100 protein-coding genes, 1 tRNA gene and 1 pseudogene (2 of these 102 only partly in view) are annotated in these 115,343 nt (G+C 46.0%); 37 read left to right on the top strand and 65 right to left on the bottom strand.

The window, feature by feature from the left end; all coding sequences use genetic code 11:
• Positions 1-85, bottom strand: partial view of a methylthioribulose 1-phosphate dehydratase gene (locus tag BM099_RS06335; protein ID WP_090725868.1) — the start only. Its footprint begins 524 nt before the window's first position; the window shows 85 of its 609 coding nt (coding positions 1-85); its start codon is at positions 83-85; the stop codon falls past the left edge of the window.
• 371 nt (positions 86-456) lie between these two features.
• On the opposite strand from BM099_RS06335, the gene purT reads away from it, so the two are divergent.
• Entirely contained in the window at positions 457-1,638 is a 1,182-nt protein-coding gene (gene purT, locus BM099_RS06330; RefSeq protein ID WP_090725866.1) for a formate-dependent phosphoribosylglycinamide formyltransferase, read from the top strand.
• Between the two features lie 102 nt (positions 1,639-1,740).
• On the opposite strand, the gene BM099_RS06325 is transcribed toward purT, so the two are convergent.
• Together BM099_RS06325 and BM099_RS06320 are read right to left on the bottom strand one after the other, a co-directional pair.
• Positions 1,741-1,980 carry a DUF1059 domain-containing protein gene (locus BM099_RS06325; RefSeq protein WP_090725863.1) on the bottom strand — a complete coding sequence of 80 codons (240 nt, stop codon included), beginning with the start codon at positions 1,978-1,980 and terminating at the stop codon, positions 1,741-1,743.
• 160 nt (positions 1,981-2,140) lie between these two features.
• Positions 2,141-2,929, bottom strand: coding sequence for a phosphotransferase (locus BM099_RS06320; protein ID WP_090725861.1), 789 nt, complete (start codon positions 2,927-2,929; stop codon positions 2,141-2,143).
• Positions 2,930-3,091: 162 nt separating this feature from the next.
• On the opposite strand from BM099_RS06320, the gene thiB reads away from it, so the two are divergent.
• Genes thiB through BM099_RS06305 form a run of 3 tightly spaced genes read left to right on the top strand, consistent with a single transcriptional unit; the run spans position 3,092 to position 6,289 of the window.
• Complete coding sequence (gene thiB, locus BM099_RS06315; protein WP_090725859.1) at positions 3,092-4,066, top strand: thiamine ABC transporter substrate binding subunit; 975 nt, start codon at positions 3,092-3,094, stop codon at positions 4,064-4,066.
• Positions 4,045-5,697, top strand: a complete 1,653-nt coding sequence (locus BM099_RS06310; RefSeq protein ID WP_232348972.1) for an ABC transporter permease subunit — start codon at positions 4,045-4,047, stop codon at positions 5,695-5,697. The genes thiB and BM099_RS06310 overlap by 22 nt, the downstream gene beginning before the upstream one ends.
• Positions 5,690-6,289, top strand: coding sequence for an ATP-binding cassette domain-containing protein (locus tag BM099_RS06305; RefSeq protein ID WP_090725855.1), 600 nt, complete (start codon positions 5,690-5,692; stop codon positions 6,287-6,289). The genes BM099_RS06310 and BM099_RS06305 overlap by 8 nt, the downstream gene beginning before the upstream one ends.
• 8 nt (positions 6,290-6,297) lie before the next feature.
• On the opposite strand, the gene pyrC is transcribed toward BM099_RS06305, so the two are convergent.
• The 3 genes from pyrC to BM099_RS06290 all read right to left on the bottom strand — a co-directional run bounded on the left by pyrC (position 6,298) and on the right by BM099_RS06290 (position 9,572).
• The gene (gene pyrC, locus BM099_RS06300) at positions 6,298-7,338 is read right to left on the bottom strand and encodes a dihydroorotase (RefSeq protein ID WP_090725853.1); all 1,041 of its coding nucleotides are present in this window, start codon (positions 7,336-7,338) and stop codon (positions 6,298-6,300) included.
• A gap of 180 nt (positions 7,339-7,518) precedes the next feature.
• Positions 7,519-9,105: an ABC-F family ATPase gene (locus BM099_RS06295; RefSeq protein WP_090726185.1), complete on the bottom strand. Its 1,587-nt coding sequence runs from the start codon at positions 9,103-9,105 to the stop codon at positions 7,519-7,521.
• A 257-nt stretch (positions 9,106-9,362) separates the two neighbouring features.
• Entirely contained in the window at positions 9,363-9,572 is a 210-nt protein-coding gene (locus BM099_RS06290) for a cold-shock protein (protein WP_090725851.1), read from the bottom strand.
• Between the two features lie 476 nt (positions 9,573-10,048).
• Between BM099_RS06290 and ubiT the strand changes: the two genes are divergently transcribed.
• Positions 10,049-10,549, top strand: a complete 501-nt coding sequence (ubiT, locus tag BM099_RS06285; RefSeq protein ID WP_090725849.1) for a ubiquinone anaerobic biosynthesis accessory factor UbiT — start codon at positions 10,049-10,051, stop codon at positions 10,547-10,549.
• Positions 10,550-10,740: 191 nt separating this feature from the next.
• On the opposite strand, the gene BM099_RS06280 is transcribed toward ubiT, so the two are convergent.
• From BM099_RS06280 to BM099_RS06235, 10 genes are all read right to left on the bottom strand, one after another.
• Positions 10,741-11,652: a U32 family peptidase gene (locus BM099_RS06280; protein ID WP_232348971.1), complete on the bottom strand. Its 912-nt coding sequence runs from the start codon at positions 11,650-11,652 to the stop codon at positions 10,741-10,743.
• Positions 11,653-11,663: 11 nt separating this feature from the next.
• On the bottom strand, positions 11,664-12,659 hold the full coding sequence (ubiU, locus tag BM099_RS06275) for a ubiquinone anaerobic biosynthesis protein UbiU (protein ID WP_090725846.1): 996 nt from the start codon (positions 12,657-12,659) through the stop codon (positions 11,664-11,666).
• Between the two features lie 133 nt (positions 12,660-12,792).
• Positions 12,793-14,022, bottom strand: coding sequence for a cell division protein ZapE (gene zapE, locus BM099_RS06270; RefSeq protein ID WP_090725844.1), 1,230 nt, complete (start codon positions 14,020-14,022; stop codon positions 12,793-12,795).
• Between the two features lie 19 nt (positions 14,023-14,041).
• Positions 14,042-15,472, bottom strand: coding sequence for an aldehyde dehydrogenase family protein (locus BM099_RS06265; RefSeq protein ID WP_090725842.1), 1,431 nt, complete (start codon positions 15,470-15,472; stop codon positions 14,042-14,044).
• Between the two features lie 168 nt (positions 15,473-15,640).
• On the bottom strand, positions 15,641-16,789 hold the full coding sequence (locus tag BM099_RS06260) for a response regulator (protein WP_090725839.1): 1,149 nt from the start codon (positions 16,787-16,789) through the stop codon (positions 15,641-15,643).
• Positions 16,790-16,951: 162 nt separating this feature from the next.
• Positions 16,952-17,632: an ABC-type transport auxiliary lipoprotein family protein gene (locus BM099_RS06255; protein WP_090725837.1), complete on the bottom strand. Its 681-nt coding sequence runs from the start codon at positions 17,630-17,632 to the stop codon at positions 16,952-16,954.
• Entirely contained in the window at positions 17,622-18,521 is a 900-nt protein-coding gene (locus BM099_RS06250) for an MlaD family protein (RefSeq protein ID WP_177201098.1), read from the bottom strand. The genes BM099_RS06255 and BM099_RS06250 overlap by 11 nt, the downstream gene beginning before the upstream one ends.
• Positions 18,511-19,278: an ABC transporter ATP-binding protein gene (locus BM099_RS06245; RefSeq protein WP_198064134.1), complete on the bottom strand. Its 768-nt coding sequence runs from the start codon at positions 19,276-19,278 to the stop codon at positions 18,511-18,513. The genes BM099_RS06250 and BM099_RS06245 overlap by 11 nt, the downstream gene beginning before the upstream one ends.
• A complete protein-coding gene (locus BM099_RS06240) occupies positions 19,275-20,426 on the bottom strand; it encodes an ABC transporter permease (protein ID WP_090725833.1) in 1,152 nt (383 codons plus the stop codon). Before BM099_RS06240 ends, BM099_RS06245 begins: the two co-directional genes overlap by 4 nt.
• Entirely contained in the window at positions 20,426-20,623 is a 198-nt protein-coding gene (locus tag BM099_RS06235) for a type 1 glutamine amidotransferase family protein (protein ID WP_090725831.1), read from the bottom strand. Before BM099_RS06235 ends, BM099_RS06240 begins: the two co-directional genes overlap by 1 nt.
• A 108-nt stretch (positions 20,624-20,731) precedes the next feature.
• Here BM099_RS06235 and BM099_RS06230 point away from each other — a divergent pair, with 108 nt between their 5' ends.
• Both BM099_RS06230 and BM099_RS06225 read left to right on the top strand, forming a co-directional pair.
• A complete protein-coding gene (locus BM099_RS06230; protein WP_090725829.1) occupies positions 20,732-21,316 on the top strand; it encodes a peroxidase-related enzyme in 585 nt (194 codons plus the stop codon).
• 141 nt (positions 21,317-21,457) lie between these two features.
• On the top strand, positions 21,458-23,266 hold the full coding sequence (locus tag BM099_RS06225; protein ID WP_090725827.1) for an ABCB family ABC transporter ATP-binding protein/permease: 1,809 nt from the start codon (positions 21,458-21,460) through the stop codon (positions 23,264-23,266).
• Between the two features lie 78 nt (positions 23,267-23,344).
• On the opposite strand, the gene lhgO is transcribed toward BM099_RS06225, so the two are convergent.
• Together lhgO and glaH are read right to left on the bottom strand one after the other, a co-directional pair.
• Entirely contained in the window at positions 23,345-24,553 is a 1,209-nt protein-coding gene (gene lhgO / locus BM099_RS06220; protein WP_090725825.1) for an L-2-hydroxyglutarate oxidase, read from the bottom strand.
• A 226-nt stretch (positions 24,554-24,779) separates the two neighbouring features.
• A complete protein-coding gene (glaH, locus tag BM099_RS06215) occupies positions 24,780-25,733 on the bottom strand; it encodes a glutarate dioxygenase GlaH (RefSeq protein WP_090725823.1) in 954 nt (317 codons plus the stop codon).
• Positions 25,734-25,984: 251 nt separating this feature from the next.
• On the opposite strand from glaH, the gene csiR reads away from it, so the two are divergent.
• Entirely contained in the window at positions 25,985-26,674 is a 690-nt protein-coding gene (gene csiR, locus BM099_RS06210) for a DNA-binding transcriptional regulator CsiR (protein ID WP_090725821.1), read from the top strand.
• A 19-nt stretch (positions 26,675-26,693) separates the two neighbouring features.
• Here csiR and BM099_RS06205 read toward each other — a convergent pair whose 3' ends face one another.
• The 12 genes from BM099_RS06205 to peaA form a co-directional block, all read right to left on the bottom strand.
• The gene (locus BM099_RS06205; protein ID WP_090725819.1) at positions 26,694-27,155 is read right to left on the bottom strand and encodes a flavodoxin family protein; all 462 of its coding nucleotides are present in this window, start codon (positions 27,153-27,155) and stop codon (positions 26,694-26,696) included.
• A 458-nt stretch (positions 27,156-27,613) separates the two neighbouring features.
• Complete coding sequence (locus BM099_RS06200) at positions 27,614-29,749, bottom strand: UvrD-helicase domain-containing protein (protein WP_090725817.1); 2,136 nt, start codon at positions 29,747-29,749, stop codon at positions 27,614-27,616.
• Entirely contained in the window at positions 29,736-32,051 is a 2,316-nt protein-coding gene (locus BM099_RS06195; protein WP_090725815.1) for an AAA family ATPase, read from the bottom strand. The genes BM099_RS06200 and BM099_RS06195 overlap by 14 nt, the downstream gene beginning before the upstream one ends.
• Positions 32,052-32,398: 347 nt before the next feature.
• Positions 32,399-33,763: a flavin-dependent monooxygenase QhpG gene (qhpG, locus tag BM099_RS06190; protein ID WP_090725813.1), complete on the bottom strand. Its 1,365-nt coding sequence runs from the start codon at positions 33,761-33,763 to the stop codon at positions 32,399-32,401.
• A 94-nt stretch (positions 33,764-33,857) separates the two neighbouring features.
• Positions 33,858-34,571, bottom strand: a complete 714-nt coding sequence (qhpE, locus tag BM099_RS06185; protein WP_090725811.1) for a subtilisin-like serine protease QhpE — start codon at positions 34,569-34,571, stop codon at positions 33,858-33,860.
• Entirely contained in the window at positions 34,568-36,289 is a 1,722-nt protein-coding gene (locus tag BM099_RS06180) for an ABC transporter ATP-binding protein (protein ID WP_090725809.1), read from the bottom strand. The genes qhpE and BM099_RS06180 overlap by 4 nt, the downstream gene beginning before the upstream one ends.
• A gap of 229 nt (positions 36,290-36,518) precedes the next feature.
• Entirely contained in the window at positions 36,519-38,453 is a 1,935-nt protein-coding gene (locus tag BM099_RS06175; RefSeq protein WP_090725807.1) for a sigma-54-dependent Fis family transcriptional regulator, read from the bottom strand.
• 179 nt (positions 38,454-38,632) lie between these two features.
• Positions 38,633-39,949, bottom strand: coding sequence for an alginate export family protein (locus BM099_RS06170; protein ID WP_090725805.1), 1,317 nt, complete (start codon positions 39,947-39,949; stop codon positions 38,633-38,635).
• A gap of 95 nt (positions 39,950-40,044) precedes the next feature.
• Positions 40,045-41,184 carry a quinohemoprotein amine dehydrogenase subunit beta gene (gene peaD / locus BM099_RS06165; protein WP_090725803.1) on the bottom strand — a complete coding sequence of 380 codons (1,140 nt, stop codon included), beginning with the start codon at positions 41,182-41,184 and terminating at the stop codon, positions 40,045-40,047.
• 16 nt (positions 41,185-41,200) lie between these two features.
• A complete protein-coding gene (qhpC, locus tag BM099_RS06160) occupies positions 41,201-41,527 on the bottom strand; it encodes a quinohemoprotein amine dehydrogenase subunit gamma (protein WP_090725801.1) in 327 nt (108 codons plus the stop codon).
• Between the two features lies 1 nt (position 41,528).
• A complete protein-coding gene (gene peaB / locus BM099_RS06155; RefSeq protein WP_090725800.1) occupies positions 41,529-42,959 on the bottom strand; it encodes a quinohemoprotein amine dehydrogenase maturation protein in 1,431 nt (476 codons plus the stop codon).
• Positions 42,960-43,010: 51 nt separating this feature from the next.
• Positions 43,011-44,609 carry a quinohemoprotein amine dehydrogenase subunit alpha gene (peaA, locus tag BM099_RS06150; protein ID WP_232348970.1) on the bottom strand — a complete coding sequence of 533 codons (1,599 nt, stop codon included), beginning with the start codon at positions 44,607-44,609 and terminating at the stop codon, positions 43,011-43,013.
• Positions 44,610-45,023: 414 nt separating this feature from the next.
• Here peaA and BM099_RS06145 point away from each other — a divergent pair, with 414 nt between their 5' ends.
• Positions 45,024-46,517, top strand: coding sequence for an aldehyde dehydrogenase family protein (locus BM099_RS06145; protein WP_090725798.1), 1,494 nt, complete (start codon positions 45,024-45,026; stop codon positions 46,515-46,517).
• Positions 46,518-46,644: 127 nt separating this feature from the next.
• Here BM099_RS06145 and glcF read toward each other — a convergent pair whose 3' ends face one another.
• From glcF to BM099_RS06130, 3 genes are read right to left on the bottom strand one after another with little or no spacing between them, the layout of a single operon-like run.
• Positions 46,645-47,862 carry a glycolate oxidase subunit GlcF gene (gene glcF / locus BM099_RS06140; RefSeq protein ID WP_090725796.1) on the bottom strand — a complete coding sequence of 406 codons (1,218 nt, stop codon included), beginning with the start codon at positions 47,860-47,862 and terminating at the stop codon, positions 46,645-46,647.
• A gap of 11 nt (positions 47,863-47,873) precedes the next feature.
• Positions 47,874-48,938, bottom strand: coding sequence for a glycolate oxidase subunit GlcE (glcE, locus tag BM099_RS06135; RefSeq protein ID WP_090725794.1), 1,065 nt, complete (start codon positions 48,936-48,938; stop codon positions 47,874-47,876).
• On the bottom strand, positions 48,931-50,433 hold the full coding sequence (locus BM099_RS06130; protein WP_090725792.1) for an FAD-linked oxidase C-terminal domain-containing protein: 1,503 nt from the start codon (positions 50,431-50,433) through the stop codon (positions 48,931-48,933). Before BM099_RS06130 ends, glcE begins: the two co-directional genes overlap by 8 nt.
• Positions 50,434-50,741: 308 nt before the next feature.
• On the opposite strand from BM099_RS06130, the gene BM099_RS06125 reads away from it, so the two are divergent.
• A complete protein-coding gene (locus tag BM099_RS06125; protein ID WP_198064133.1) occupies positions 50,742-51,143 on the top strand; it encodes a YbaN family protein in 402 nt (133 codons plus the stop codon).
• Between the two features lie 105 nt (positions 51,144-51,248).
• Here BM099_RS06125 and nhaA read toward each other — a convergent pair whose 3' ends face one another.
• The 4 genes from nhaA to BM099_RS06105 form a co-directional block, all read right to left on the bottom strand.
• Positions 51,249-52,586 carry a Na+/H+ antiporter NhaA gene (gene nhaA / locus BM099_RS06120; protein WP_090726176.1) on the bottom strand — a complete coding sequence of 446 codons (1,338 nt, stop codon included), beginning with the start codon at positions 52,584-52,586 and terminating at the stop codon, positions 51,249-51,251.
• Between the two features lie 110 nt (positions 52,587-52,696).
• Positions 52,697-53,224 (bottom strand): lipocalin family protein, encoded by a 528-nt coding sequence (locus BM099_RS06115; RefSeq protein WP_090726174.1) that lies wholly within the window; start codon positions 53,222-53,224, stop codon positions 52,697-52,699.
• 55 nt (positions 53,225-53,279) lie between these two features.
• Entirely contained in the window at positions 53,280-53,630 is a 351-nt protein-coding gene (locus BM099_RS06110) for a VOC family protein (protein ID WP_090725790.1), read from the bottom strand.
• Positions 53,631-53,660: 30 nt separating this feature from the next.
• The gene (locus BM099_RS06105) at positions 53,661-53,897 is read right to left on the bottom strand and encodes a DUF1272 domain-containing protein (RefSeq protein WP_090725788.1); all 237 of its coding nucleotides are present in this window, start codon (positions 53,895-53,897) and stop codon (positions 53,661-53,663) included.
• A gap of 211 nt (positions 53,898-54,108) precedes the next feature.
• Between BM099_RS06105 and BM099_RS06100 the strand changes: the two genes are divergently transcribed.
• From BM099_RS06100 to BM099_RS06090, 3 genes are read left to right on the top strand one after another with little or no spacing between them, the layout of a single operon-like run.
• Positions 54,109-55,077, top strand: a complete 969-nt coding sequence (locus BM099_RS06100) for an ABC transporter substrate-binding protein (protein ID WP_090725786.1) — start codon at positions 54,109-54,111, stop codon at positions 55,075-55,077.
• On the top strand, positions 55,074-55,835 hold the full coding sequence (locus tag BM099_RS06095) for an ABC transporter permease (RefSeq protein WP_198064131.1): 762 nt from the start codon (positions 55,074-55,076) through the stop codon (positions 55,833-55,835). The genes BM099_RS06100 and BM099_RS06095 overlap by 4 nt, the downstream gene beginning before the upstream one ends.
• Positions 55,828-56,517, top strand: a complete 690-nt coding sequence (locus BM099_RS06090) for an ABC transporter ATP-binding protein (RefSeq protein WP_090725783.1) — start codon at positions 55,828-55,830, stop codon at positions 56,515-56,517. Before BM099_RS06095 ends, BM099_RS06090 begins: the two co-directional genes overlap by 8 nt.
• 103 nt (positions 56,518-56,620) lie before the next feature.
• Here the strand turns inward: BM099_RS06090 and katG are convergent, their stop codons facing one another.
• On the bottom strand, positions 56,621-58,777 hold the full coding sequence (gene katG / locus BM099_RS06085) for a catalase/peroxidase HPI (RefSeq protein ID WP_090725781.1): 2,157 nt from the start codon (positions 58,775-58,777) through the stop codon (positions 56,621-56,623).
• Positions 58,778-58,933: 156 nt separating this feature from the next.
• Complete coding sequence (locus BM099_RS06080) at positions 58,934-59,803, bottom strand: LysR family transcriptional regulator (RefSeq protein WP_090725779.1); 870 nt, start codon at positions 59,801-59,803, stop codon at positions 58,934-58,936.
• Between the two features lie 158 nt (positions 59,804-59,961).
• On the opposite strand from BM099_RS06080, the gene BM099_RS06075 reads away from it, so the two are divergent.
• On the top strand, positions 59,962-60,462 hold the full coding sequence (locus BM099_RS06075; protein WP_090725776.1) for a lactoylglutathione lyase family protein: 501 nt from the start codon (positions 59,962-59,964) through the stop codon (positions 60,460-60,462).
• Positions 60,463-60,527: 65 nt separating this feature from the next.
• Here BM099_RS06075 and BM099_RS06070 read toward each other — a convergent pair whose 3' ends face one another.
• The 5 genes from BM099_RS06070 to BM099_RS06050 form a co-directional block, all read right to left on the bottom strand.
• Positions 60,528-61,241, bottom strand: coding sequence for a transposase (locus BM099_RS06070; protein ID WP_090725774.1), 714 nt, complete (start codon positions 61,239-61,241; stop codon positions 60,528-60,530).
• A gap of 95 nt (positions 61,242-61,336) precedes the next feature.
• Positions 61,337-62,755, bottom strand: coding sequence for an AMP-binding protein (locus BM099_RS06065; protein WP_090725773.1), 1,419 nt, complete (start codon positions 62,753-62,755; stop codon positions 61,337-61,339).
• 312 nt (positions 62,756-63,067) lie between these two features.
• Positions 63,068-63,271, bottom strand: a complete 204-nt coding sequence (gene nrtS / locus BM099_RS06060) for a nitrate/nitrite transporter NrtS (RefSeq protein ID WP_090725771.1) — start codon at positions 63,269-63,271, stop codon at positions 63,068-63,070.
• Positions 63,272-63,273: 2 nt separating this feature from the next.
• Positions 63,274-64,716, bottom strand: coding sequence for a dihydrolipoyl dehydrogenase (locus BM099_RS06055; protein ID WP_090725769.1), 1,443 nt, complete (start codon positions 64,714-64,716; stop codon positions 63,274-63,276).
• 37 nt (positions 64,717-64,753) lie between these two features.
• Positions 64,754-65,041 carry a glutaredoxin family protein gene (locus BM099_RS06050; protein ID WP_090725767.1) on the bottom strand — a complete coding sequence of 96 codons (288 nt, stop codon included), beginning with the start codon at positions 65,039-65,041 and terminating at the stop codon, positions 64,754-64,756.
• 123 nt (positions 65,042-65,164) lie between these two features.
• Here BM099_RS06050 and BM099_RS06045 point away from each other — a divergent pair, with 123 nt between their 5' ends.
• Positions 65,165-66,130 (top strand): AraC family transcriptional regulator, encoded by a 966-nt coding sequence (locus BM099_RS06045; protein ID WP_090725765.1) that lies wholly within the window; start codon positions 65,165-65,167, stop codon positions 66,128-66,130.
• Positions 66,131-66,152: 22 nt separating this feature from the next.
• Here BM099_RS06045 and BM099_RS06040 read toward each other — a convergent pair whose 3' ends face one another.
• Entirely contained in the window at positions 66,153-67,064 is a 912-nt protein-coding gene (locus BM099_RS06040) for a DMT family transporter (RefSeq protein ID WP_244889921.1), read from the bottom strand.
• Positions 67,065-67,252: 188 nt separating this feature from the next.
• Here BM099_RS06040 and BM099_RS06035 point away from each other — a divergent pair, with 188 nt between their 5' ends.
• Complete coding sequence (locus BM099_RS06035; protein ID WP_232348969.1) at positions 67,253-68,146, top strand: LysR family transcriptional regulator; 894 nt, start codon at positions 67,253-67,255, stop codon at positions 68,144-68,146.
• Between the two features lie 116 nt (positions 68,147-68,262).
• Here BM099_RS06035 and ctlX read toward each other — a convergent pair whose 3' ends face one another.
• On the bottom strand, positions 68,263-69,213 hold the full coding sequence (ctlX, locus tag BM099_RS06030) for a citrulline utilization hydrolase CtlX (protein WP_090725763.1): 951 nt from the start codon (positions 69,211-69,213) through the stop codon (positions 68,263-68,265).
• Positions 69,214-69,427: 214 nt separating this feature from the next.
• Between ctlX and BM099_RS06025 the strand changes: the two genes are divergently transcribed.
• The 3 genes from BM099_RS06025 to BM099_RS06015 are packed head-to-tail and all read left to right on the top strand — an operon-like array spanning position 69,428 to position 72,080.
• Positions 69,428-69,880, top strand: a complete 453-nt coding sequence (locus tag BM099_RS06025) for an Lrp/AsnC family transcriptional regulator (RefSeq protein ID WP_090725760.1) — start codon at positions 69,428-69,430, stop codon at positions 69,878-69,880.
• A gap of 57 nt (positions 69,881-69,937) precedes the next feature.
• The gene (locus BM099_RS06020) at positions 69,938-71,683 is read left to right on the top strand and encodes an ABC transporter transmembrane domain-containing protein (protein ID WP_269750473.1); all 1,746 of its coding nucleotides are present in this window, start codon (positions 69,938-69,940) and stop codon (positions 71,681-71,683) included.
• A gap of 43 nt (positions 71,684-71,726) precedes the next feature.
• Positions 71,727-72,080, top strand: a complete 354-nt coding sequence (locus BM099_RS06015; protein ID WP_090725758.1) for a YkgJ family cysteine cluster protein — start codon at positions 71,727-71,729, stop codon at positions 72,078-72,080.
• Positions 72,081-72,296: 216 nt separating this feature from the next.
• Here the strand turns inward: BM099_RS06015 and uraH are convergent, their stop codons facing one another.
• Positions 72,297-72,650 carry a hydroxyisourate hydrolase gene (gene uraH / locus BM099_RS06010; RefSeq protein WP_090725756.1) on the bottom strand — a complete coding sequence of 118 codons (354 nt, stop codon included), beginning with the start codon at positions 72,648-72,650 and terminating at the stop codon, positions 72,297-72,299.
• Between the two features lie 227 nt (positions 72,651-72,877).
• On the opposite strand from uraH, the gene puuE reads away from it, so the two are divergent.
• From puuE to BM099_RS05985, 5 genes are all read left to right on the top strand, one after another.
• Entirely contained in the window at positions 72,878-73,795 is a 918-nt protein-coding gene (puuE, locus tag BM099_RS06005) for an allantoinase PuuE (protein ID WP_090725754.1), read from the top strand.
• Positions 73,796-73,821: 26 nt separating this feature from the next.
• Positions 73,822-74,355, top strand: a complete 534-nt coding sequence (gene uraD, locus BM099_RS06000; RefSeq protein WP_232348968.1) for a 2-oxo-4-hydroxy-4-carboxy-5-ureidoimidazoline decarboxylase — start codon at positions 73,822-73,824, stop codon at positions 74,353-74,355.
• Positions 74,356-74,463: 108 nt separating this feature from the next.
• Complete coding sequence (gene alc, locus BM099_RS05995; RefSeq protein WP_090725752.1) at positions 74,464-75,456, top strand: allantoicase; 993 nt, start codon at positions 74,464-74,466, stop codon at positions 75,454-75,456.
• Positions 75,457-75,491: 35 nt separating this feature from the next.
• Positions 75,492-75,995, top strand: a complete 504-nt coding sequence (locus BM099_RS05990; protein WP_090725750.1) for an ureidoglycolate lyase — start codon at positions 75,492-75,494, stop codon at positions 75,993-75,995.
• 29 nt (positions 75,996-76,024) lie between these two features.
• Positions 76,025-77,317 (top strand): urate hydroxylase PuuD, encoded by a 1,293-nt coding sequence (locus BM099_RS05985; RefSeq protein WP_090725747.1) that lies wholly within the window; start codon positions 76,025-76,027, stop codon positions 77,315-77,317.
• Between the two features lie 17 nt (positions 77,318-77,334).
• On the opposite strand, the gene BM099_RS05980 is transcribed toward BM099_RS05985, so the two are convergent.
• From BM099_RS05980 to BM099_RS05970, 3 genes are all read right to left on the bottom strand, one after another.
• Positions 77,335-78,567, bottom strand: coding sequence for a type II toxin-antitoxin system HipA family toxin (locus tag BM099_RS05980; RefSeq protein WP_090725745.1), 1,233 nt, complete (start codon positions 78,565-78,567; stop codon positions 77,335-77,337).
• An 11-nt stretch (positions 78,568-78,578) separates the two neighbouring features.
• A complete protein-coding gene (locus BM099_RS05975) occupies positions 78,579-78,899 on the bottom strand; it encodes a helix-turn-helix domain-containing protein (RefSeq protein ID WP_090725743.1) in 321 nt (106 codons plus the stop codon).
• Positions 78,900-79,059: 160 nt separating this feature from the next.
• The gene (locus tag BM099_RS05970; RefSeq protein WP_090725741.1) at positions 79,060-79,842 is read right to left on the bottom strand and encodes a 2OG-Fe(II) oxygenase family protein; all 783 of its coding nucleotides are present in this window, start codon (positions 79,840-79,842) and stop codon (positions 79,060-79,062) included.
• Between the two features lie 637 nt (positions 79,843-80,479).
• Between BM099_RS05970 and BM099_RS05965 the strand changes: the two genes are divergently transcribed.
• Positions 80,480-81,430 carry a carbohydrate porin gene (locus BM099_RS05965; RefSeq protein ID WP_090725738.1) on the top strand — a complete coding sequence of 317 codons (951 nt, stop codon included), beginning with the start codon at positions 80,480-80,482 and terminating at the stop codon, positions 81,428-81,430.
• A 143-nt stretch (positions 81,431-81,573) separates the two neighbouring features.
• On the opposite strand, the gene BM099_RS05960 is transcribed toward BM099_RS05965, so the two are convergent.
• Complete coding sequence (locus tag BM099_RS05960) at positions 81,574-82,422, bottom strand: MurR/RpiR family transcriptional regulator (protein WP_177201097.1); 849 nt, start codon at positions 82,420-82,422, stop codon at positions 81,574-81,576.
• Between the two features lie 264 nt (positions 82,423-82,686).
• On the opposite strand from BM099_RS05960, the gene BM099_RS05955 reads away from it, so the two are divergent.
• The 4 genes from BM099_RS05955 to BM099_RS05940 all read left to right on the top strand — a co-directional run bounded on the left by BM099_RS05955 (position 82,687) and on the right by BM099_RS05940 (position 86,140).
• On the top strand, positions 82,687-83,445 hold the full coding sequence (locus BM099_RS05955; protein ID WP_090725735.1) for a glucose-6-phosphate dehydrogenase (NADP(+)): 759 nt from the start codon (positions 82,687-82,689) through the stop codon (positions 83,443-83,445).
• Positions 83,446-83,480: 35 nt separating this feature from the next.
• Positions 83,481-84,446 (top strand): IS5 family transposase, encoded by a 966-nt coding sequence (locus BM099_RS05950; RefSeq protein WP_090725733.1) that lies wholly within the window; start codon positions 83,481-83,483, stop codon positions 84,444-84,446.
• Between the two features lie 188 nt (positions 84,447-84,634).
• Entirely contained in the window at positions 84,635-85,402 is a 768-nt protein-coding gene (locus tag BM099_RS05945) for an FGGY-family carbohydrate kinase (protein WP_090725731.1), read from the top strand.
• Between the two features lie 357 nt (positions 85,403-85,759).
• Positions 85,760-86,140: a rhodanese-like domain-containing protein gene (locus tag BM099_RS05940; RefSeq protein ID WP_090726163.1), complete on the top strand. Its 381-nt coding sequence runs from the start codon at positions 85,760-85,762 to the stop codon at positions 86,138-86,140.
• A gap of 197 nt (positions 86,141-86,337) precedes the next feature.
• On the opposite strand, the pseudogene BM099_RS20900 reads toward BM099_RS05940, so the two are convergent.
• The 7 genes and pseudogenes from BM099_RS20900 to BM099_RS05905 form a co-directional block, all read right to left on the bottom strand.
• Positions 86,338-86,520 (bottom strand): annotated as a pseudogene (locus BM099_RS20900) (IS110 family transposase); the annotation flags it as partial.
• Complete coding sequence (locus tag BM099_RS05935) at positions 86,474-88,159, bottom strand: cation:proton antiporter (protein ID WP_090725729.1); 1,686 nt, start codon at positions 88,157-88,159, stop codon at positions 86,474-86,476. The gene BM099_RS05935 and the pseudogene BM099_RS20900, both read right to left, overlap by 47 nt.
• Positions 88,156-90,873, bottom strand: coding sequence for an HAD-IC family P-type ATPase (locus tag BM099_RS05930; RefSeq protein WP_090725726.1), 2,718 nt, complete (start codon positions 90,871-90,873; stop codon positions 88,156-88,158). Before BM099_RS05930 ends, BM099_RS05935 begins: the two co-directional genes overlap by 4 nt.
• A 565-nt stretch (positions 90,874-91,438) precedes the next feature.
• A complete protein-coding gene (locus tag BM099_RS05925) occupies positions 91,439-94,330 on the bottom strand; it encodes an aminotransferase class I/II-fold pyridoxal phosphate-dependent enzyme (RefSeq protein WP_090725724.1) in 2,892 nt (963 codons plus the stop codon).
• Between the two features lie 511 nt (positions 94,331-94,841).
• Positions 94,842-94,918, bottom strand: a tRNA-Val gene (locus tag BM099_RS05915).
• Positions 94,919-94,989: 71 nt separating this feature from the next.
• Positions 94,990-95,631 carry a response regulator gene (locus tag BM099_RS05910; protein ID WP_232348967.1) on the bottom strand — a complete coding sequence of 214 codons (642 nt, stop codon included), beginning with the start codon at positions 95,629-95,631 and terminating at the stop codon, positions 94,990-94,992.
• Positions 95,632-95,661: 30 nt separating this feature from the next.
• The gene (locus tag BM099_RS05905; protein ID WP_244889920.1) at positions 95,662-97,068 is read right to left on the bottom strand and encodes a cache domain-containing protein; all 1,407 of its coding nucleotides are present in this window, start codon (positions 97,066-97,068) and stop codon (positions 95,662-95,664) included.
• 248 nt (positions 97,069-97,316) lie between these two features.
• Between BM099_RS05905 and BM099_RS05900 the strand changes: the two genes are divergently transcribed.
• A complete protein-coding gene (locus BM099_RS05900) occupies positions 97,317-97,763 on the top strand; it encodes a hypothetical protein (RefSeq protein ID WP_090725718.1) in 447 nt (148 codons plus the stop codon).
• 31 nt (positions 97,764-97,794) lie between these two features.
• Here BM099_RS05900 and uvrB read toward each other — a convergent pair whose 3' ends face one another.
• On the bottom strand, positions 97,795-99,810 hold the full coding sequence (gene uvrB, locus BM099_RS05895) for an excinuclease ABC subunit UvrB (RefSeq protein WP_090725716.1): 2,016 nt from the start codon (positions 99,808-99,810) through the stop codon (positions 97,795-97,797).
• Positions 99,811-100,077: 267 nt separating this feature from the next.
• On the opposite strand from uvrB, the gene BM099_RS05890 reads away from it, so the two are divergent.
• From BM099_RS05890 to BM099_RS05870, 5 genes are all read left to right on the top strand, one after another.
• Positions 100,078-101,265: a pyridoxal phosphate-dependent aminotransferase gene (locus BM099_RS05890; RefSeq protein ID WP_090725714.1), complete on the top strand. Its 1,188-nt coding sequence runs from the start codon at positions 100,078-100,080 to the stop codon at positions 101,263-101,265.
• A gap of 236 nt (positions 101,266-101,501) precedes the next feature.
• Positions 101,502-102,110, top strand: a complete 609-nt coding sequence (locus BM099_RS05885) for a TetR/AcrR family transcriptional regulator (protein ID WP_090725712.1) — start codon at positions 101,502-101,504, stop codon at positions 102,108-102,110.
• Positions 102,111-102,113: 3 nt separating this feature from the next.
• Positions 102,114-103,178: an efflux RND transporter periplasmic adaptor subunit gene (locus BM099_RS05880; protein ID WP_090725709.1), complete on the top strand. Its 1,065-nt coding sequence runs from the start codon at positions 102,114-102,116 to the stop codon at positions 103,176-103,178.
• 6 nt (positions 103,179-103,184) lie between these two features.
• On the top strand, positions 103,185-106,247 hold the full coding sequence (locus tag BM099_RS05875; RefSeq protein WP_090725706.1) for an efflux RND transporter permease subunit: 3,063 nt from the start codon (positions 103,185-103,187) through the stop codon (positions 106,245-106,247).
• 11 nt (positions 106,248-106,258) lie between these two features.
• A complete protein-coding gene (locus tag BM099_RS05870) occupies positions 106,259-107,560 on the top strand; it encodes a TolC family outer membrane protein (RefSeq protein WP_232348965.1) in 1,302 nt (433 codons plus the stop codon).
• A 167-nt stretch (positions 107,561-107,727) separates the two neighbouring features.
• On the opposite strand, the gene BM099_RS05865 is transcribed toward BM099_RS05870, so the two are convergent.
• From BM099_RS05865 to trmA, 6 genes are all read right to left on the bottom strand, one after another.
• Positions 107,728-108,528 (bottom strand): hypothetical protein, encoded by an 801-nt coding sequence (locus BM099_RS05865; protein WP_090725703.1) that lies wholly within the window; start codon positions 108,526-108,528, stop codon positions 107,728-107,730.
• Positions 108,529-108,653: 125 nt separating this feature from the next.
• Positions 108,654-109,298, bottom strand: a complete 645-nt coding sequence (locus tag BM099_RS05860) for a hypothetical protein (RefSeq protein WP_332311452.1) — start codon at positions 109,296-109,298, stop codon at positions 108,654-108,656.
• Positions 109,298-109,864 (bottom strand): dCTP deaminase, encoded by a 567-nt coding sequence (gene dcd / locus BM099_RS05855; RefSeq protein WP_090725701.1) that lies wholly within the window; start codon positions 109,862-109,864, stop codon positions 109,298-109,300. Before dcd ends, BM099_RS05860 begins: the two co-directional genes overlap by 1 nt.
• Before the next feature lie 115 nt (positions 109,865-109,979).
• Positions 109,980-110,819, bottom strand: a complete 840-nt coding sequence (apbC, locus tag BM099_RS05850; protein ID WP_090725698.1) for an iron-sulfur cluster carrier protein ApbC — start codon at positions 110,817-110,819, stop codon at positions 109,980-109,982.
• An 82-nt stretch (positions 110,820-110,901) separates the two neighbouring features.
• Complete coding sequence (locus BM099_RS05845; protein ID WP_090725695.1) at positions 110,902-112,185, bottom strand: MFS transporter; 1,284 nt, start codon at positions 112,183-112,185, stop codon at positions 110,902-110,904.
• Positions 112,186-112,378: 193 nt separating this feature from the next.
• Positions 112,379-113,467: a tRNA (uridine(54)-C5)-methyltransferase TrmA gene (trmA, locus tag BM099_RS05840; protein WP_090725692.1), complete on the bottom strand. Its 1,089-nt coding sequence runs from the start codon at positions 113,465-113,467 to the stop codon at positions 112,379-112,381.
• Positions 113,468-113,660: 193 nt separating this feature from the next.
• On the opposite strand from trmA, the gene BM099_RS05835 reads away from it, so the two are divergent.
• Both BM099_RS05835 and BM099_RS05830 read left to right on the top strand, forming a co-directional pair.
• Positions 113,661-114,989 (top strand): IS4 family transposase, encoded by a 1,329-nt coding sequence (locus BM099_RS05835; RefSeq protein ID WP_090726155.1) that lies wholly within the window; start codon positions 113,661-113,663, stop codon positions 114,987-114,989.
• A 135-nt stretch (positions 114,990-115,124) separates the two neighbouring features.
• Positions 115,125-115,343: the 5' portion of a HopJ type III effector protein gene (locus BM099_RS05830; protein WP_090725688.1), read on the top strand. 192 nt of this gene lie beyond the right edge of the window; only the first 219 of its 411 coding nucleotides appear in the window; its start codon is at positions 115,125-115,127; its stop codon lies beyond the right edge, outside the window.

The following is a 115,343-nucleotide window of genomic DNA, read 5'->3' as shown; positions in this document are numbered from 1 at the left end:
AGTTTCCGCCGGTAGCAGGACACCAGCCCTGAGCATCAATCCAGCGCCCAGCTTCCACAATAGAGTGTGTCAATAAGTCAGACATCCGTCGTTTGCCATCTCTTGATGATAAGAAAGTAGCTAGTTTACGAGAAGCTGCAGGATTATCGAAGTAAAACCGAGGGATATTTTGAGGCTATTCATAGTGACAGTGATAACACTTAGAAACGGGTAGAAGCCAGAACGAGAAAGGGGCCGTCAGTCAGACCGCCCCATCAAAACCGAAATGATTCCGGCTATATAGCCCTAAGGCAAAAGGAATTTCATGTAACTACGTAAGTGAAACAGCTATATCTCCTTTTTTAGTTTTTGAGCAACTGATTTCAGTATAGCTAAATTTTTATAAAGTCATAGAGTAGATTTTTCCAGAGATATCGTATAATGCGTGAATGAATTTCAATTAAGGATACCGCGCTCATGGTCACTATTGGCACCCCTCTTGCTTCTCATTCCACCCGTGTTTTAATGTGCGGCGGCGGTGAACTTGGCAAAGAAGTCGTTATAGAACTGCAACGCTTAGGGGTTGAGGTGATTGTGGTAGATCGCTACCCGAATACACCCGCCATGCAGGTAGCCCACCGCAGCCATGTTATATCCATGCTGGACGGCGCCGCGTTACGCGCAGTGATTGAACAGGAAAAGCCGGACCTGATCGTCCCCGAAATTGAAGCGATAGCCACCGAGACACTGGTAGCGCTTGAAGCAGAAGGCTTTACTGTTATCCCTACCGCCAACGCCGCACGTCTGACGATGAACCGCGAAGGCATTCGCCGTCTCGCGGGCGAAACATTAGCACTAGCCACCTCGCCATACCGTTTTGCGGCAACGCTTGAGGAATACCATACGGCGGTTGCCGCTATCGGTTTGCCTTGTGTGGTTAAACCGATCATGAGCTCATCCGGCAAAGGCCAGAGCACAGTAAAAACCAAAGCCGATATCGATAAAGCCTGGGTCTATGCGCAGGAAGGTGGACGCGCCGGGCAAGGCAAGGTTATTGTTGAAGGCTTTGTTGATTTTGATTATGAAATCACCCTGCTCACCGTTCGGCACAGCAGCGGCACTTCATTCTGCGAACCGATTGGTCATGTTCAGGTCGATGGAGACTATCGCCAGTCGTGGCAACCACAGGCGATGTCATCTGCAGCACTTGAGGCAGCCAAGGACGCAGCAACCAAAGTTACTGACGCATTAAGTGGACGCGGTATTTTCGGCGTTGAACTGTTTGTAAAAGGTGATAGCGTTCTGTTCAGTGAAGTCTCTCCACGGCCACACGACACCGGTATGGTTACAATGATCTCTCAGGATCTATCCCAGTTTGCGCTACATGCCCGCGCTATCCTTGGCTTACCGATACCCAATATTCACTTTCACGGCCCCAGCGCATCTAGCGTCATTCTGGTTGAAGGCGAATCAACAGATACCCGATTTAGCGGCCTGGAAGACGTGTTAGCGGTACCGGACACTCAATTACGCTTGTTCGGTAAACCGGAAGTATCCGGACAGCGTCGCATGGGAGTTGTATTAGCAAGATCTGACTCCGCTGATAATGCCGTTAGCATTGCTAAAAATGCGGCCAGCAAAATAAAGATTACGCTGTAAACAGCTAGCGATAACAGCACAGGTAAGCTACTACAACCAGGCTACTTCAACTAAGTTACTACAACTAAGTGGCCTGTGCTGTTAATGAACTAGAAAACACAGTTACTCGTCCTCAGGCAGCGCTTCAAACTCTTTTCTTTTGCTCTCAAACCATGCGGTCATGGCTTCCGGCGTCTGCATCAACTGTCGCATCTCATCCATTGCTTTAAGATGCGCCGCATCCTTTTGTTGAAACATCTCCATTCCATGTTGCTTGCTCATTTTCGCTATTTCTTCAAACGAATTAGCATGAAACTCTTTATCACACGCCCCACCAAGCTGCTTACAGTTCATGGTCTTCATATCTACCTCCTATTTATCCTGATGCTAATACACTGCTCCAAAAAGAGATGCCTGCCAACCCCGCGGTTCTCTGTGAGCACTGTAAGCACCCAACAAACTACAAAGAAGACCGTTATCACTTCTTCTCAGGTACTCCATTGAACTTGATCAAAGGAATTTGTTAAGGAGCAGTTATATCAGTACCTAACTCATACCAGAGCCGGTTTAGCTGCTGATTAATCCGTTGTGCGATACTGATTGCGTGATCAAACGTTTTTACATCAATATGTCTGAAAGCAGGTAATGCCGCTACCGCCTGTAATGGAGCTGAAAACTCTGTCACCAATGCTGCCGCATCCAGCCAAGGGGTTCCCAGCCCGGCGTATTCCCAATCGATTACAATCAGTTGCCCGGCACTGCTGAGTAAATTGCCTTTATGTAAGTCATGATGCACCAGGCAAGCTTCAATCCACGCGATATCGTTGAGTTCACACATTAGCACGCGTATAGAATCGAGTAACATCTGCGCCTGCGACGCTTTAGCCAGCTCATCAATTTTTTGCTGATATGAATTCCATAACGCTGAATAATTAATCAGCGGCAGGTCTTTTATCTGCTGACATTCAAAAATACAGTTTAAGATCTGGTCGTGCAGATCGTCTATAGGCGCGTCACCCAGTGCGGCATAGCGCTTCATTAGCAACCAGCCTGGCTGGTTTTTATCTGGCATCTGCTGCTGTACAACATCAGGAGCCCATGATTTAGCGTCGATCAGATGAAGGACTTTTTCCTCTCGCTGCCGGCATACCCCAAGTACCTGTTTTTCAGTGTTCAGGCGCAATACAACCGACTGGTATTGGTACCAGCCGCTATAAAGTTGATTGGTTGTGCCGCTATGCGGCAAAAGCTGCCATTGCACGTCTGCAGACAATTGCATGTTTACATTTTCAAGCAACCGGTTCTGTTTCAAAAGTCACCTTGGTCATTAGCGGGAGGTTAGAGATATGCTATATTAACGTCTGTTATCGGGGCGTTGGCCTAATTGTCTAACCTAGTCTTAAATTAGTCTTAACTTTAAGTGTACCCGTCGAACCTGATCCAGTTAATACTGGCGCAGATAATAAAGGAAAAAATGAAAAAGCTATTCGCGCCACTCGCTGCCTGTGTGCTGGCAACTTCGGCACACGCCGCAGATCTGACTGTTTATACCTACGACTCTTTTGTTTCTGAGTGGGGCCCTGGCCCTCAGCTAGAATCGGCATTTGAAGAGCAATGCCAGTGTGATCTGGAGTTTATTGCGGTCGATGATGGGATCAGTATTCTGAATCGCCTGCGCATCGAGAAGGATAAAACCAAAGCCGATGTATTGCTTGGCTTGGATGATTCGCTCACAGAAGTCACTCGCCGCGAGTCTCTGGTTCAGCCGCACGGCGTAGCGCTTGATGGACTAAAAGCAGAGTTACAATGGCAGGATCAGGATTTTCTCCCCTACGACTATGGTTTTTTCTCCTTCATTTACAATACCGAGAACATAGTTGATCCGGTTACGTCATTAAGAGAACTGATCGAATCTGACGCATCCGTTATTTATCAGGACCCGCGTACCAGTACACCCGGACAAGGGCTGATGTTGTGGGTTAAAGCCGTTTATGGCAATCTGGCACCAGCAGCATGGAATCAACTCGCCACCCACACCGTCACTGTGACTAAAGGCTGGTGGGAAGCATATAGCATGTTCCTGGAAGACGATGCCGACTACGTACTCAGCTACAACACATCACCGGCGTACCATGTGATAGCAGAAGAGAAAAACCAATATAAAGCGGCGTTGTTTTCTGAAGGGCATATAGCCCAGATTGAAGTGGCGGCCATCTCTAGATATACAGACAATCCTGAGTTGTCTAAAGAGTTCCTCAGTTTTCTGATTTCTCCTCAAGCGCAAACAATTATTCCGGTGACTAACTGGATGCTGCCAGTCGTCGACAATATAGAGTTGCCTGAGGTTTTTGATCACCTGATTCAACCGACACGAATCGGATTTACGCCCAAGCAGGTTGCTCAGCAGCGTAAAGTCTGGCTGCGTGAATGGCGGTCCTCTGCAAATTGATGCGTTTACACTGGCTCGCCTATCCTCTGATATTATCCTTAACCAGTCTTTCATTTTATGGACTGATCAGTTTTGGAGATGAGGGATTCGATACTGCCTTATTACAGGATAGTTACTTTTATTCCATTCTCGGCTTCACACTCAAACAGGCATTACTCAGCGCCCTTCTGTCGGTGGGTATAGCCATTCCAATCGCTCGCACGCTTTATTTTTTTCCTGACCTGCCCGCTAAAAAGCTATTTCTGACGTTTTGCCTGCTCTGTTTCGTAACGCCTACGCTCATTGTCATTACCGGTCTGGTCGCATTGCTCGGCCGCTCTGGTTTCATGACGCCCTGGCTGGATAGTTTTTTTAACACCTTTATGGATAACAGCTGGAACCTTTACGGCTTATCCGGCATTTTGATTGCACATATTTTCATGAATATGCCGTTAGCCGTCCGCATTATCTATCTGCAACTTCAGACTATTCCTGATAACAGCTGGAAACTCGCCAGCCAGTTAAAGCTAAATCAAGGACAGCGCTTTCGTTTGATTGAATGGCCGGTACTGCGAAGTAGCGGCCTGCTGTTGCTGTGTTTTATTTTTGTACTCTGCTTTAACAGCTTTGCTGTGGTCCTGGCGCTAGGCGGCGGGCCTCAATCCACAACATTAGAGGTCGCCATCTACCAGGCGCTTAAATATGACTTTAATATCCCTGAAGCCCTGACGCTGGCCTGGACACAGCTACTTGTCGCTGGAGGGCTGTATTGGCTGATTACACGGGCAGGAGGGCTATCCTGGCAAAGTGTTGAATCCAATCAATATCTTTGGCGACCAAAGCACAATCCTGCCTCAACACGTCGGGCAATGATCATTTATGCTTTATCCTGGTGTGTGTTATTGCTGCCTTATCTATCCCTGCTTCCCGGATTATTCAATAGCGAACTCTCAGGTAAAGATTTAAGAGCTATAGGACACTCGGCCCTCATTAGCGTGGCACTCGCGGTTATCGCCGCGCTTCTCGCCATGGCTGCCGCCTTTGCCTTGCTGCAACCCATCAGACAAGCAGCACTCGGCGCGCAGGTTAAACGTATGTGGCTTTACGAGAGCATGGCCACGCATGCTCTGGTCGCACCGGCCATGGTCCTTTCTGTCGGTCTGTTTGTTTATTTACTACCACGCATAGATCTGGAAAGGTGGGGCATTATTTTCGTCGTCATTCTCAACACCGCGCTGGTTATCCCGTTTGCCGTGCAAAAGCTCAAACCACGGCTGCTGCAATTTGATCAACAGTACAACCGACTGGCGCGTTCGTTGAAACTGACACGAGCTACACGCTGGCAGATTGAATGGCCGTTCATTCAAGAGATCTATCTCGCCACATTAGGCTTAGTGCTGGTACTGGCCATGGGGGATGTCGCTATTTTTTCTATCTTCGGCTCACCGGAATGGACGACGCTGCCTTGGTTAATTTATGGTTATGCCAGCAGCTATCGAATCACTGAAGCCAGCACAGCTTCATTTATTCTCTTAGCACTATGTGCGTCTTTCCTGTTTCTGTTAGAAAAGTACACCGTCAGCCGCCCCACGCCTATAAAAAATAAAACACCAGGCCGCCAGCCTCAATATGAAGGCAATACCCATGCTTAACATTGAAAATTTACAGCTCACGCTAGACGGCTGGCCACTGCGCTATCAGATGCAGATAGACACAGGCGAAATCGTCGCGATACAAGGCATCAGCGGTGTTGGAAAAACCACCTTACTCAACCTGATCGGCGGATACCTGATGGCTGATTCAGGGACGGTTAAATGGAACCAGCACCCCATCAATAGCCTGCCCATAGAAAAGCGCCCGGTGAGTATGCTGTTTCAGGATCACAATCTATTTGAGCATATCAGCGTATTGGATAATCTATGCCTTGGGTTTTCGGCTGCAGCGCCTGTCGATGCCATCATGGATGCGGCACGACACTTAGGGGTCGATGAACAGCTGGCAAAGAAACCAGCGACCCTGTCAGGCGGACAACGCCAGCGCATCGCGCTGATTCGTACACTGTTACGCCCCGAACCCATTGTGTTGCTCGACGAGCCTTTTGCAGAGCTGGATCCATCAACCCGGGAAAAGGCCGCATTATGGACGAGAGCACAAGCAAAATTGGCAGGTAAAACCGTGTTACTGGTCACCCACCAGGATGAAGATGTTGAGCGCGTGGCAGACCGCAAGATTATTCTGAGCTAGCAGACCGATTAAATACCCGCCTGAACTTTCCAATGTACGGTTTCACCGGCAAAGAAAGGCACTATCGGCTTTCCGTTAGGCAAGATAATCTCAGCAGGAATAGTCCAGTCTTCACGCACCAGCGTTACACTGCCCGTATTGCGTGGCAAACCATAGAAGTCAGCCCCATAATGGCTGGCAAAACCCTCCAGCTTATCCAGCACACCTAATTCTTCAAACACATGAGCATAGAGTTCTAATGCGCTCCAGGCACTGTAACAACCCGCACATCCGCAGGCATTTTCTTTGGCTTCTTTGGCATGCGGCGCCGAGTCTGTTCCTAAGAAAAATTTAGCTGATCCTGATTTCACGACATCACGCAATGCAGCCTGATGCGTATTACGTTTTAATACCGGCAAACAGAAGTTATGCGGACGCACACCGCCCACTAACAGATCATTACGATTCAACAACAGATGTTGCGGGGTAATAGTGGCCGCTATATTATCAGAAGCCTGCGATACAAACTGGGCGGCTTCAGAAGTAGTAATGTGCTCAAACACCACTTTAAGATCAGGAAAGCGCTCCACAATAGGCACTAGCTTCTGATCAATAAATACTTTTTCCCGATCAAAGATATCAATATGCTGATCCGTCACTTCACCATGAACCAACAGCAACATGCCCTGCTGTTGCATCACTTCAAAGACAGGATACAAGGCTTCCAGCTGACTGACAGCCGCCGCCGAATTAGTTGTAGCGCCTGCAGGGTACATTTTAGCCGCAACAGCACCGGCGGCTTTCGCGGCAATGATATCCTCAGCTGATGTCTGATTAGTCAGAAACAGCGTCATCAGCGGTTCAAAATCACTACCTTCAGGACGAGCATCAAGAATACGCTGACGATAGGCGATTAACATATCAGCATTGACAACCGGTGGCACCAGATTAGGCATGACAATCGCCCGATGAAAGCATCGCGCGGTTGCCGCCACTGTTTCTGCCAGCATATCGCCATCACGCAAATGTAAATGCCAATCATCCGGAGTTTGTATCGTTAACGTCGCCATACACTACCTGCTTTTCGGTTTATTGTGGATTGATATTATACCGCAGAATTCAAAGAGAGTGGATTCAGCCGACTCAGCAGGTCAGCTTCAGATTTGACGAACTAATTTACTAATGCAAAAAGCAGGCAAAATAAAACCCGCCGAAGCGGGTTCAAGATACAGCTTGTGTAGCGCTAAAGATTAGACTTCCTGACTGCGCAGGTAATCATCATAAGTACCACGGAAATCAACAATACCTGTCGGTGTTAATTCAAGAATACGGGTAGCCAATGAGGATACAAACTCACGGTCGTGACTCACAAAAATCAAGGTTCCCGGGTAGTTCTCAAGCGCCAGGTTCAATGACTCAATCGACTCCATATCCAAATGGTTAGTTGGCTCATCCATTAGCATAATATTAGGACGCGTCAGCATCAGCTTACCAAACAGCATGCGGCCCTGTTCACCACCGGATATGACTTTAACGGACTTATCGATCTCTTTCTGAGAAAATAATAAACGTCCTAAGGTGCCGCGAATCACTTGCTCATCATCGCCTTCCTGACCCCAGTCACCCATCCACTCAAGAAGCGTTTTTTCTTCTTTAAAATCAGATGCGTGATCCTGGGCATAGTAGCCTATATCTGAATTTTCGGACCACTTGATCTCGCCAGCGGTAGGTTCTGTATCACCAACAAGACATTTCAGCAGTGTGGTTTTACCGATGCCGTTTGGCCCGATGATGGCAACACGCTCACCCACCTCAACCATTAAATTAAGACCTGAAAAAAGCTCCTTATCGAAACGCTTTTTCAGCCCTTCCACTTCCAGCGCCAGACGGTGCAATTTTTTACTTTGTTCGAAGCGGATAAACGGATTTTGACGGCTGGATGGTTTTACATCTTCCAACTGAATTTTATCAATCTGCTTAGCACGAGAAGTCGCTTGTTTAGATTTAGAAGCATTCGCAGAGAAGCGGCTGACAAAGGCTTTCAGATCAGAAATTTGTGCTTTTTTCTTCGCATTGTCAGATAACAAACGTTCACGCGCCTGGGTCGCCGCCGTCATATATTCATCATAAGAACCAGGATATAAACGCAAGGTTCCGTAATCCAGATCGGCCATATGCGTGCACACACTATTCAGAAAGTGACGGTCATGCGAGATAATAATCATGGTGCAATTACGTTCGTTCAATACGCTTTCTAACCAGCGGATAGTATTAATATCCAAGTTGTTGGTGGGCTCATCCAACAACATAATATCCGGTTCAGAAAACAGAACCTGAGCGAGCAATACACGCAACTTCCAACCCGGTGCGACTTCACTCATCAGGCCATAATGCTGCTCAATAGGAATACCGACCCCCAGCAACAGTTCGCCTGCGCGAGACTCTGCGGTATAACCATCCATCTCTGCAAATTCAGCTTCAAGTTCGCCGGCACGCATGCCATCTTCTTCGCTCATATCCGGATTAGCATAGATAGCATCGCGCTCGGACTTAATGTCCCAGAGCTCTTTATGACCCATAATCACAGCATCAATAACACTGAACTCTTCGTATGCAAACTGATCCTGCGCCAATTTACCAATACGTTCGCCAGGCTCTTTTGATACTGTCCCGGAAGAAGGCTCAAGGTCATTACCCAGAATCTTCATAAAGGTAGATTTACCGCAACCATTGGCACCGATTAAACCATAACGGTTACCTTCGCCAAATTTTACAGAGATATTTTCGAAAAGCGGCTTGGCGCCAAATTGAATGGTGATGTTCGCGGTTGTAAGCAATGTTCTATTCCGAATTAAAAAACTAATAAGAGCGGCTTCGCCGTAAAAACCAACGAAACGAAACGCAGACGAAAAAATGGCGCATATTATGCCATAAATCGATTGAAACGGGTTAATCTGACAGCAGACAATATTGTGTGATATTTTTGCTGGCACATTAAAAAAGGGCGAAACCGTTAGATTTCACCCTTTTTCATCCCTTTGGAGGGACTCAGTTATAACCTAATCCATAAAGGACTGGCTATTCGCTGCTCTACTTATAGAGGAACGATGTTCTCAGCCTGAGGACCTTTCTGACCCTGAGTAACTGTGAACTGAACTTTCTGGCCTTCAGCTAGAGTTTTGAAGCCTGAAGTAGAAATAGCGCTGAAATGAGCGAAAACGTCTGGACCAGATTCTTGCTCGATAAAGCCAAAACCTTTAGATTCGTTGAACCATTTTACAGTACCAGTAGTTGTATTAGACATATTAATTTCCTGTTAAATCAAGAGTAATTGAAGCCTTAAAATAAGGCGGGTTATGCTGGAAGTGTTGCTATTACTTATGAAAACAGGACGTAAATTTAAAAATCTAACATCAAATTGGCATGCATAAATATAGGACGTACTTTCAAGCTGCAGTCATTATATACCCCTATCTTTCACTGTCAACAGCTATTTATACATCTTTTTTATTTGTTTGCTGTTTGTGAATGTCTAAAAGAAACAATTGGATAGCTCTCACGGAGTGTGCTCGTTCGTTATCTCATGTGTACACAAGAAGTCGATAGTCACGATGATCGCTCCCTGCGGCAAAATCCCGACCTTAGCATTGGCAATAGTTTAATGGCATCAGCGCTATTAGCCCGATGAAACAGATGGCAAGCTGACACAGTCACTTGATAGATATCAAAGGGGAAAAGAGAGCTTTGCTCTACTATCAGGCATCGATTAAGGAGCCCCTCATGACCGCTTTCACCCTGCCTGACTTTGCGCCATTTCGGCTGCTAAAATCACTACCCACACCCAATATTGCAAAAATCATTTGCTTTACAGAACCCAAACTTCCTTTTCCCATCAGAAAAAAAGCAGCAGAGCAGCTTCTGAACTACCTGTTTAGAGAGCAGCTTCAGGATGATGAGTTCTATTTTCTGGAAGGACAGGAGCTGGGTTTAGAGGTACGGGACTTAAGTATTCAGGTTGCCTTTACCTGCCAGAATGAAAAACTGATCGTACTTCCTGCTCAACAACCTGACGCCTGGATTAGAGGTGATAGCACAGACTTCTTGCAGATGGCCTCTCAGGAAGTTGACCCTGACACGTTGTTTTTCCAGCGACGATTAGTTATCGAGGGTAATACTGAACTAAGTCTGGCGATCAAAAACCTAATGGACGGTGTTGACTGGAGTGAGATGCCTGCGCTGTTCCAACGCAGCATTCAACTGGCACAGCGGGTTGTAAACTAGTGATACAAGAGAATCAGCTAAGCCAATTTCTCAGCTTATTCTCTTCAGTATTAGCCAATATTCTTAACTAATATTTTTAGCCAGCACTGTTATCCAGGACTCTGATCCAGACCCTGAAGCAACATTCTGATGCAGGACCCTGATGCAAGTCAGCTGGCTAATATACCCGGCAAAAGAGCCGATTAAGAAGCCTAATCCAGCCATTTCATTCCAGGCTGACCATACCAATAACCATTACACTGAGATTGATTTAACAGAGGAATCATCGCTGATGAAGATTCATCTAAGCGATCAGTAAAACGCTGTATCACTTCCGCCATTCTTTCTCGCTGCGGACTCAGGCGCACCAGATTAACACCTATCCGGCGCATCCGTTGTAGCTCATTTTCGAGATTATAGTGCTCGCCCGATAATGTCTGAATACCATTGATGATAAACAGGCTATCCTCTTCCTGTGATTTCATCGCAATGCCATCAGGATATTCTATACAACAAAAATTGCAGTTATCTTTGGGTAGATTCTTAAATCGTGCGGTAAAACAGCGGGCAGCATAAGCCAGCGGCAAGCAACCGTATGCAAACACCTCTGTTTCAAGCTCGGGCAAACCACCATCAGCGGCCGCTTGCTGCAGCAGATCGTCAAGGGTCTGCGCGCCTAACTCCACCGGCATCACCCAACGGCGCATTCCACTGCTATACAGCTGTTTCAAAACAGCCAGGTTATAAACGTTAATCGAAGGGCCTGTAACGAAAGGAATATCCTGCTGGCTTAACAATTGTACCGCGGCGATATCATTGGCCTCGGCCATCAGGTCACCATTCTGGCAGATGCGTCGTAACATTTTCAGTTCAGATTCCGCCTCAAGCAACGCCAACGTAGAGAGCACCACTTTTTTGCCGCATTGTGACAACTCCTGGGCCAACCCCAGCCAGTCAGATAGCTTTAACTCACGTCGTTTAGAGCATACTGTTTCACCCAGATAAATAGTATCCAAGGGTAGCTCTGCTACTTCAGCATAAAAATTATAAACGTCCTGTTTCGGCCAGAAGTATAAAATGGGTCCCAATGATAGCTTCATTGTCTTATCTACCTGATTCATCATGCCATCCCCTGTTACTGCCAACTACGGTGGTAAGCACCAATAGTGGTTGTTGAACCTTCAGAGAGTTCCAGCAGGCCGCTATTCCATTCTGGATTTATATAAAAATGATCTGGATTACGTGCTGCCGTATCAAGTGCTTCCCGCCAGATGCGCACCACCTTGGCTACATAGGCAGGGCTTCGCTGTCGCCCCTCAATTTTTAACGCCTTAATACCCATGCGCTTTAACTCAGGAATTAAGTTCAAGGTATTCAGGCTGGTAGGCTCTTCCATCGCGTGATAAATCGCACCTTCCACCTCAAAGCGCCCCTTACACAAGGTCGGATAACCTGCTTTTTCATCTGCTTTGTAGCGATCAATTAACACATCATTTAAGCGGGACTCGAGACCTGAGGCAGTCTCCTGCCAACGGACCGCTTTTGCCGGTGAGCACGCGCCACAGGTATTCGGCGATTCATCGGTAATATACGAGGAAAGATAGCAACGACCTTCTACCATGATACAAAGGCTTCCAAAGGCAAAGACTTCCAGCTCAACCGGACTGTGCTGCGCTAAGTGCGCAACTTGTGCCAATGACAACACACGCGGCAGGACAGCACGCTTAATACCAAACTGCTGATGGTAATAAGCCAGTGCTTCATAATTCGTCGCTGAGCCTTGAACGGAGAGATGCAGATTAAGATCAGAATGCGTATCGGAAGCGTAGCCCAACACCCCCATATCGGCAGCAATTAAGGCATCGACCCCCATATCAGCGGCCATATCCACCGCAGTCTGCCACGCTTTCCAGCCAGAAGGCTGTGGATAGGTATTAACAGCACACAGCACTTTGACTGCATGACTGCGGGCATAATCTATCCCCTTCTCTGCCTTGCGACGGTCAAAATTAAGGCCTGCAAAATGGCGTGCATTGGTGGCATCTTTAAAACCAAAATAGACAGCACTGGCACCATTATCAACAGCCGCTTTTAAAGCAGGATAACTTCCCGCAGGACAAACCAACTCCACGATAGCACCTCCAACAGTTTTCAGAGATGCTAGCCTAGCAACGACAACGAGAGATGTACTTGATAGTCATCAAGCAAAAAACAGAGGCATGGTGCCCAATACAGAGGTATGCCGGCCAATAAATATTATTGATTCAGGCTTTTTGATGGGCTGAGCTGAGCGCTGGGCTTGGCGCTGGACTTACACCAGAGCTTTTAGATGAACTTGGATCTGAACTAGGAGCTGAATTCGAGAGGTACTCCATAGATTGCATTTCAACCAAACGACTATAGGTACGTTTAAACTCAAAACTAAGTGACCCACCGCTATACAGATACTCCAGCGGCACATCGGCTGATAGATACAAGCTTACGCGCCGATCATAAAGCTCATCGACTAAGCTGATAAAACGTCTTGCCGGGTCATCCTGGCGGGCATAAGAGAGCTTTCGCTCGCCGGTATCGGTTACGCCAAAACTGCCGTCTTCGGTACCGCGCGCTTTAATCCAGCCGCGACACTCGCCTCCCAGCATGGGAATATCGCTGAGCATAATGCAGCGAAAACGACTCGCCAATTCAATGTAATCTAACTGTGAGCGAGGGCCATTACACAAGGCATCAAAACTAAACCAGACAACACTCGCGCCTGATCCCATCACCTCTATCGGTCTTAGGCATACCAACAGCGTCTTTTCTGAGCGAAACTTATTATCGCATGACGGCCCAGCTAACTGTTGAAACAAGGTTTCAAATTGAGCTTCAGAGGATAAGAAATAGGTTTGCTGGTGCTGCAAATGGCGAAGCCGGTGATCCTCTTCGCCATTGAGATGAATCTCTTGGGTGTGTTGCGACAGTAATTGAATGGCCGGTTCAAAGCGCTGCCGCTGTAAACCATCCCAATACAAGCGGTCGATAGGGATATTTGACGTTGCCACCAGCGTAAGTCCGTTCTCAAACAGTGCCTTAAAGAAGCGCCCCAATATCATTGCATCACCGATATCAGAGACAAAAAACTCATCAAAACAGAGCACCTTACACTCTTTCGCTAACTGTTTTGCGATTCGTCGTAACGGATCAGCGTGGCCGGACTCTGCATTCAGGTCACGATGTATTCGCGCCATAAAGCGATGAAAGTGCAAACGAAGTTTACGCCCATCGGGTAAGCTTTCGTAAAACAGATCCATCAGAAAAGTCTTACCACGCCCTACATCACCCCATAGATAAAGCCCTTTGACGGGCGCTTTTCTACGCTCTAAAAAGGACCGGGGTTTTTGTAGCTGCCAATACAGTTGCTCCAGCTGCTCAATCGCCTCAAGTTGTTTTGAATCAGACACGAAGCCGCGCTGCTCAAGTTGATGCTGGTAGCGCTTCAGAGGTGACGACATCGTGTGATCCGGTTATTTTTCAGACCTCATCATAACCAAATAACGCTTTCGTTTCGAGAAACTCTTCCAACCCATAAGCGCCCCACTCCCGGCCAATACCAGACTGTTTATAACCTCCAAAAGGCGCATTCGCATCGAGTACAGCCCCGTTCAGATGAACCATGCCCGTACGTAAACGCGCGGCGACAGAGCGGGCACGATCCAGATCAGCAGACCATACACCACCCGACAACCCATACGGCGAATCGTTGGCAATAGCGACCGCTTCATCTTCATTCTGATAAGAGAGAATACTCAGAACCGGACCGAAAACTTCTTCACGTGCAATACTCATGTCATTTGTCACACGAGCAAAAACAGTCGGTTTTACAAAGTAACCTTTGACTAATCCTGATGGTTTACCGAGCCCGCCACACACCAGCTCCGCCCCTTCATCGATCCCTTGAGCAATTAAGCCCTGAATTTTGTTCCACTGAGCCTGACTCACCACCGGCCCGATTACCGTCGTCGCTTCCATCGGATCACCAGCAATAACAGAGGCCGCTGTGCGGCGCGCAATCTCAATCACTTCCTCTAACTTATTAGCGGGGACCAACATGCGCGTCAGAGCGTTACACGACTGACCGCTGTTATTCATCACGCCTTTAACACCACGACTGACCGCTTTTTCAAAATCGGCGTCATCAAGAATAATATTTGCTGATTTCCCACCCAACTCCAGTGCCACGCGCTTAACGGTTAAGGCTGCCGCTTGCGATACTAAGGTGCCTGCGCGTGTTGAGCCGGTGAATGAAACCATGTCCACATCTTTATGATGTGTCAACGCCGATCCTACACCCACGCCATCACCGTCTATCAGGTTGAATACGCCCGCCGGTACTCCCGCTTCGTGCATGATATCAGCAAAGATATGTGCGGAAAGCGGAGCGACCTCACTCGGTTTCAATACCATAGTGCAGCCTGCAGCAATGGCCGGCGCGACTTTACAGGCGATCTGATTAAGCGGCCAATTCCAGGGCGTAATCAAGGCACAGACACCTATCGGCTCTTTAACTACCTTTGTGGTACCCATGACCTCTTCAAAAGAATAATTTTTCAATAATTTCAAAGCCACATAGAAATGACCCAAACCAGCTGCCACCTGGGCGTTTTTTGCTAACATCTCAGGCGCGCCCATCTCATTGGTAATCGCGTCAGCGAGTGCATCACTATGCTTTTTATAGGCGCTAATAATTCTTTCCAGCAGGGCGATACGATCATCACGGCTGGTTTGGCTAAAGCCAGGGAATGCTTTACGTGCAGCCGCCACCGCTAACTCAACATCATCACTATTACCCAACCGAATAGTTGCGATAGCTTCCTCCGTTGCAGGATTAATAACGGCTAACGAGTCATGACCCTTAGGATCCACCCATTGGCCATCAATATAGAATTTCTGTAAATCACGCATTCTCAAACCTTCCCTTAATTTGGCATATTTATTAAATAGGTACAGATTTACCATTACCACGATGGGTATTCAATCTTAGAAATAGATAAAAACAGAAGGGGAATCAAAGACGTCAGCAATCTTAATCCTAAAAGCAAAGATGCATTAACGAATTTGCCTTGGACAATACTAACCTGAGGCCTTCAGTAGGTTAAGATTATCATTAACTTTATGAATCAACATATCCCGATCAACAGGCTTATGCATCACTCCATGAACACCTAACTTCATCGCTTCCTGCGTGTTTTCTTTATCCCCCTCTTTTGCCAGCAGCAAAATCCGTGTATGACGCATTTGCGAGTCATTTTTTATTGTATTAATCACATAAAGCGGGCTCATATCCGGCAACTTTACATCGATCATAACAATGTCCGGTTTCCAGGTTCGCATTAACTGAATGGCATGTGTCGCATTGCTCGAAACCTGAGCGCTATAGCCTGCCGAGTCAAGGCTCTCCTTAATATTGTCACGCATTAACGCATCGTTTTCGATCAGCAAAATATTACTATCGGGAAATGCAGCAGCCTTAGGGTGCTCCAATCTTTCTTTTTTCAATTGAGCAATATCAGCAACACCTTTTACTGCAGCTTGAAGCTGCTGCTGGGTGCTTTTCTGATGCGCGCTCACCTCTTTGATGAGTTCACTTTCTGCATGATGGTCAATGATAGAACTGATCTGCTTCTGCTGTTCCTTGGGCAGGGTGCTGTTTTTGAGGATATTCTGTTTCATTTTCTCCATAGAAAATGAAACAATCGTTAATAGCTTTTCATAACTATCCTGATTGACTTCATCAAGCACATCCTGGCAATTCATCACCTGATCAAAATAGTTACAAAGATCATCTAAATTGAAGGCATTTATATCTCTTGAATCACGGTTGTTTTTTACGCGACGCAGAAATCGTAAACGCAGTAAAATATGATAAGGATCATACAAAGGGCGGACAATAAAATAATCATCAAACACATCCTTGTTGCAGATTGAAAAAGCGTCTTTCAGCTCCTCGCGACTGCAAAGCAAAATCCGTCGAGAGAGGATTTTATCAACATTTTTTTTTGAACTGAGTAAGTGCAGAAAACATACTTCATTTTCCCGTAAATTTTTGAGGCCCATCAGGAGAACATCGATTTTTTTATCAACAATAATGGACAGCGCTTCCTCTTCATTTTTTGCGATATAAAACCGCGCAAAATGACGTTTTATCAGATTAGATAATGACCTGAGATCTTCAACAGCATCTGTAATCAGTAATATTGAAAAACGACTCGCGTTTAGCATAACCACCCCTGATTTTTCTCTGAAGCGCAAAGTTCCATTTTTCTCTCGCAGCAACTATACATCTGTTTTATTTATAGTATTGACCTCACTCTAGTCGATAAAAAGCAAAAAATACATTTATGTTACCAAATAACGACATATGAGTTTTTTTACCTTTTCCAATTACCGCAAGCGCTGCTCAGCTACCCATAAAGCAAGGTCGCGGACAATGTTACTCGCCCCTTCATTAAGCGCTATCGCCGCACCGGCCGCGTCATTACTCAATGCCGGCACAATCGTTATAAACTCCCTCCCGGCTATCATTTTTTTAGTGCGGGAGTTGATCAGATAAAAATGCATCCTTATCACGCCTTCTGATACACCCTGTTGTGAATTACTTTCTTGTAAACCACTTTGCTCTGCCCCTTTTTGCGAGTCATTTGCTTCTTTAAAGTGATGACTGAAATCTAACATCACGCTTTCCAGTAAATAATCACTGTCCGAAACTGATGTAGACGGCACAACCGCCAGAAACTGCTTACTTTGTTCCAAGACAACCTGAATATAGGTTTGCATTAATCTTACCGGTGCATCACTCCAGCGACTATAAGCATACTTATTTCGACCATGTCGCCCGTCGCTATAAGTAATATCAGTTGCACTAAAAGATCTTACGCCCTGCATCGGGGCAAGTTTGAGAGTAATAGAACGTTGTGGCTGCCTTGCTGTTTGAGTTTCGTTATCTATTTGATCAGGCGTTTTTGGCGCGACCGTATAGATATCGACTGCAGGAAGAGGCTTAAGAGCACACCCCGACAACAGAAACACCAAGGATAGATAGATCAAAACGCGACTATTTTTCATTATAGCCCTGCTCTCCAGGCCCTGGTTTTGGGGTAGAGCGTTTGAATAAAAGATCAGCAGGGCTCGCTTCGATCACCTCCGTTGTTCTTTGCAAATCACCCGCAAGAATGTTCAATTCGTATAACACCTGATTGAAAGACTCTAAGCTCTTATGTACATCCACGCGGATACTAGAACTTAACTGAGCAGAACTCTTCTCTACCCCTTCGGCCATTTTTTTAACGCGGGCGGATACTAGCTTGATCTGATCAAATGCCTGAGAAGCACTTTGCCCCATGCGCTTTCCGCCATCAATCAGACCCGTAAGGCCGCGCAACTGGGCATTAAATTCTTCAGCCAGCGCCTTCGTTTCAATAAGGATACTGTTGACATGATTAAGGTTTTCATCACTTAACAAGCGATCAAACTTATCTAAAGCCAGTACGGTTTTGTCAGTTAACTGCGTTAACGACTCGGAAAAGCGCTCAAACGTGGAAGTACGTGCCGGGATTTCTGCAATGCTGCTATTACCAGAGGCTGTCAGCAATGGAGCATCTTTACTGCCGCCCTCCAACTCTACATAGACTAACCCCGTTAACCCGAATGATTTAAGGGTAGCGACAGTATCAACCTTCACCGGCGTATTCTGGTCAACTCTTAGCAACAAAAAGACCTGTTCTGAATTGTCCGGGTTCAGCCCTATTGTCTCAACCACCCCCACATCAACACCCCGGTATTTAACCGACGAATCAGTACTCAAGCCGGCCACTGATTCTTTCATATAAACATGATAGTAATCCGCTTGCTGCTGACCGCCATATTTACCTAACCAAAAAGCAAATATGATTAATCCGGCAAACAAAAGCACAACAAACAACCCCACCAGTGTGTAATTGATCCTACTTTCCATGTTGACTCCGTATCCGACCACGAGCACCTTTGAAAAACTGCCCAACAATCGGATGTTGATTAGCCAGCACATCCGTCAATGAGCCTTCGGCCACCACTTTCTTTTCACCCAACACCGCTAAACGATCGACCACTGTCCAAATTGAATCAAGGTCATGCGTTACCATCACAATAGTCAGACCCAAAATATCCCGCAACTCAAGAATCAATTTATCAAACTCTTCTGCGCCAACGGGATCGAGCCCTGATGTTGGCTCATCCAAAAATAACAACTCAGGATCCATCGATAGCGCACGTGCTAACGCGACTCGTTTAATCATACCGCCACTCAGTTCAGCGGGATACAGACGTGCGGCTGTCGCAGGTAACCCAACCATTTCAATTTTTATCTGCACAATTTCCCGAATCAATGTCACCGGAAGGTCAGTGTATTCTTTTAATCCTATGCCAATATTTTCTTCTACTGTTAACGATGAATAAAGCGCACCGCCCTGAAACAAAACGCCCCACCTACGCCTCAACTGGGCCGCTTCATCGACACTAAGCGTCGACAAATCTTTATCTAATACCCTGATTTCGCCGGAAGCAGGCCTCAGCAACATGATCATCTCTTTGAGCAACGTCGACTTCCCCGACCCACTACCACCGAGCAGCCCATAAATCTCTCCCCGCCGTACACTCAGATTAACACCGTCGTGAATCACGCTTTGGCCAAACATGGTGACCAGTTCGGATACGCTGATAACGCTGCTGTTCAAATGCCTAACTCCGTAAAAATCACTGAAAATAGCGCGTCACAGGCGATCACAAGAAAAATAGCATTCACCACACTCATCGTCGTATAGCGACCAATACTGTCCGTATTTTTAGAAACCTGAAACCCTCGAAAACACCCTACTGCAGCAATCAACCACGCAAAAAAAGGCCCTTTCAAAATACCAATCCACACATGTTTTACTTCCAGCACCGTTTGTAAACGGTTAAAAAACTCAGTATAGGAAAGATTGAGGTGTAGATGGGAGATAAACATCCCGGCAAGAATACCGATAAGATCGGCAAAGAATATCAGCAAAGGCAAGGTAATCATTAACGCAAAAATGCGCGGAAGCACCAGAAAGCGATGCGGCTCAAACCCCATCGTGCGCATCGCATCAATTTCATCAGTTATCTTCATCACGCCAAGCTGGGCGGTATAGGAAGATCCGGTTCGACCCGCGACGACAATCGCCGTAATCAACGGCGCTAATTCACGTGTAATGGATAAGCCAATCATATCGACGATAAATATGTTGGCACCAAATTTTTCTAACTGAACGGCCCCCTGATAAGCGATCACCACCCCAATTAAAAAGCTGGTGAGCGCTACAATGGGCAAGGCTCGCACACCCGCCTCTTCGATATGCTTAACAATGGCGCCACCACGAATGGAACCCGGATGCCTGACCGCATACAAAAAACTGATAAAGCTTTCACCAACAAACGCCAGAAAAGCCATTATGTCCTGTACAAAAGCTACGCTGGCTTTACCAATATTATGTAAGGGTTGTAATAGCCGAAAAGACAAGGCGGGTGCAGGTGTTTTATCTTCCTGTATATAACGACGCAATAACCGGTACATGTCCTGGTGTTGCTGAGTCGCACCTATAAGCTCTATGGCGCACTGCTGCGTTATTAACTGATCATAATAATGAATAAAAAGTGCCATGCCAGCCGAGTCATAGCGCTCAACTGCTGACAACTCCCAGCAGATAATGTCATGGCTGTATTTTTTAACGGCCTGCTCAAGAACAGCAGCCACATTATCCAACGCATTAACTGTCCAGCTACCGCTGCTGGTGAGGGTAATACTTCCATCAGTGCTTTTATCAAATACGATATTGGCGGCATCTGCCTGGCAAGACGTCATCAGTTTACCACCCGCTGCTGGTCGGCTTTCTTGTATTTGCTCGTTGAAATACCCTGCACAATGAACAGATCGGCATCAACCAGATCATCCAGTCTATGACCTGGCTGCAAACGCAAGCCATTAGAACAGGTAACCGACTCTCCCGGACGCGAGACTAAACGGCACTCATCACAGGCTAAGCCGGGTATTTTGTACATATTGGCCGATCTTGCATGATTAATGGCCCTTTTTTGACTAATTATTATTGATCTATAAAGTTAGACTAATCAAATAATACAACAGAATAAAGTCAGTGGAGACTAAACATGAGCAACCCACCCATAAGCCGATACCCTGTACCCAGCTTAGACAGCCTTCCTGATGACATTCGTCAACGCATTCTGGCGGTTCAGGAAAAAGCTAAATTCATCCCCAATGTATTTTTAACCCTGGCACACCGCCCGGCAGAGTTCAGAGCCTTTTTTGCCTATCACGATGCCATCATGGAAAGGGAGGAAAGTACATTAACCCCAGCAGAAAAGGAGATGATTATTGTTGCCACCAGCGCAGCCAATGGATGCCAGTATTGTGTAGTCGCGCACGGCGCCCTGCTGCGCGTCTTCGCAAAAGAACCCTTATTGGCAGATCAGATAGCGGTCAATTACCTGCATGCGCCTATCAGCCCTCGTCAGAAAGCCATGCTGTCATTTTCTCTGAAACTCTCCCGAACGCCAGAGCTAATTCAGGATTCAGATTATGCGACGCTGAAAGAGCACGGATATGATGATGAGGATATTTTAGACATCACCGGCATCACCGCGTTTTTCGGCTTATCAAACAGAATGGCGATCGTGACCAACATGCAGGCAAATACAGAGTTTTACACCATGGCTCGTGAACCCAGGGGGTAAGGTTTCTTCTTTCAGACAAGCTGAATGCATGCTGTAATAGATAACCAACAGCGCCTCATTCATATCTGATGTGCCTGCTTAAACAGCTATTTATGCAGCAATTTATGAACCTAATTATTAGCTGACCCGACGAGACTTTCTATGCGACACGGCCGATTTTCTGATCAACCCGACACTTCTTTGAATTGGCATGTCCTGAAAATCATCTGGCCCTACCTGCTCGAATACAAGCAACGTATCTTCATCGCATTGGGATGCCTGATACTGGCAAAAATTGCCAGTGTCACCGGGCCATTCTTACTCAAACATATTGTTGATACGCTCGAAGCCTCAACGTTGCCAGACGCCCGACTGGTGCTTGTTCCCGTTGGTTTGCTTCTCGCTTATGGTCTGGCGCGTTTGTTAAATGTCTTACTCGGTGAGATACGTGATACCGTTTTTGGGCGCGTCACCGAAAGAGCGATGCGGCGTCTCGGCTTGCAGGTTTTTCAGCATATGCATGCCTTGGACCTTGATTTCCACCTGAATCGCCAAACCGGCGGGATTTCACGGGATATTGACAGGGGAACTAATGGCATCAGTTTTTTGATGCGCTTTTTCATCTTCAATATTGGGCCGACACTGCTCGAAATTATTATGGTGATCGGCATACTTTTTTATAACTATGGTATCAGCTTCGCCCTGATCACCCTGGTATCTATCGTTGTCTACATCGTGTTCTCGATTGTTACTACGGAGTGGCGCACTAAGTTTGTACGCGAAGCCAACATGGCTGACTCCGCCTCTAATACACGTGCCATTGACAGCTTGCTCAACTACGAAACAGTTAAATACTTTACGAACGAAGCATTCGAGGCCAACCGCTACGACAGCGAATTGAGAAAATGGGAGCTGGCTCGCCGCAAAAATCGGCTGTCGCTGTTTACACTCAACGCCGGACAAGCCCTTATCATTGCAACGGCCACAACCAGCATGATGTGGCTGGCGGCAGTTCGGGTCAGTGCGGGAGCGATGACGCTGGGAGATTTTGTGCTGGTCAACGCCTTTATGATCCAGCTGTTTATGCCGCTTAATTTTCTTGGATTTGTCTATCGCGAAATTAAAGGATCCATGGCCAGCATTGAAAAAATGTTTGAGCTGTTAGCCGTCACACCTAAAGTTAGCGATGTCGAGAATGCAACTGAATTGGTCTTAAGCAAAGGCAGAATCAGCTTCAACGACGTTTCTTTTTATTATGCTAAAGAGCGCCCTATTCTTAAAAACGTCAGTTTCAGCATTGAGCCGGGGCAAAAAGTAGCAGTCGTGGGTGCCAGTGGTGCAGGAAAATCCACACTGGTTAAATTACTCTTTCGTTTTTACGACCCCAGCACGGGCAGCATTAGTATTGATGGCCAGGATATCCATAGCGTCAGCCAACTCTCGCTGCGCAAAGCTATCGGTATCGTTCCGCAAGACACAGTATTGTTCAATGATTCTATCTTTGAAAATGTACGTTATGGTCGCCCAGAAGCCAGCGATGCCGAGGTGAGCGAAGCGATCAGAATGGCCTATCTGGAAAACTTTATTAACGAACTCCCTCAGGGAGCTGACACCATTGTGGGCGAAAGAGGATTAAAACTTTCAGGGGGTGAAAAGCAACGGGTAGCCATTGCACGTGCGATTCTGAAACGACCGCCGATTATGGTATTTGATGAAGCAACTTCGTCGCTGGATAGCCGCTCTGAGCAGTCGATTCTGGCGGCTATCAGGGAGATAGCGACCGACCACACCAGCTTGGTTATCGCCCACCGTCTCTCGACCATTGTGGATGCGGATAAAATCGTTGTATTGGATCATGGCAAGATTGTCGAGCAAGGTAGTCACCAGCAACTACTGGCCGATAACGGGCGTTACGCCCAGCTATGGCAAGTGCAGCAACAACAGCGCGAGATAGCAGTTCTGCCGACTTGAATCAGCAGAACAACATCTTCGCCTTGTTTGTAAAGTGATCGGCCCAGAGTGATTTACACAGAGTGATCTGCGTAAAAACTAGGCAGTTCGCTCAAGTATCTTGTCACAAATGTAAGCACCGATAGGGATCGCCGATGTCGCTGCGGGTGACGGCGCATTGCAGACATGCAGACTGCGTGGGCTTTCGGCAAACAAAAAGTCGTGAACCAGCGAGCCATCTTTCATCACCGCCTGGGCACGAATACCGGCAGGATAAGGTTGAAGGTCTTCCACTTTCAACTGCGGGCAGTACTTCTGCACCAATTTAAGATAACCCGGTTTCCACAGCGAGTTTTTAGTCTCGACAATACCGGTCTTTATATGACTCTTGAGCACACGCCAGAAACCCACAAAAGTCACCATATCCCAGATATCACGTAGACTGATATTGATGCGCCCGTAACCTTCGCGCTTCCACCCCTGTACGGCATTGGGCCCAACGGTAACAGTTCCATCGATCATTCGGGTTAAATGAACACCGAGAAACGGCAGTTCAGGATCAGGAATTGGGTAGATCAAATGATTGACGATCTGATTGTACTTAGCAGGCAACTGATAATACTCACCCCGAAAAGGAATAATCTGAAAGTCAGTGGGGATACCCAGCATCTTAGTGGTGCGGTCCGCCATCAAGCCGGAGCAAGTGATCAGGAACTTACCTTTGAATGTGACCTTTTCAGCGTTATGGATAGCGTCAACGGTAATCTCATCTTTAGTCTCGTTTAGCCCGACGACTTTGTGATTCAATCGAGCATCACCGCCCATGTCGATAAAGCGCTCGGCCATCTTAGTCGTCACTTGCTGATAATTGACAATCGCCGTGTCTTTAACCAACAGTCCACCAACACCTACAATATTTGGCTCACGGACTTTCAGTTGTTCGCCGTCGAGTAATTCAACATTGATATCATTCTGCTGGCAGCGCTCAAACAACGCATGCATACGCTCCAACTCCAGCACATTGGTAGCGACCAGCAACTTACCACATTGATCATATGGCACATCATTTTGCTGACAGAACTCTATCGTTGCGGCCACGCCCGCCTTACAAAATTTTGCTTTAAGGCTGCCCGGTGCGTAATACACACCCGCATGAATAACACCGCTGTTATGACCTGTTTGGTGTTTTGAATACACAGATTCTTTTTCAAGCAACAGCACTTTCTTTTCCGGAAAACGTTGCTGTAGTTGCCATGCGGTAGACATACCGACAATGCCACCACCGATAATAATATAATCGTATGTCATCACATTTTTCCTGCTGCTACTTAAGTTATGTAAGTTATTTAAGTTATTAATTAAAAAAGACGGGCTAACTTGCGTTAGCCCGCCAAAGTATACCAGTGCCTATGTCGCACTGTACCTCTAGTGTAAGCAGGTAGGGATGTAAGTACCTAATGAGTGTAAGTACTTAACGGGTGAAACAATCTATAACACGACCTGTAAAACTAGCTATAAAACGACCTGTAAAATACTATCGGGTAAAGTGTCCGCGCTGACGCAACAATTCACGGCTCAATTGTGGGTGCGCTACAAACTTATCACGGCCATGCAACCAGCATAGGTTTTGAACAACCAGCATAGAACCCACCGGTAGGGGCACAGTAATATAGTTAGGATCAGCTTCAATTGATTCACCCATCTGATAAAGATACATACCTTCTGCCATGTTCTGCGGTTCAACAAACTGGTCGATAAATGACATATTCGGTTTGCCGTTTTTATCTTCTTCAAAGAAAACAGGGTGAGTAATTTTTGAATCAACGTTTTTAGACTTAGGGGCGCCCCACACCATATCTTTCTTTGCCAGAGGGTGGTTGTAGAATTTATCCAGTTCGGCCCAGTCGTCAATATGCAGCAACAAGGACTCGCCCCCTTGCATATTCGCTTCAGCCAATTTCTGCATAATGACAAAATCAGTGCGCTCGTTTACATAAGTACCGTCAGTATGTAGCTCCATACGACGATGCGCCTGACGTAAGTAGCTATCTGAATTATCTTCATTCAGTACGGTAAATCGCGCGTAGTACTTACCATACATTGAGTCATGATTGGGCAGGCCAACCAGATGAGAAATGGCTGTTGATAACTTAATATCAAACTCGGTTCGCAGCTCCCCAGACTCTATATCCGGTTCTCCCTCATACTGCAATAAAAAAGCGGCACTATCGCGATTCTGCATAATATCGTTGAGGCATCGACCCAGCGTCATTTCAGTCAGGGCATTCAGCTTATCGGCAGCAGCAAATCGCAGGAAAGGTTTATATTCCAAAGCCTGCACTGGCCACTCGGACATTGCATCGGCAAATCCATGAATAACATCACTGCTTAACGTAACAACTTGCAAACGTTCGCTGGCTTCATGTGGTTTAACGTTAAAACCTACGGGCACCAACGGGGATTCAACTGCACGCAATAGAGCTGTCATTTACTTACTCTCCAAAACTGAATGTATTTTTTTAATGATACTGTTTTACGCCACCTCACAACGTCGACGTAAAGCAATAATGTCGACATTATTAGCTTTCGTCAACAATTAATTATCTTTTCTTGCTTAACTATTGATAAGTCTTCACTTAAAATATGTCTCTCTCTTTGTGAAACAGTCACTTAGGTAATTTAGTTATTTATCTTCACAATGAGATAGACAGGGTCACTCCTCCAGAAGGCGCACAACCGATGCAAGAAGCAGCCAGCAGCAAAACGGACAACAAGGATAATTTTGCTTCCCAAGTAATGGGACAATTGAAGCAAGATATTTTGACTGGCTTTTTCAAGCCGGGCGAAAAATTGCGGATGGCGCGTTTAAAAGAACGTTATAACGTCGGCATTAGCCCGTTGCGAGAAGCCCTGTCTCAACTGCTGATAGAGCAACTGGTGGTGGTTGAAAATCAACGCGGTTTTCGGGTACATCCGATATCAAAAGCAGAGATGCTGGATATCTATGAAACCCGCGCCTATATCGAAGCACTCTGTATAAGCCTGGCGATTCAACGCGGCGATGATGAGTGGGAAGCAGGGATTTTAGCCGCCGCCCATAAGATGCGAAAATTTAACGATAAGCTGGAAAAGGAACCACACGAGTGGGAACGCCGCCATCAGGCGTTTCATTCAGCCATCGCCGAGGGCTGCCAGTCACCGACGCTATTACAGGTGCGCCGCTCACTGTATGAAAAAGCCTCACGCTATCGTAACCTCTGGCTGAAAAAGAACATGTTGGACACTGAAATTTTTGATGCTAATCAGAAAGAACATGACCAACTGATAGAAGCCTTGCTAAATAATGATGCCGATCAGGCTAAGGCACTCATCCACGAACACCTGTTAAGCCCTAGTCGCACATTACTGGCAACGGAAGGCTTCGAATAATAGTCGACCAGGGCAATAACTAGTAGATACCGACATCAAGGCCGGCAGCCATTGTCATTCCCAGTTCTTCGCATTGCTGCAAAAACTCTGGCTTCCAATCGCCCCGACATACCAAAGGCAGCTGAATCCAGTTCCAGCGTAAGCCAGTACAGATAGTTTCAACCGCCCGGCATGTCCCCGTGCCATCATTACCTGCACGTACGTATAACGCACAAGGCAACCCCTGCTTTGCTTCCAGACAAGGGTAATAACAGCGGTCAAAAAAGTCCTTTAGTGCACCACTCATATAAGCCAGGTTTTCTGTGGTACCCATAATAATGGCGTCACACGCCAAGACATCCTCAGGCGTCGTTTCCAACGGCGGAATCCAGCGGGTTTGTACTTGCTCAATATCCGGGTGCTGCGCGCCTTTCAAAACCGCTTCGGCCATCAGGCGTGTATTTTCAGAGGGCGCATGTGCAACAATCAACAGTGTTTTCATGATTAAGTCCCACTAACAGATAACACTAGCTTACTCTCTCTATAGGTCCTTGCCAAAACGACGCCAGTTACTTTATTCAGTATATCTCGCTAACGGATCAACTGCCGTACTTTACTCCTGTTCATAAAGTGCCAAGGCCTTGATTGAGCACCTCAGTGGCGTGCTCTATTAATCAGTAGCGGATAACGCCGCAGTACGAAAACCTCTATGTGTCCGAAGAAGTGCCCGTGGTATGTTTGCTGTAAGCAAACTTTACAGCCAACAAAGACAGATGAAGTAAACGGCCTTGCTGGTGGTTTTTCTGTCGCGACCGATAAGAGTTACTTTGGCCTATTTACTTGAGAAGGCTCATATATTTAGATTTTTTGCGCACTAGGGCTTTCTTTTGGTTTTGGTGCTTTTAGTAACTCGCTGTCACTTAATCGCCACTAGTTCTCCTGTTAATCAAGGACATTAAATTACACAGAACTTTGATTTCCATCTATTGGCCAAAGTTTGCTCTCCCCAAAAATAGCGTTAATGCCATTCTCTACCTCTGAGATATCATCCAAATACAGTACTCTGAGATTTTTTATCGCGCGCGAGCAGGCAACATAGAGCAAGTTTTGTGTATTAATGTGCTTTTCTTTCGTATCGGGAACAGTAAGTAAGCGCTCTCTTTCCTCAGCACTTTGTTGTACAATCTTAAAATAGTTTTTAAATTTATCTTTATTCATGCGCCCAAAGCTATGTTCAAGGATGATAGCGACATTCTTGTACTCCTCACCCTTAGTGCCATGATAGGTATGGTAGCTAATTTCATCAGTTTCAATACCATCAATAAAATTAGACCAGTTTATTAAGGATATGATTGGCAACGCTAAAACGCTATCGACTTTTTCTTTAGCTGTAATTTCATTCTCCGAGTCCTCATTCATTAGAGTATTAATGTTGTCTAACAATGTTGATTGAAATACATCAGCAGAAATAACCTTATCTGGCTCATAATTGACACGATTAGTTAATGCTTTACCTAGTACATCTTTAGCATCACTATTTTCAAGTCGATCAATGATTAAATCGACCCAGTCTTTAAGTGATACAACTTCATTGTTTTTTAATTCACGGATAACCAGGCTTGCCTTCGAAAAGGCTATGTTTTTGCTCGATGCTCCAAAAATACCGTAGTAGGAAACCACACTCTGCTTTATATCTTGGTAGAGCTTAACAAGATGGTAAATGGATAACACTGTTGAATGTAACTTTTCTAATTGTTGAGATAACACTTGGGTATTTAAGTTATCAAAATAGATCGTTGATTTTTGATAAACTTCATACACATTACCAAACCGATTAAAGTTTGCCATGAGTTTGTTTGTTAATACCAAGCAATGAATTTTAGTCTTTTCACCATCTGTTTCTCCTGACTCTCCGTTGTCTTTAATAAGATCATTTTTATACTCGGTTAGGAATTGTTGAGCTGTAGTTAGTTTGTCCTCTGAACTATTGTAGAAAAAGTGTACTGAACCATTATTTCGTTCCTCAAAGATAGGCTCTTGAACTATTTCATCAGCGCGAATTTTATTAGCAACATCAATGATTTGCTTGTGTGATCGTCTATTTAATATCTTATCGACATCAACCAACCTGTCATGAAGGCTTGCAATGTTTCGACCAACTCCATCATCATAAATGCTCTGCGCAGTATCACCAAAGTAGCCCACCACCCAGTTTTTATTATTTTCTATTGCGTAATCATGAATTGTTTTGACAAACTTAACCACGTTGCTATGTGTATCCTGATACTCATCGATAAAGAAATAAGGGTAGCTATCGATAATAATGCGACAAAGGGTTGGGTAAGTTACAACAAGCTTCAATCCATATTCCAGCAGGGTATCGTGGCTGAACTTCATGTAGTGAAGTCTGTCGGAGTTTACCTTGCTGTCATAATTAACACGCCTTTCTATTCCTGCGTCAATCCTTTCTAAACAGTCTTCAAGCCGTTTCTTCTTATACAAGAGAACAACGACTTGTTTAAAATTATCAATATTTTTTATACAGTTAGCCAAAAAATCTGATTTCTGAATCGCTATTCTATTTGTATAAGCCTCTTTAAAAAACTTAGCACTTAGTTTTTTAGATTGATAGAAAAGATCTTTAGTTTGCATAGCAAACTCAATAAATATTTGTTTTTGTTCATCATTAAGACCTGCAAAAAATTTCGTCTTTTTATTATCAGCATCATCTAGTTTTTGGGAATGTTGCTTTATAACCGCTACGATCTTCTCTCTATGACATATCAAAAGCTGAGGTTGAGCCCTTTGGATTATATCCCATAGCCTTTCATGAATAGTTGAAACTTGTACTGCATCTGAGTTACCTAGTCGAGTTTTTATCTCATTCACCGCAACATTTGTATAAGTGATACATGCCACTTTTTGCGGGCTTTTGGTAGCTGCTATTTTATTGATCGTGACGTATTTTAGCGTTTCTATCAGTGCATAAGTTTTACCCGCTCCTGCACCCGCGTTGAAACGAAAGCTATTAAAATCATCAATATGCTTATTAATACTTTTCTGAATATCTAGTTCAACTATCTCATTCGGCGTCATCAGATGCAGCCTCCGAACTTTCTATTGTCGTGCTTTCATCTTCTTCATCAACCACTTCAGATAGACTCAGTGACGGTGTATCATTGGTTTGGAGTTTATTCACAAGCCAATGTAAACCATCTTTTAGGTAGTTTGGTAATTGTGGTAAAACATCACTTTGATCTGCGGAAAGGAGATTAAATATTAGTTCATTAGAAAACTTACTCTTACTATCTGAAAGTTTTTTCTGTAGCTTATAAGAATGATTAATAAGGTTCCTTAGTGATTCTTCACCACCATCATTTAAAATATCTTTATATATTTCCGGTTTACAGCCTTTAATCACACCATTAATAATATCATTTTGGTAATTCGTTAAAATTAACGCCTCTTCTAAGCTAGTCGCATGTTGCCCCTCAATAGGATCTTTTTGAAATACAACATAAAGATTATCATCTTCAAAGAATTCTATATCATGAATTTTGTTTGCTACGGCTGTAGGCTTGCCTTTTAATGTATGATTAAAATCAATAAGAGTTGAGTTGGTTGTTGTGCGGCTAGCAAGGCTTGTGATTTGAAGATAATGAGGATCTGAACCTGCTACAAAAGAGGTATCACCACCTTCAGCCTGCTGGTTACACTCAACACACGTTTCACTTTTTTTGTGCTTTTCTCCCTTCTCACACTTTTCACGCTTAATATCTAAATCAGTCACAATCAAGCTAGGGACACTAAGCTTTTTCGCCAGCGGAAGATACAACTTACCGTGAGCACCATTAATGTTAAACACTGAGATATAATATTCGCTAAGGCTTGGATGATTTTCCAAATAGTAATTTAATAAAGTTTCCTCTGTAATGCCCTCAACAAAGATAATCGCATCAGAGAAGAACAACTCTGAAACTTTGTACTTTATGTGTTTCTTAATGAAATTAAGATTTTTGTTAGCATCACTATCATTACTAGAAACTACGGATTCATCCGTCAGATTGATGGCTTTAGTACACTTATTGATTGAGGTTAAATAGTTAATATTATTGAAGGTATTACTGCTGTGAATCTTACTATTGACGATATGAGAAGAGTGAGTCGTAATCGCTATCTGGCACTGTAGTGTTTTAGTATCTTTTGAAGATGCATTTGCAATCTCCAGTGCCTTTTTTACTGCATTATCAATACGCTTAATGAAGAACTCCTGCATTTGAGGATGCATAAACGCCTCTGGCTCTTCAATAAAGAGTAGATTGATACGGCTAAAATGACTTTTGTCTTCATAGCTATCCACAAAATGGATAATTTCACCAATAATGTTTAGCAGATTGATATAGCCTAAGCCAAATTGATCTTCAGGAATGTAGTCATCACCATCCATGAAATTATATTTGATCAGCCCTTTCATAATGGCATCGTAAGTAACGTTGCCCGACAGATTCAGATCTACCTTATTTGAGCTTTCTACTTCGCCCAAAACTTGAGAAATACCAGTACTCTTAGAACCTACATTTTCAGATATCTGCGCATTAATCGATTCTATACTTGCTTCTAAATCAGAGCGAGAACTATTATCATTGGTGAATTGAAAGGAAACTATCTTGTTAAAGACATTGCTTAGTACACCTTCTTTAAGGTGGCGATTAGCTTTAATTTCTTTAATATTTATCAATTTTCCGAGAGAGAATTTCTCTGTTGCATATCCAAGAAAATCAACAAATTCAATTTTATAAAGATTACCCCCAGCTTGAATAACACTAGTCTCCTTAGAAAGTAATGCGTAAAACTTATCAAACCGCTGTTTATTACCCTCTGAGCCGGTAGCCTTAAAAATCTTGCTCACTTCCTCTTTAAATGCAAATTCTTCTGCAAACACCACATTAACCACGATGCGAACGCTAACTGGTTCTCCATTACCTTCTTCGCTAATTGACATAAAAGGAGCTAGGTGAGTCATCAAATCTGCATCTTCAAAGTCCACTTTAATACTCAAGGTGAACTCCAAATTAGGGGTCTCTAAGAGTTCAAATATTGTCGCTGGATCCAAATTAAAAGCTTGTTTATATTTATTGAACAACTCATTTAAGTAGGAGAGATTAAAATCTGATGTTGAGGGTTGTTCATTATTACATAGCATCTTTAATGCATTGACGACTGTCGTTTTACCGGCATTATTCTTACCGATGATTAAGGTTGTTGAGGGGGCAATCACTGACTTAGATTGCTTTTCTTCAATACTCATATCGATAACTTCAGGCTTAACGAAGCATACCGTATTATCTGTAGAACGAAATTTTCGGTAATTCTTTATGGTTAGACTTTCTAAATGCACGGGATTTACTTCCTATAAATGGTTAAAACTTCCTGAAATCTAACATCTGTATATACGAGGATCCGAGTATCTGCCCTAACCCTCATTAGTTAAAAACAGATATGATCGTTTGAAAAGGAAGGAAAATCTTTAGGAATACAGAGGCACCTTCCGTGGCAAACCGCGCATACGTTAACAGTTGATACACATAAGCTTTTTAGAAGTGCTCGGTATATCCAACCACACTAGACATCCATCTGTCTGATTTAATTATACTTTTAACTCAGCACCTGCAGCAATACAAGCATTTGTGCTGCTGCTATTTGTCTAATAGAAGCATAAATAATGACATTTTCTATTGTACGAGCTTATTTAAAACTCGCCCCCTGCGCCATCAGCCATTGCAACACCTGCCTTTGTTGCAGCTCATTTAACTGCATGGCTATACATTGTTCTTGTATGACAGCTACGTCATCAGGACTGCTTTGATAAGCCAGCACAATGGGTGCGAGAGGCACGCCATTGAGATGCCACACGCCTAACGGCTGATCTGGCGAAGTGACGACATCAACCGCCTCGATTAAACCCTGATTAACCACCGGCAGAGTTTTTACCAGCAATTTGCTGATATCAGGCTGTTGATGCATCGGTTGATTATCCGGCCACTGGGCGCGAGCCCCCCAAAAAGGCTGATCCGCCCATTGCTCTTCCATTGCATAAAAATCGCGACCAATACGGGCAAAACGAAAGAAGAGTTCTGTTACCCGCAATTGGTGAAACCTCTGGGCCAGCAGCGCTTTTTCAGGTTCACGCAGTAGCGTATTAATCACCGCAGGTGCCTGGAGTGATGAAGAAAGCGCCTGGAAAATACCATTACCTGATAGCGGGTCCACCGCCATGGCCGCATCCCCTACCCTGATCCAGTTATCACCTACCGTTTCCTGACATAGGATAGGTGTACTGGTACGCGCATGCATCTCTCCGGTTGACGCTGCATTGGCTAAGTAGGGTTGCGCTTGCTCCAAAGTTTTCAGTTTTTCAATACAGAATTCCGCTAAGCGAGATTTTTCAGGAAGTTTCGACGAAACCACATCAAAGGTTAGCTGCAAGTATCGCCTGCCTTTTTCATCGGCCGCCATCCATGCCCAACCCTCCTCAAAGCTTTGTACCGCCGACTGCCGCTCTCCTGGCTCACCATCCCAATACTGTAAAATTGATACCGTTTCAGCGCCACGTAATCGCTTGAGCTTAGCGGCAGGGGCTGCTCTGCCACGGGCCTCTACCAAAAAATCAGCGTCGACCTGGATGCTTTGCCCTGATGAATCAACAGTGACGTTATGTCCCGTTGGGGTAGACACTAGCTTACCTGCACGTCCTTGAATGACATGAATACCCTGCATCCCAAGGTCCATTAATATGGCGGCATCAAATGCAGCACGGTCAATAAGTCGTTCGGTATTGGCTTGGCTGGTAACACCATTCCAGGTCACAAATCGTGCCGATGCCGGCGGGAGTTGTTCTAATGCATAGCGAAAGCCAGCACCACGTAAGCCATCGACAACACGTTCAGAAACGCCTTCCATCGCACAAAAAGGACGTGCTTCGCCGACTATTGTGATGTTTGAGTAACCCAGTTTTTTCAGACCTAGAGCAACCGCACCACCGGCGGGCCCCGCACCTAGAATAACAATGGAAGTAGCTTCGACAATAAAGGTGGCTTCTACTGTTGCCATATGAACATGACTCCTACTGAATAAGGATATTTTGAATCAGGCTGGCTCTTGAATCAGGCTACCTGTCGAAAAGCTACCTGTGGAAAAAGTTGCCTCACGACAGACGTCGTTCCGGGCCTCTATAATGCGCCTGTTGCTGCAGGGCTTTAACGATAGCCTCTGAACTCGCATCCGGTGAAGACAGTAATAACCGGGTAATGTGGCCTGTCATGTGCGCACAACCAAGGCTAGAGCCCGCCGTTTGTTGTTTCTGATCAAAACCTAATACATGCCCGCCAAAATCGGCATATTGAGTATTCAACCATGATATTTCATCCAATGCACAGCGAGCATCTCCCGTCATGCGAATCACGCCATCATATGCAGATGGATATACAGGCTCACCTCTGGCTGGCGATGATGCACACAAAATAACGCCTGCCGATAAAGCCTTATTAACCGCTTCTTTTAAAACCGGCCGGTCATCCCGTAAACCAAGGCTCAGATTTATGACTCGCACCTGCTGACTAACTAACCAGTCAATAGCCGCCGCGACCTGGGCTGCCGTTGTTGTACTGCGCTGGTTAAATACTTGTGCCGCATAAACGAGTGCTTCTGGTGCATGATGATGGATAATATCTAATAAACGCGCGCCGTGGTTGATGGGATCTTCGCTGGGTTCATCCATCCACAGTGCACCGTCATGCAGTATAAATGCAGCACCATCCTCGACCAAGTCCTGCTGATCCAGACGAAATCCACTATCAACTATACCGACTCGAATGCCTAAGCTCTTACCTACATTCTCAACATCAATAGACTCACTCATGCGATAATCGCCTCACCAGCAAGCAGCTTCCCATCCTGCAAAATCACACGCTGCTCAGCACCCGCCAGTGTTGAAGCTCTGTGACTAATCAGTATGCGGGTACGCCCTGCAAAAAGCTGATCTACCGCATCAATTACCTGTGCTTCGGTGGCTTCATCGACCGCCGCAGTCGCTTCATCTAATACCAGAATAATCGGGTTCTGCAGCAAGGCACGGGCAATAGCGATACGCTGTCGTTGCCCACCTGAAAGCTGCTGGCCTCTCTCGCCAATAATACTGTCTATCCCCTGCGGCAGTTCTGCAATTAAACTCTGTAACTGAGCTTGCTCGGCAGCCGCTTCTACTTGTTGATCGCTTGCTTCCGGACTTGCATAACGGATATTTTCGCTTAACGAACCTCTGAACAAGACAATATCCTGGCTCACCACCGCTATTGATTTACGCAGTTCAAGCGGATTAATCGTACGAATATCAATGCCATCTAACGTAATGCTGCCTGATTGTGGATCATAGTAACGCTGCATCAGGTCGATTAAAGTGGATTTACCAACGCCTGACGGGCCGCTAAGGGCCACCTTGCTTCCTGCGGGTATTTCAGCAGAAGCTTCAGATAAAATCAGTTGCTCACGGCCGGGATAGGCGAAGCTGAGGTTGTTAAAACGCAGCTCCCCTGTGACGTTTTCCGGTAGCGGCTTCCAACTAGCATCATGAGGAATTTCTGGCTGCTCTATCCGCAACTCATTAACACGTCCTAAACTGACGCTCATTCGCTGAATCGCTACATACAAACCTAACAAACTGTTCACTGGGCCAACCGCCATACCCAAATACGTTGAAAAAGCGATCAACGAACCCAACTGCCAGTCGCCCTGAATAACCCAATAACCACCAATCAAAAAAGCCGAGGCACGCGTCAATGAGGTTAACGTTCCGGGAATAGCCTGAGTGAAGAACTCTGTCACCTGCAATTTAAGTAAATCACTCAGGTAGTTTTCATTAAGCGTATTCAGTTTTACTCGTTCACGATGCTCCTGCCCCACCGATTGGATAAACTTCATAGCCGGCAGTGTTTCTACCAAAAAACTCGACAAGTCTGCTGAACGCTCGCGGATAGTGCGCACTCTGACTTCAACCTTACGCCGCATCCAGCGTAACCAGAGTACTTCTAGCGGAATCATAATCAAGACTAAGAGTGACAATTTCCACGACAAAGCCAGCAGCATCACGACCGAACCGACTAAACCCAAAACACTGCTGACTGCTGAAAACATACTGTCCACGGCAAAGCGCTGGATTTCGGCAACATCACCGTCGAGCCTTGAAAGCAGATCGCCGATACGCCGCTTGCCATAAAAGCTGGGCGATAACGTTTGCAAATGCTGATAAAGATTATCGCGTAATGCAAAAAGAATTCGACCGGATAAACGTGTATGCAGGTAGCGGGTAACGCCTGATAACGCCGTGCTAATAATACCAACCGAGATCATCAGTAACGCGACACTGACTAAAGTGTCGTAATCTTTGGCAATCAAGCCATCATCGATGAGCGTTTTTGTTAGCCAGGGTTGTAATAACACCATGCCTGATGCAAATACCGACAACAACATCAGACCCATTATCGCTTTGGTCTGAGGTTTAACAAAGGTATAAAGCCAGCGAAACGCATCTTCTAAATGACCGCCCTGACCGTCAATTGCGGCACTTAACCATCTGAACATGAAATCTCCACTTTATTACCGATTTAAACAGCCGTCTAATCACACCAACACTGTGATAAAAAACACAAAAGGGCTGTCATCAGACAGCCCTTATTAAACTCGCGTACATGCTCTTCTTGGGCAAACATCGAAAAAGCATCCGGTTGTACTCAGTCAGTGCCACCAAGATTAAGCTCTTTACCCAAAAGTCAAAGCGTCGCTACTAATCAGATGTAACAGGCGAGGCGTATCAGGCCTCACATTCTCTTAGCTTGCGGTAAATTGTCGCTCGACTAATACCGAGTGTAGTAGCTGTGGCAGAGACGTTACCCTCACACTGCTCAAGGGTGTTGCGAATCAGCTCCAGCTCAGTAACTTTAATTGTCGCCGCTCGGCCGGATGAGCTATTGGTGTTCAATTCCTCAATAAAATCATCGGTTAAGTGATCAATAGTGATCTCTTTTTCACCTTCATCCAGAAATGCTACCGCCGCTTTCATCACCATTTCTAACTGGCGTATATTGCCCGGCCAGGCATACTGACGAAACATAGCGAGAACCTCATCATGAATTTTAAGATGCGCAGCTCCCATACGTGATAACAAATCAGCGATCAAAACATCTAAGTCTGAACGCGCTCTCAATGCCGGCAACTGCACACCGACACCGTTTAAGCGATAATAAAGATCCTCACGAAAAGTATCTTCTTTCACTAAGGTTTTGATATCCCGATGGGTTGCACAAATTAAAGCGATATCAAGATCAACCTCTTCTCCGCCCCCCAGGGGTGAGACTTTACGTTCCTGTAAAACCCGTAATAGCCGCGCCTGCAGGGCAAGAGGCATATCACCAATTTCATCAAGAAATAAAGTGCCGCTATTCGCCTGCTGAAAACGCCCGACCATGCCACCTTTGCGAGAGCCGGTAAATGCACCCTCGCGATAGCCAAACAGTTCTGACTCAATCAAGCCTTCAGGAATTGCGGCACAATTCACCGCAATAAAGGGTTTGTCAGCACGCTGGCTCTGATTGTGTAACGCACGTGCGACGACTTCTTTACCGGTACCGGTTTCTCCGTTAAGTAAGACCGGCAGATCATGATCAATCCCTTTCAAGGCCATGCGTAGTGCTTTAGCTAACCGAGGATGCTCTGCTCCCACCTTTTGCAGTGACGGATGGTTCGCTTGACGTTTTAATTTTCTCGCGTCTTTAGCGAAAGACTCTTTTCTAGCCGGCAAGCCTTTAAGCTGACGAGGAAAATGTAATAACTCACAATAAAGAACAACATCTCTGAGCTGTAATGTTGCACCGTTATTACGTAGCAGCTGATTCAGCAACACTGTCGGCGCCTGGCCGGTAATGGTTTCAATCGGTAGGTTCAGTAAGTTTTCTCGTGATTTTTTTAATAACTGACAGGCTTGTTCGTTAAGCGCCAGAATATTACCCTCAAGATCAATGGCAATAAGCCCTTGCCAAGCTGAATGCAAATACTCGCTACGGCTATGAAAGGCAATAATTACATGCTCTTGAAAATGAGAAATAAATAACCGGTTTTCTATATTTCTTGCAGCGAGCTGAACGGCACTCATATTACCCTGAATATGCTGTTCATTAGCCTCAGTGGTTAAATCCAGCACACCCAATAACTGACCGTTAACACCCATGATCGGCGATGATGTACAAGAAAAGCACGACACCCCGTCCAGAAAATGCTCATTACCATTTATCATCACCGGCTTAGCATCTACCACGGCGGTGCCTAATGCATTAGTACCGCGCGTATCTTCAGACCAGCAAGCGCCGGATTGTAATGCATAACTCCCAGCATTGTTAAGGGAACGCCTATCGCCCAACAGCGACAGAATCGTTGCCTGATCATTGGCGAGAATTACCATCCCTTTATCGCGATTAAACTGACGCGAAAGATGGTCCATTTCAGGAGCCGCCATCGATATTAACGTCTGGTGATTCTCTTTTAATTCAAGAACATCACAAGCAGAGCTTTGTTGAGCAACCAATGGATCTTTAAAGCGCACACCTGCTTTAAGGCTACGCTGCCATGACGCCTCAATTTGCGCACGTAAAAAGCCACTGGGCAACTCACCTTCTAAGAGAAGCCTTTCACGAGCACGCTGTGCATCATGAAGTGGATCGCTGTAAATTCTCTGCTCTAACTTATACGGCATGGAATATGCCTCTTGATGATTGGTTCTTAATTATTGTTATAACACCGGATGTCTTTTTGGAAAGGCGACCTTTGCTACTTTAAACCGACTACAAAGCAAAATGCAATATAGGTATTAAACCAGAAAAAAAGCAACCACTTCAATGAAGGGGTATTAAAGTGGCTGCTTTATCCTGACTATTAAAAGAAATACATCATCACGGCCTGCGCATATATATTGCTATCATCATTCCCTTGAGCACCAACAACAGCATCGCCATCAGGCATATAAATCCCGAGTAACGGGCTAAACACCCAGTTATCATTGATTGTCCAGAGTGCATACAGGTCAACCTCACTACCGGCCAGATCAGGGGCGTCATCCTGTGGAGTAAACTTCCAGTATTGTGCGCCCACTTGCAAATCAGCTCTTGGTGACGCTGATATTTCCAGGCGACTAACATCATTGCCACTGTTGGCAGGACCTGCATAATTTGAAGCGACTTCTCCCTGAAACCAGGTTCCGAAGCCACGTGTGAAGCCGAAGAATAACGGATCAAACGCTTCATTTTTAGTCGTAGCCGCGTTATCACCGGAAAATTGAGCATAGCGATAGTTAACAGTAGGCGACCATGCCACATCAGCAAAAGTCCAACCGGCTTCTACATACCAGGCGTTACCCTCATTTTTAACCGCAGAATCACCCCCACTTTCTTTTACGTACTCAAAAGATAAGAAAAGGTTTTCGACACCTAACGAACCCTGGCCGCGCAGGCTAACAACATCCATGCCTTCACGTTGATCCCATATACCCAAACCTGCGCCTTGATCAACTTCAAGCACAGAAAGATAACTAACGCCTAACGTACCGTGCGTTTCATCAACATATTCAAGATTAATACCGGCCAGCGAAGTGTCCTGATGATAGGGGTTATTAGATTGTAACCAGAACAGATCTCCTCTGAAGTTACCTTCTGGATCGACCTTTAAAATAGCGGTATTACTAAAGCTTTTCTTACCCGCCAGGTAATAAGCACCGCCGCGATCTACATCAACACCAGGCACGCCTAAATCACCCAAACTGATAGCATCTCCAGCGATGAGGAAACCGTCACCTAATTGGAATGTTTGCTGCCCAACTGACAGATCTATCAGGTTATTTGATGATCTGACTCCCAGATAGGCATTTTCTAAATCGAACTCCCCTTCATCTCCATTGGTTAATCCTGCAGCATCACCATCACCTGCGGTACCTAGTGCAATAGCACCGAGCCCTGCGTATCCCTGAATGCCATTGGGTAATTTATGGGAAACGACAAACGTTGGTTTAACATACCCTTCCTGCCAGGTACGTCCACTCTCACCGACATAATCTTCTGACGTTGAAAACACACCTGCCATAGCTTCAACATTAAGCTCAATTTGAGTTTCATCAGATGAGCTTAATACTGCAGATTGGGCTGTTGCCGCCATCGCTGTCGCAACCAACCCCACTATGATTCTTTTTTGGATCATCATTTTTAAGTACCATTTTTATTATTTCAGACAAAAAAGCCCCTACGAGACCGATGACGGTCTCTGTTAGGGGAATAACCAGAGGATAAAACCAGGTATTAACGGATAAAGATTTGAGAGGTACTTATCGCCATATCACCACCCGGCAATTGAATATTGCCAAGCTTTTCTAATGAATCAGCATCATAAATGGCTACATCATTAAATGTGCCGCCTAGATATATTTTGCTACCATCGTGATTCATCGCAATGCAGTAATAAGAATGATCAAGGGCACCAGCCTGAATCAGTTTTTTCTCTTTAACATCATACTTAGCTAAGCGATTAAGCACGCCAAATACAATATTAGGGTCTTTTGGGGATATCATGCCCGTAAAGTAGATCTCAGTGATCGGGCCAAAATCTGTCGTCTGAGTCTCTCCTGTTTCCAGATCAACATTCATAAAGCCATAAATCCAATCGGCCGTATCCACATTGTACGATTCATCCTGAAACTTGGCAGTGGTATACAGAATTGTGAAATCATTTGACGGTGTTTGAATCGGCCAGGCATTCAATACATCCGGCGGTGCATATAAGGGCCGCTGCCAATTTCTGCTCGCAATAGCCGTGCTGTATTCACCTGTATTCACATCAAACTTATAGATGTCTGCACCCGCCATATACAAACCACCGTCCGCACCGGTCATCATCACGGTGATTTGTCGTGGTACCGGAAAAGTACGAATAGGTTTTGCATCTAAGCCACCATCAGCACTATAAACTGCCAACTGCGTTGGTTGAACCCGGTAGTGGTCCCTGTTTAGCTTAGTGGGATTATGTATCGCATAAATCTCTTTTCCATCAGGGCTAATCGCCATGGAAAAGATAGATTTTGTACGTACCGTCGGATCACTTGAAAAACGCGTATGAAAGCTCACATCACACGTATCTAAGTTAATACCGTAGATATCTTCATAGTGATTAGACAATATATAAGCGGTCTTTTTATCCGGGGCAACCAGCATAACGCCGGGCCCAAAAGCACCTGGCACTTTGCACGTCTTAAACAATTTGTCCGTTTCCACATCAATCACATGGATTTGATTGGGGTAATTAGCAACGATCATGTATTCATTGCCCGGCTCCAATGGCGCATCGGCAGCCTGCACCAATAAAGGAAATACAGTTGCAGTAACAGCCAACAAAGCGGTATTCAAACTCTTAGCCAGCGATGGCCTTTTTTTTGTTATATTCATTATGCTCATCCTGTCTTTACTTTTTATCTGCGGGGAAAACAGTACCCAGGTTCCGCCAATCATCTTTAGAGTTCTGGGCATCTTTATTCCAGTCCTGATAAGTATTCATCATGTCTGGAACCTGAGCCGGCCACCAGCAAGGGTCAGCACAGCCATAAAGGTCGGATTCCATAGGTTGGCAAAGAGAGGTTACCGAACCAAAAGCATCGATCTCCCAACCGGGATCTGTTGTCGCAGTGCAGCCTGCCAAGCTACTCATTGCCACGACCTCTTCCACCTGATTATCGGCGACGGCCCGGTCAAGCAGTTGAGCTTTATTATTGATGGGTTTAAGAAATTTCATATCAGAGAGCCCTCCGAGGTGTAATGTAGGTATCGATAAAGGCCGGATTATCGGCCATGATGCGGCTATAGGTTTCAATGACAAAATCAACCCAGTCACGCATCAAATCGCAATAGTGGTAAGTAGGTCGCGTCGGATCTTCATAGCGAGCGTAGCTTTCGTGATAGCAGCCTCCTGAACAAAGGTTACGAATATGACAGGTCTCACATCCCGTATTGGTTCGATCCAAACGCTGAGCAAGAAATCCACCCAAACGCTCTTTATCAATCCCTTTGTGTACATCACCAAAGGTATTCAGGTCTGAACCGGTAAAGCGATGACAGAGGTTAAGCTCACCTTTGTGATCAACCGCCAGCATTTTTAAACCGGCACCGCACGGAAGTGCTTTCTTATTACCTTCATGGATGTCCGTTATCATCTGATGCATATTGCTAAAACCTATATTACGGTTCTGCAATGCCGCTTCTAAATAACGCTGACCGAGTGCTTTCATGTTATCGAAAACCTGCTTAACCTCTTCATCAGAAAGGTTAAATTCAGATATATCGCCCGATGTTACCGGCGCAAAGCCGACTTCGGCAAAACCCAGTTCGTTAAAAAGATGATCCCAAATAGCTTCAACATCTGTCACGCCCTTGGTTAGCGTTACCCGCGCACCTACTGGGCGTGAGCGGTAACGGGACAGCAGCATTTCAGCTTTACGCCGAACGACGGCGTAAGTGCCTTGTCCACCCACAGTGATTCGATTTTTGTTATGTATAGCCTCAGGGCCATCCATACTGATCGAAATACCAAAGCGGTGCTGATCAAGCCAGTCGACAAGCTCCTCATTGAGTAAGGTTGCATTGGTGGTCGTTACAAAATTGACACGCTTACCTGCCTCAGCAAAGCGCTGTTCACAATATGCCACCATCTCTTTGATCAGCGGCAAATTACTCATCGGCTCACCACCGAAGAACACAACGGTGTAGGTTTCTTCATCAGGTGATTCTTTTAGCAACATTTCAACAGACGCTTTGGCGGTTTCAAAGTCCATTTTCTTGCCTTCAGAAGGCTTGTCCAAATCCTCTTTATAGCAGTAAGTACAGCTTAAGTTACAGCCCGTATTTACATTCAAAACTACTGTTGTTAACGGAAATCTATCAACTGTTTTTGCGCTAATTTCAGGTGTTAAACCAGACCCGTCGCTCACGACTTCCAATGCACATAAGTTATGCACCAGCTCATGAACATCATGGCTGTTATAGCGGTTATTAAGTTGATGACTAATATCTTCAACCGACAAACCGCCGCTGCGTAATAACCCAAAAATATCTTGTGTCATCGAGTCCAATTCAAATAATGAATTGGTCGGGATATGAAACATCATTTGCCGTTCGCTTACCCGAACTTCATGTAGATTGTTCTCAACTATGTTAAGTACAGCACTCATGATTCAGCTCCTCGTTTTAATTATTATTATGTGGATTTCAATTATTGAACGTTACGGGATCGGTGGGTTATTCCAGCGCTGTATCGTTACGATGAGCTGGCCATCCGCCGTGACCGATTTACCTTCATCGTCAACTTGAGCCACCACTTTGAGGTTGCCGGCATTGTTAGTACTCATACGGCGCTCAGGGTTTGGTCCAGCCAATGCAGGTGTAAACACACCTGAAGCCGCATCCATCCGTCCACTGAAGTGAACATCATTATCTGCTGCAGAGGCATCATCGAACGGCGCAACCGACCAGGACGCAGGCATAAAACCAATACGTACATCATCTGCTGTACCGGCAACACCATCACTACCCGCAGCCCACGCTTCTGCTTCAAAAGCCGCTTCTATTTTTGGAGTAGAACTATTGTTACCACCGACACGCGCAACCTGGAATGCAGGAATGACTTTCAGGCTGGAAACCTGGTCATAGACAGTAATGTCAGAACTCGCCTTACCTATATGGATTGCCTGCGCACCCGTAGCCACAGAACTACTCGCTTTAACCTGCAAGACACGCTTGTTTTGATCAGACGAAACATCTTTCAGTAGTGTTAAACCCTCGTCTAATACCACATCGCCCTGTAAACCCGTTCCAACAATGGATAACTCAACCGTATCACCCGCCTTAATATATTCAGGCTGAACGGCCAGAATAGAAGGCTCAGCGCTGCCCTGTTTAACCGCAGCAAAATCAAATCCACGCTCATCATGTTCACGCTCGAACATCCGGCCCTGCATCTCTCCCGTCTTCGCTGTAGAGAAAACCTGTCTCATCGGTGTTCCATCAACCGTCAGATTGGCTCGCCACTCATAGCCGGTATAAAGAATCGCATCGCCTGTACCTTTGAAGGTGGTTCCATCAGCATACTGGCCTGTCAGCGTGATACTAAACTGATCTTTGCTACCTTCAACCACCTGCATAACACCGTTCATTTCTCCTTTACCCGGCATTTTTCCGGCAAACGTCCAGCTGCCAGCGACATCAGGCTTTACACTTTTCTGCCACTCATTCCAGGACTTGCTCTCTAACGGCAGCATTGCGGCTAGTTCCGGTACCATTTCATTCAGCGTTAAGTCCAGCCAATCACGATCACGCGCCAGCGACTGGTATTCGGTCGTAGGCCATTGCCCTAAATGAAAATGTACTAGGTGCTCCCATTCACTGGCAGGACGTCGTTGAAGCATGACGCGGGCACCAGAGTGGCAACGCGCGCAGGTTTCGGTAAATGCTTGTGATTCGAAACTTTCTGAAGTATTTAAGCGACGTTCCAGTGCATATCGCGCACCTTCAGTCTCTGAAGGTGCTAAACCCTGACGGTCCGCTAAGTATTTAACCAGCGTATGACGCTCATCATCACTGATCTTCAGCCCATGCATAATTTGCATGCGCGCAATACTCATCAACCAACCTTCAGGCGTTTTGCGCTGATGGCTAATACGACTCCAGGAGGTTTTACCTTCCACTTCATGACATGCCACACATTTTTGTTGGACGATGCTTTCAGCACCAGCACCAGCAGCATTCGCCGACGGAATAAATGAAAGTGAAGCTGCTGTTAGCAGCCCGCTCATTACGGAAACGATAGGGGGTGTCTTTTTCAAAACAAGACCTCCTGATTATTATGATTATTTTAAGAATGGGTTATATGTTTCACACCTATGACACAGCACATGATGTGCCAATTTAACTTTAATACTTTATTAACAATGAGTTAGTGTAAAATACTGTACTTTCTCACTAGATCTGGCAGTAACCAAAACTGTGCCAAAATGAGACGGCTGTTCAAAAACGATACAATTATTGCAACAAACGAGCAAAGACAGCGTCTTTGTAAAGATCCGGCGTCTCACAGACAACCCTATGTTTGTCTCACTCTGAAACAATACCTTTCTCTATCTAATCAAAAAAATATTTAATATATTTCTTTATTTACAATGAGTTATTGATATTCCTCTTGTATGGCACAGCCTTTGCTAATCTTCAGATAATATCAAACAACAATAAAAAGGCTTGTTATGACTACATATACTCCCAGCGAAGCAACCAGCAACTTTATTAATCGAAACCATCAGCTGTTCATCAATGGTGAATCCGTCGCCTCCGTTTCCGGAAAAACGATTGATGTTTACAACCCGGCCACCGCTGAAAAAATAACTCAAATACAAGCAGCCGGTCAGGAAGATATCAATAAAGCAGTAGCGGTTGCGCGTAAGACTTTTGAAGACTCAGATTGGAGCAGAGCCCTGCCCTCGGACAGAGAGCGCCTGTTATGGCGTTTAGCGGATCTTATTGAAGCCAATAGTGATGAGCTATCAGAAATTGAATCAATTGATAACGGCAAAGGCGTTGGCATTGCTAAAGGGGTTGATATTCGACTGGCCATCGATTTCCTTCGTTACATGGCCGGTTTTGCAACCAAAATTGAAGGCAGCACGGTTGATGTATCGGTTCCCTTTATGCCGGGTTCGCAGTTCCATGGATATACTCGCCGCGAAGCCGTGGGTGTTGTGGGTGCTATTGTCGCGTGGAACTTCCCACTGTTGTTATCCTGTTGGAAATTAGGCCCGGCTCTGGCTACCGGTTGTACCGTTGTTTTAAAACCCGCTGAAGATACGCCTCTGACGGCATTACGCTTAGCTGAACTTGTCATGGAAGCCGGTTACCCGCCTGGGGTCTTGAACGTCGTAACAGGCTACGGACATGAAGCCGGTGCTGCTCTTTCCTCCCATCCTGATGTTGATAAACTGACCTTTACCGGATCAACCCCCGTAGGAAAAATGATCGGTAAAGCGGCCATGGATAGCATGACCCGTGTCACCCTGGAGTTAGGAGGCAAATCCCCCACCATCGTTTTAGAGGATGCCGATCTTAATATGGCAGCACAAGGAGCCGCTAATGCCATTTTCTTCAACCAAGGGCAAGTATGCTGTGCAGGCTCGCGTCTTTATGTGCATAAAAAACACTTTGAGAATGTCGTCGCTGATATTTCAGATATCGCAAACAGCATCACACTAGGCCACGGTTTAGACCCTAACTCGCAAATGGGTCCGTTGGTTTCGGCGAAGCAGCTGGATAGAGTCAACGGCTATATCGAAAAAGGCCGCCAAGACGGCGCCACTATTACCGCCGGCGGAAATGGCGTAAACGGCCCTGGGTACTTTGTTAAACCAACCGTCATGGTGGATCTTGCACAAAACTCTGCACTTGTACAGGAAGAGATCTTTGGTCCTGTTCTGGTCGCCCGTCCTTTTGAAGATATTGAAGAGGTGATTAAAGCCGCTAACGATTCACCCTATGGCTTAGGTGCCAGTATCTGGTCGAATAACTTATCACAGGTGCATCGCATGATCCCGCGCATCAAATCCGGTAGTGTATGGGTTAATTGCCATACCGCGCTTGATTCAGCACTGCCCTTCGGAGGCTATAAACAATCCGGACTGGGAAGAGAGATGGGATCAGCCGTGATCGAGCATTACACTGAACTTAAATCCGTCTTGATACATATTTAAAGCGAACATTTAAGCCAAGCGTTTAAAAGTTAAGATAGCTGTTTACAATACAGGGGCTAACCAGCCCCTGTATTTATTCTGATTCTACATTTCTCTCTTTAACTATTCCTATGCCTTGTAGCGCTTCTCAGCGATCCAACAATTCAATCCAGTGTTGCACCGGTACTTTCGCTTTCGATTCCAGATGCAGCTGGCACCCGACGTTGGAGGTCACGATACGATCTGGTTCCCCCCCCGTTAGCGCTTCTAACTTATTGCTTAACAGTTTTTGGCTCATTTCAGGCTGTAAGAGTGAATAGGTTCCCGCCGAACCACAGCAAAGGTGTTTATCCTTAGTGCGAGTCAACTCAATACCCACTCGTTGAAGAATACCTTCAACCACATCATTTTGCTGCATCGCGTGTTGCAAGGTACAGGGGCAATGCACAGCAACCTTGCCGGAAGATTCACGGATATTAATAGAAAGCAAAGTGAGGTCTTCTGCGTGCAGTACTTCGCTGATATCTTTGGTCAGCTCGCTAATTTTTGCTGCTTTTTCAGCATAGTTAGCATCATATCTTAGCGCGTAGCCGTAATCCTGCAACATGGCTCCACAGCCAGACGCTGTCATTACAATCGCTTCAACGCCCGCCTCTACCGCTGGCCACCAGGCATCGATATTACGCCGCATAAAGTCCAACCCTTCATCATGTGCACCCAGATGATAGCTGACGGCACCACAGCAACCTGCGTTAGGCTCTTCCAGCAGCGTAATACCCAACTTATCTAAAACGCGCGCCGTGGCGATATTGGTATTTGCTGCGCTACCTGGCTGGACACATCCTGCCAGCGCCAGCATCTCCCGGCCGTGTCGCTTGGCTGGCCACGGGCTATTCAGCTGTCGCTTAGGCGGTATCTTGGTTTTAATCGCTTCTGGCATGATCGGCCTCAGGACCTGCCCTGCTTTTAATAATGGGCCAAAACGCTGTGGATAAGGAAGCACCCGACGAAGCGCCCAGCGTATGAATTGTTGATTGAGCGGGCGGTCGAGCTTTTTCTCGATTTCAGCACGGCCAAAATCAATTAAGCGGCCGTATTTAACACCGGAAGGACATGTCGTTTCACAGCTACGACAGGTTAAACAGCGGTCCAGATGCGTTCGGGTTTTCTCAGTAACCTCGCCACCTTCGAGCAGTTGTTTGATCAGATAAATACGTCCACGCGGGCCATCTCGTTCATCATTGAGCTCTTGGTAAGTCGGGCAGGTCGCGTTGCAAAAGCCGCAATGCACACAGCTTCTGAGAATCTTTTCAGCGTCTTGTCCCTGCGGGGAATCTTGATAGTGTGGAATGAGGTCCGTTTTCATAAAAGCCTGCTTTACATCCAGTGATATAAACGTCCGGGATTAAAAATACCATCAGGATCAAACGATGTTTTAATCCGCTTTTGGATGGCCTGAAGAACGGCGGGTGTCGTGTGCATCACTTCCGAGCGACGGTCTCCACCTGAATAAAGGCTGACCTGCCCTCCTGCAGCGGCCGCCAGTGATTCCATATGCAGCTTATCCTGCTCACCACGAAACCAGCGCTGCGCCCCACCCCAATCTATTAAAGAGTACTCATCCAGTGCAGGAATACTTGCCGCTGAGTTAATCGAAAAACGCCACAGCGGCAGATCGGTATCAAAAAACGGCAATTCCTGCTGGCCTAACTGCTGCCAAAACTGATTGGCCTGATCTTGCGTTAATTCTGTGCCTTTCCACTCTTTTAGCGTCGCTTCCACCGCTGAAAGCGCACCGGATAAACGCACATACAAACGCCCCTGCAACCAACACGCGGCGCTTAAGGGCTTAGGCCGTGAAGCAAGTTGATTCATAAAGGTGATAGCCTCCTGAGCGCCCATATCCCAGGCCAGTGTGCGGCTTGCAGCCGGTTTTGGCAGCACCTTTAAACTTATCTCCGTGATAACACCCAACGAGCCCATCGCGCCTGCTTGTAGGCGTGAGACATCGTAACCGGCGACGTTTTTCATCACCTGGCCACCAAACTTTAAGTGCTCCCCAAGGCCATTAATTAAGCGAACACCCAATACATGATCGCGTACAGAACCCGTCCAAGGCCGGCCCGGGCCTGATTGATTACACGCGAGGGTGCCGCCAAGAGTCGCCTCACCCGAGAAGCGAGGCGGCTCAAACGCGAGCATTTGATTATTTTCAGCAAGAGCTGCTTCAATCTCAGTGAGTGGCGTGCCGGCTCTGGCCGTCAGCACCAGCTCAACAGGTTGATAATTTACAATGCCACGATGTCCGGAGACGTCCAGCCGATCACCTACGGCCTCGCGGCCCATAAATGATTTACTGCCACCGCCGATAATATTCAATGTCTGTTTAGCATCGCGGGCAGCTAGTACTTGCTGTTGTATGTCGGCAGATAGATCAGCCATGAGCAACGCCCTCCTTATGCTTATTGCTATTGGTATTGTTACTGTTTTCCATATCCTTATTTTTGGGCTCTATCGAACGGTACTCCTGGCAACGTCGCAACGTCGGCACGCCCTTGCCTGGATTCAATGTACCCACAGGATCAAAGGCATCTTTAATGGCGTTGAATTGGAGTAACTCCAGCTCAGTAAATTGCACCGACATCTGACGAATCTTCTCGATCCCGACGCCGTGTTCACCGGTAATACAGCCACCTACCGCAACGCAGAGCTCGAGAATCTTGCCACCGAACTCTTCGGTCTTGGCAAACTCACCGGGAATATTCGCATCAAACAGAATCAACGGATGTAAATTACCATCGCCCGCATGAAAGACATTCGCCACACGTAATTGATAGTGTTCCGACAAGCGCTGCATTTCAGTGAGCACATGCGCTAACTGACCACGAGGAATGGTGCCATCCATACAGTAATAATCAGGAGAGATACGGCCTACGGCTGGGAAAGCAGACTTTCGGCCTTTCCACAACAGCGCACGCTCTGCTTCTGTTTGTGAAGTCCTGACAGAGGTAGCGCCAAAGGAATGGAACAGCTTTTCTACCTGCTCAATATGCTCCTGTACTTCCTCTGCGGTGCCATCGACCTCACACAACAACAAGGCTTTCGCCTCTTTGGGGTAACCCGCTTTAGCGAAGTCTTCTGCCGCCGATATCGCGTAAGAGTCCATCATCTCTAAACCCGCAGGGATAATACCGCTGGCAATAATGCCACCAACAGAATCACCGGCTTGCTGGACGTTATCAAAACCTGCCATCACCACACGTGCTTTTTCCGGTATCGGTAGTAACTTAACCTGAATCTCGGTGATCACACCGAGCAAACCTTCTGAACCATTGATCAGCGCTAATAAATCTAAACCACAACTATCCAGCCCTTCGCTGCCTAATGTGACCTTTTCCCCTTCTACGGTCAGCATTTCTACGCTCAGAACATTGTGTACCGTCAGACCGTATTTAAGACAATGCACGCCGCCTGAGTTTTCAGCGACATTGCCGCCAATCGTACAGGCTATTTGCGAGGAAGGATCAGGCCCGTAATACAGACCATATTCAGCCGCCGCCTCGCTAATCGCCAAATTACGCACACCGGGCTGTAATCTGGCCGTGCGTGTTTGTGGGTTAATCTCAATAACATTCTTAAACTTAGCGAGTGAGAGAACAACCCCCTCAGCATTAGGCATTGCTCCGGCACACAAGCCTGTGCCTGCTCCGCGGGCAACCACAGGCACCGCATAACGATGACAAATACGTAACACCTCTTGAACCTGCGCTACTGTCTCTGGCAACACAACAATCAGCGGCATTTCGCAATACATCGACAAGCCATCACACTCATAAGGCTTGAGTGTTTCGGCATCAGAAATAACATTTTGAGCGGCTATAAAGCCACGAAATAGCTGACACAACTCATCTTGACTCGGCTTACTTGTCGTACTCATCAAACGGCTCCGGCATCTGTATAACGCTACTAAGCCAGTACCAAATAGTGATACATTTACACAATATGCGAGTGGCTTTTACTGAATCTTATAACGTGATGGATACGGATGGCATTTTATTTTCAGCTAATAAGAAGTTTACTCTTAATGCTAACCTAGAAAGACCGCTAACGCAGAAGGAGTGCTAAACCAGAAACAGAGCTAACGCAGAAAGTAATGGCAAACCATCGCTTCTGGATAAACGAGCCACTAACTGTGTTAGGCTTTCGCATAATATAAAGACAAAGAAATTGATACAGGCTGCGTGAGTGAACAAAATAACCCGTGCTGGTGTAAAAAATGGTGTAATGATTAGTTGCGGTTGGTTTTTTATCGCGCTGGGTGCCATCGGCGTAGTCTTGCCTATTTTGCCCACAACACCCTTTCTTATCTTAGCGCTTGGCTGCTTTGCCAAAAGCTCTCCGCGCTTTCATCAAATGCTATTGCACAACCGTTGGTTTGGCCCTGCGTTAAAAGAGTGGGAAGCCACCCACCGCATGTCTCGCCAAACCAAAAAACGCTCAACCCTAATGATTATTGCTACTTTTTCAATATCGATACTTATATTGTCTGGCCGTCCTTATTTACAAATCATGCTCATAAGCTGTGCCACCATATTATTGTTCTTTCTCTGGCGTATCAAAGAAACACCGCCCGCCCGTAACCCATAACTTATAACCTATAAAAACGCCGTAGCAAAAAGCCTATAAAGAACAACTAATAAGAGCAACCAACGCCTGTATGCAAACCGGCGAGTTTCCTGGCTCAGCGTTCGGTTATTTTTTTGTAGAAACCAACCGAATATATAATACGCCAAGAATTGCCGAAAGAACTGAAGCGGCCAAGATCGATGTTTTAGCGATATGGAGATACTCGGGTTGCGTGTCAAAACCCAACGCGGCGATAAAAGTGGACATGGTGAAACCTATCCCTGCTACGAACGATACACCAATGACATGTTGAAGGTTAACGCTATCAGGTAAACGACCAATTTTGTAGCGCAAGCCTAACCAGCACGCACCGGAAATACCGATGAATTTGCCAATGACGAGCCCGCAAATAATGCCTAATCCAATAGGATGCTGCAGGCTTTCGACAAATGAGCTGAAGCCAAATACTACACCCGCATTGGTTAACGCAAACAACGGCAAGATAAACAATGATACCGGCAAGTCCAACGCATCTTCCCAGCGCCGCAGAGGAGTGCCGGCACGCTCCGCATCATCGCGCACCTCCAGCACCTGCTCGTGATCCCGTCTGCTACCAAGGACATCCACTTCGTTTGTTTTTTTCTGCATTGCGCCAATGATTGATTTCACATTATCACGCAATTTCCGTGTCGCCAACTTGGGTTTTGCTGGCACCGTCAATGCAATTGCGACACCGGCAACCGTCGGGTGAACGCCTGACTTGAGCATCGCCCACCAAGCGGCAACGCCGATTATAAAATAGAAAAGCGGCTGGCGAACCCCTGCGTAGTTGGCCACAGCCAAAAATGCAATCAGCGCAAATGCACTGAGCAGGTGCATTACAGATACTTCTTGAGTATAAAATATGGCAATGACCACTATCGCGCCGACATCATCGACAATGGCGAGGCCAACAATGAAAGCCAGAAGACTAACCGGTATATGTTTTCTCACGATAGCAAGGACACCCAACGCAAACGCGGTATCCGTTGCCATCGGTATGCCCCATCCAATCTGCGAGTCAAGTGACCAGTTGAGCATGGCATAAATCACAGCCGGACACACCATTCCACCGACTGCACAGAAAATCAGCATACGTCGATTATCAGGTCGGGCGAGCTCTCCGGCCAATACTTCCCGTTTGATCTCAAGACCGAGCAGAAAGAAAAACACCACCATCAAACCATCATTAATAATGTGTTTGAGTGAAGCCCGTAGCTCGAACTCCCCTACAAAAAAACCAATCGGTGTGTGTATCAGATTCTGGTAGGTAGAAGAATAAACTGAGTTTGCCCACCAAAGGGCTGTGATGGTAGCAACCAGAAGTAGCAAGCTGGAGGTTGTCTGGGCGCGAATGAAGTTTGAGAATGGATCGTGTATATTTTCCAAACCACGCTGCAATGCATTTTTAGAATCGTTGGCCATCTTAATACCCTGCATAAATCAATAAGAAACGGCGGTCGGTTATCCTCAGAACTTACGCTTATGGTTTTGATCTATCAACAAGATGAAAGGATTCAGAATCAGCACAGGTATTATTTCTGCTGTGGATAGATTAGATTTTCTGTTTTGAACCCACGTTCTTTAGACATATCGATAAACTTTTGAATAACGGCTGGCTCAACCGAAGGCGTTCTTGCTAAAAGCCAGAGGTATTTTGAATTAGGTCCCGAAATAAACGCATATTGATAGCTCTCACTATCTAAGCCCTGATCCAGCTCAAAAATGACATAAGAGCCGTAAAATGGCCCGAAGAACGAGACTTTTAGATAACCTTCGGAATCTTCGTTGACAAAATAAGCCTTACCTTCAGCCTCTTGCCATTCATTGTCAGCCTCAGAAAAACCACGATTAATAACGGCAACACCACCATCACTTTTTAAACTATATTCGGCACTTACCTGACTCAACCCTCTTTCAAAAGAATGGTCCAGGCGAGCAATTTCATACCATTTCCCTAAATATTTTTGCAATTCAAAGCCTGACACTGGTTTTACAGACTCTGGCATGCCTAAGCAGCCACTAAGAAGAAATACACTTATGATCAATAGTATTTTTTTCACCGGATCTCCTCGCCTATCTAACGTAAAGTGGTTGTTCTTATTAGGGTTCAATTTGTTATTCATGCTGCAACACATTAATAAGTTTGCCGAAAGGATCACGCACATAAAATCTACGAATGCCCCAGGGTTCAACCTTGGGACCATACTCTATTGCAATTTTCGCATCCTTTACACGAGCCAAAACGGTGTCCAAGTCATCAACCTCGATGGAGAGATCCGGCACTGGTGTGCCAGAGCCGCCCTCAGAGGCGATACTTACTTGGACGGTCATTTCTGAGTCTACGCCATACGTCCTTATCCAGCCGTGATCCATAACCAGCTCAAGCCCAAAAATGCCTTTATAGAAAGCCTCCGCTTTTTCTGGGTTAGCCGCTTCGATATTTGTGACGATACGCTTTACTTTCACTTGAACCCTACCCGGATGTTCGTTTTGCGCTCAACAGCCTAGTTCTTTTAAAACACGCTTAGCTGACGCTGGATTATTTTTTAATGCGGCAAGAGGCCTAATGGGGCGCTCAACTAAATTACCAGAGCAATTTGGGCAAATATAATTTAATACCGATTCTGCGCAACCTTTACAAAACGTACATTCAAATGTGCAAATAAACGCTTCTGTTGATGCAGGCGGTAAATCTTTATCGCAGCATTCACAATTAGGTCTCAACTCTAACATTTAAGCCTCCACTGCATAGAAACATTACTATTAAAACAAGTATTAAGCAGGTCTAAGAATGACACCGTCAATTACCACCTGCAAAAGTATTAGTCTAACTACGACTATCGAGCAAAAAACAGGCACCAAAGTACCATTTTGACTCATCTATCAGCAGCCTATGTTGGTATGTGGTTTTACTACATCTACTATTTGAAAAAATGAGTGCCAAATGCAAACTTTCTTATCCCTTTTTTTATCCAGCATATTGTTTTTTTTCTCTCCTCAGCTAATCGCCCAACAAGCCCTACCCACGCTGAAAGTTACCGTGATTGCATGGGGTACCGTTAACTGGGAACTACAGCATATTAAACAGATGCAACTGGATCAGAAACATGGCTACAATTTAGTGATCGACCGGGTGGCAAGCCTGTCAGCTGCACGTATCGCCATTACTGCGGGTAATACAGATTTTATCGTGTCTGATTGGCTGTGGGCCTCCGAACGCAACCTGAAGGGAGCCAATTTACGATTCATACCTTTTTCAAAGCAAATTGGCAGCATTATCGCAGCACAAGGCAGCAATATATCCAGTTATTCCAGCTTAAAAGGTATGAGAATAGGCATTGCAGGTGGCCCTTTGAACAAGGGCTGGGTCCTGATGCGTGCGGCAGCCAAAAAAGAGGGGGTTGATCTTCAGCAAGAGGCAATAATACAGTTCGGTGCACCGCCCTTATTAAGCCAAGCCCTGAAAAATGGTCAACTCGATATGCTAGCCACCTTTTGGCATTATGGTGCCCGTCTTGAAGCAGAGGGATATCAAAAGCTCTATAGCCTTGAAACAATCATGAGAGATCTTGGCCTAAAAAGTAACGTGCCCATGCTGGGCTATTTATATGAAGCTAAGCTGGAGGATCAGCACCCAGATCTTGTTAGCGCATTCTATGAATCTGTTAAGGCAGCTAAAGCGCAGTTAGCTGTGGACGATAGCGCTTGGCAAACATTACGCCCATTGATGAAAGCTGAAAATGATCAGATCTATCAGGCCCTGATTACAGGTTATAGAGCAGGCATTCCTGATGAGCTTAATCAGCAACAGATAGAAGATGCGGTTAATTTCAACAAAATCATTGATGACCTTAAGCCCTACCCTAGCGGTTTACCACTTGATCCTCAGCTTTTTCATAAGGAGATCAGATGAAAATAGGCAGGATGGGTGATCAGGTAATCGCTTTTGTTTGTTTGCTATCTATCTGGTGGGTGATCGCTTCGTTGGTATCCAGTCCCTTATTACCCGCCCCCGCCGACGTTTTTTCGGCATTAAATAAAGAGTGGCATGAGCAGCGGCTGCTCGAAAGCTTATTGGTCACACTGCGGCGTGTTCTTATCAGTTTTATTTTTGCTATGCTCCTGGGTGGGCTACTTGGCGTGCTGATGGGGCGGTTCAGGTTGGTAAACCGTATACTGGATCCAATCCTCATTATATTGCTGAACATTCCAGCGCTCGTCGTTATCATTCTGCTTTATATTTGGTTCGGTCTTATTGAAGTGGCTGCTGTTGCCGCGGTTATTATTAATAAATTACCAAATGTTGCCGTGACCCTGCGTGAGGGAGGCCGCATGTTCGATCATGAGCTGGAAGAGATGTCGATAATGTATCGGTTTAGCTTTCGCCAGAAGCTTCTACATGTATGGTGGCCTCAATTGTTTCCTTATATCATGATTGCTACCCGCAGCGGCTTAGCGCTCATTTGGAAAATAGTCCTGGTTGTTGAGCTACTGGGGCGATCTGACGGTGTCGGCTTTCAATTACACTTGGCTTTTCAGTTGTTTGATGTCGCCACCATCCTCGCTTATAGCTTTGCTTTTATCCTTGTTGTTCAATTCATTGAGTGGTTCATATTACAACCATTAGATCGCAACGCGACCCGTTGGCAGAAAGGTGCTGGCAATGTTTGAATTTAATCTGGAAGGTCTTGAGCTGTCTGATCAGAAAATTCTTGCGGCACTTAACTTCAAGCTTAACCCAGGAGAGACTCACTGTTTGTTAGGTCCCTCCGGCAGCGGTAAAACATCGCTGCTTAACGTGATGGCCGGGTTAAAGCAAGACAACACAGTGACAAGTACTAAAGGCGAAAGTAAACATCAGCATCACAATCAATGGTTACCACGTAAGCCTGATATTGGATACCTCTTTCAGCAGCCACGGCTTTTACCTTGGCGCACTATTTTGCAGAACTTGCAGTTAGTTGAGCCTGATAAAGAGACGGTACTTCGTATGTTAGGCGAGGTTCGGCTGCAAGACTATGCCGACTATTATCCCGCTAAAATCTCATTAGGTATGGCAAGGCGTGTGGCGTTAGCCCGTTGCTTACTATTGAAGCCTGAACTGGTATTGATGGATGAGCCGCTAACCTCATTAGACCCGCCAACCGCCAGAGAGATGAGGAGGCTTATTAAGCGTTTGGTCTGTGATCACCCAACACGCAGTATGATCTACGTAACTCATAATCTGGAAGAGGCGCTTGAATTGGGTGATACGGTATCGGTTTTAGGTAATACACCGGCTGAAGTTATCTATAGTAATTCAATAGATAACGTATCGCGTGAGGAACTTGAGACCTTACTTAAACATTCATAGCAAAGACTGATAGCAAAGGTTAATAGCAAATGTAAGGGGACGAAGAGAGCCTTCCCTCAGTCCCCGCACCGCTTTGATGCGGCACGGGGCTTTGTGCAGAGGATTAAGCCAAATCGAAGCGATCAGCGTTCATTACCTTCGTCCATGCAACAACAAAGTCCTGCACAAACTTTTCCTTGTTGTCATCCTGTGCATAAACTTCGGCATAAGCGCGAAGGATCGAGTTGGAGCCGATAACAAGATCAACGCGTGTTGCCGTCCACTTGACCGTGTCCGTTTCACGATCGCGGATTTCATACAGATTGTTTCCTGCGGGTTTCCACGTGTAACTCATGTCCGTCAGATTGACGAAGAAATCGTTCGTCAGTGTTCCTTCATGCTCGGTGAATACACCGTGTTTTGTTCCACCGTGGTTGGTGCCAAGCACCCGCATACCCCCCAGCAGTACGGTCATCTCAGGCGCGGTCAGCCCCATTAATTGCGTACGGTCGAGCAGTAACTCTTCGGCGCTGACAACATAGTCTTGCTTGAGCCAGTTGCGATAGCCATCATGAATGGGTTCCAGTTCATCGAAGCTACCCACATCGGTCATCTCTGCTGTTGCATCTCCGCGTCCAGGCGAGAACGGTACTGTCACTTCAACGCCAGCGGCTTTTGCCGCCTGCTCAATAGCGACATTACCTGCCAGCACGATGACATCAGCAACACTGGCTCCGCTCTGGGCAGCAATCTGACTAAGAACAGCCAAGACTTTGGCCAGACGCGAAGGCTCGTTACCGGCCCAGTCTTTTTGTGGGGCGAGGCGAATGCGTGCTCCATTGGCACCACCGCGCTTGTCCGAACCACGGAAGGTTCTGGCACTGTCCCAGGCGGTGCAGACCATTTCGCTCACACTCAGACCACTGGCTACTATTTTGTCTTTCACCGCCCGGGGATCGTAATCAGTAGCGCCTGCAGGCACAGGATCTTGCCAGAGCAGATCTTCTTGCGGCACGTCGGGACCGATATAACGAGCCTTAGGCCCCATATCACGATGCGTCAGTTTGAACCATGCCCGCGCGAATACTTCAGAAAAGTAGTCGGGATCTTTGTAGAACTTATCGGAGATTTTTCGATATTCAGGATCCATCTTCATGGCCATATCGGCATCGGTCATGATGGGATTGAAACGGGTCGATAAATCTTCGACGTCGACCGGCTTGTCCTCTTCCTTGATGTTAATGGGTTCCCACTGCCAGGCACCCGCCGGGCTCTTCTTCAGTTCCCACTCATATTTGAGTAACAGTTGGAAATAGCCGTTGTCCCACTGGGTAGGATGCGTCGTCCATGCGCCTTCAAGGCCACTGGATACAGTGTCGCGACCAATACCGCGCTTGGTCTTATTTAACCAGCCAAAACCCTGGTCCTCAATTTCAGCACCTTCAGGTTCAGGGCCGAGCAGCGTGGCATCGCCATTACCGTGACATTTGCCGACCGTGTGACCACCCGCGGTGAGCGCAACTGTTTCCTCATCGTTCATCGCCATCCGTTCAAAAGTGACCCGAATATCATGCGCGGTTTTAAGTGGATCCGGATTACCGTCCACCCCTTCAGGGTTGACGTAGATCAGCCCCATCATGACGGCGGCCAGCGGGTTCTGCAGATCGCGTTCACCGGAATAACGACTGCCTTCGCTACCGCTGGGGGCAAGCCATTCCTTTTCTGAACCCCAATAAGTATCTTTTTCCGGATGCCAGATATCCTCGCGACCGAAACCAAATCCGAATGTTTTCAGGCCCATAGATTCATAGGCGATAGTGCCCGCGTAAGCAATCAAATCGGCCCAGCTGAGCTTGTTGCCATATTTCTTCTTGATGGGCCAGAGCAGACGGCGTGCCTTATCCAGGTTCACGTTGTCTGGCCAGGAATTGATGGGCGTAAAGCGCTGATTACCGGTACCGGCTCCCCCTCGACCATCAGCGATACGATAGGTGCCAGCTGCATGCCAGGACATACGAATCATCAGTCCGCCGTAATGACCCCAGTCCGCCGGCCACCACGCCTGGCTGTCAGTCATCAGCGCATGCATGTCTTTCTTCAGGGCGGCTACGTCGAGTTTCTTAACCTCTTCCTGATAATTGAAGTCCACCCCCATCGGATTAGTCTTGCTATCGTGTTGGTGGAGAATATCGAGGTTAAGCGACTTCGGCCACCATTCCATGTTGGACATACCACTCTCTGTGGCACCGCCATGCATCACAGGACATTTGTTGTTAGCCATCGATATATCTCCTATTTTTATTGTATTCATATCACAGTATTGGCTTTTTAACATTTTTGTAAAACAGTTTATTGCTATTGTGACAATAGGTTTTACCTATGAACAACTGGGGTCAGATCATAACAACTAACAACTGGAGTCAGATCACAGTTTTTACTATAGACACTCCATTGCTTCATCAATCACTGTTCTCACTCTGCTTGGCATAAATTTATTGATGTGAAATCCAAGATAGAGCGTCTCACTCACACGATGTGCAAGCCGATGTATTTTAACTTGCCCAGTGCCGTTAAAAGCCGCTACTGCATGGCCGGGTAAGACGGTAAATCCCAGCCCCATACTTACCGGTTCGAGAATCAAATTGATCTGGTTTGAAAAGCCCGCCTTTTTAAACTGTTTGCTGTTCTGGAATTCTGGGTAGTTAGCGCCAAGCAGCAGTCCGGCATGATGTGCTCCGTCGGGATGGTCGATAAACCCCAACTCCATCAATTGCTGCCAGTCTGGTTCAAGCACTTCCTTGGGTGTAACCAGCAATAACTCTTCTTCGGCAACAGGCTTAAAACTGACTTCATCTAAGGTGGATGGCGTCGTCAGAAATCCGATATCGACCTTATGTTCAGCGATGAGCTTTTCTACTTCGCTGTTAGGCGCAAAGCGATAATCAATGACCAACTTAGCGTGCTGTTTCTGTAGATTTAACAGACGAGGATAGAGCTTAAGGCCGACACTTCCTGGAGAAACCACGCGGACGGTGCCTTCAAAAGCGGGATCTTCGCCTACTCTCTTTTCAAGATCCGACAAAGTTCTGATGATCTTCAGCCCTTCGTGATACAGACGTTCGCCCGCATCAGTCAGCGTGAACTGTTTACCCTGTCTGATCAGCAATGGCTGGCCTAAGTGATCTTCTAACTTTCGCACATGCTGGCTGACACCTGATTGGGTCATGTTTAAACGCTCGGCAGTACGGGTGAAGTGCGCCACTTCCACCAGCGTACAAAAACTACGTAACCAGACTGGACTGATCATTACAAAAAATACTCAAATGTATTAAAAATGATAATTTTACCTAATGAATAATAATTTGTAACCTATTTGTACTTTCAATACGTGACATCAATTTACGACATCAGCTTTTTATATCAACTGGTGTTATTAACATGCGTTATAAGAATGGAGAATAAATCATGAGCAATGTTTACCCTCGCAACTTTTCTCACATCGGTATTTCAGTACCTGATTTAGAAAAGGCTGTTAAGTTTTATACAGAAGTCATGGGTTGGTACTTAATCATGAAGCCAACCGAGATTATTGAAGACGATAGCCCGATTGGCGAAATGTGTACCGATGTTTTCGGCAGCAATTGGGAAAAGTTTCGCATCGCCCACCTTTCAACCGGTGATCGCATTGGTGTTGAGATTTTTGAGTTCAAAGGACAGGAAAACCCAGAGAACAACTTTGAATACTGGAAAACAGGTATCTTCCACTTTTGTGTTCAGGATCCTAATGTTGAAGAACTGGCCGAACGAATTGTTGCTGCAGGTGGTAAAAAACGCATGGAAAAACCACGCTATTACTACCCAGGTAAGAAACCTTATCGCATGATATACATGGAAGACCCATTCGGTAATATTCTAGAAATTTATAGCCATAGCTATGAACTCGTTTATGGTGAAGGCGCGTACTAACCAGCTAACAGATATAGGAGCAGGAACAGGCAAACTGGGGTCAGATCACAGTTTTCTCTAATATACTAAAAAACATAGTATATTCCTGCTGCCTCTTCTATCCGAGGTCGTCCCGGCTGACCAGGTCTAACTTGTCGCAGGGTCATATCTTTAACTTTATCCTTAAAACTATCCCGCCCTAACACTAACTCTTTACGCACAGCTTCACGTATCTGATGAATTTGAGCGCTATCCAGATCTGCGAGAAAAAGTTCACGATAGGCATGACGGCGTTGTGTTTGATTGCTACCACATAAATCATACAGAGGATGAGCTTGTATCAACGGATTAGTTTTACCGGCAGCATTACAGCTGTAACTTGACCAAAAATATTCACCCGGATGCGATACCATACCGGCTCTGACAGGGTTCAATTCAATATAGCGCATACACGTAAACAGATAAGCTTCGCTATCGACAAGACTCGCTTTATAGCGGCCTTCCCACAGCGTACCTGTTCGGCTGTAACCTTTATTAATGTATCTGACATACTTTCGACCGATATCTTGCATCATAACGGCAATGCTATGCGGCAAATTGGGCGTTGCCAGCAAATGAACATGATTAGTCATCAGAACATAGGCATGAATAGCCACTTCGTTTTTATCCGCCGCCTCATGTAAAACATCCAGATATTTTTGACAGTCCGCCTCGCTAAAGAAGCACGGATTCCGGTTATTTCCACGCTGTATAATATGCTGCGGAACACCCGGCAGAACAAACCTCGGCTTACGTGCCATTAACCACCTCCTTGTGGATCTGATATTCAGCAAATCAATGCTGTTATATTAGCAACAACTGTGATCTGACCCCATTTTTTGATCTGACACCATTTTTAGGACCCCATTTTTATAACCTGATTCAGTTTGCCACTTACCGCATCGCGTGCCGGTAGCGCTTGGTCATGCTCAAACGTGACAGGCAACACGCCTGTAGTCTTAAAATACTGTTCGAGTGAATCCCGAATTCTTCCAAACGCTCTACTCCGGGCATATATATCATCTCCCTGGGTGCGAATTGATAGATGGTTGGGGCCAAGCTGAATAATTTGGAAACCGAATTCTCCGGCATTTTCCTCAATTACGGTATTTAAGGTGAGCGGCAAAATCGCCACTTTCTTATTATTTTCTTCCATCATCCAAAGGGTATCATCATGCCGACCGACCACTTCCATCGTGGGTAGAGGGTTTGAGCAAGTACACGCTTCGGTGTGCAAGGTGATACTGTCGCCAATATCATAGCGAATAATGGGTTGCAGCGTGTTGGCTAAATTGGTCACCAGAGTCGTCACCGATTTTTCGCCTGCCCTGACCGGCTGCATGTTTGCATCCACGGGCTCCAAAATAAACCAGTCGGTATTAACGTGTAATTTGCCATGTTCACAAGCAAAGGCCATATTCATGGCTTCAGAGGCGCCATAGTCTTCATCTATTGCACAAGAAAATGCGGCTTCTATCTGCTGCTTTTGCTGTTTTTCAAGGTTCTCGCCACCACACCACAATCGAGTAGGAGATAGTTTTAATCTACCACTTTCCTGTTCCTGGGCGAGCACTGACAACATGCTTGGATACGTAGATAAAAACTTTGGTTGCCAACGATTGAGCTGCTCAACAAGTTCCGGGATCGGTTGAAGAATAGAAAAGGTTCGAGTCTGACCGCTAAGCCATGGATTCAACCTCGCTGCCCATTTCCAGTAAACAATGCCTGCAAAATGACCTTCAACGGCGGCAACCAAAGCCGTACGATTAGCATTGAGCGTTTCAGGCCAAGGGAGTACAGAAGCGGAGGCGGTGAGTTGATTTAGATACCTAACCGCCATCAACGACTGATAAATTGATAAGGCATGAATATCTTGAACATAAATGCCTTTTACACCGCTGGTACCACTACTCGTCCAAACCAAATAATCATTGAAGAAACGTTCACCAATTCTGTCTGTGCAGGACAAGAGTGACTTAACGGAGGCAAGGGTAATTCGACGGTCACTTGACCAGCTATCGAAATTTGCCATAAGCGTAGCACGGTTAACCGCGGGGTAATCCTGAAGCGCTGAATCAGCTGGAACAGACGCATAGTAATTGGCATAAAAGGGTGAACTCTTGCGGGCGTAAGCGATTAACTTCTCAGCACGTTTCCGTCCGATGTCTCTAGCCTGTTCAGCACTAACAGGCAGTGCAGATTGCAAGCTACTTGTGGCCTGCCAACAGCGCATTCCATCAGCCCAATCGTTCATAAAATCTAGCGGAGTTAGCATTTGTAGATCCCTTGGTCGGCATATAAGCCTAAGAAGGCTATACCTAAGAGGACTACACCTAAGAAGACTAAGCTTGATTGACTATCGAATAGTCGAACCGCTAATACAAGCGTACAAAAGCTGCGCAACCAAACCGAACTAATTCTTACAAAATATACTTATGTATATTAACAATGACAGTTCTACATAATGAATTAGACTTTGTAACCTATTTGAGCTTTCAAATGACAGTATCAACTTATGACGTCAGTTGTATTATCAACTAACGTTTTTAGCGTGAAGACGAACAGGAACATCAACAGTACAGCGATATTATCGCTGTACTGTTGATCTGTTTTGTCGGTTGGAAAGCTGCCCAGCCATAAACACGGCAAAGGGAACGCAGTAAGTGAGTATGGCGGGGACTACGCGTAACTCAGCATCGTCAAACAGCGCATCATATTGATTGATCACCAAGAGTGCAGTGCCCACGAGTGTTGCGACCTTTAACGCTTTTACGAGCAGCAACCGATTCATGCTTAAGCTCCCGGACCACAATCAATACAACCTTTAACCGCTTCAGGGCCTAGCCTCAAATTAGCATTTAAGTCTCTTAATGCTGTACGTAACCCTTCTTCGATGACCGGATGATAGAACGGCATCCCCAGCATCTCTTTAATGGTAAGCCTTTGTTGCAGCGCCCACGCCAGTAGATGGCCTAGATGCTCTGCTGCTGGTCCAAACATTTCAGCGCCGAGTAATAACCCAGTACCATGCTCAGCATAGACTTTCATTATGCCTTTATTTTTAGCCATCACCCGGCTACGTCCCTGCCCTTCAAAGCTGACTTGGCCTACCGCATAGTTATTCGCATAACGCGCTTCTAACTGCTTAAGATTTAAGCCTATATTGGCAATTTGCGGCTCAGTAAACACTACGCCAAGCGTCGCTCGTCTGCGGCCAGCACGGACTTCTGGGTAGCCGCCCGCATTATTTCCTGCGATACGGCCTTCGTCCGCCGCTTCATGCAACAGTGTCAGTTCGTTGTTCACGTCCCCGGCAATAAATATATGATCTGGCGTGGCCTGCATGCTGTAGTGGTCAAATACTGGTACACCTCGCTGATCCACAACCACGCTGGTATTCTCCAGACCGAGTTTATCCACATTGGGCTTTCGGCCGGTGGCGGCCAGCAGGTAAGAAAAGAACTCGGTTACCTCTACTCCGGACTTATCGAGATAGACGACTTCTACGCCCTCACCTTTTTTCCGAATAGTGCTTACCTGAGCTTTGGTATCTAAGTAGAACTCTTGATTAAATGTTTTTTCAGCATATTCTCTGATCTCAGGATCACTGAGGGTGGCGACAGAGCCTCCGCGGCCAAACACTTTGACCTTTACTCCAAGCCGACTCAACGCCTGCCCCAGCTCCAGACCAATCACGCCGGGGCCAAACACAGCCACGGATTCAGGAAGATCATCCAGCTCAAAAATATCATCATTGGTCAGCAAGCGATCAGACGCTTCTGCAAATAGTGGCGGATAAACAGGGGTAGATCCTGTCGCGATAACAATACGATCTGCTGTGATTTCGGTATGATCATCGATGATCAGAGTATGATCATCCTTAAACCTCGCATAACCCTTAATTTTATGATTAGCATCAAACCCTTCGACATCTTCCAGGACAAAACCCACAAAACGATCACGTTCGCGCTGTATCCTGGCCATCACAGCCTTACCATTAACCTTAACTTCGCCCGTCGTTATCCCGAAAAGCTCAGTATGCCGGGAGTGATGTGCAGATTCTGCAGCCGCTATCAATAATTTACTGGGCATGCAGCCTACCCGGGCGCACGTTGTGCCATAGTCACCGCCTTCAATAAGCACCAGATTATCGGTATGTTCTCTTGCGGCACGGTATGCGCCCATTCCGGCGGTGCCTGTCCCTATGATGGCAACGTCAACGTGTCTTTTATTCATGGTTTTTACCCTGCGTTCTTACTGAAACTGTTACAAATTAAGCGCGTTTTTTAGATTGTGCGGCATAACCACGAAGAAAATGGTTAATATCCGACGATTCATAAAGCCACAGGTGTTGCCCATCTTCTTTTTCAATAAGCAGACAAGGTACCTGAGGTTTGCCGCCACCTTTAATCAGCGCTGCACGAAGCTGCGGTTGTCTTTGAATATCGCGTTGCTCGACATTCAGCTCTGTTTGCTCAATCACCTTGCGGGTGGCCGCACAAAATGGGCAGCCTTGGAAATGATAAAGCGAAAGTGATTTGATGTTGTGTTGCGTAGCCATAATAGAATCTCTGTCCTGATGAATTGATTGAGGTCTATTATCCAGATCTACTTTGAACAAAATATGCTGTAATGTCTGAATAAATTGTCATTTTAACCAGCAGAGTCCGCAGGTAGATATAATATGGAGAACACAGCCAATATGGATGCACTAGCAGATGTATTGAAGGCGATTCGCCTCAGCGCTGACACCTACTTTTGTACCGACTTTAGTGCCCCCTGGGGGATGGAGGTCGAAGAAAGCCAGCAAGGCATGTTCCATATCGTCGTAGAAAATTCTTGCTGGTTAAAACATCTGAAAGCAGAAGGCCCGCCACTACACCTTGCGACCGGAGATATTGTAGCCTTCCCTACGGGGGGTGCTCATTGGATTAGCGATACGCCGCAAAGCCCAAGGCAGCCCGGCTCAGATGTTGTTAAAAACATCCTCAATGGCAGCAATCCCTTTCAACCAGAATCAGAAGAAAACAGTACATCAGAAAAAAGCTCAGCAACCACCCTGTTATGTGGTTCATTCAGTTACGACTCTTCGATGGACCATCCTTTTGTAAAAGATCTGCCTTGTTTTATTCATATCAAGGCAGCCGAAACACCTGAACTGGCATGGTTAAGATCCTTAGTCACTGTCCTTGCGAATGAGTCCCGACAACCGTCTCCAGGCTCAACAGTAATGGTTGACCGTCTGACAGAAGTCTTGTTCATTCAACTCATGCGCACTTATATGACAAGTACATCAAATAACGTCGGATATATCGCTGCACTGGCAGATCTTCAAATTGGTGCTGCATTAAACCTGATTCACTCAGAAGCGAAAGCGTATTTAAGTGTGGAACGACTCGGCGCAGCGGTTTCATTATCAAGAACGGCGTTTACTGAAAAGTTCTCCCGAATGGTCGGCATGCCGCCCAAAACATACCTGATCAATTGGCGCATGCAAAAAGCGAAAACTCAGCTGGAGCACAGTGATAAAGCCATGATTGATATTGCTGAAAGCGCCGGTTATTCATCAGAGGCGGCTTTCAGCAAAGCGTTTAAGCACTATTATAACCAGCCGCCAGGTCAAGCTCGCCGTCGTAGCAACCGAACATAAAGAGAAATCATTGTAAATCACCTCATCCAACCACTACCGCCGCTGCGGGTTTGTTTTCTACTTGTTTAATAAACAAGGCCAAGACAATCAAGAGCATAGCGGCCATTTCCAATCGGTCTATATTTTCACCTAATAAAACCGCGCCGGTTAACAAAGCAACGACGAATTCGAGTGACCCCATCAATGCATTTTTATCCACAGATGATCTTGGTGCACCCAGCATAAACAGTATCTGAGGAATGGCCGCCGCCAGTAAGGCGATGCCTAATATTGATAATGCACCCGTGAGTGAAACCGGCAGCACCTGCACCGGCGCACTCCATATTGCTATAGGCAGGAGAACAATAATATGACCGCTCGTTATCCAGGCCATTCTATTCATGGTTGGAATAGGTCTTCTTGGATTAGACAGGTACTGAACCTGAGTAGCGACCATTAAGGGCGCTAAAAAACAGCCAACAACCGAGAGTAACAAGTCTGCAGAAAGCGTTTCGGGCCTGACTGTTAATGACGCAGCAATAGCAATCAGCGCCGCAGCTACCCAGGCATTTTGTGTAGGCCTACGTTTAAAAACAGCCCAGCCAATCAATACGCTGAAAACAGGGTAAGTGTAATAGATCAGGATGGCGGTAGCAGCGGGCAAGGTGTCTAGCGCATGAAAATAGCCAAAAATAGAAATACCACTGGCGATACCTAATAGCAGCGTCCGAAAAGCCTCAGACCAGTGGGCTTGTGGCGTACGCAGGAAAAACGTAAAAAATAGTGCCGGCAAAATAAACCGGTACAAACTCACCATCTCTGCAGTAAAACCTTCTTTAAATAATAGCTGTGCAAAAAATGGGTTTAGCCCGTAAAAGAAAGCGGCCATGAGTACAAAATGCTGGCCATTGATTATTGGTTTGTTGCCTGATTTGATAATTAATGTAGTGCTCACGTCGATACCATTGCTCTAATTATGCAGGGAGACTAGTTATGCAGGGAGAATAACCATCATCTGATTAGAAAAATAATGAATAATTCTCGATATTGATTAATATCATGCATATAAAAAGAAGCGATTGAGTGCTGGCTCATGAGGCTGAAGTGACATAACGCTATTAAATTAAGGTGCGAGGTAACGGCATGAGATTAGATATCAGACATTGGGAAATGCTCAAAGCCATTAACGAATCAGGCACCTTAAGACAAGCCGCACACGTGCTGGGAATAACACAGTCTGCATTGAGCCATCGACTCGGGGAAGCAGAAAGACGCTTGGGTGGTTTATTATTTGAGCGAGAGGGACGCAAGCTTAAAGAAACCTCGGCTGGCCGCGCTATGACACAAACGGCGAATCAGATTATCCCCGCCCTGCAACGTGCTGAATTTGATTTTCAACAGAAGGCTGATAACCAGGTTAGCGTCGTGCGTTTTGGTGTCGCCGCTTATAGCTGCTATCACTGGTTACCTTCTTTTTTAAAAACCATGACTAAAAAAGAACCCGGAATCCAATTAGAGCTGGTTGCTTCAGCGACTCAAAACCCTTTAAAAAACCTTCAGGATGGAACGGTTGATGTGGTGTTAGCGCCCGGACATTTAATCGTCCCGGGCATCGACTCCATTCCGGTATTTCAGGATGAACTTGTATTAGTCACTCACTTAACCCATAAACTGGCAGCCAAAGCATTTATTCAAGCAAGCGATTTAGAGAGCGAGCAATACCTGACCTATAGCAAGTCAGCCCAACCGGGCTTTGAGTATGAACGTTTTATTCGTCCTTCCGGAAGCGTTCCTCATTTGGTGACGGTCGTTGAGGTAACCGACGCCATTGTCGAGCTGATAGCGGCAGGATTTGGTGTGAGTATCCTGTCACGCTGGGCGGTTCAATCTGCTATTAAAAACAAAAATGTTTCCGTTATTCAGGTAGGCAAAGACAAACTTGATCTTGGCTGGTCCGCATTAGTACGCAAGTCAGAGCCATCTGAGTCTGCCGCAAGAAGGTTATCAACAAGACTGGCTGAATGGTTTCAAGGTTAAAATACCCCTCGGATATTCCTAAGAAGCAGCCAGGCTCACGTTGAGTTCCAGGCTACTTCAGATAGACCGATACTATAAAACATTTACACATCGGGTAATTTTTCGGGAAAAGGACCTCAAGACCTTCTGGCTAAATGAATGCCGGCTAACATGCAGCGAATTGATCCGCCTGCCAATTCAATGGTCGGTATATCTAACACCACAAACTCTATATGGCGCTCTAATAGCGTGCGTTGCATGCCAGTTAACGCATCGTATGCAGTGCGGGATAATGCCAGTAACCGACCATCAGGAGAGGACAATTCAAGAACATTTCCTGCAAACAGACCAATTTGATGATTAGAAAGCTCAATAACTTCACGGCCTGTCGATTGTAATCGATTGACTACTTCATCACGGCGTTTTCGGTTAATGATTAATTCAGTACCCACCACAGCAAACTCTGAGCCTATACTCATCATTACATTCGTATGATATACAGCACTGCCACTCTCATCTCTGGTTTCAAATGCCATCGGCTCATAATTAAAATGTGCACAAAAACGCTCCAGAGCAATGGGATTAGCCCGATTCGATTGAGCCGTATAGGCGACTCGTTCAATATGATCCAATACCATGGCGCCGGTCCCCTCTAAATACAAATCATCAAATTCTAAACCTGAGTAATCCATAATATCTTGAACGTGATACTCTGCTTTAAGCATGTCGATAATATCCTGGCGCCGCTCCTTACGACGATTGGCGGAAAACATCGGGTAAATCGCAATATGGCCACCAGAGTGAGTAGAAAACCAGTTATTGGGAAATACGGAGTCCGGTGTTTGATTCCTTGTATCTTCAAACAAATGAACTCTTATTTGTTTTTCTCTGAGTACTTCAGCAACACGATCGACTTCTGAAGATGCCCGTTTTGCTGTTTCTTCAGGATTTTCATTAGGCGCCTGTTTTTGATAAGCATTATCAACCGCAGTATCTGGGTTTGGATGAAAGTACTGAGGCCTGATCATAACGACAGCGCGAGGAGACTGTACTGAAAACCGGGGTTGAGCATTTTTTAAGGCAGTCATTTATATAATAACCTTATGCGATGAGACTGAAGCTAGTTCTGCTCAATTATGTTTTATAAAAGAAGTGACCCATGAATGCATTCTCATTTTTATGCATAATCTGGCTCTTTCAAAAGAGGAGACGATATTATTGCCAGAATACTTGCTATAAATAAGTGATAATATTTAACTAAATTTACATAATTATGACTATTTGATAAGTACTGGTTACTAAATGACAGAATTAGACTACATAGACAGGCAGATTATTGGTTTACTGCGTGCGAATGCCAGATCTCCCGTGGCAAACCTCGCTAAAGAGATAGGGACATCCCGGGCGACGGTACAAAACAGAATGAACCGTCTGGAAAAAAATGGGGTTATTACCGGATATACCGTCCTGGTGAATAGTGCGAATGATAAATCCTTATCGCTTGTCAGAGCGCTTATGTGCATCGGTCTGGATGGAAACTCTTCGACAAAAGTGCGTAATAAGTTACTGACTGAACCCAGTGTGAGAGCGATTCACTCCACCAACGGAAAATGGGATCTGGTTCTTGAGATACAAACGCAAAGCTTAGAGGCATTTGATAAAGTTTTGGGCAGAATACGTGCCCTGGAAGGTATTTCAAACTCTGAAACAAATATCTTATTATCATCGACACGCACGGGATCAAAGGAACTCTGATTCACAGTACCAATAACCATACCAAACTAAACATCAATACTGCGATAAGGAACTGCTTTGAATCCTGTTAAAAAGTTCTCAACTTTAATACAACTTATTCAATTCATGCGGCCCTACCGTAAGTACTGGATAGGCGCCATGATCGCCCTCTTGTGTACCGCTGGGGTGACGCTGGCGATTGGCCAGGGTGTGAAACTTGTCATTGATAACGGCTTTATTGCTGGTTCAATCGAGCAATTAAACCATTCGATTTTCATTTTAATTGGCATGTCTTTATTAATGGCAGGCGGCACCTTTATTCGCTTCTATCTCGTGTCGTGGCTGGGCGAACGCGTAACGGCGGATATCCGCCAAGCCGTGTTTGATAACATCATCAATTTACACACGAGCTACTTTGAAAAGAACCGCAGCGGCGAAATCATGTCGCGCCTCACCACCGATACGACGCTGCTGCAGTCCATTATCGGTAGTTCTTTTTCAATGGCACTGCGAAGCATAGTGACCACCAGCGGCGCTTTGGTAATGCTGTTTATTACCAATGTAAAGCTAAGCCTGATTATCGTAGCGGGTGTCCCCCTGATTTTATTACCGATATTATTGTTTGGCCGTCGCGTCAGGCAGCTTGCCAGAAAGAGCCAGGACTCGATTGCCGATGTGGGTACTTATGCTGGTGAAGCGATTCAACAAATAAAAACCGTGCAAAGCTATAACCAGGAAAGCTACGAAAGCGTCAGCTTTGCCAAAGAAGTCGATAAGGCTTTTAGTATTGCGCGGCATCGTATTAGCCAACGTGCCCTGTTAATGGCAACTGTCATTTTATTGGTGTTCGGCGCACTCTCCGGCATGCTGTGGGTAGGCGGATACGATGTAATTACCGGTGTGATGACCGGTGGCGAGTTAGGCGCTTTCGTTTTTTATGCGCTGATTGTCGCCATGGGTACAGGCACCTTATCCGAAGTTTATGGCGAACTGCAAAGGGCTGTCGGCGCAACAGAGCGCCTGATGGAATTATTGTATGCGAGAAATGAAATAGAAGCGCCAGAAAACCCTGAGGATGCCAGCCGTTTAAAAGCCAGCCTGGAGTTGAAACAGGTCACCTTCAACTACCCTTCCCGGCCTGACAAAGCCGCTTTATCGGACTTCAATCTAAGCATACCGGAAGGAAAAGTAACCGCATTGGTCGGACCATCAGGCGCCGGTAAATCGACAGTATTCGAACTGCTGCTGCGTTTTTATGATCCAAGCCTTGGGCAAATCTGTTTTGATACGACCGACCTTCGCCAACTCGATCCACACCAGCTGCGCCAGCAAATGGCGGTGGTCGCACAGCAGCCCGCTTTGTTTACCAGCAATGTGCTGGAAAACATCCGCTACGGCAAACAAAATGCCTCTGAAGCAGACGTAATCGCCGCCGCGAAAGCCGCCCACATCCACGACTTCATCCAGCAATTACCCGAGCAATACTATAGCGATTTGGGAGAAAAAGGTGTGCGCTTATCGGGTGGGCAAAAACAGCGTATTACCATCGCCCGCGCTATCCTGAATAACCCACGGATTTTACTGCTGGATGAGGCCACCAGCGCACTCGATTCTGAAAGTGAAGGCGCTATCCAAAAGGCGTTAAGCAATTTAATGCAAAACCGCACGACCGTCATTATTGCCCACCGTTTATCGACCATTATTCATGCCGATAACATTGCCGTAATGGACGAGGGTCAGGTCGTAGCACAAGGCACCCATGCAGACTTATTAGTGCAATCGGAACTTTATGCAAAATTAGCAGCACGACAGTTTGAAGAGTAGTAAAATACGCGTTAATTAAAGGCAATAGGAACAAGACCAACAGATGACAAAGAATAGCCAAAAAATTAAGATTTTCCGTGAAGCCATTCCGTCATTTGCCTGCAAACCAGGCTGCCACGATTGCTGTGGGCCGGTTACCGCCTCGTCTGAAGAAGTGTCCCGCTTACCCATGAAAAGCGATGCTGAGCATGATGAAGCCTGGGCCGAATTAAACTGCCCGTATCTGGGTGAGCATGGCTGCGAAGTCTACGACGAGCGTCCCTTAATTTGCAGACTGTTTGGCACAACTCCGAGTCTACCCTGCCCGAATGCCTGCGGCCCTGCGCAGATGACGGATCCCAAAGTAGAGCGCCAGATACTTAAATTCCATAAAGAAACTCGTCAGGTTCTGCTTTAACTGCTTATTATTAAAAGCTTTTATGGGGGCCGTTTTTAGCGAAAAACCAGCTCTTAGCTTTTAACTAACACCAACTATTTCACCTAAGGCTTCTTCGCTTAACTTGACTTTTATCTGGATACTTAGCGGCCTGAGCCATTTACCCGGACCATCTACCGGAACCATCTACATGAGCTATTATTCAGCGATTTCAACATGAACCATGAGTAAGCGCCGTTAGCTTCCCCGGTAGGTAGAATAGCTATAGGGTGCGATTAATAGCGGGACATGATAGTGCTCATTTGCAGAAGCCACACCAAAACGTATCACCACCTCGCCCAGAAATGCAGGATCGGGCAGATCTACTCCTTGTGATCTGAAGTAATCTGTCGTGTGAAAAACCAACTCATAAACCCCCTTCTTAAAATCATCTTTTTCAAGCAGCGGTTCATCACAACGTCCGTCATCATTGGTGTAAACCGTTTTAAGTAAGGTACGCTGTTGGTCAGCCACCGCAAACAGATCCACCCGAATGTCTTTTCCAGGACGCCCCTGCGCTGAATCTAGAACATGCGTCGATAAATACCCCATGGTCTTAATATAAGGTGCGAAACACCTTCCTCCGATTTATCAATAAAAACAAAAATACATTCCAAATATGATTCTGTATACATTAGTAATGTAAGCTTATTGATTAAAACAAAAAATGATTGTATACAATTAATTATCACTTTTTTTATTAATAGTATTCGATTAATGGTCTCAGCCATGCACTAGTGCGTATCTTTACACCCGCCACGAACAAGGAGGCAGCCATTATGAGCAATCATTACCCACGTGACCTCATCGGATACGGCGCAACCCCTCCGCACCCTCATTGGCCGAACAATGCAAAAATAGCCTTATCGTTTGTACTTAACTACGAGGAAGGTGGTGAGCGTTGCATTCTGCATGGCGACAGCGAATCTGAAGCTTTTTTATCAGAAATGCCGGGCGCACAACCGCTCCCCAACGCGCGTAACATGAGCATGGAGTCCTGTTATGAATACGGTAGTCGCGTCGGCGTGTGGCGAATTTTAAAACTCTTTGAAAAACATGATATCCCACTGACTGTTTTTGCCGTTGCCATGGCGTTCGAGCGCAATCCTGATGTCGCAAAAGCAATGGTTAAAGCAGGCCATGAGATTTGCAGTCACGCTTATCGCTGGATTGATTACCAAAACGTTAGTAAAGATGCGGAACGTGACGACCTGCACAAAGCAATCGACATCATTAAGCAAGTGACCGGCGAACGCCCGCTGGGTTGGTACACAGGCCGCAATAGCATTAACACGCGCGACTTAGTGATGGAAGAAGGTGGCTTCTTATACGACTCCGATGCCTATGATGACGACCTTCCGTATTGGCTAAACAACCAAGGCAAAGGCCACCTGGTGATTCCTTATACGCTGGACACTAACGATATGCGTTTTGCCACTGTGCAAGGCTTTAACAGTGGCGAACAGTTCTATCAATACCTGAAAGACAGCTTTGATGTGCTGTATGAGGAAGGCGAACTTGCACCCAAAATGCTTTCGATTGGTTTACATTGTCGCCTTATCGGCCGACCTGCGCGTATTCAGGCGCTGACACGTTTCATCGAATACGCGCATAGCCATGAACGGGTTTGGTTTACACGGCGTATCGATATCGCCAGGCACTGGTATACAACCCACCCGTTTAAAGCCGAGCTTTAAAGATCAGCCTAAAAAAGAGCCTAAAGATGAGCCCTAACGATAAGACAATGACATTCCAGCATTGCACACCCAGCCAGATGACGCGTGACACTTTTATCGACACCTTTGCTGATATTTATGAGCACTCCGCCTGGGTAGCAGAACAGGCATTTGATAACGGCATAACGGCTGAGTACGACTCCATTGCGCGGCTACATCAGCTCATGGCAAGCACCTTACTTAACGCGGATAAAGCAAGCCAACTAGCATTAATCAATGCTCATCCGGATTTAGCGGGCAAAGCAGCTGTTGCAGGAAAATTGACTGCAGCCTCTACTTCAGAGCAGTCTGGCGCTGGTATCAGCGAATGCAGCGCTGAAGAGTTCGCACGCTTTACGTCCTTAAATGATGCCTACAAAGCTAAATTCAGATTCCCCTTCATCATGGCCGTCAAAGGCAGCAACCGCCAGCAAATATTAGCGGCGTTTGAAGAACGTATTCAAAACAATGAAGAACAGGAATTCTCAAGAGCCTTAAAAGAGATCAATAAAATTGCCCTCTTTCGTCTTGCAGCCATGTAGCTATCTATGTATCTATGTAACGTAACTATTTAAATTAACTATTTTTATTATCTATTTATATTAACTACAGCAACCCGGTAATCCGATTCTAAGCAGGCAGGTCATTTCATGAGCGAAATATTTGAAAAATACGTTAACTTAGCAAATGCTCGCTTAGGGTCTAAAGCGATATCCGTCACTGATGACTGGTTTGCAGCGGTCGATAGAATGCTTCAACCAGAAGCGCCTGTCTGGAAAGAAGGTGTTTTTGATGACAACGGTAAGTGGATGGATGGCTGGGAGTCACGCCGAAAACGTTTTGAAGGTTACGATTCAGCCGTGATCCGCTTAGGAGTGCCGGGCGTGATTAAAGGTGTGGATATCGATACCTCTTTTTTTACCGGTAATTACCCACCGTCGGCGTCATTAGAAGCCTGCTTTTGCCCTGAAGGCGACCCGGATGACGCTTATGACTGGATAGACGTATTGCCGGCAGTTGCACTTAAGGGTGACAGCCAACACCTGCACGCTATTAATGATGATCGCCCCTGGACACACCTGCGTTTTAATATTTTCCCGGACGGTGGTGTCGCACGCTTACGTGTATACGGTTTACCTTACCGTGATTGGTCTGCTCATGATGCATCCGAAGAACTTGATCTGATCGCTTCACTGAATGGCGGCCGCGCGCTAGCCTGTAGTGATGAGCATTATGGTCGCATGAGCAACATTATTAACCCGGGTCGTGGCATTAATATGGGGGATGGCTGGGAAACAGCGCGGCGCCGCACACCGGGGAATGACTGGGTGATTATTGCACTGGGCAAACCAGGTGACATCAGTCGCGTTATTGTCGATACCCTTCATTTCAAAGGCAACTACCCTGACAGCTGCTCGATTCAAGCGTCTTACGTTAAAGGCGGCACAGATGAACAAATTGAAACGCAGAGCCTTTTCTGGAAAGAGTTACTGCCATCACAGAAGCTCGAAATGCATCAGGAACACGAGTTCGCCGAACAGATCAACGCGATAGGCCCGATCACTCATATACGACTGAATATATTCCCTGATGGAGGCGTTAGCCGTCTGAGATTATTTGGAAAAGTAAGTTTGGAAAAGTAAGCTCGGAAAAGTAAAACACTAACAAGGAATGGCTGATGATCAAGCTGAAAATAGAGACTCTTACGACAGCCGCGTTTTCTGAATTTGGCGATGTCATCGAAACACAAGGCCGTGATCATTTTATGATCAACAACGGCTCAACGCAGCGCTTTCATCGTCTTGCCGAGGTTGACGTGCTTGGTGAATCCGCTAAAGCCATCATCAGTATTTTTCGCGCCAAACAGTTGCCCATGCCACTCAGAGTGATGATGTTAGAACGCCACCCACTGGGCAGCCAGGCCTTTATCCCCCTGAAAGGTCATCCGTTTTTGATTATTGTCGCCCCTAAGGGTGAAGATATTCATCCTCAGGAAATTCGAGCTTTTATCAGTAATGGCCAGCAAGGGGTGAATTATCATACCGGGACTTGGCACCACCCTATTCTGACAGCCGTCGCTGAAGATGATTTTCTGGTGGTTGACCGGGCAGGAGAAGGAAACAACTGTGACGAACACTTTTTTAGTGACGAGATAACCATCATTCTTGATCCGTCAGAATAAACTTAAAGCTGCAGAATAAGGGAGTCGCTATGGATCCGCATATGACCGAATGGCTGAACCTGGCACTACGCTGGGTGCACATGATAACGGGGGTTGCGTGGATCGGCGCTTCATTCTATTTTGTCTGGCTTGAAAACAACCTCAATCGTGTCAATCCAAAGGACGGATTAGCCGGTGATCTGTGGGCGATTCACGGCGGTGGCATTTACCATCTGGAAAAATTTCAACTCGCCCCTCCGAGCATGCCGGACAACCTTCACTGGTTTAAATGGGAAGCTTATTTCACATGGATCAGCGGCGTCGCTCTCTTAAGCGTTGTCTACTACTTCAACGCTGAGTTGTATCTTATCCTTCCAGGGTCAGGTATTTCTCCTGCGCTGGCTATCGCCATTGGTCTGGGTTCATTGATTGCAGGCTGGGTTATCTATGATCAGCTATGTGATTCAGCCTTAGGCAAGAAACCGCTGCTATTAGGCGTGATAATATTCATCCTGATTATCGCCAGTGCCTGGGGCTTCTCGCTAGTATTTAGCGGCCGTGGTGCGTTCATCCACGTAGGCGCCATCATCGGAACGATCATGGTGGGTAATGTATTTCGCACCATCATGCCTGCTCAGCGTGCACTGGTTAAAGCGATTGAAGAAAACCGCGAACCAGACCCATCATTACCCGCTAAGGGTTTACTGCGTTCACGGCATAACAATTATTTCACGCTGCCCGTACTGTTCATTATGATCAGCAACCATTTCCCAAGCACCTATGGTAGTCACTATAACTGGCTAATCCTGGCAGGTATTTCCATTTTAGCCATCCTGGTACGCCATTACTTTAATACTCGCCATAACAGCAATAAGTTCATCTGGACTTTACCGGTCGCGGCTCTGGGTATGCTTGCACTCGCTTTCGTAACAGCGCCTTCGTATAGCACTCTTAACACCAGCACTGTTAACACCGTTAGCCAGCCCACTCTCTCTACAACAACTTCTGCAGTAACACCTTCTACAACCCCAGCAAAAATCCCACCAGCAACAACGGCGAGCACTGGCGATGGCGATAAGCTTGTTGAATTTAGCGAAGTTAAAAGCATCATCAATGAACGCTGTACCGTCTGTCATTCAGCCAGCCCGACACATCCATCCTTCAAGGTTGCCCCACTAGGTGCCATGCTGGACAGCAGCACACAGATCAAACTACTTGTACCTAAAATACATGCTCAGGTTATTGCGTCTAATATCATGCCGTTAGGTAATATTACTCAAATGACAGAAGAGGAACGCACAGTGATTGGCCTATGGATTCAGCAAGGTGCTGCAACGGACTAACTACTCAAAGAGCCGACCTATGATGAGCGAATGAAACGCTCAACCACACCTTTCAAAATGGAGCGATCGCTTAAGCTCATTTCGACTTGATTTGCATACACCGACCATTGAGAAATAACGTGCAATATATTATCGATAATGACGGTGGCCTCTGAACTACTGAGTCCAAAATATGGGGCTGACTCTTTACAACTTTCAAGCGATGAGTAGCGCCCATTAGTTCCAAGGCTGATAGCCTGCTGCCCACTTGCACTAACTTGAGGAACAACATCATAAGCTTTTGTCAGTCGGTAAAAATTATCGTCAATATTCTTTATAAAGCCATGGTTTCTTAAATGGTCGTCAGTATTGCCAATAGCGACATTAAACACCATACGGCGAAACAGCTCTTTTTTATCTTCTGGGTTGCTACCTATACGAGTGATCTTATCTGCTAATACAGGATACGAGTAAACAGAATCCATTTCAGACGATCGAATGCGCGGTTGATATTGAAGGGCATGAGCGCTGATAAAGTGCCTGCGTCCATAAGAGGCGATATCAAAACGCTTAACGAGCAAAACACTTCGCTGTGCAACTTCGGTTAGCTCAGTGTCTGCTGCATCAATGCCGCAATCTCGCATCATGAGATAGCACATTTGCTCTGCTTTACTCTGGTCATAGATATCATCGGGTCGTGTAAACTTGGCTATCCATAAAGTGCCGTGCTGATCTCTGACAACACTTTTGGGCCGCGCACCACCCATTGAAGATCCCGGCTCTAATTGACGTAACAAGTCGTCTGTTATATCCCCACTTATATTCCCACTACTTAACAAGGTTTGAATGTTATCGTTTAAGGTCGTGAGCGACTCTAAGGATTGATACTCTGGTTCACTTTTGGGTTTTGTACGTGACGTTGACACTCGAATTGTGCCAACGCCGGCTCCTTTTGCCGCTAGTAACTCTTCTAATTTATTCTGAGGATGCCGGGTGTGGAGTGCCAACATTAGCTTTTTACCCCAATTATCCGGCCCGGCATCCAACATAACCGCAGGAACACCATCATTACCGTGGATGGTCTGGGTGCTATCGATCAAAGGTAAGTTAATAGGATCTAATGCAAAGGCATCGTTGCGACTCAGATAAGTTTGGCCGTAAATAAAACGACCTTTGCCTGCGCCAATCTGAAGCTTACCGGCCACAATAGGCTGGTCCTGACTGGGAAGATCGACAAAGATGTAAGCTTCGGTAATAGGTTGAGTCGACATCGGAAGCCCTATTAAAAATCGTTATCCAGTTCTTTCTTCAGCCTTACGCGTTCTGTATTGGAAGCTGAGTGATCCAATGCAACGATATCATCATCAGCAAGGCATGTGTTTTTAATGCCATCTACGCCGCCATAGAGAGCAATTAACAACATATAGTTACCAATAGAAACGCCCGAGTCACCTGATTCAATCTTCTGAATCGTTGTTCGTGACAATCCTATACGCTCACGTAAATCAGATTGCCTCCAACCCCGCCGTTTTCTGGCAGTCGCAAGGTTCTCACCTAATGAGGAAAGGGCAGAGCCGGCTTCGAAAGGTAACTTTTTATTCATGACTGCAATAATATGCTTTAAATAGGATAAAGACTAGAATCACGAACAATTTATGTTTTTATACCATAAGAAAGCTAACTGAGGTAGATAACAACAGTGTTGTGAGAATCCCTCTTAAGCTTGTTGTATCTCTAGGTGATCACGCCTGCACCCCAATGCGTTACAGGCTGAAGAGAACATCCGTGCGGATAATATATTTTTTACCTTTAGCCACCTCCTCTGAGGCGTGAAGGCATTGCAACGGATGGGTGCCATGAGGGAAACATAGCGCTCCACCGGCTGGCGTACGTATACCTTTCAAGGATGCGTCCAGCGTTTTGCGTGCCGGACGTGTCGGGTCGTTTTTATCCACCATGAATTGAGTTTCGCCGCCGACAAAATCATCACTTAAAAAGATCAAGAAAGTGTAAAGACTGTAACGATCACCAAAAGCATCAGCTACCGGCTGACCATTGATAATCTGACTACCCGGCCATGCACCATCTGTATGCATGCTAAAGAAATCCCCCTTTTCATAGCGATAGAAACGAAAACGCTGATTCAGTCCAAGCGGTTCTTTAGCCCAGAAGTGTGTAGTGTCATCACTAAACTTTGTCGCGGCCCGCGACCAGATAAGTCGTTCGGTTGCACTATCCACTATCCAGTTAAGGTTCATATTGTGCCGGACGTTACGCCCCAAAGATACCGAAGCATCTTCGGTAAACCCCATTGTTTCAGCAGCGTCGACAAAGGCCTTACATTCTTCAGAAGTTAAAATATTGAGTAGTTGAAATGCTCCAGGCACACCTGCAACCTCAATGCGGCTAACCGCTTGCTGCGATGTTGCCGGCAGCTCCTGCAACAGCAGAGGGTTTTCTACCCGACTGCCCCACAGAGGCAAGTCATTGCGCATGCTACCGGATTCACGGGCAACAATATAAAACGGGTTAGTCGTTGTATTCATCGGCTTTTCGCTATCACTTGTATTTAAGTTATTAAATTTTCTGCTGTTCGCAAAAAAATCTACTTAACATCAGAACATGGCATAGAAGTAATAAAAGTACCTCAGATCCAATCTGGCAATTCTCCTCCTTAACTCATCACAATGTCCCGTGTCTGATCCGTGATCATGGGATACTAGCTTTGACTTGCAACGTCAACAACAACCGTCCCTTTGAATCATTATCAAATAAAATTTGCTAATGATCAGATTGCAAATAGCACCAACAAAGCTCAGCAGTACCTCCTATACCAGACCCAGCAACACAGAATTACACAAAAAAATCCAAAAAAAGACCTAAAAAAGACCTAAAAAAGACCTAAAAAAGACCTAAAAAAGACCTAAAAACAAAATAAATAATAATGTAAAACCAATTTTTCAGATGATTTTGAGTTTTAGCAAAAAATACTAATTAAAATACTTATTAAATAACAATAACTTAAATAGTAAATTCAGATAAACGCCTATTTAAAATAGAATTAATCTTAAATTTTATTTGTATAAAAGAACATAAATGTATTATTACGACCATAAAGACATAATAAAAACACAAAAAAATCTTTATTTATTATAAAAACAACTAAAATTAAGGTCTCTATACATGAAAAAATCCATTCTATTCACCGCTATAATCGGCAGCATCCTAACGACTAGCGCTGCTCACGCTGAACTATCCTTTGATGCAAACCTGGAACTAGACATTGATGCTGTTGATACGGCAGCCTCATCAACCGCCTACGACCAAAATGGATTTGTGGAACTAAATACGTACGGAAAGCGCCAGAACGGTGAATACTTCGTAGCAGCAAAAGGAACCATTCGCTTACTCACCGATGGGGATGAAAACGTAGTCGTACGCGATGCTTACATACAGCTAGGAAATGACACCTGGGATGCTCAGATTGGCCGCTTTGAGGCAATCAACCTATTCCCGTTAGCCAAAGACACTTTGATAATACATGCAGGCGGTGTAACCGTTTACGAGGCTAATAAAGTTCGCGGCTTCGCCGGCGATGATGGCGGCCAGATTGCACTACACTTTAAGGCCAGCGATAGCCTGAAATTTGAAGTTGATACAATCTTTGGAGATGACGACACCGCAGGTGATAACGGAACTGCTTTATCGGGTATCCGCCCTTCTGTCACGCTGACCACTGACGCCGTTACTCTGACAGCCGGTTATGAAAGAGTAAGTTATGACCTGACTGCTGGCGGCGATGTTAGCGAATCAGGCTTTGCCGTAACCGCTAACTTCAATGTAGCAGGGGCTGACATTAATATTGCAGCCTCTCGCTTGAAAAATGACAATACAGACAATAAAGTCACTTCTTATGCTGCGAACATGACATACGGTAACTTTGGTGCGGGTGTAATTGCATCGGAAGAAGATATCGTAGGCGGCGTAAACCCAGAAGTAGTCACGACTTATGCGGCTTACACATTACCTCTGTTTGACATCGAAAATGCCACTGTTACTTTTGCAGGATCATACTCCACCGCCGACAATGTAGTAGACGATGAAGCAATTGAGGCTCGCATGCGCTTTAACTAAAGGTTACTAAAGTAAGAAAAAGATAAGAGCAAGGTCGCCAGCCCCCTTCACTGCCGGCCTTGTTCTTTATCCAGATATAATGGACCTATATAGCACTTTTATAAATCTCACCGCCCGAAACACGCTATTTTTATATTACCCATTCAATCATCGCTCGGGTAACGCGTATCCTTTAAGCTATCTTTGATTTTTTTTAAGTGGCTGTGAAACCCGACACCGCGACGCAAAGTAACCCCTGTCGCCAATACATCCAATAAAGCCAGCTGAACAATCCGGGATATCATAGGCATATAGACATCAGTATCTTCTGGGGTTGGTGCTTCCAGCAATACTGTGCACTCTTTCGTCAATGGAGAGTTTTGCGCAGTGATACCCAAAACAGTAGCCCCACTTTCGCGAGCAATATGCGCAATCTCAACCATTTCGCGCGTACGACCTGTATAGGAGATCATTACGATCACATCGCCGGTATGCGCTGCTGCAGCGACCATTCGCATCATCATCACATCATCATAAGCAGTGACAGGAATATTAAAACGGAAGAATTTATGTTGCGCGTCCATAGCAACCGGACCCGACGCACCTAAACCAAAAAAAGAAATCTGCTTCGCCTGAATCAAATAATCAACGGCTTTAGCGACTAACGTTGCATCAACCCTTTTACGCGAGATATCAAGCGCTGCTATGGTCGAGGTAAATATTTTATCCGTGTATTCTTCTGTCGTATCATCCTGCTCGACACTGCGGCTGACATAAGGCGTTCCGACAGCAAGACTCTGGGCTAGCTGAATTTTAAAATCCGGATATCCCGTTGTAATGAAATTCCGGCAAAAACGGTTCACTGTCGGCTCACTAACAGAGGACGCCTGTGCCAGTGTAGCTATACTCATTCGGGTGGCAGCTTTAGGATCACGCAGGATAGCACCTGCGACTTTACGCTCAGACTTATTTAACGAGTCTAGACGCTCACGTATCTGATCTAGTACATTCATACTGTTTGGCATATTTAACGGGCTTATATAGGTGGACTAAAATTAGACGGACTTATTTGGTGGTTATTAAACTACATTAACACTATACCTTTGATAGAGCAGGGCTTCCAGCAAGTCCCCCTAAATAAATCAAAAATCTATACGAATAATTGATTACAAGCCATATTAATTACGTAATATTACCAATAAAATGATTGAATGCTCCGAAAAACAGCATAGAATATTGCTTATATCGGTTTAATAACTACAAAAATAGGATTCAGCATGCCTTCCTACAACACCTTGAGTGATATTGTCATCTTTGGCGCCATGGGAGACCTAGCGCAACGCAAGCTAATTCCCGCTCTCTACCAGCTGGTGCGCGAAGGATTAATAGACAACAACTGCCGGATTCTGGGAATCGCCAGACAAGAGATTGACAAAGAAACGTTCATTTCCGATTGCACCAAAAGCCTGCATCGCTTTGTTAAGAAAACCGAATTAGACAAAGAAAGCCTGGAAGCGTTTTTATCTATGCTGGGCTATTGCAAGATCAATTTCACCGAAGCCGAAAATTACAAAAACCTGAAATCGACACTGTCGACACATAATGATCGCACCCGTATTTTCTACTATGCAACACCCGCATCCATGTTCGGCCCTATCAGCCAACACCTAAGCGAAGCTGGCTGCCTGAATGAACAGTGCCGCATGGTCATGGAGAAACCCATCGGGCATGATTTGATATCTGCCAACAAAATCAATGACCAGGTTTCAGAATTTTTTAGCGAGTCACAAATCTATCGCATCGACCATTACCTGGGCAAAGAAACGGTTCAAAACCTGATGGCACTGCGTTTTGCAAACCCACTTTTCGGCACTCAGTGGAACCAGAATCATATTTCTCATGTCGAGATAACGGTAGCCGAACAAGTTGGCATTGAAGGACGCTGGGGCTATTTTGATCAAGCCGGACAGATGCGCGATATGGTACAAAACCACCTGCTACAGCTAGGGAACATGCGATTAAGTCGAGCAATATGAGATAATACAAGTCATAGTTCTTCAGGGATAAATCGATGGATCACCAACTCACCTTTGCTGACAGTGAATTCAGTCATAAGCGTCGTCAGACGCGTAAAGAGAAGTTTCTTGGACGCATGGAGAAACTGATTCCCTGGCAACGTTTAGTCACCATCATCGAACCGTATTACCCCAAGGCCGGAAAGGGTCGTCGTCCCTATCCGTTGATGACGATGCTGCGGATTCACTGCTTGCAGCAGTGGTATAGCTTAAGTGATCCCGCCATGGAAGATGCACTTTACGAGATTGCTTCTATGCGTCTGTTTGCAGGCTTGTCGTTAGATCGCCCTATTCCTGATCACACCACCATTATGAATTTCCGGCACCTACTGGAGCGACATAACCTAGCCCGTACTATTTTTGATGAGGTAGTGAAATGGCTCGCCGACGCCGGTGTGTTACTAAAAGAAGGTTCTCTCATGGATGCAACCATCATCGAAGCACCGAACTCTACCAAGAATAAGACGGGAACGCGGGATCCTGAGATGCATCAGACCAAGAAAGGCAATCTATGGCACTTCGGCATGAAAGCTCATATTGGTGTTGATGCCCGCACGGGGGTTACTCATAGTTTCACGACCACGTCAGCCAATGTGCACGACTTAAATCAAGCCGAGCATTTGTTGCACGGAGAGGAAGCCTTTGTATTTGCAGACTCCGGCTATAGAGGTGCTGAAAAACGTGATGAGTTGAAAGACGTTAAGGCGGATTGGTATATCGCCGCCATCCCAAGCAAAGTGAAAGCACTTAAAAAACACCCTCGCATCAATAAAGTGCTACTGGGCATTGAATATAAAAAGGCCAGCATTCGGGCAAAAGTTGAACATCCTTTTAGGATAATCAAATGCCAGTTCGGCTTTACCAAGGCACGTTATCGTGGCCTTAAAAAGAATGATGGTAAACTCGCCATGTTATTTGCGTTAGCAAACATTGTGCGTGTGGACCAGATGCTAAGGGCGTAGGATAACTACGTCTGCATGTGGACAAATAGGTCCACTGAGGCGAAAACGCCGCTCAAAAATAGAATAAATAGAAGCTGATAGAAAACATAGATGACGCTCGGCAAAACTAGCAGCGAATTGCTAACTTAATCGCATGTTCCCTAGGCCTGAACCCACACGTATTAGTATCCAGTGGTGGTGGCGACAACATGATGGGTGCAATCGGAACCGGTAACATTGCACCAGGTCAAGTTACCATGAGCCTGGGGACCTCTGGCACTTTATATGCCGCAGCCGACCAGCCAATAATTTCTGAGAACAATGGGTTAGCACCTTTTTGCTCATCCAGTGGCGGCTGGTTACCGCTAATCTGCACGATGAATATGACTAATATCAGCAGCGCCGTACAACAATTATTTGAATTGGATATCCCCACATTCAATCAACATCTGACGTCCATTGCGGCCGGTTCTGATGGCCTGCTATTGATGCCCTTCTTAAATGGTGAGCGCACACCATCACTGCCTGAAGCAAGTGGTATGCTACTGGGTATCAATATGCAAAACCTGACAGCCGCTCACCTGTGCCGAGCAGCGGTTGAAGGCACCACCTTAGGATTGCGCTACGGATTGGAATTACTTCGTGGCTCAGGACTGGACAGCGCATCAATCCGATTAATAGGCGGTGGCGCGAAAAGCAGTCAATGGCGACAAATTGCAGCTGACATGATGAATACGCCGGTAGAATGCCCCACCATTGGAGAGGCTGCTGCGCTTGGCGGGGCCATTCAGGCAGCCTGGTGCCATTCAGGTTGGCAAGGCAAAGAAACTTCACTCAGCACCCTGTGCAGCCAGCTTGTAGCCATCGACCCCCGCAGTCGTGTGGAACCCGATCACAGAGGTGTGCAGCATTATGAAGCGCTTTTCGAACGATATAATGAAGCCCTACAGCATCACTATCAACAACCTGCACTGTAACGCCACACCTTATTTTTATTAGCAATAACAAGCACGAGCAACCCTAAGCCTGCTCAGCAATTAAACGCCTCCGTTCATTCCATCCCGCTCGTTCGTTACACCTGGACAGACTTCAAAGCCTGCAAAAGTGAATAGATTACGTAATAGAACCAATAAAATAGACAATAAATATAAAAAAACGACATCGAGCCCCTCAACTCATAGAGATGATGGGCTCCGACTTGCTTATCCGCTCTTATTACCTGCTTCATCCAACGAGCAGACTCGTTGCGGCACTTGATCCTGCCGCAACACTAAACGACACTAGTACTCATCAGACAAGAATCCGTCATGCAGCATCAGATAAAGGACATTATTATGAAAACCGCTCTTGATTTAGTCGCTTCCGCTAAACAATTAATTCATGAAGTCTCTGTCGAAGAGGCTGATACTGTGATTAAACAAGCCGATGTGCTGATCGACGTCCGGGAATCAGATGAATATTATTCAGGGCATATCCCAGGCGCGATTAATATTCCCCGAGGTCTGCTCGAATTCCGCTTGAGTAACGATGAAGCCTTGAATCGACGCGACCTTAACATAGTGCTTTTTTGTAAAAACAGCGGTCGCTCTGCCCTCTCTGCGCAAAGCCTGAAGGAGATGGGGTATCTTAATGTCACGTCTATCGCCGGAGGTTTTGATGCCTGGCAAGAGGCAAATAAACCCATTATTGTGCCAAGCCTGCCTGATTTTGGGTGAACCTTGATACTGGATACACTTACCCATTCATCAACGCCGCGGCCTGCTATAAATATCAGGACTTGCCGCTGTGGAAATATGTTGGTGTCAACTCAATGTTGCGTATGCCCGGTTCTCTGGAAACAGATTCATCCGAGGCGGACTTTGGCACTTTAACCAGCACCCACAGTCGTTGTTTATGTTTTATAGTGAATGAATGCCGTTCTATTTTTCACGCTTCGAATACGAACTCTATGTATGGATTGTATTTCTTGCTGCTCAGCCTGTTTGATGGGTACGAAGTACAATGAGGGTCTGCTTGCGGCTTCTTCTATCGCCTCGGCATCATTCGTATCATTTCTGTTCTTCTTGATAAAGAACTTCACGAACTGCAGGCTGATCGGTTTTCTCTAATATTCGGGCGGCCGCTTCAACCGCTGCATCGGCAAAAGGCACTAGCACTAAGTCAGCGCCGGCTGAACTTAATCTTTTTGCTTCTATGGGATCGTGCGCTGTCACAGCAATACGTCCTGCATAACTATTGTCACGCAACGCATGGACCAATGCACGACTCACGTGTTCATCACGCACAGTGCATACAACCCAACTTGCACTAGCCAGCGGTAAGGAGGTTAAAAATTCAGGATCCTCTGCATCGCCATAGATGATAGGAAAGCCCATCTGGTCGCCTTTATGAACCAATTCAGGGTTGTAATCAATGATAAAAACACGGCACCCTTGCTGACGCAACGTGCTCGCAATCCCCGCCCCATAGCGTCCGGACCCAAAGAGAATAATATCCTCAACACCGTCGTCAGCGACATCGACCTGACTTACTTCACGGAACGGATTATTTCGCTCAAAGATACCCAGCCAAGGCGCCAGTCGCTCGTACAATGGATAAGAAAAGATAATCATGTAAGTTGAAGCACTGATTGTAATCAAGCCAACCAGTGTAATCAGCCCCATCGTTTCAGCTGAGATATGCCCTAAGCTTAACCCCAGCGCAGCCAAAATTAATGAGAACTCACTGATCTGTGCAACGGTTAAACCTGCAAGGAACCCTGTACGCTTTCTATACCCGAGAACACCCATAATAACCATAACAATCAACGGATTACCGATCAGCACAAATAAGGAGAAAATTACAGCATCGCCAACTTGAGAGCCTAATAGGCTCAAATCTAAACGCGCACCGAGATCGATAAAGAAAAACACCAGTAGAAAATCACGCAGACTGACTAAACGCGCACCTAACGCATCACGATAAGGCGTAGAGGCAAGTGACACGCCCGCTACAAATGCACCTACCTCTTTACTGAACCCAAGTGAATCACCCAGCATCGCCAACATAACGGCCCACGCAATAGCGAACATCACTAATAGCTCTTTTGATTGAGACATAAGACGTAAAAGGCGCGGGAAAACATAACGCGCAATCAATACGATAATCACCAAGAAACCTAACCCCTTCGCCAAAACAGTTAAGGTGGTTAAAAATGCAGAGGACTGATCAGTGCTACTGCTTAAGGTATTAAGGCCGATCATGACAAATACGACCACAAGGTCCTGTACGATCAAAAAGCCTAAGGCAATACGGCCATGCAGTGAATCGACCTCTTTTTTATCAGATAGCAATTTGACAATAATGATCGTGCTGGAAAATGTTAATGCAACAGCCACATAGAGCGCAGAGATGGGGGGCATCCCTAATGAAACGGCAATAAAATACCCTACAACACTCGTAAAGATGACTTGCCCCAAACCGGTTGCAAGCGCCACCGGCCCCATAGTGCGGATAATGTGAAGATCAAGCTTGAGTCCCACAATAAACAACAGCAGGGTAATACCTAATTTAGAGAGCAGATCGACCTGATCATTTACACTGACCAACGAGAGCACAGAAGGCCCTGCGATAATGCCCACAGCAATATAAGCAACAATGAGTGGTTGCTTCATGCGTATTCCCAGCGCACCTATACAAGCAGCAAGAAACAGAAGTACTGCGACTTGCGTAAATATATCAGGAAGGTGGCTCATGCGATTGCCCTGCTTTCAAAATAGCATCGCAAGCGTTTTTCACTGCCTGTGATGGCATAGACAGTAAAACCAGCCGCTAAAATGTGCAGCCAATCAGTTAGCGCTAAAGGAGCCGTGCCAAACAACTGGTTCATGATGGATGAGTATGACAACAACAGTTGGAAAAGCACCATCAGCAACACACCAAAAATGAGCCATCGATTGCTGAAAAACCCAAGCGACAGCATTGAATAACGTAGGGATCGACAGTTAAAAAGATAAAAAATCTCACCGAACACCAGCGCATTAATCGCCATAGTCCGTGCGACTTCGAGCGATTGCCCTTGATACAATGCCCATTCAAATAAGGCAAATGCGCATGCGACCAGAGTCAAACTTACCAATCCGACACTCACCAGCATGTTACGTGGCAGAACTGATTTTTTTGGGTCTCTGGGCGGGCGTTCCATAATACCCGGCTCTTTTGCTTCAAAGATTAACGTCATTCCCAAAAAAAGTGCTGTGGTCATGTTAATCCAAAGGATTTGCACCGGTGTGATTGGAAGAACAATACCCAACATGACGGCGAGAAGAATAATAATGCCCTCAGCAATATTGGTCGGGATAGTCCATACGATAAATTTAACTAAGTTATCAAAAACGGCGCGCCCCTCTTCGACTGCCGCTTCGATCGTCGAAAAATTATCATCCGTAAGAATCATATCAGCGGCCTCCTTGGCAACCTCTGTGCCACCTACTCCCATAGCAACGCCAATATTGGCTTGTTTAAGCGCCGGCGCATCATTGACACCATCACCGGTCATCGCAACAATTTCACCACGACTTTGCAGTGCTTTGACTAACCGTAATTTTTGCTCAGGGGAGACACGCGCAAAAACCGCTGTCTGACCTACCGCCTGGATCATCTGTTGATCATCCATCTCGGCAAGACGGTGACCACTGATGGCAAAATTAGACTCCTGAGATGCTACACTTTTCAGACCTATTTGATGCGCGATGGCAGCAGCAGTACCCACATGATCGCCTGTAATCATTTTCACCTGGATACCTGCGCGTTGGCAGGCTAATACCGCAGAGATCGCTTCCGGCCTGGGTGGATCCATCATCGCTTGCAAGCCAACGAATGACATCCCGTGGGCAATATCCTCATGCGATACCCTTGTTTGTTGGGAACTGACACGTTTGCGCGCAAACGCTAAAACACGCAAGCCATTTGCAGCCAGTTGATGAGCGGTCTGCTCAAGAACAGCCCGATCGATCTGACAACTCTGGGTTTCATCGAGATAATGCTGGTCACAGCATGCCAACACGCGCTCCACCGAGCCCTTCATATAGATCAATGATTCATGCTCTGCATCGGTGTGTAACGTTGCCATATATTGATGTTGTGATTCAAATGGCAGGGTATCGATACGCGGTAGTTGCTGCTCAAGCGCATCTCTTTCAAGAGCTGCCTTTAACGCCGCTGTAAGTAAAGCAACTTCAGTCGGGTCGCCTTCTATATTCCAGCCTGTCCCGGTATAAACCAAGCGGGAATCATTACACAGCAAGCCTGCTTTTAAACACTCTACAAGCGCATTTTTTGTGGCAAGTTCAACGCTTATTGCATTTTGCTGAATAGAACCTTCCGGCGCGTAACCAACACCTGTCAGATCAAACAACTCATGACCGGCAAAGATGCGCTGCACCGTCATTTGGTTTTGAGTCAGAGTGCCTGTTTTGTCGGAACAGATAACGGTTGTGCTACCGAGGGTTTCAACTGCAGGCATTTTACGAATAATTGCGTGACGCTGAGCCATCTTGCTGACACCGATTGCCAACATGATCGTCATTGCAGCAGGAAGTCCTTCAGGAATAGCGCCCACAGCCAAAGCAACGGCAGCCATGAAGGCATTTAACAACGACTCACCGTGCATTAAACCCGCCAGAACCGTTAATCCAGCCAAACCGAGAATGACCCACAACAAGACTGCGCTAAAACTGGCAATTTTTCGTGTCAACGGCGTAGCTAATGCATCCGCGCCTGCGATTAACGCATTAATTCGCCCTATCTCCGTACGGTCACCCGTCGCAACAACGACACCAACAGCTGTGCCATAGGTGACCAATGTGGAGGAGTACCCCATATTTTTACGATCGGCTAACTGGCTATCGTGGGTTAACTGTTGACTATTCTTCTGCACAGCAACCGATTCACCGGTTAAAGCCGATTCATCCACTTGCAACTCACGCACACGAAGTAAACGCACATCAGCAGGTACTTTGTCACCTGATTGTAAAAGAACGAGATCACCCAACACTAGATCGGCAACTGAAACGATCTGCTTTTTCCCGGAGCGAATAACCGTTGCGGTCCCTTCCATGCCGCGCGATAACGCCTCTATTGCCTTTATCGCTTTTAACTCTTGGGTAAAGCCAATAATGGCATTGACCAACACCACAGCGAAGATCACCCCGCTATCGACCCACTCTTTTAATGCAAACGTAATCAAGGTGGCGGCGAGCAAGATAATGACGAGCGGTTGATTAAACTGCAGTAAAAATAGAACCAGAGGGGATTTGCCCTTCTTTATCGTCAAGCGATTCAAGCCCTGTGCCTGCTGTCTCTGCTCGACGTCGCAAGCATCCAACCCTTTGAGCGTATCCGTCTGGACGCAACCTACAACTTCGTCGGCAGACATTTGATGCCAGTTTTTAACGTCCAACGTATCCATACAAAAATCGCTAGCCTCACCAGTAGCTGTTCAAACCACTATATTTAAAAAAAGATCCCACAAGAATAATACGCTATCGTTTTAGGACAATAGGTTTTGGATAATATCGCATTCCTTGCAAGGGTATATGACAAGTTAACTCGTACTACAAGATAATCCATACGTGAAATCCCCGATTAAGCCACAACGCCACAGAATCCCTATAGATATTGGCCAATATGCCATATAGCTCTACTATCTAGTCAATCTCAGTCACCGCGATATAGAAGAAAGTTGGAGTGCCGGTTGCGACAAAGCAATCAGAGTATGAGGGTGTTCGGAGGGTACCGACCCCTAGCAGCTTGTTATGGCGAGGGGTGAGAACCCCTGCCCTGAATGTAAATTTCTGTGAAAGGATCAAACTCTAGGGTATTGATCCCTATGTAATCCAGTCAATATCAATCCGTCCCTTACTTCCGGATTAATGACAAAAGATAAGGTCTCATTTATTTTTTAACGCAATCATGTCGTCCATTTGTCCGGCCGGGCTCGTAACAGACCTAAAACCCAGCCAAGGACAATACATTTATTTTACGCTACTCACCTTTCCTTTAGGGTTATCTTCCGCGACAACTTCAGGTTCTATAAGCGTAGCCACTTTGGCCTCCAACTTGGCAACTTCCTCTTCCAGGCTGGCAACCCCGGGCTTAGCGACCAGTTTCGCCATCGCCTCTTCAGTAAAGACACTAAGACCCAGCTCCTCGCGGTAACCGTGAATCTCCTTAACATCCAGCGCCCGCATAAACTCCAGAATATCGGCGCTGATCACCTGCCCCGGCACCAAAATCGGAAAGCCTGGTGGATAGGGGATAACAAAGCTGGATGAAACCACCTCCCTACCCCGCGCCTGCTCAGCCTCGATACTGCCGTCATCAATGCGCAGGTATTCATACTGCTCCTCATCGTAGGCCAGGAAGTAGGCCTTGCGAATATCACCATTTAGCGATTCCGGCTTGCCATCAGGGCAGAATGCCGGATGGAAATGGCTAAAATCGGGTAACGGCGGCAAGTCATGCGTGAGACCCCGAACCTTTTTGTCATGGATCTTGCGCTCTGCGCTGCTCATCGTCTCCATGTTCTCTTCGATCTCAGCCGCGATCTTCACCAGCACACCAATCAGATACGCCACCGAGCTGCGTGTGGTACCGATATTGGTCATGAACAGCACGGTATTTCTTGAGGTCTTGTTAATCTGAATACCGTATTTATCCATCAGGTATTCATTTTTGAAGGTATCGCCATCAATACCGGTCTTACCGACATACAGGGTCAACCTGCTGGGATCGACCACAAAGTCATCCTGTGACCAAGCCTCTTCCATATTGGTGTTTCTCCACCCCGTCTGCGGATCATAGTAGGCATCGATACCGGACTTGCGGTACTGAGCTGGCACCATATCCTTAGCGAGCAGAATCGTGAAATACTTATTCAGTAGCGGATTTTTTGCCACCCGCTCGCGCAACGCCATCGCCAGTTCTAACTGCTTCTGCACCAACTCATAACCTTCCAGCTCAACCTGGCGGCGGCCCACATCCAGAGACGCCAATATCTGGTAGTTTGGCGACGTCGACGTATGGGTCATGAAGGCCTCATGGAAGGCCGCCTCGACCTTATGAAAATCCTGATCGTAGACATGCATCATCGAACCCTGACGCAGCGAGGTCAGGGTTTTATGGGTAGAGTGAGTCGCATAGGCACGAATACGCACCAGATCCGGATCAGGCATCAGCTCCAGATTGAGCAGCGCCTCGGTATCTTTGGGATCAAGCTTGGCCATTTTATTACTGTAAGTCTTGTACTTTTTACGATACTCATCAGTGCGATAACGATTCTGCAGCCGCTTGGAGGCCCCCATCGCGGTACGCATACGATAGGTCGGAGTACAGCAGGCAAAGGCAAACCAGGCCTCATCCCAGAGGAAGATCAGGTCTGGCTTAATCGCCAGACACTCCTCCATGACCCGTTCGACGTTATAAACCACGCCGTCAAAGGTACAGTTGGTCAACAACAGCATCTTCACCCGATGCAATTGACCGATACTGCGAAAATGCAACAGTCGCTTCTTAATCTCCTCCAGCGGCACGGCACCGTACATCGAGTACTCGTCCAGCGGATAGGAGTCCAGATAGCTGACATGCGCGCCACTCAACATCATCCCGTAGTGATGCGATTTATGACAATCACGATCCACCAGCACGATATCCCTGGGACGCACCAACGCCTGCACCACGATCTTGTTTGAGGTCGAGGTACCATTGGTCGAGAAGAATGTTTGCTTGGCACCAAATGCACGTGCGGCCAATTGTTGCGCTTTTTTAATCGGGCCGTGCGGCTGTAATAACGAATCCAGACCTCCGGAGGTTGCCGAGGTCTCTGCCAAGAAGATACTTATGCCATAGAAGTCGACCATGTCGCGAATCCAGTGCGACTTGGTCACCGACTTACCCCTGGAGATAGGCAGGGCATGAAACACGCCTGTCGGCTGACGGCTATATTTACGCAGGGCACTGAAGAAAGGAGTCTCATAGCGCAAGGCGACACCGCGAAGAATACTCAGATGCAGTTCGAGATAATCCTCCTGACGGTAGAATATACGGCGGAAACACTGGGTCACATCACCGGCAATCTCTTCAACTGCGACATCGGTCACCAGATACAGATCCAACTCTGGACGCAGATCCGAAATCAACCGTCCCAACAGGGGGCCGCGATCAGAGTCAGGCTGCTCCTCCGCCTCCTGGTCATCAAACTGAGACAGTAGTCGCTGTAAAATATCCAACTGATGTATGGAACGAAACGGAAATCCGTAACGAATCACACAGGCCTGAATATTATGATTGAACAGCGTCGCGATGAGTGCATCTTCGAAACTGGGCACCACCACCAGATCATAGATAAACTTATCCTCAGGCCTGCGCATATCACGCAACCCCTGGCGCAGCCTGGCAATCTCAGCACGATTAATATCATCGACCACCAGCAGCTCAAAATAGGGACGCACGTTAACCTGAGAACCCGTAGGATCCGACAGCTGATTATCATCTTCCTCCTGACTCATCTCGGCGTGCAGGTCAATATGATAACGACGGTAGGTGTGACTCGACAGCGCCCGTACTATGCGCGCCACCACGCGGGCCAGGGCCGGGTAGTCTTCGCGATGATAGAGTTTCCACAACAGTTCAAAGTCGGACAGTGAAGGAAAAGCAGTGTAGGTTTCCATAGGTTCGAGGATGGAAAACGCATCTTCGACCGCCTTGGAGAATTTGGCAATATCCGCCTTGCGTGCATGGCGGTCAGCTAGCTTGCTGGTATATTGCTCCAGCCGGTGCCAGGTATCTGCACGCAACTGAGTCGCGCTGTGGTAGTGTCGCAATTGCTTGCGCGCCGTGGTTGAAAGAACAATAGCTTTCTCGGACATAAAATTCCGCTCCTGATCACACCGATTACATTATTATATTTGTTATTATCTAGAGGCCAACAGAGTTACTTGAGCCTGATTAGGCCTTGTAAATAACAGCAACCAATCCGTCATTTACTTTAGTGGATATTGTAAAAACATACCACGACCCAAAAAACTAAACACCCCGCAGCGCGTCATTTTTTATAATTACATGATATTTATGAATAAAATAATTATGATTGGAATATCAAACAAAAAATAATGAGCATTCCCAATGATGGCTGCAGCGCGACTTAAATCTCTGCGCCAATTGAGCGGCATATCACAGTGCGAACTGGCCAAAAAAGCCAGCATGATAATCTTTGGTTTCTCGCCCAAGGATCCGAGATTGATACGTTGCTTTCAGGTAATACACATGTGCTGACATCTGCAGCAGATGATAGGCGTATATGGATAGATCAGGAGTGCGATCACAAACAAAAACAGCCGCTCGGCATGATCCGTAAGCGGCTGTTTTCGTTGTAGAATTTGGTAGGACTAGGCGAATTCGAATCGCCGACCTCTACCATGTCAAGGTAGCGCTCTAACCAACTGAGCTATAGTCCTAAATTGTGTTGCGTATTATAGAGATGCGGTTGACGGACGCAAGTGCTTCTTTTCATTTTTTGGGATTTTATTTATACGATATTGTTTTCAATGGCATATTTAGCTAATCCGGCTGCTGTCTGGATGTTAAGCTTCTGTTTAATATTCTGACGATGTGTTTCAACCGTGCGTACTGATATATCAAGCTGGCGTGCAATATCTTTATTGCTTCCCCCTTCTGCGAGTAATTTAAGTACGGTCCCTTCTCGTTTTGTCAGGCAGGGGCGTGAATCTTCAGCCGTAGAGTGACGACGTCCTGAATCAAACTGATTCACCAGTGTTTCAGAAGCACCCGAACTAAAGTAAGTGCCTCCCTGATGAACAACAGCGATCGCTTTAACCAGTTCTTCTGATGAAACATCTTTTAATACGTAACCTGCAGCTCCGGATTGGATTAATTGCAGTATGTATTCACGGTTTTCGTGCATCGACAAGATCAGCACTTTAAAGTCCGGAAAGCGTATCTTAAGCTCTTTTGTAGCTTCCAAGCCGTTCATGACGGGCATTGAGACATCCATCAGAACGACATCAGGCGTTAACGCTTCTGCAAGTTCTAACGCTTCTAAGCCATTGTTTGCCTGACCTACTACCTCTATCCCCGGCTCACTGGACAAGCAGGCGTTTATACCATCCAGTACCAATGGGTGATCATCGACCAGTAAAACCCGTATCATCTTATTCCCCATTATAGCTTTAACACTTCTTCAGACTAAAGGTAGCTTCACTCGCAGTTGAGTGCCATGACCTACCTCAGAAGTTAGTAATAATTCACCACTTAGCAATTCGATCCGGTCATGCATATTCCGCAAACCAATGCCTTCTTTCTGGACGTTTTGTTTAACATCAAAGCCTTCACCATTATCTTTTAACAACACCCACACGTGCCCTCCCTGAACCCAGGTTTTCAAACGCACTTCGTCCGCACCTGAGTGCTTCTCAACATTAGCGAGCGCTTCCTGAATTAACCGGTACAATGTAATCTCTATATCATCTGGCAAGCGCTCTTTTGGAAAATTCAGATCGGTTTCAACCATGATCCCTGTGCGTGATTCATATTCATCTAACAGCCCTTTAAGTGCTGATGTTAACCCCATATCATCGAGTAAGCTGGGGCGCAGATCATGAGAGATCCGACGAACCTCCTGTATTGCCTGATTCAGTACAGCCACACCTTTCACCAAATCATCAACGGCGCTTTTATCATCTTTTTTAGTTTTACTGATACCCAGCTCAATACGGAATTTAACAGATACCATCAACTGATTAATACCATCATGAAGTTCTCTGGCAAAACGGCGGCGCTGGCTGACCTGAAATTTAACTGACTTATGCGCAAGGTGACGTAAGCGAGCATCCGCCAAACGGCTTTCATGCAGATTAATGGCTATTCCTATCATAACGATAATGATCGCTGTGGCAGCTGTTATAACCAGTACGGTAAAAAACGTATTGCGTATATTTTGTGTTACCTGCAAGCGCGTTTTAGTGACCTCAGTGGCAATATCATCAACATATAAGCCAGTTCCCAGCATCCAGCCCCACTCTGGCAACAGAACGACATAACTGAGTTTATCTTCATTATCACCTCTGGACGGCTTACGCCAAACGTAACGATGAAAGCCTCCGCCCTGCTTGGCCACAGCAAACAAGTCACGGATGACAAAAGTGCCATTGTCATCCTTCCAATCAAAAAGAGGTTGTCCTACCAGATCGGGTTGCGCAGGATGCACCAGGTTTACGCCGTTAGCGTCATAAACAAAAAAGTAGCCATCTTCGCCGTAGGTCATTCCATTAAGGATGCGCTTTACCTCCTCTTTGGCTTCAAAATCGTGCATCCAGGGACTGTTTATTATTTGCGAAACAGATGTCAGTGCCAGACTGACGTAGTTTTTAAGCTCACTACGTTTAGAGGCGAGCAAGTGTTGCTCAAACGTTTCAATTTCTAGCTCAGATAAAGACTGCGATTGCTTTACATTGACCAAGGTAATGATGCCAGTCACCAGCAGCATCGGCAAAAGGGCAAGCGTGAGTATTTTGAGTTTTAGAGGCATAGTGAAAATTTTCTGTTTAAAACGAAATGCACCCGGCCTGACCTGCTGTTCTTGCGCCACTATGTTGCTCCGATTTCAGTAGTATTAGGGGGCATTTCCACTTAATTTGCACAATAATCTATATAATGGTCTATACATTAGTCTAAATTTTAACTAACAATCTCATAAAGACATTAAATTAGCTGCTCATCTTCCATTAAGCTGGTATAAATTATTCTATACTAAAGTTGTTTAATAAATAGCCGATTCAATACATATGGAAACTGTTTTAAACGTCTACTGTTGATATCCATATGAAGGTGCTCCAAATGACTTCTAATATTACACAAAGCTACATTCGCCATCCTAATAACATTCCTGCTCAGATTTCTTTGAGCGCAGACACGCCTATCTCGCCTAATACAACCAGCCACTGCGGCCAGATTGGCATCAGCCTTTCGACAAACACCTTTTATGCGATCGGCACGGCTCTAGAAATCCAAATTTCAATTTATGATCCGGCTTTTAAAGCAACCGGGCATGTAGCCTGGTGTATTCCAGAAAAAAATAACCACTTTCGTACGGGTTTGGTATTTGATGACCCGGCAACGGCCTATGCCGTAAGAATGATCGAACAGATCTGTCATATCGAGCAATACCGACATGAAATTGAAAAAGCGGAAGGTCGCCACTTAACGCAGGAAGCCGCTGCTCACGAATGGATTTTGCGCTTTGCCAAAGAATTCCCCAGCATCAACAACCTGGTCCATCCGTAAACAACACACTCCAGCATCTTTCAAATCCTCTCTAAATTACCGCGTGCTTCAGCTGCTCCAACTGGTCTCTGTAATGAGCGGCTAGCTCAAACTGTAAATTTTTAGACGCTTCATACATCTTATCTTCCAGCTGATTCATCACTTTTACCAGTTGCTTAGATGACATAGTCGCGGGATCAAATTGATATTCTCCAGCCTGATCTGCCACTTTTTTCGCAGTGCGTGCAGCCTTACGTCCGGGAATGGTTGATGCACCTTCCATAATATCAGCCACCGATTTAGTGATACCTTTGGGAGTAATACCGTGCAATGTGTTATAGGCGACCTGTTTTTCACGTCGACGATCCGTTTCTGCAATCGCCCGCTCCATTGAGCCAGTGATGCGATCTGCATAGAGTATCGCACGACCATTAATATTACGGGCTGCACGCCCTATGGTCTGAATCAGCGCAGTATCCGAACGCAAAAAGCCCTCTTTATCGGCATCCAGAATAGTGACTAAGCCCACTTCAGGCATATCAATACCTTCCCGCAGTAAATTGATACCCACTAATACGTCAAACTCACCGATACGCAGATCCCGGATAATTTCAACACGTTCTACCGTATCTATATCAGAGTGCACGTAACGGACTCTGACATTATGCTCGGCCAGGTATTCGGTCAGATCTTCAGCCATCCGCTTGGTTAATACCGTGACGATTACGCGGCAATTATCAATAACAACTTTGTTAATCTCTTCGAGTAAGTCATCCACCTGTGTCGACGCAGGACGAATTTCAACCACAGGATCGGTCAATCCGGTAGGCCGAACCACCTGCTCAACAATTTTCCCCGCATTAGCGGCTTCATACCGGCTTGGTGTTGCAGAAACAAAGATCATCTGGGGAGCCAGCCTTTCCCACTCCTCAAAACGTAAAGGCCGATTATCCAGTGCCGATGGCAAACGAAATCCATACTCCACCAGCGTTTCTTTGCGTGAACGATCGCCCTTATACATCGCGCCTAATTGAGGGATAGTGACGTGGGACTCATCTATCACCACTAAGGCATCATCTGGCAGGTAATCAAATAACGTGGGTGGCGCTCCCCCTGGTTCGCGACCCGATAAATATCGCGAGTAGTTTTCTATGCCCGAGCAATACCCGAGCTCCATGATCATCTCCATGTCATACATGGTGCGCTGTTCCAAACGCTGTAATTCAACCAGTTTATCTATCTCGCGAAGGTACTGCAGGCGTTGATGCAACTCGACTTTTATTTTCTCGACCGCTTCTACCAATATTTCACGGGGTGTTACGTAATGCGATTTAGGGTAAACCGTCGCACGCGGCACCTTACGTAATACTTCGCCGGTGAGTGGGTCGAAATAGCTAAGGTTTTCAATTTCGTCATCAAATAACTCGATGCGAAGCGCATCTCTTTCTGATTCGGCAGGAAACACATCGATGACATCACCCCGCACACGATATGTCCCCCGATGCAGTTCTATATCATTTCGCTTGTACTGCAGCTCAGCCAATCGACGTAAGATCTTACGCTGGTCTGCGATTTCTCCACGATCAAGGTGCAACATCATCGACAAATACGATTCAGGATCGCCCAATCCATATATCGAAGAGACCGTTGCTACGATAATAACATCGCTGCGCTCTAACAGTGCTTTAGTCGCCGAGAGCCGCATCTGCTCAATATGTTCATTAATGGAGGCATCTTTATCAATGAAGGTATCTGATGAGGGCACATAGGCTTCTGGCTGGTAGTAGTCGTAATAAGAAACAAAATACTCAACCGCATTATCAGGAAAGAACTCTTTGAACTCACCATAGAGCTGTGCAGCCAGGGTTTTATTATGCGCCAACACAATCGTTGGACGCTGAATCTCTGAGATCACATTAGCAATAGTGAAGGTCTTGCCGGATCCGGTAACACCCAGTAACGTTTGTGCAGCAAGCCCGTCGTTAATCCCTTCTACTAATCCTTTGATGGCTTCAGGCTGGTCGCCTGCAGGCGCAAAAGGTGAGTTGACTTTGAAACGCTGTTTCATAATACCTACTATCTAATGGATCAAATCGGTCAAAGAATTAAACGGGCTAGTATACGCATTCAAAAGCGCAACGTCTTGGAAATTGCTTTTGCCGGAGGGAAATCATCGGATATTCAGTCGTGCCTTTTTTATCATAAAGCGGCAACCCCTGTGCTTTTCAGACTGGAATTTTAGATATTTTTTATGTTGTGTACGCGTCTATTCCTGTATAGTTTTCACGCTTAATTTAGCGTCTTTACTTAACTTTATTTCATAGAGGACTATGAATTGGACGTTCAACTTTCAGACCGTGTTAACCGAATCAAACCATCTCCGACTTTAGCGGTCACTAATCGTGCTGCAGAACTTCGCGCCGCAGGAAAAGATATTATTGGCCTGGGAGCAGGAGAGCCTGATTTCGATACCCCAGAACATATCAAAGATGCTGCGATTGAAGCCCTGCATAACGGCTTCACAAAGTACACGGCAGTAGATGGTACTCCGGGTCTGAAAAAAGCAATTATTAACAAGTTCAAAAATGATAATGGCCTAAGCTACGAAGCTAACCAGATTCTGGTTTCATGTGGCGGAAAACAGAGCTTTTTCAATCTATCTCTGGCATTACTCAACGAGGGTGATGAAGTGATCATCCCTGCTCCATACTGGGTTTCATATCCGGACATGGTGTTGGTCGCTGACGGCGTTCCGGTCATCATCACAACGACACAAGCGCAGCGCTTTAAAATCACACCGGCACAACTCGAAGAAGCAATAACACATCGTACCCGCCTGGTTGTGCTCAACAGCCCCTCTAACCCGACAGGCGTGTCTTACACTCTGGAAGAGTTGGCGGCACTCGGTGTTGTCCTGAGAAAATTCCCGAATGTGCTGATTGCTACGGATGATATGTATGAACATATCCGTTTTAACGATCTGCCATTCTGCAACATTTTGAATGCATGCCCTGATCTTTATGACCGTACTATTGTGCTCAATGGTGTATCAAAAGCCTACTCAATGACCGGATGGCGCATTGGTTATGCAGCGGGGCCAGCAAAATTAATAGGTGCAATGAAAAAAGTCCAATCGCAGAGCACATCAAACCCGACATCAATCTCTCAGGTTGCATCCCAGGCCGCACTGGAAGGCGGCAATGCCTGTGTTGATAAAATGGTGGTCGCCTTTAAAGAACGCCATGAATATGTGGTGGCTGCCTTAAATGAAATTGAAGGCGTAGAATGCATTCCAGCCGACGGTACCTTTTATGCGTTCCCAAGCTTCCAGAAAATCATTGATCGCGATGATCGCTTTAGTAACGATATAGACCTGGCTGAGTTTTTACTCAACGATGCAGGTGTCGCGCTAGTGCCGGGTTCAGCTTTTGGTGCACCTGGTAACATGCGACTTTCTTTTGCTACCAGCATGAATATTCTCGAAGATGCGATTAAACGCATAAAAGCCGCACTGGAAAGCTAAATAGCCGGTTTGCAGCTATCTAGATCCTTGTTTCTGCATCAGCTATAACAACACCAGACAACGCCGGATTTTTCCGGCGTTTTTGATTCTGCCTGAACCCCTGCCCCCTCCTGAGTGAGTCCGGTCAACAGTCTGTTGCAAAAATGTCATCAATGCTTCACATTCCATCACTTGAGCTTGAACCTCATCGGCGTACAATTAGCTTTCATTTAGAACGACCGGTCTAGTTAAATATAATGGCACAAGGCAGACGACCCGAGCATGATCGGGAACAAATTCTGGAAAAAGGCATGCAGCTTTTTAATAAGCTGGGATATCACGGCACTGGCTTAACCGCCATCCTTAAAGCCTGCCAGGTATCCAAAGGCTCTTTTTATAATTTTTTCGGTAGTAAAGAAGAGTTTGCTGTCGAAATGATTGAACACTATCACTCAATTGAATGTCAGCGCTGGGATGCAGAATACGCAAAACTCGATCACCCGAAATTAGAAAAAATGCGCATACAACTAGAAAATGAAATTAATAAATTCGAATCTGAAGATGATAATTTTGGCTGCCTGATTGCCAACCTTTCCGGCGAACTAGGCAATGCTTCCCCCGCGCTTAAAGAAGCTATTCGTCATTCAACGGCCTACGTCCTGGAGTCAATCGAACAAGACTTCAAACAATGCCAATTAGACGGCAGTGTGCGAAATGATTTGACCCCAAAACAGCTCGCCCACCTGTTCTGGGATAGCTGGCAAGGCGCGTTACTGCGCATGAAAGTCGACAGCTCTACCGCTCCGTTACATGAACTGGTTAATCTGTACTGGAATCATATTTTACTGCCACACAAAGAGAAATAACCCATGATCACACTTAAAAAACAGTGGCTAGCACCCACACTGATACTCTTAATGTCTTCAACTCCTTTGCTGGCAGCCGCAGTCGATAAGCCCCAGGGTCTTCCTGCGGAAGTTGTCAAAGTCGAAGCCTCCACCTTAACCCGCACACTCAAAGCAGTAGGCACGCTTGAAGCACGCGAGAGTGTGATTATTCGTCCGGAGCAAAGTGGCTTGATTAACAAAATCCTGTTTGAAGAAAGCCAACAGGCTAGCAAAGGTGATGTCCTATTTGAGCTTAACGCAGACTCATATCGCGCAGAAGTCGCTCAAGCGCAAGCACGGGTTAATTTAAGCCTGAATGAATTCAAACGTGCTGAAAAACTCTTGAAAAAACGCGTGGGGTCTGAAAACGACAGAGATACCACGCTGGCTCAGTTACGCGTTGACGAAGCACAGCTCGAAGTTGCCAAAACTTTGCTTAGAAAAATGACGATTAAAGCGCCTTTCAGCGGTGCCATAGGCTTACGCAATGTAGGCCCTGGTGATTACGTAACGGCAGGGCAGGATCTTGTAACGTTATCCGATATTGAACAGATGAAAGTCGAATTCAGCTTACCTGAGACAGTATTGTCTCAAATTAAAAACGGCCAGAGCGTATCATTATTGGTTGCCGCATATCCAGACACCCCTTTCTCTGGTGAGATTTATGCGATATCCCCGACCATTGACCCGCGTAGCCACAGCGTCAAAGTGAAAGCGCGAATTGATAATGAAGCGGGACAATTACGCCCCGGGTTATTCGCGACTATCCAGGTTTCGCTTGGTTCAGACGATAATGCCCTCCTAGTTCCCGAAGAAGCCATCATTCCAAACAACAACACCTTTTTAGTGATGCGCATGGATGAAAACAACACCGTAGCGATGGCACCCGTGACATTAGGTGACCGGCAAAATGGGCAGGTCCAGATTCTAACCGGTTTACAAGCAGGTGATGTGATTGTAACCGCAGGACACATGAAACTACGTCCGGGTATGCCGATTACTCCTTTGTTTCCAAAACCCCAAAAAACGGCTCAACAGGAAGGCTAATAGCTCATGGTTTTATCTGATATAAGCATAAGGCGACCCGTACTGGCCATTGTGATGAGCCTGCTACTCTTGCTATTGGGTGTTATTTCTTACGACCGCCTGACCGTGCGGGAATACCCAAAAATTGATGTCCCCGTCATTACGGTAGAAACCAATTATGCCGGCGCCAGTGCATCGATTATCGAGACACAGGTAACGCAAATAATAGAAGACTCTCTTTCAGGTATTGAAGGCATAGATTTCATGACCTCCATAAGCCGGTCTGAGAAGAGTCAGATTACGATCAACTTTAAACTGGATAGAGATCCGGATGCGGCGGCAAGCGATGTTCGCGACCGCGTTGGACGTGTACGTGGCGCCCTACCCGATGATATTGATGAACCGATTGTTGCAAAATCAGAAGCGGATGCACAACCTATTATCTGGCTGGCATTTTCCTCTGACCGTCACTCACCTATGGAAGTATCTGATTTCGCAGACCGTCGCGTCAAAGATCCTTTACAAACGATTCAAGGCGTCGCCAGTGTTCGGATTGTGGGTGAGCGACGTTACTCTATGCGCATATGGCTCGATCCAGACCGCTTAACCTCATACAGCCTGACACCAGGTGATATTGAAACAGCACTGCGGGCGCAGAATCTGGAAGTGCCTGCAGGCCGCATAGAAAGTACGGAACGCGAATTCAGTGTACTAACCAACAGTGACCTGAATACCATTGCCCAATTTGAATCCGTTATTATTCGTAATGATGACAGCTATCCTATTCGCATTAAAGATGTTGCTCGCGTAGAGATCGCGCCTGAATCTGAGCGCATCATTGGCCGCTTTAAAGGCAAGAATGCTGTCGCTATGGGCGTGATTAAACAATCAACGGCTAACCCACTGGATGTATCCAACGGTGTGAAAGCCGAAATGGAACGGATCAAACAGATTCTGCCTGAAGGCATGCAAGTTAATATTGCCTATGATTCTTCTATATTTATCCAGGCATCCATCGACTCCGTTTTCACTACGCTGATCGAAGCCGGCATTCTGGTTATTATTGTTATCTTCTTTTTCTTAAGAAACCTGCGGGCTACGTTAATCCCAATAGTGACCATCCCTTTATCGCTGATTGGTGCTTTTTCCATCATGTATGCGCTCGACTACTCGGTAAACACACTAACCTTGCTCGCTATGGTTCTCGCGATCGGGCTGGTTGTCGATGATGCGATCATCATGCTGGAAAACATCTACCGGCATGTAGAAGAAGGTATGTCTCCGATTAAAGCCGCCTTCATCGGTAGCCGTGAAGTTGGTTTTGCCATTGTGGCAACCACAATGACACTGGTTGCTGTCTATGTTCCTGTCGCCATGACTCCGGGCAGGACAGGAAAACTCTTTACCGAGTTTTCTATGACACTGGCAGGCGCTGTACTCATTTCGGGTTTTATTGCCTTGAGTCTATCGCCCATGATGAGCTCTCGCATGCTAAAGCATGACAAGAAACATTCTTTTGTATTTAACCTGATAGAAAGCTTTTTAAACGCTATTACCCAGGGCTACCAACGCTTACTCGGACTGTTACTACGCTATAGCTTCGTCGCAGTAATCATAATGATTGGTAGCACTTATGGCGCATGGTATTTTTATGATCAACTGCCAAAAGAACTAGCACCCGTAGAAGACCGCGGCACGATAATGACATTCTCAATCAACCCCGATGGCTCATCTGTTGATTATGTAAATCGCTACTCTAAAGGTGTTGAGCGCATCATTTCAACCGTCCCTGAACAGAACCGCTATTTCACCGTAGTAGGCTTCCCTTCTGAAACAAACTCATTGTCGTTTCTGGGACTAAAATCATGGGATGAGCGTAGCCGTAAACAACAAGAAATAGCCGCTGAACTCACACCTCAACTCTATGGTGGTGTCACAGGCAACATGTCATTTGCCATGAATATGCCTTCACTCGGCCAAAGTATTATTTCTCGCCCGGTTGAATTTATTATCAAATCTAATGGTACTTACGATGATTTGAAGATAATTACCGACAAGTTACTGGCAAAAGTCTACCAGAACCCAATGTTTGTTCAGCCTGACACCGATCTCAAGCTGAATAAACCTGAGCTACAGATCGATATAGACCGCAATAAAGCCTCCGAAACAGGCGTACCCGTTGAGCGAATTGGCCGCACGCTGGAAAGCTATGTTGCCGGTCGTAATGTCACTCGCTTTAAGAAAGATGGCGATCAATACGATGTGATCGTTCAGGTCGAAAAATCGCAACGCAACAACCCCGCCGACCTTTCTGAGCTATACGTTCGAAGTGACAACGGTGACATGATTCAGATGTCAAACTTGACGAATGTACGCGAGACGGTAGCGCCTCGCGAACTAAATCACTTCGATAAAGTTAAAGCGGTGAAACTACAAGCAATGCTAGCGCCTGGTTTTAGTATTGGTGAAGCACTCACATTCCTTGAAAGCACACTGCAAGAAGTTGCACCTGAGGCCAGCGCTGACTATGGCGGGCAGTCACGCGAGTTCAAAGACTCAAGCGACGGATTGCAAACAACCTTCATTCTGGCACTGGTTTTTATATTCTTAATTCTTGCAGCCCAGTTCGAAAGCTTTAAAAATCCGTTTATAATTTTGCTTTCAGTGCCACCTGCTATTTGTGGCGCACTTTTTGCTCTTTATTACTCTGGGGGATCTATCAGTATTTATAGTCAGATAGGCATCATCACCCTGATTGGCTTGATTGCTAAACATGGTATCCTAATCGTAGAATTTGCGAATCAGCTACAAGAACAAGGCTATCAAGTCCGTGATGCCGTTATGAAATCTGCAACTTTGCGATTACGTCCTATACTAATGACAACCGGCGCCATGGTACTGGGAACACTGCCATTAGCATGGGCCACAGGTGCAGGTGCAGAATCGCGCCAACAGATAGGCTGGATTATTGTGGGGGGAATGCTCTTCGGTACGTTAATGACGCTATTTGTCATACCTACTGTATACAACTTCCTGGGTAAACGCCGCCCAAATACTATTGAACAAGAATATGCCGAATCTCGACAGTAAGGACTAGCTTAATGAAATTTATATCATACGCCATTCGTGCGGCCATGTTTGCCGGATTATGTAGCTCAGCAACACTTGTCAGTGCTGGATCACTTCAAGAGATCTATTACAAAGCACTCGACAACGATGCACAACTGAAAATTGCTGAAGCAACGTACCGTGTTAACAAAGAGGCCTTGCCTCAGGCGCGCGGCGGATTGCTACCGAACATCGTTGCAACAGCTAACACCAGCTACACTGATTCGGATAGCACATCGTTTAATAACCACGGCTACACTGTCAGCCTGGTTCAGCCTGTATTCTCAGCGGCTCGCTGGTTCACTTATCAGCAGGGAGAAACACTGGACGAACAGGCACAGTTACGTTTTGATCTGGCACAACAGAATCTTATTCTTCAATCGATAGATACGTATCTGAATGTGTTACGTGCCAAAAGCAATCTGGAAACCGCCGAATCTCAGGAACGCGCCATCAAACGTCGTTTGGATCAGGTGAATGCTCAATTTGAAGTGGGCCTGATTGCGATTACCGATGTGCATGAGGCGCAAGCCTCTTATGATAATGCCAGAGTCAGTCTGATCGAAGCGGAAGGGGCACTCGACAACAGTTATGAAGCACTGGAACGTCTGACAGGTGAAACCATCACCCAAACAGATCTCCTCAGTCCGGAGTACCCTATTCAGGAAGTATCACCTGCGGATCCTGACAGTTGGTTAACAAAAGCGCTGACTGGAAACATCGGATTACAACTGGTTAAATCAGACATTGAAGTTGCGCGAAAAAGCGCTCAAATTGCGAAGTCAGGACATCTGCCGACCCTCGACCTTAATGCCACATATGATCAGGATAAGGGAACATCCACCAGCAATGACTGGACCGAAAGTAAGATTATTGGCCTAAGCTTTAGCCTACCACTTTATCAAGGCGGTTCGACCAGCTCCAGAACCCGTCAGGCATACGCTCAGATGGATGTCTCGATGCAAACCTATGAAGACACTGAGCGCGCTGTTAAGCAAGCGACACGTAGTTTATTACGTAATGTTAAAACTAACGTACTCAGCGTTTTCGCCCGCCAGCAAAGCATTATCTCCAGCCAGGCAGCTCTGGATGCCACCAGTGAAGGCTTTGCGGTAGGAACACGAAACGTTGTTGATGTGCTGGCAGCGGAACAAGCTCTGTATGCCGCAAAACGTGACTACGCTAATGCCCGATTTGACTATGTGCTTAACCTATTCACCTTTAAACAACAAATAGGCACACTCAGCCCTGAAGACCTGACAAGTTTAGACAACTGGCTCATCATTCAAGGGTAAGCTTCACAACAGAAGGTTCAATAAAACAGGATCCATAAAAAAGCCCGGGAAATGAAGTGACCCCATAAAATCGGGCTTTTTTATATCCGGGCTTTTATAAACGGGCTTTAGATGTAAGCTCAATGTCAACAAGACAGCGCGTAACAGACGATCAGCCCGCCCTAGCCTTAGTGGATAATCGGATTATCATCGTCACCCTCAGGCAGAATGATATGACCTGCTCCATCCTGCGCTAATGCACCTTTTTCTTCGGCCAGTTCTAATAACTGATCCAATAAAATATGTGTCAAATGCCCACTAATAATAATGCCCGCCGGCGGATCCCCTTCAAATAACTCTTCATCGACCATTTCATCCGGCCTCAGCCCAAGCAGCAGTGGGTTCTCGGCAATTAAGGGCGCGATATCTTCAGGTGAAAAAATGGCGTAGTTCCCGGATACCTGAAGCGCTAACTGATAAGCATCGTGCACTTCGCTATCTAACAGCTCAAGAAACTCACTCTCGGCAGCCTGAAAAATCTTGGTTAACAGACTAGCACCCTTTTTGCTGAGATTTTTTGTAGCGGTAGCAGACTGACTATAGTCAGCAGTCACTGCATAATTACGATGCGGATTCAACTCAGCTTCTTCAACCAGAATGTGCCCATCTTTATCAACATCCAGCCATTTATTGCCAACCGCCAGCGCCAACAGGCTTTCTAATGCAGCCATAACAATATTACTACTGATAATCGCACCCACCGCGGGATTATCTCTTTCCTTTGGATCTGCAATTAAATCACTCGCTCTGGTTGCCAGCAAGGTTGGATCTTCACTGACAATTCGCGCTAAAAGATCAGTATCCAGGTAGAGCTTTTCATGACATAACTTTTCTGCTGTCAAAAATGGCTGAGCAAAATGACTAGCATCCATTCGTTGTAGATACTCTTTACGAACAAGCTCCAGAATATCGCTCAGTGTTTGGCTCATGCAGACTTCTCAAAATAGTAAATGGTCTTAATGTCATTGAATCACAACCAGCGGACGAAGTTTAGTCACATCATTCGCTTGCAGACTACTAGTAGTGAATAACAATAGAATCAATGAAGGGAAAATCAGTGAATAGTGATACCGATAGGTGATACCGCGTGTTTTAGCTGATCAAAACCTTCGCGCAGTTCCGACAATGGCCTCAGATGAAAATCAACCGGATCTTCAGGAAGCTCCAGCCAATCCAGCGACCAGACGCGGGTCATCAGCTCAAACTCACCGATCAACGCATCCAGAAAAATCATCACTGCCTCTACTCTCGGATCAATATCCAGCATAAATGAAACATCATGCATATAGATGGTAAGGTGAAGCTTATTCTCGATGGAATGCAAAGAATACCAATAATCGGACAGCTCACAGACTTCATCTGCCACATTGATATAGTTTGGAATGGGATCATAACGATGATTGAAAGCCGTAAAGCGAATACCATTCAGAGCCGGTGCGGCGCCTACCAAGCTCAATACTGAGTGAATCGACTCAGGGTAACCATCACAACCGAAAATCATTTCGACAGGCCCATCATCTTCATCACGTTCAAAATGGAATGTGAGGTTTTCATCAATTTTATGTAAGGTGCTGCGGTACTCAGACAGCAAGCTATCCGCATCAAACTGATTATCCTGGCGACTACTTAGCAGCTGATCGATGGTCAACTCCAGTTGCTGCCAGAAATCTTCTATACTTTTCTTATGATGCTGCATCATCAGGTACGAGGCACCACTACGCCAGTCTGTCCCTGATATTTACCGTTACGGTCACGATAAGATGTTTCACATACTTCATCGGCACCGAGAAACAACATCTGAGCAATACCTTCATTAGCGTATATTTTGGCAGGCAATGGGGTTGTGTTAGAAAACTCCAACGTGACATGCCCTTCCCACTCAGGCTCTAAGGGCGTGACATTAACGATAATACCACAGCGCGCATAGGTGCTTTTACCTAAACAGATAGTCAACACATCACGTGGGATTTTGAAATACTCAACCGTACGCGCCAAAGCAAATGAATTTGGCGGGATAATACAGACATCCGACTGTACATCGACGAAGCTGCCCTCATCAAAATCTTTAGGGTCAACAATGGTAGAGTTGATGTTCGTAAAGATTTTAAACTCATTTGCACAACGAACATCATAGCCATAGCTTGAGGTGCCATAAGAGACAATACCGCCGTTTGCAGAAGTACGAACCTGTTGAGATTCGAAAGGAGAGATCATCTCATGTTCCTGCGCCATACGGCGAATCCAGCTATCTGATTTAATGCCCATCACACCTTCCGCAAAATAAAAAATTAAAGCGGCCAATTATAGTATTTTTCAGACAAAAAAGCCGCATTTATCTGATAGAAAATACGGCTAAGGGGTTATTGATTCAAGTCAGCGCTTAATCTTCAACAATATTGATCTGCGGAACTTTTGCAGCACTACCTGATTGGCGCTCAACTTTACTCATCAGCTGTTTTGCGATATCACCATAGATCAGTGAAACAGCCCCATCCGGATCTGCGGCAACCGTCGGATTTCCGGAATCAGCCTGCTGGCAGATTTCCAGCGTCAACGGCAAACAGCCCAGCAATTCAGTATCGTAGTCACGCGCAATACGCTCCCCGCCGCCCGCACCGAAAATATGCTCCTCATGCCCACACTGACTGCAGATATGCGTGCTCATATTCTCCACGATACCCAATACAGGAATATCCACTTTACGGAACATTTCGATACCCCTTTTAGCATCCAGCAAAGCAATATCCTGAGGCGTCGTGACAATCACTGCACCATCAACCGCTACTTTCTGCGCCAATGTCAGCTGTATGTCGCCGGTTCCGGGCGGCATATCGATCAACAGGAAATCAAGATTTTCCCATTGCGTCTGAGTCACCAACTGCTGCAAGGCACCACTTGCCATCGGGCCACGCCATACCATCGGTGTATTTTCATCAATCATAAGACTGATAGACATCACCTGCAGGCCATGCACAATCACAGGCTTCATACCATTGTCACCGACAGGTTGAGGCCGGGTGCCGGAAGGTATTCCCAGCATCATACCCTGACTTGGGCCATAGATATCGGCATCCAATACCCCGACCTTCATACCTTGAGCTTGTAAGGCCAATGCCAGATTCGCTGTCGTCGTTGATTTACCGACGCCGCCTTTACCGGACGCAATGGCGATGATGTATTTTACCCCTGATAAACCCGAAGCTTTTGCCGGTGCTTGCATTATTCTCTCCACTGTAAAACGGCTTGATCGCTAATAACCAAGTAATCTAGTCAGTTATTATGCATAGATTTGGATGGCTTGCCTACCCGTTATATCCATCCACTGAATGATATTTGCGGTACACAGGGTAAGTCTGAATCACACCAACCAACGCCAATACTCCGAGTCCATAGAGTAACCAGGTCTCATTCCATTGCAGCAACGAAAATATGACGGTTAAAATCAACCCTGAGAACATCGCTATATTCTGAATAAAGTTATTACCTGCCAGCACCTTACCCATCTTGTCTTGTGGGGCATAAAATTGAACCAAGGCATTTAACGGGATCGTCATTAACGCGCCACTCACGCCAATCAATAAAAAGTCAGCGGCCGCCCAAGCCAAAGAGCTTACATACGGTAATGCAATAACACCCAGCGCAACACCGACGGCACCCACAGGAATCAGTCCTCTGTTAATACGGTGTGGCGACAACTTTCCGACCAGCACAGCCCCCAGCATAATACCGATGCCAGCGAGCGCCATGGCACCCTGAATGACAAACGTATTGTTCTGCTGCAATGTGACTTCGGCAAAAGAGGGAAAAACCGCCAGCATAATCTGACTGATGGTCCAGAATACCGATAAACCCACTATCGATTGAATGATCGGCTTAGAGTGGATAATCAATCGTAAATTTTGTTTCAGGAGTTTTGCACTACGATAAGCCGGCCAGTCAAATGAAACCTCCGTGCGCGCCGTATGCTGATCTGGTAAACGCTGTGTTAATGCCGCTTGCAGTATCGCAGCAGCTACCAACACCCAGCCTAATGGAGCAATATACTGCAAGATAAGAGCGGGATCAGTACCGGCAACCAGCAAACCAGAAAGCAGTGTTTCGAAAAGCAACGAAAACACAACAATACCCGACAAAATAGCGACCATCGTCGCCGATTGTATCCAGGCATTACCTGCAGCCAAATCGTCAACGCCGACCAACTCCCGAATAAATCCATACTTAGCCGGCGAATACAGCGAACTTTGCAACGCTAAAAATAACGTCATGGCGAACGCTACTTCAAACCAGCCCTGATAATAACTCAAGGTGATCAATAACGTGATAACGATAGCAATCCGGGCCGACCAACGCATCACGGCGGGTTTAGAAAAACGATCTGATAGATAACCCGCCGGTGAAAAAAGAAGAACGAATGGCAATAAAATCAGGGCATTAACAATGGCGGTTAAAACAATCTGCTCAGAACCGTCAAATGACTTGAACAATGTATTCTGAACAATAATTTTATGACCCAGATCGATAAATGCGTTGATAAAGGCAATGCCGACAAACGCCACAAAGCCTTTTATTTTCAACAATGCCAGCATGTAAGCCTCCTCCTAAGAAAAGATCAGTAGAGACATTTGCACGATTGCGTTTTTACCTTGCCAGAAATCAAAATTTCGGCTCGTGCCAAGGTCTCAGTAAACACTTCTAACCATTATCTGCCAAGGACGTGCTTAACTCCCAGTTAATATCAGCTAACTCCCAGTTAACTATCATCTAACTATCAGCATTGGCTTATTTACGGGTCAGATATACACCGCATTCCAAATGATGCGTGTAAGGGAATTGATCAAATACAGCAAACCGCTCTACTTTATGCGTTGCAGTAATTATTTTCAGATTCTCACGCAGAGTGTCCGGGTTACAGCTGATATAGACAATATGTTCATATTCAGTGACTTGAGCAACGGTTTCATCATCTAATCCAGAACGTGGAGGGTCTACCAACACCGTCGAAAACTGGCAGCTGCCAAGATCCAGCCCTTCCACCTTACGTGTCTCTTTTTTACCCTGCAGCACCAGAGTCAAGTCTTCTGAAGGCATACGCAGCACATCCAGATTAGTGATCCCATTCACTTCAATATTGTATTCTGCCGCTCGCACCGACGTTTTAGAAATCTCCGTGGCTACCACACGTTTGAAATTTTGCGCCAAAGGCATGGTAAAAGTGCCGCTGCCGCAATAAAACTCGACCAGATCTCCACCGGCATCCTTGGTAACATCCAGTGCCCAGCGGATCATATCCTTGCACACCTCACCATTGGGCTGCGTAAAGCTGTTTTCTACTTGTTTGTACTCGTAAACCCGCCCATTGATATCGAGCTTTTCAATCACAAAATCACGCTCAATGATGAGCTTTTTCTTTCTCGAACGACCCACCACATCAATAGAAAAACGCTCCCTGAGTGTCTGAACCTGCTGTGCCCACGCGTCATCTATCGGACGGTGATATAACAAGCTGACCAGTAGCTCGCCTGACAGGGTACTGAGAAAATCTACCTGAAATAATTTAAACCGCAGGGCTGGATTTTCTTTAATAACGTCAATCAGCTCAAACATGACATCCCGAATACGTGGAGCAACCATTTCACAGGTATCAACCCGTATCGGGTTGCGATTGTCCCCTGGCTCAAACATCACGTAATAAAGATCATCACCTTCGTGCCACACTCTGAATTCAGCGCGCAAGCGGTAATTGGTCTTCGGCGAAGCGAAAACCTCTACATCAGGAATCACAAAGTCGACAAAACTATCGCGCACACCTGCAACCTTTTCGGCCAACAATTGATCATAGCGTTCGGGTTGAATATCAGATAGCGCCATTAAAAACCTCGTCACTCTTTATAGAAGGGAGAATACTAACAGAGCGACGCATTTTATCAGTGGCGCAAGACAGGTCAATGAAAAAGAAAAAAGAGGCTCATAGCCTAATGCTGTTCACTTAAGGATTGAATTTGATTGAATAGCCCTAGAAAATCCGATTAAGCTTTTTTCTTAATCGGATTTTTTTGTGTCTATTCAGCAGTTACTTCTCAGCATCGATGAACTCCATTCATTCTCAAATCACTCGACCTTCACCCAGAATATTCCTGTTGAATGGATCGAATCCGCATTAACCCTTTCTTCAAAAGCTAGCATCAGGCGGCGACGCTTACCTGAAGATCAAGTTCTTTGGCTAGTATTAGGTATGGCTCTTTTTCGAAATGAGGCGATCGAAGAAGTAGCTAGACGCTTAAATATTTGTTCGGAAGGATTAGCATCAGAGCAGCTCCTTGCCAAGAGTGGCGTATCTCAAGCCAGGCAGCGCCTTGGTTCTGATCCTATGCACTGGCTTTTCCAGCGTACAGGTGAACATTGGGCCAATGAGCGATTTGCTCAGGATGATTGGCAAGGGCTGCAAGTATTGGCTATTGATGGTGTCGTTTTTCGCACCCCGGACACTCCAGAGTTACGAGAACACTTCGGTAGCGCCAGCAATACAACAGTCAAGCAAAGCGCCTATCCGTTATTGCGTTGTGTCGCTCTGATGAATACTCATTCTCACATTATTCTAGATGCTCAGGTTGGAAGTTATCGGAAAGCTGAAACACCATTAGCTGAAGTCATGTTAGATAAGATTCCTGATCGCAGTATCACACTCTTAGACCGAAATTTTTGGAGTGCCAATCTCATGCACACATTGATGAACGGGGGGAATGAGCGACACTGGTTAATCCCCAAACGTAGCAATACTATGTATGAGGTCATTGAAGAATACGGAGACGGCGATGCATTATGGCGTATGAAAGTCTCCCCACAAGCTCGCAAGAAGAACCCCAATCTGCCCGAATACTGGGATGTACGAGCCATAACCTATGACGTTCAGGGTAAAGCTAAGACAGTACTGACATCACTCCCCATCAGCGACTACCCAGCTGACCAGATTGCTCAGCTGTATCATCAGCGCTGGGAAATTGAGCTTGGATTTCGTGACATCAAATCTTCCATGCTCAGTAACGCCATTACGTTGCGCAGTAAGAAAGTCGATTTAATCTACCAAGAAATGTGGGGGATGTTACTGGCATACAACATCGTGCGCCGAGAGGCTAGTCATGCGGCTGCATCACATGGTCAACGAGCGAGCGATGTGCGTTTTAAAATGGCGTTTACTTACATTGCTTCTAACTTGATCGTGATGGCAGCAGCAAAGCCAGAATCGAAGACAGGAATGCGCCTTAAGGAGCTAAGGTCTGGGGTGTGTAATTTGTTTTTGGAGCGAAAGAAAGCGAGGCCTAGTAGGCCTCGCTTGGTAAAGCAATCAAAGACGAGATATCCGGTATCTCGTAATGCTGTTTTGCTTAAGTGAGCAGTATTAGGCCAAGGGGCCGCCTTTTTTATAGCCGCTGACCGTGATTAACACATCTATCTATGGTAAAAACAGCCCATAGTTTTATATTGCCAGCTTTATTCAGCGAACTTTTCAGTAACAGCAGGATCTCCAATGACACCAGAATTTTTTGTTTCTCAACTTACGTCTCAACTTGCTTCCCAACCATCTTCTCAGCAATCTTCAGAAGCCGTTTCACAATCCGGCACAGCAAAGCCAATCGACTTTGAAGACACTATGGGCGTCATCAATGACCACTTCCATTATGTGCCCACCGCGTTTACCAACGGTGTGAGTGACATAAGTGTATCCAATGAGGCGGGACAAAATGAA

Origin of the sequence: Neptunomonas qingdaonensis (assembly GCF_900113275.1) — a bacterium.
GTDB lineage: Bacteria > Pseudomonadota > Gammaproteobacteria > Pseudomonadales > Balneatricaceae > Neptunomonas > Neptunomonas qingdaonensis.
This window is presented reverse-complemented; position numbering and strand designations above follow the sequence as displayed.

What these genes read in the sequence shown, in the direction of transcription:
- qhpG (WP_090725813.1), bottom strand. Translation starts at nt 33,763, where the DNA reads ATGGCAACAGTAGAAGCCACCTTTATTGTCGAAGCTACTTCCATTGTT.
- peaB (WP_090725800.1), bottom strand. Translation starts at nt 42,959, where the DNA reads ATGAGTGCTGTACTTAACATAGTTGAGAACAATCTACATGAAGTTCGG.
- qhpC (WP_090725801.1), bottom strand. Translation starts at nt 41,527, where the DNA reads ATGAAATTTCTTAAACCCATCAATAATAAAGCTCAACTGCTTGACCGG.
- uvrB (WP_090725716.1), bottom strand. Translation starts at nt 99,810, where the DNA reads ATGAAACAGCGTTTCAAAGTCAACTCACCTTTTGCGCCTGCAGGCGAC.
- BM099_RS05930 (WP_090725726.1), bottom strand. Translation starts at nt 90,873, where the DNA reads ATGGATACGTTGGACGTTAAAAACTGGCATCAAATGTCTGCCGACGAA.
- BM099_RS06170 (WP_090725805.1), bottom strand. Translation starts at nt 39,949, where the DNA reads ATGATGATCCAAAAAAGAATCATAGTGGGGTTGGTTGCGACAGCGATG.
- glcE (WP_090725794.1), bottom strand. Translation starts at nt 48,938, where the DNA reads ATGGCTGATCTATCTGCCGACATACAACAGCAAGTACTAGCTGCCCGC.
- BM099_RS06180 (WP_090725809.1), bottom strand. Translation starts at nt 36,289, where the DNA reads ATGTTCAGATGGTTAAGTGCCGCAATTGACGGTCAGGGCGGTCATTTA.
- trmA (WP_090725692.1), bottom strand. Translation starts at nt 113,467, where the DNA reads ATGGCGCTATCTGATATTCAACCCGAACGCTATGATCAATTGTTGGCC.
- BM099_RS06015 (WP_090725758.1), top strand. Translation starts at nt 71,727, where the DNA reads ATGACAAAGAATAGCCAAAAAATTAAGATTTTCCGTGAAGCCATTCCG.
- uraH (WP_090725756.1), bottom strand. Translation starts at nt 72,650, where the DNA reads ATGGGGTATTTATCGACGCATGTTCTAGATTCAGCGCAGGGGCGTCCT.
- BM099_RS06145 (WP_090725798.1), top strand. Translation starts at nt 45,024, where the DNA reads ATGACTACATATACTCCCAGCGAAGCAACCAGCAACTTTATTAATCGA.
- BM099_RS06035 (WP_232348969.1), top strand. Translation starts at nt 67,253, where the DNA reads ATGAGATTAGATATCAGACATTGGGAAATGCTCAAAGCCATTAACGAA.
- BM099_RS05875 (WP_090725706.1), top strand. Translation starts at nt 103,185, where the DNA reads ATGGTTTTATCTGATATAAGCATAAGGCGACCCGTACTGGCCATTGTG.
- BM099_RS05955 (WP_090725735.1), top strand. Translation starts at nt 82,687, where the DNA reads ATGCCTTCCTACAACACCTTGAGTGATATTGTCATCTTTGGCGCCATG.
- BM099_RS05960 (WP_177201097.1), bottom strand. Translation starts at nt 82,422, where the DNA reads ATGAATGTACTAGATCAGATACGTGAGCGTCTAGACTCGTTAAATAAG.
- thiB (WP_090725859.1), top strand. Translation starts at nt 3,092, where the DNA reads ATGAAAAAGCTATTCGCGCCACTCGCTGCCTGTGTGCTGGCAACTTCG.
- BM099_RS06130 (WP_090725792.1), bottom strand. Translation starts at nt 50,433, where the DNA reads ATGAGTACGACAAGTAAGCCGAGTCAAGATGAGTTGTGTCAGCTATTT.
- ctlX (WP_090725763.1), bottom strand. Translation starts at nt 69,213, where the DNA reads ATGACTGCCTTAAAAAATGCTCAACCCCGGTTTTCAGTACAGTCTCCT.
- zapE (WP_090725844.1), bottom strand. Translation starts at nt 14,022, where the DNA reads ATGTCGTCACCTCTGAAGCGCTACCAGCATCAACTTGAGCAGCGCGGC.
- BM099_RS06265 (WP_090725842.1), bottom strand. Translation starts at nt 15,472, where the DNA reads ATGCGTGATTTACAGAAATTCTATATTGATGGCCAATGGGTGGATCCT.
- BM099_RS06310 (WP_232348972.1), top strand. Translation starts at nt 4,045, where the DNA reads ATGGCGGTCCTCTGCAAATTGATGCGTTTACACTGGCTCGCCTATCCT.
- BM099_RS05965 (WP_090725738.1), top strand. Translation starts at nt 80,480, where the DNA reads ATGAAAAAATCCATTCTATTCACCGCTATAATCGGCAGCATCCTAACG.
- BM099_RS06080 (WP_090725779.1), bottom strand. Translation starts at nt 59,803, where the DNA reads ATGATCAGTCCAGTCTGGTTACGTAGTTTTTGTACGCTGGTGGAAGTG.
- BM099_RS05910 (WP_232348967.1), bottom strand. Translation starts at nt 95,631, where the DNA reads ATGATACGGGTTTTACTGGTCGATGATCACCCATTGGTACTGGATGGT.
- nhaA (WP_090726176.1), bottom strand. Translation starts at nt 52,586, where the DNA reads ATGGCCAACGATTCTAAAAATGCATTGCAGCGTGGTTTGGAAAATATA.
- pyrC (WP_090725853.1), bottom strand. Translation starts at nt 7,338, where the DNA reads ATGGCGACGTTAACGATACAAACTCCGGATGATTGGCATTTACATTTG.
- BM099_RS06325 (WP_090725863.1), bottom strand. Translation starts at nt 1,980, where the DNA reads ATGAAGACCATGAACTGTAAGCAGCTTGGTGGGGCGTGTGATAAAGAG.
- BM099_RS06075 (WP_090725776.1), top strand. Translation starts at nt 59,962, where the DNA reads ATGAGCAATGTTTACCCTCGCAACTTTTCTCACATCGGTATTTCAGTA.
- peaD (WP_090725803.1), bottom strand. Translation starts at nt 41,184, where the DNA reads ATGAATATAACAAAAAAAAGGCCATCGCTGGCTAAGAGTTTGAATACC.
- lhgO (WP_090725825.1), bottom strand. Translation starts at nt 24,553, where the DNA reads ATGACATACGATTATATTATTATCGGTGGTGGCATTGTCGGTATGTCT.
- BM099_RS06175 (WP_090725807.1), bottom strand. Translation starts at nt 38,453, where the DNA reads ATGCCGTATAAGTTAGAGCAGAGAATTTACAGCGATCCACTTCATGAT.
- purT (WP_090725866.1), top strand. Translation starts at nt 457, where the DNA reads ATGGTCACTATTGGCACCCCTCTTGCTTCTCATTCCACCCGTGTTTTA.
- BM099_RS05970 (WP_090725741.1), bottom strand. Translation starts at nt 79,842, where the DNA reads ATGAATACAACGACTAACCCGTTTTATATTGTTGCCCGTGAATCCGGT.
- BM099_RS05845 (WP_090725695.1), bottom strand. Translation starts at nt 112,185, where the DNA reads ATGCTGGCATTGTTGAAAATAAAAGGCTTTGTGGCGTTTGTCGGCATT.
- BM099_RS06205 (WP_090725819.1), bottom strand. Translation starts at nt 27,155, where the DNA reads ATGAAAACACTGTTGATTGTTGCACATGCGCCCTCTGAAAATACACGC.
- nrtS (WP_090725771.1), bottom strand. Translation starts at nt 63,271, where the DNA reads ATGAATCGGTTGCTGCTCGTAAAAGCGTTAAAGGTCGCAACACTCGTG.
- BM099_RS05980 (WP_090725745.1), bottom strand. Translation starts at nt 78,567, where the DNA reads ATGTCGACTCAACCTATTACCGAAGCTTACATCTTTGTCGATCTTCCC.
- BM099_RS06255 (WP_090725837.1), bottom strand. Translation starts at nt 17,632, where the DNA reads ATGAAAAATAGTCGCGTTTTGATCTATCTATCCTTGGTGTTTCTGTTG.
- BM099_RS06045 (WP_090725765.1), top strand. Translation starts at nt 65,165, where the DNA reads ATGGAGAACACAGCCAATATGGATGCACTAGCAGATGTATTGAAGGCG.
- BM099_RS06050 (WP_090725767.1), bottom strand. Translation starts at nt 65,041, where the DNA reads ATGGCTACGCAACACAACATCAAATCACTTTCGCTTTATCATTTCCAA.
- BM099_RS06290 (WP_090725851.1), bottom strand. Translation starts at nt 9,572, where the DNA reads ATGTCTAATACAACTACTGGTACTGTAAAATGGTTCAACGAATCTAAA.
- glaH (WP_090725823.1), bottom strand. Translation starts at nt 25,733, where the DNA reads ATGACAGCTCTATTGCGTGCAGTTGAATCCCCGTTGGTGCCCGTAGGT.
- BM099_RS05860 (WP_332311452.1), bottom strand. Translation starts at nt 109,298, where the DNA reads ATGATGCAGCATCATAAGAAAAGTATAGAAGATTTCTGGCAGCAACTG.
- BM099_RS05985 (WP_090725747.1), top strand. Translation starts at nt 76,025, where the DNA reads ATGGATCCGCATATGACCGAATGGCTGAACCTGGCACTACGCTGGGTG.
- BM099_RS05950 (WP_090725733.1), top strand. Translation starts at nt 83,481, where the DNA reads ATGGATCACCAACTCACCTTTGCTGACAGTGAATTCAGTCATAAGCGT.
- BM099_RS05900 (WP_090725718.1), top strand. Translation starts at nt 97,317, where the DNA reads ATGACTTCTAATATTACACAAAGCTACATTCGCCATCCTAATAACATT.
- apbC (WP_090725698.1), bottom strand. Translation starts at nt 110,819, where the DNA reads ATGCAAGCACCGGCAAAAGCTTCGGGTTTATCAGGGGTAAAATACATC.
- BM099_RS06070 (WP_090725774.1), bottom strand. Translation starts at nt 61,241, where the DNA reads ATGGCACGTAAGCCGAGGTTTGTTCTGCCGGGTGTTCCGCAGCATATT.
- BM099_RS06260 (WP_090725839.1), bottom strand. Translation starts at nt 16,789, where the DNA reads ATGCTAAACGCGAGTCGTTTTTCAATATTACTGATTACAGATGCTGTT.
- BM099_RS06100 (WP_090725786.1), top strand. Translation starts at nt 54,109, where the DNA reads ATGCAAACTTTCTTATCCCTTTTTTTATCCAGCATATTGTTTTTTTTC.
- puuE (WP_090725754.1), top strand. Translation starts at nt 72,878, where the DNA reads ATGAGCAATCATTACCCACGTGACCTCATCGGATACGGCGCAACCCCT.
- BM099_RS06250 (WP_177201098.1), bottom strand. Translation starts at nt 18,521, where the DNA reads ATGGAAAGTAGGATCAATTACACACTGGTGGGGTTGTTTGTTGTGCTT.
- BM099_RS05925 (WP_090725724.1), bottom strand. Translation starts at nt 94,330, where the DNA reads ATGTCCGAGAAAGCTATTGTTCTTTCAACCACGGCGCGCAAGCAATTG.
- alc (WP_090725752.1), top strand. Translation starts at nt 74,464, where the DNA reads ATGAGCGAAATATTTGAAAAATACGTTAACTTAGCAAATGCTCGCTTA.
- BM099_RS06095 (WP_198064131.1), top strand. Translation starts at nt 55,074, where the DNA reads ATGAAAATAGGCAGGATGGGTGATCAGGTAATCGCTTTTGTTTGTTTG.
- BM099_RS06235 (WP_090725831.1), bottom strand. Translation starts at nt 20,623, where the DNA reads ATGTACAAAATACCCGGCTTAGCCTGTGATGAGTGCCGTTTAGTCTCG.
- dcd (WP_090725701.1), bottom strand. Translation starts at nt 109,864, where the DNA reads ATGGGCATTAAATCAGATAGCTGGATTCGCCGTATGGCGCAGGAACAT.
- BM099_RS06065 (WP_090725773.1), bottom strand. Translation starts at nt 62,755, where the DNA reads ATGCTAACTCCGCTAGATTTTATGAACGATTGGGCTGATGGAATGCGC.
- BM099_RS05935 (WP_090725729.1), bottom strand. Translation starts at nt 88,159, where the DNA reads ATGAGCCACCTTCCTGATATATTTACGCAAGTCGCAGTACTTCTGTTT.
- uraD (WP_232348968.1), top strand. Translation starts at nt 73,822, where the DNA reads ATGAGCCCTAACGATAAGACAATGACATTCCAGCATTGCACACCCAGC.
- qhpE (WP_090725811.1), bottom strand. Translation starts at nt 34,571, where the DNA reads ATGAGTGAGTCTATTGATGTTGAGAATGTAGGTAAGAGCTTAGGCATT.
- BM099_RS05885 (WP_090725712.1), top strand. Translation starts at nt 101,502, where the DNA reads ATGGCACAAGGCAGACGACCCGAGCATGATCGGGAACAAATTCTGGAA.
- BM099_RS06230 (WP_090725829.1), top strand. Translation starts at nt 20,732, where the DNA reads ATGAGCAACCCACCCATAAGCCGATACCCTGTACCCAGCTTAGACAGC.
- BM099_RS05865 (WP_090725703.1), bottom strand. Translation starts at nt 108,528, where the DNA reads ATGAGCCAAACACTGAGCGATATTCTGGAGCTTGTTCGTAAAGAGTAT.
- BM099_RS06105 (WP_090725788.1), bottom strand. Translation starts at nt 53,897, where the DNA reads ATGTTAGAGTTGAGACCTAATTGTGAATGCTGCGATAAAGATTTACCG.
- BM099_RS06025 (WP_090725760.1), top strand. Translation starts at nt 69,428, where the DNA reads ATGACAGAATTAGACTACATAGACAGGCAGATTATTGGTTTACTGCGT.
- BM099_RS05945 (WP_090725731.1), top strand. Translation starts at nt 84,635, where the DNA reads ATGATGGGTGCAATCGGAACCGGTAACATTGCACCAGGTCAAGTTACC.
- BM099_RS05870 (WP_232348965.1), top strand. Translation starts at nt 106,259, where the DNA reads ATGAAATTTATATCATACGCCATTCGTGCGGCCATGTTTGCCGGATTA.
- katG (WP_090725781.1), bottom strand. Translation starts at nt 58,777, where the DNA reads ATGGCTAACAACAAATGTCCTGTGATGCATGGCGGTGCCACAGAGAGT.
- BM099_RS05975 (WP_090725743.1), bottom strand. Translation starts at nt 78,899, where the DNA reads ATGAATAAAAAGTTACCTTTCGAAGCCGGCTCTGCCCTTTCCTCATTA.
- BM099_RS06240 (WP_090725833.1), bottom strand. Translation starts at nt 20,426, where the DNA reads ATGACGTCTTGCCAGGCAGATGCCGCCAATATCGTATTTGATAAAAGC.
- BM099_RS06200 (WP_090725817.1), bottom strand. Translation starts at nt 29,749, where the DNA reads ATGACGCCGAATGAGATAGTTGAACTAGATATTCAGAAAAGTATTAAT.
- BM099_RS06225 (WP_090725827.1), top strand. Translation starts at nt 21,458, where the DNA reads ATGCGACACGGCCGATTTTCTGATCAACCCGACACTTCTTTGAATTGG.
- BM099_RS06280 (WP_232348971.1), bottom strand. Translation starts at nt 11,652, where the DNA reads ATGATGAATCAGGTAGATAAGACAATGAAGCTATCATTGGGACCCATT.
- glcF (WP_090725796.1), bottom strand. Translation starts at nt 47,862, where the DNA reads ATGAAAACGGACCTCATTCCACACTATCAAGATTCCCCGCAGGGACAA.
- BM099_RS05940 (WP_090726163.1), top strand. Translation starts at nt 85,760, where the DNA reads ATGAAAACCGCTCTTGATTTAGTCGCTTCCGCTAAACAATTAATTCAT.
- BM099_RS06305 (WP_090725855.1), top strand. Translation starts at nt 5,690, where the DNA reads ATGCTTAACATTGAAAATTTACAGCTCACGCTAGACGGCTGGCCACTG.
- BM099_RS06055 (WP_090725769.1), bottom strand. Translation starts at nt 64,716, where the DNA reads ATGAATAAAAGACACGTTGACGTTGCCATCATAGGGACAGGCACCGCC.
- BM099_RS05990 (WP_090725750.1), top strand. Translation starts at nt 75,492, where the DNA reads ATGATCAAGCTGAAAATAGAGACTCTTACGACAGCCGCGTTTTCTGAA.
- csiR (WP_090725821.1), top strand. Translation starts at nt 25,985, where the DNA reads ATGCAAGAAGCAGCCAGCAGCAAAACGGACAACAAGGATAATTTTGCT.
- BM099_RS06090 (WP_090725783.1), top strand. Translation starts at nt 55,828, where the DNA reads ATGTTTGAATTTAATCTGGAAGGTCTTGAGCTGTCTGATCAGAAAATT.
- BM099_RS05880 (WP_090725709.1), top strand. Translation starts at nt 102,114, where the DNA reads ATGATCACACTTAAAAAACAGTGGCTAGCACCCACACTGATACTCTTA.
- ubiT (WP_090725849.1), top strand. Translation starts at nt 10,049, where the DNA reads ATGACCGCTTTCACCCTGCCTGACTTTGCGCCATTTCGGCTGCTAAAA.